The following is a 110529-nucleotide window of genomic DNA, read 5'->3' as shown; positions in this document are numbered from 1 at the left end:
CAGCTGTGGATCGTTCACGTCATCGGTCTTGAAGCGCAGCGTGTAGGGCGTGAGCGCCGCCGACAGGCGCAGGCCCTGGCCCTTGTACAGGTACATGCCCAGCGAGCCGGGGCTGGCGAAGAAGCGCTCGCCCTGCCAGGAGAGGGCGGGCACGACCAATGGCTTGACGTCGTAGTGCGCGTAGGCGCCCGATGTCGCGCCGACCGTGATCCCGGCCTTCACGCCGGGTGTCTGTTCCGCCGCCTGGGCCAGCAGCGGCATCGACAGCACGGCGGAGAACAGCATCGGGCGCAGCAGGGCAGAGGGCGACAAGGGCATCGATCGACAGCTTTGCAGGGGATGAGGCTGCATGCTGCGGTGTCAACATTGTCGCAACATTGCGTCGATGCATACGGAGCGCGACCGGGCCCTGGCTGGCACAATGATCCGAACCGTTTCCCGCAGCAGAGACCTCCATGCGCATTCTTCTGGTCGAAGATGATCCCGACCTCTCGCGGGCCCTGCAGTCCGGGCTGGAGCGGCAGGGCGTGGTCGCCGACGTGGTCGGCAGCCTCGCCGAAGCCGCCATCGCGTTGCGCGAACCGGTGCACCAGCTGATGCTGCTCGACCGCCAGCTGCCGGACGGCGATGGTGCCACCTTCGTCGCCACCGCACGCACGTTGCGGCCGAATCTGGCGGTGATCATGCTGACCGCCAAGGGCACGCTGTCGGACAAGGTCGAGGGCTTGGATGTCGGTGCCGATGACTATCTGGTCAAGCCGGTGGCGATCGAAGAACTGATGGCACGCATCCGCGCGGTATCGCGTCGGCCATCGGCGATGGTCACCCCCAGCCTGCGGCTCGGGCAGCTGGAATTCGACTTCGAATCGCTGCAGGCGCAGGTGCAGGGCCAGACGCTGGCACTGCCGCGCCGCCAGGTGCTGGTGCTGCAGGCGCTGGCGATGCGGCAAGGGCGCACGGTCACGCGCAGCGCGTTGGAGGCGGCGGTCTACGGTTTCGATGACGAGATCCAGTCCAACGCGCTGGATGCGCACATCTCCAAACTGCGCAAGGCGCTGCAACAGGCGGGCGCTGGCGTGGAGATCCATGTCATCCGCGGCGTCGGCTACCTGCTGGCGGAGGCCTGACATGGCGCGACCGATCCGATCGATCACCCTCGGCCTGGCCTGGCGGTTGTTCCTGGCGCAGGCGTTCACCGTGCTGTTCGCCGTGGTCGCACTGATCCTCACCTGGGGTGACAAGGATTCCTGGGGCATGGACATGTTCACCGCCGAGGCGGTGGCCAAGGCCGTGCACAGCCAGGATGGGGGCCTGGCGCTGGACGAGGCACGCTGGCAGAAGCTGGATGCGCGCGCCGGTGGCAACCTCTGGTTCGCCGCCGTCGATGACCGGGGAGCCTGGCTCGAGCGTGGCAAGGTACCGGCGATCCATGCGCCGCTGCTGGCGCGGCTGCCGACGCTGGGTGCCACCGAACTGGGTTCACTGGTGCCGCCCTATCTGGACGTGGCGCGGGTGATGATCCGCAACGAGGACGGGCGTCGCATCACGGTGATGGTGGGGGGCGCACCGAAGGGCGGCCTGCTGGATGGCGCGCTGATGGTGCTGCGCCTGATTGGCCTGTGGTTCTTCCTGCCGCTGATCGTGGTCACCCTGCTGGTGATGCCGACCGTGATCCACCGCGCGATGCGAGGTGTCCGACGCTCCGCGCAGCAGGCCAAGGAACTGGACATCGGCCAGCCGGGCGCGCGGCTGGACGCGCAGCTGGTCTCGACCGAGGTAGCACCGCTGGTGGAGGCGTTCAACGATGCCATCGACAAGGTGCAGCAGGGCTATGCGGCGCGTGACAAGTTTCTTGCTGATGCCGCGCATGAGCTGCGCGTGCCGATTGCCGTGGTGCAGGCGCGCTTGTCGCAGCTGCCGCAGGGCGAGTTGAAATCGCAGTTGCTGACCGACATTGCGCGCCTGGGCAACGTGGCCGAGCACCTGCTGGATCTGCAGCGGCTGGATCGCAACACCAGTGCGATGCAACGGTTGGATCTGGCCCTGGTGGTGCGCGAAGCGGCGGCCGAACTGGCTCCGTTGGTGGTGGGCGCTGGCTACGGTTTCGAGGTGGACGCACCAGAGACGCCGGTGTGGATCCACGGCGACAGCCTGGCGCTGGGGCGGGTCATCGCCAATCTGGTGCACAACGCCATCGTCCATGGCGGCGGGCGTGGCACGATCTGCGTACGTCTCGACCGGACCGGTCTGCTGGAAGTCAGCGACCAGGGCGCGGGCGTGCCGGTCGGCGACCGCGAGGCGATCTTCGAGCCCTTCCATCGACTGCGTGCGGCGGGCAGTGGCAGCGGGTTGGGCCTGCACCTGGTCAAGGAGATCGTCCAGCATCACGGTGGCTCGGTCAGTGTGGGTGAAGCCGTCGGCGGCGGCGCCAGCTTCCGGGTCAATTTCCATCGCGGCAGCGTGCGGCGCTGACCGCTGCGCGGGTCGTTGCCTGATAGGAGGACAGGGGCAGCACGCGGCAGGCTGATGCGATGGCCGCCGATACTCCGTTGCCCGCTCCCATTGGCGGGGTCTGCACTGCCGCGTTCGTCAGCGGCGCCCTGGCGTGCGTGCTGCTGCCCGCGTTGCCACCGCTCTGGAGCTGCGCGCTGGCGAGCACCGTGGCCGGCCTGGGGTGGGCGCTGCCGTGGCGCGGCCGCGCGGTTGCCGCGCTGCTGTTCGGCGCAGCGTGGGCGGCCCTGCATGGTCAATGGACGCTGCAGCAGCAACTGCCGCCGGCCATGCCGGTCCGCGATGCCGTGGTCAGCGGGCGCGTCGTCGATCTGCCGGTAAGGGCGGGCGGCCATACCCGTTTCGTCCTGCAGGTCGGCGATGCACCGGGGCATCCCGCACTGGCGGGCAAGCGCCTGCAGATCACCTGGAGCGATCCATGGCCCGGAACCCGCACGCGCGTTGAGGGTGGGGGCCGTCATCAGGTCCGTGCGGGGGCGCAGTGGCGGTTGCCGTTGCGGCTACGGGCGCCACGCTCGCGGATCAATCCTGGCGGCTTCGACGCCGAACGTCATGCCGTGCTGGCGGGCATTGCCGGTCACGGCACGGTGCGTGCAGCGGGCAGTGCGCGTGAACTGCAGGCGCCGGACGGGCTGCTGGCCTGGCGCGAGGGCAGCAGCGATGCGATTGCAATGCAGGTTCCCGGCCCCGCATCGCGCTTCATCCGCGCGCTCGCGCTGGGCGATACCCGATGGCTGTCCGACACCGATTGGAATCAGTTGCGTGCGCTGGGGCTGACCCACCTGATCGCCATCTCGGGCTTCCACGTGGGCCTGGTGGGTGGCTGCGCGGCACTGCTGTGCACCGCAGTGTGGTGGCTGTTGCCGTCGCTGGCCCGTCATTGGCCGCGTCCGCAGGCCGCCGCGTGTTCCGCCGCGCTGGCAGCGGCCGGCTATGCCCTGGTGGCCGGCGCGGAACTGCCGACCGTACGCACGGCGTTGATGATCGGGCTGATCGCCCTGGCACGCGGGGGGCGGCGACCTCCCGACGTGGTCCAGGCCGTGTCACTGGCGGCCCTGGTGCTGCTGTTGCCAGCACCACTGTCCGTGCTGTCGGCCGGCTTCTGGCTCAGCTTCGGTGGCGTGCTCTGGCTGCTGTGGTGCCTGCCGACGGCAAGCGCCGACAGTGTGGGGAGCCGCCTGCAGGCCTTCTTCGCGGCCCAGGGGGTGGCCAGTCTCGGCCTCCTGCCGCTGTGCGTGGCCCTGTTCGGAGGCGCCGCGCGCCTGGGGCCTCTGGTCAATCTGCCGGTCATCCCGTGGTGGAGCCTGCTGGTGGTGCCACTGGCACTGCTTGGCACCGCTCTGGATGCCCTGTACAGCGGGGCGGGACGATGGCCCTGGCGCGCAGCGTCCTGGCTGTTCGACCTCAGCTGGCAGGCCCTGCAGCCGCTGGCAGACCACCCGCAGGCGATGTGGTGGCTGGCCGAGGCTCCGGCGTGGACCGTGCCAGCGGCCTTGGCGGGCCTGTTCTGGTGGTTGCTGCCGCGCGGGGCCGGCGGCGTGCTGGCCGGCGCGCTGCTGTGCCTGCCGCTGTCATGGCCGTCACGTGACATACCGGCTGCCGGGGAGGTGCAGCTGCTGGTACATGATGTCGGGCAGGGCACGGCGGTGCTGGTGCGCACGGCACGGCATGCATTGTGGTACGACGTCGGCCCTGCGATCGGTGGCGATGGCGACGAACGGGTCCTGCTGCCGGCCGTTCGTGCGCTGGGTCAGGTGCCGCCTGGTCGCGTAGTGCTCAGTCATGACCATCTGGATCACACCGGCGCACTGCCGCGGCTGCGGCGGCAGCTGCCGCACCTGGAGCTGCTGGCACCCCCAGGCAGCAGCCTCGACGGTGCCGGCAGCTGCCATCGCGGCGTTCGCTGGCGGTGGGACGGGGTGGACTTCGAGGTGCTGCATCCCGGGCCCGACGTGCCGACGGCCGGCAACGAGGACAGCTGCGTGCTGCGCATCGCCAGTGCACATGGCGTGATCCTGCTGGCCGGCGACATCGGCGCGGCGACCGAACGGCGCCTGGTGGGGCGGGCGCCCGGCGAGCTGCGCGCGGACGTGGTCCTGGTGCCGCATCATGGCAGCGGGGGCAGTTCGGATCCGGCCTGGGTGGCAGCGGTGGCTCCCCGGCTGGCCGTGGTCTCGGCCGGGCACCGGAACCGTTTTGGCCACCCGAAACGTGACGTGGTGCAGCGCTGGCGCGCCGTGGGCGCCGAAGTGCTGGCTACGGCCGAATCCGGCGCGATCCGCATATGGCTTGGCGCACAAGGCCTGCAGCTGCGTGAACAGCGCATCCACGCGGCCCGGTGGTGGGATGCCGCTGGGCGGGCGCGGTCGGCTGCTATCCTATCGCCGATCGAACAGGCGGCCGCTGGGCCGGAGGGTTGAAACGTGTGGGAACTGGTCAAGGCCGGTGGCTGGCCGATGGTGCCGCTGCTGCTGTTGGGCGTACTGGCTTTGGCAATCGTCCTGGAGCGCTTCTGGTCCCTGCGGCGCGCTGAAGTGCTGCCACCGGGGCTGGGCCAGGAAGTGCGCAACTGGGCTGCGCGCGGCAAGCTCGACCCTGCCCATCTGCAGACGCTGCGTGCCAACTCGCCACTGGGAGCGCTGCTGGCCGCCGCGCTGGAAGCACGCAATCGTCCGCGCGACCAGATCCGCGAGCGCATCGAGGACACCGGCCGCCACCTGGTACACCGCATGGAGCGGTTCCTCAACGCGCTCGGCACCGTTGCCTCGGCCGGCCCGCTGCTGGGCCTGCTCGGCACGGTGATCGGCATGATCCAGATGTTCCTGGGCATCCTCGACCACGGCGTGGGCGATGTGAACCAGTTGGCCGGTGGCATCGGCAAGGCCCTGGTCTGCACGGCTACCGGCATGATCGTGGCGATTCCTGCGCTGATGTTCCATCGCTATTTCAAGGGCCGGATCCACGGCTACGTGGTGGAGATGGAACAGGAAGCCAGCGCGTTGCTGGATACGCTCGATGGCCGTCCCGGCGTGATGGCGCCCGCACCGGCATCGGCTGCACGTGCCGCTGCGCCCGCCCCGGCGAAGGCCTGATCGATGCGTATCGGCAACGACCGATCCCAGGATGAGCCGCATATCGATCTGGTACCGCTGATCGATGTCATCCTGGTGCTGATCATCTTCTTCGTGGTCACCACCACCTTCGATGCACGTTCGACGCTGCAGGTGCAGCTGCCCACCGCCAGCCAGCAGCACACCGACGAACCGCCGCGTTCGTTGAGCGTGCTGATCAACGCCGACGGCCGCTATTTCATCAATGACCAGGAAGTGCTGCGCAGCGATGTCGAGTCGGTCAAGCAGACCATTGCCGCTGTAGCGGGCAGTGATCGCGAACAGACCGTGCTGCTGCGTGCCGATGCGCGTACTCCCTACCAGGCCGTCGTGACCGCGCAGGATGCGCTCGGTCAGCTCGGTTTCCGCCGTATTGCAATCGCCACTGCGCCAGAGGTGCGTCCATGAGTTCCAAACACGCGCCGGTGTGGCCGATCTACAAACGCCTGCTGGGCTATACACGGGCCTATTGGGTGTTCATGGTGGCCGCGGTCATCGCGATGGTGGTCGAGGCACTGGCCGGCTATCACTTCACCAAGCTGATGGAGCCGCTGGTCAACCGGGGCTTCGTCAACCCGGAGCCGCGCATGGCGGTGATCCTGCCGCTGACCATCCTGGGCCTGTTCCTGATGCGCAGCCTGGCCACCTGGGTCAGCGACTACACGCTGGCCAAGACCGGGCGCAGCGTGGTCCGCGACCTGCGCGAGCAGGTTCTGCAGAAGTACCTGCACCTGCCGTCTTCGCACTTCGACAACGAGGCGACGCCGGTGATGGTCAGCCGCCTCAACTTCGACACCGAGCAGGTCACCCAGGCCAGCGCCGACGCACTGAAGACCGTGGTCGCCGACACCCTGACCATCATCGCCATGCTGGTGGTGATGCTGCAGATGAGCGTGAAGGTGACCCTGGCGATGCTGCTGGTGGTGCCGCTGATCGGCGGCATCGTGTCCTATGTCGGCAAGCGCTACCGCCGCATCAGCCGCGGCATCCAGGACGGCATGGGCACGATGGCGCAGACGGCGGAACAGTCGCTCGCCGCGCAGCAGGAAGTGAAGGTGCATGGCACGCAGGCGCATGAGATCGCCCGTTACTCGCGCCTGGCCAACCGCATGCTCGCGCTGAACATGAAAGTCGAAGTGACGCGTGCCGCCGCGTCCAGCGTGGTCCAGTTCCTCGCTGCGCTGGCCCTGGCGGTGATCGTCTGGGTGTCCACCCGCGAAGCACTGGCCGGCAAGCTCAATGCGGGCCAGTTCATGGGCCTGATGACCTCGATGATGGCGATCATCCCTTCGCTGCGGCGCCTGACCAGCGTGCAGACCTCGATCTCGCGTGGCGTCGCGGCGGCCGAGCGCCTGTTCGGCATCATCGACATGCCGGTCGAGCGCGACGACGGCACGCATGTCGTGCAGCGCGTACGCGGTGAACTGTCGTTCGAGCACGTGATGCTGCGTTATCGCGAAGACAGCGGCATCGCCCTGGATGACATCAGTTTCGTTGCCAGGCCCGGAACGGTCACCGCCATCGTTGGTCGTTCCGGCAGCGGCAAGACCAGCCTGATCCGGCTGGTGCCACGGTTCTACGAACCCAATGGCGGCGTCATCCGGCTGGACGGCGTACCCCTGGATGACTATCCGCTGGCTGACCTGCGCCGGCAGGTGGCGATCGTCGGGCAGAAGGTCATGCTGTTCGACGACACCATCGCTGCCAACATCGCCTATGGCATGGATGCGACCGACGAGCAGATCCGTGCCGCGGCCGAAGCGGCCAACGCCTGGGAGTTCATCGCACGCATGCCACAGCAGCTGCAGACGCCGGTGGGCGAGAACGGTGCGCTGCTGTCCGGTGGCCAGCGCCAGCGCCTGGCGATCGCCCGCGCGATCCTGCGTGATGCGCCGATCCTGATCCTGGATGAAGCCACCGCGGCGCTGGACAATGAATCCGAACGGCTGGTGCAGGACGCGCTGCAGCGACTGATGCCGGAGCGCACAACGCTGGTGATCGCCCACCGCCTGTCCACCATCGAACACGCCGACCAGGTGCTGGTGATGGATCACGGCCGCATCGTCGAACGTGGCACCCATCATGAGCTGCTTGCCATGGGTGGCCTGTACCAGCACCTGCACAGCATGCAGTTCCGCGAAAGGCAGGACTGATGGCAGGCAAGGGTACCCAGACCCCGCCGTACTGGTATGACGGCAGTTCGGTTCCATGGCCCATGCGCCTGCTGGCCCCGCTGTATGCCGGCGTCACCGCGCTGCGGCGACGCCTGTACCAGCGCGGTTGGCGCAAGCGCCACACGTTGCCGGTGCCGGTCATCGTGGTCGGCAACATCACCGCTGGCGGCACCGGCAAGACGCCGTTGACCATCGCCCTGGTCGAGCGGCTGCGCGCGGCCGGCTGGACGCCAGGCGTGGCGAGCCGTGGTTATGGCCGCGAGAACGCCGACAAGGCGCAGTGGGTAAAGGCCGATACGCCGGTTGCAACCGGCGGCGATGAGCCGGTGCTGATTGCCTGGAAGACCGGCGTGCCGGTGCGCGTCGATCGCGATCGGGTGGCGGCGGGCCGTGCGCTGATCGAGGCCGGTTGCGATGTGATCGTCTGCGACGACGGCCTGCAGCACTACCGGCTGGCGCGTGACATCGAAATCGAAGTGGTGGATGCGCAGCGCCGCTACGGCAACGGCCGGATGATCCCGGCCGGCCCGTTGCGCGAGCCGGTCAGCCGCGCTGCCGAGTGCGATTTCCGCGTGGTCAACCTGGGCCAGACGGATGAGGACGGCGCGGCGCAGGCCTGCGGATTCGGTCAATGGCCGATGGCCCTGCATATCGACACCGCACAGCCTCTCGCGGGGGGGCGTGCGCGCCCGCTGGGCTATTTCAAGGGCCAGCGCGTGCATGCCGTGGCGGGCATCGCCCATCCACAGCGCTTCTTCGACATGCTGCGCGCGCGTGGCATCGGCGTGGTGCCGCATGCCTTCGCCGATCACCATGCCTACCAGCCGCAGGAACTGTCCTTTGGCAGCCAGCTGCCGGTGTTGATGACCGAGAAGGACGCCGTGAAGTGCCGCGCGTTCGGCAATGACTGGCATTACGCCGTGCCGTTGCGCGCTGAACTGCCTGCCGCGTTCTGGGTGGCGCTGACCGATCGCCTGGACAAGCTGCGACCGAACTGAGGGGCCGGGCGACGCTTGCAATCAGGCGCCGCTGGCCACATTCCCGTTGTAACGAGCCTGCCGAGTACCGCCCGCATGACTGAATTCGTCGTTGCCATCCCCGCCCGCTATGCCGCCTCGCGGCTGCCGGGCAAGCCACTGCGCCTGCTCGGCGGCGAGCCGCTGGTGCTGCACGTGGCGCGCCGTGCGTTGTTGGCTGGCGCTCGCGAGGTATGGGTGGCCACCGACGATCAGCGGATCGCCGACGCACTGGCCGGCCTGGGCGAAGTGAAGGTGGCGATGACCGCCGCATCGCATGCATCCGGCACGGATCGCCTGGCCGAGTGCGCGCGCATCGCCGGCTGGGACGACGACACCGTGGTGGTGAACCTGCAGGGCGATGAGCCGTTCGCGCCGGCGGCCGGCATCCGCGCCGTGGCCGAGGCGCTGGTCGATGGCGCGGCGCCGATGTCGACCCTGGCTACGACGGTTGAGGACGCCGAGACCTTGTTCGATCCGAACGTGGTCAAGCTGGTGCGCAATGTGCGCAACGAGGCGCTGTACTTCAGCCGCGCCCCGATCGCCTGGCACCGGGACGGTTTCGCACGCAGTCGCGAGGCCCTGCCTGAAGGCCACCAGTGGCTTCGTCACATCGGCATCTACGGTTATCGCGCCGGCTTCCTGCAGCAGGTCGCGGCGATGCCGCCGGGCCGGCTGGAGCAGATCGAAGCGCTGGAGCAGCTGCGCGTGCTGGAAGCCGGCTTCCCGATCAGCGTCGCCATCTCGCCTGAAGCGTTTCCGCCTGGCATCGACACCCCGGAGGACCTGGAGCGGGCCGAGGCGGTGCTGCGGGCCATGACCCCGCAATGAAGCTGCTGGTCGTCTGCCTGGGCAACATCTGCCGCTCGCCGATGGCCGAGGGGGCATTGCGCGCGCGCCTGGAGGCATCCCCATTGGCCGGCCGTGTGCAGGTCGATTCGGCCGGCACCGGCGACTGGCATGTGGGCGAGCCGCCGGACCGGCGGGCGATCGCCTGCGCAGCCGGCCATGGCGTTGACATCAGCGGGCTGCGTGCCCGCCAGCTGCGCGCCGATGACTTCCAGCGCTTCGACTGGATTCTCTGCGCCGATGAGGCCAACCTGCGTGATGCCGGGCGGCTGGCCACCGCGCAGGAGCGCCAGCGCCTGGCCCTGTACCTGCCATGGTCAGGCGGGCAGGGCGCGGCCGCCATTCCGGATCCGTATACCGGTGGCAGCGATCATTTCGAGCAGGTCTGGGCCCTGGTTGACCAAGCGGCAGAACGTGCGGTGGCACGACTGTTGCATGACGTCGACTCCGGCATAATCAGGGCATGAACGCCCAGCCTGTCCCGGACCTGCCCGAGTTCGCCACCTGGCTCAACGCCACCCCCTGCACCCTGGCGGAACTGCGCGGCCGGCCGGTCGCGCTGCTGTTCGTCAACGCTGCCTCTGCCTGGAGCGCACAACGCCTGGCCGAGTTCGGCCAATGGCTGTCGCGCCATCCGGGCAAGCTGCAGCCGCTGGTGCTGCAGGTGCCGCGCTTCGACTTCGAGCGCGACGCCGATGCCGCGTTGAAACTGCTGCGCCGCCAGGGCCTGACCGCCCCGGTACTGCTGGATGCGGATTGGGACGGCTGGCGCCGTTTCGGTGTCACCGCGTGGCCGACCCTGATCCTTCTCGACGCGCAGGGACGCGAGCGGCAGCGGCTGGTCGGGCAGGGCGCTGCCGGCGAGCTCGAGCGCGCGCTGAACGCACTGTGCGAGGGTGCACCCTCGGCCCCGCCGCGCGGTGGCAACGAGCTGCACCCCGAGCCGCGGCATGCGTTGCGCTTTCCGCTGGGCCTGGCGGTCAGCACCGAGCGCCTGTACATCGCTGATAGCGGCCATCACCGCATTCTCGAATGCAGCCACGGCGGCCGCGTGCTTCGTCAGTTCGGGCTGGGGACCGCGGATTTCATGGATGGCAATCTGGCCGAGGCCGCCTTCCACAGGCCGCAGGCACTGGTGCTCGAGCGCGACGCCCTGTACGTCGCCGACACCGGCAACCACGCCATCCGCCGGATCAACCTGTTGACCGGTCTGGTCGACACCCTGTGCGGCAATGGACGCCCGGGCGCGCCGGTGGAAGGGCCTGTCGCCCAGCCGCGACAGGTGCCGCTGGATCATCCGGTCGGCCTCGCCATCGCCGACAACCAGCTGCATATCGCCATGGCGGGTGACAACCGGATCTGGAGCTACCACCTCGGCCAGCGCAGCCTGCAATGGCGCGCAGGCAGTGGCGCGATCGACGAGCGTGACGGCAGTGGGCATCTGGCTGCCTTCGCGCAACCCACCGCGCTTGCCGTAGTACAACAGGTCCTGTACGTGGCCGATGCGCTGGGGTCTTCGATCCGCGCGCTGCAGCTGCGTGGGGATCTGGTGCAGACGCTGCTCGGGCAGGGCACATGGCGCTTCGGCGAAGCCGACGGCCCGCGTGCCCAGGCCAGCCTGCAGTTCCCGCAGGCGATTGCGTTGAGTCCGGGCGCACCGCTGCTGTGGATTGCCGATACCGGCAACGGTCGCCTGCGCACGCTGCGCCTGGGCGGCGGCGAACTGACCACGCAACCGTTGCCACGGCGCCTGCATGGCCCGGCCGGCCTGGCCGTGGGCGCGGGCGCGGTGTGGATCGCCGAGACCGACGCGCACGCCGTGCTGCGTTTCGACCCGGACAGTGGCGTACTCAGCGAAGTACCGATCAGCGAATGACCGACGTTCCCGTCCCGGCCTTCGACGGCAAGGCCTTCGCGGCCCAACTCAGTACCGCCCCCGGGGTGTACCGCATGTACGCCGCCGACGACACCCTGCTGTACGTCGGCAAGGCACGCGCGCTTCGCAACCGGGTGGGCAGCTATTTCAATGGCAGCCCGAAGAACGCGCGGATCATGTCGATGATCTCGCAGATCACGCGGATGGATGTGACTGTCACGCGCTCGGAGGCCGAGGCGCTGCTGCTGGAAAACCAGCTGATCAAGTCGCTGGCACCGCGCTACAACGTCTCCCTGCGCGACGACAAGACCTACCCGCACGTGCTGCTGACCCGCGAGGAATGGCCGCGCATCGCCCTGCACCGGGGGCCGCGTGCGATCCCCGGCCGCTATTTCGGGCCGTATCCGGGTGTCACCGCGGTGCGCGAGACGCTGAACCTGATGCACAAGCTGTTCAAGTTGCGCAGCTGTGAGGACAGCGTGTTCCGCAACCGCTCCCGGCCGTGCCTGCAGTACCAGATCGGCCGCTGCAGTGCCCCGTGCGTCGAGCTGGTGCCGGCAGGCGAGTATGCCGAGTCGGTGCGCCGCGCGGCGCTGTTCCTGGAAGGCAAGAGCGATGAGCTGACCCGTGAACTGGGTGAGCAGATGCAGGCCGCCAGTGAAGCGCTGGAGTTCGAGCAGGCCGCGCGCCTGCGTGATCTGATTTCGTCGCTGCGCAGCATGCAGACCCGCCAGTACGTCGATGGCCGCGCCGCCGACCTGGACGTGCTGGCCGTGGCCATGCAGGGATCGCAGGCCTGCGTGCTGCTGCTGGCATTCCGCGATGGGCGCAACCTGGGCACCCGCCCGTTCTTCCCCCGCACCAATGGCGAGGACAGCCCGCAGGAAGTGCTGGCGGCGTTCGTCTCCCAGTACTACATCGAGTTCGAGCCACCGCGCGAGATCCTGCTGGATCGCGAGATTCCGGATGCCGATCTGCTGATGGCCGCGCTGTCTGCTTCGGCCGAGCGCAAGGTGCAGCTGAAGTGGAGCGTGCGTGGCGAGCGCGCCGGTTATGTGGAGCTGGCCAGCCGCAACGCGCAGCTGACGCTGGCCACCGAGCTCAACAGCCGCAACGCGCAACACGTACGCAGCGAAGCCCTGCGCGAGATGCTGGGCCTGGCCGAGCCGGTCAAGCGCGTGGAGTGCTTCGACATCAGCCACACGCTGGGTGAGGCGACCGTGGCGTCCTGCGTGGTTTTCGATGCGGCCGGTCCGGTGCGTGCCCAATATCGCCGCTACAACATCAGCGGCATCGAGCCGGGCGACGACTATGCCGCCATGCGTCAGGCCATCGATCGTCGCTTCCGCCGTGCCGTGGAAGAGCAGGGCGTACTGCCCGACGTGCTGCTGATCGACGGTGGCGCCGGCCAGCTGGCGCAGGCGCAGGCTGCGCTGGCCGACCTGGGCGTGGAGGGCGTATTGCTGGTGGGCGTGGCCAAGGGCGTGGAGCGCCGCGCCGGTCATGAGGCGCTGGTCATGCCCGACGGCCGCGAGCTGCGCCCCGGTGCCGCCAACCCCGCTCTGCAGTTCATCCAGCAGGTGCGCGACGAGGCGCACCGCTTCGCCATCACCGGTCACCGCGGCCGCCGGCAGAAGGCGCGCATGACCAGCCGGCTGGAAGACATTCCGGGCATCGGCCCGCGTCGTCGCGCCAGCCTGCTGAAGCATTTCGGTGGGCTGGTCGGCCTGAAGGCAGCCGGTGAAGCGGAGATCGCCAAGGTGGAAGGCATCAATGATGCCCTCGCGGCCCGTATCTACGCTAACCTGCACGGGTTGGCCACGCCCGATGCGGCCGATTAGAGAGAGAAGCGCGCAAGCATGAAGTTGACCCTGCCCACCTGGCTGACGCTGTTGCGGATCGTGATGATCCCGGTGCTGGTGCTGGTGTTCTACCTGCCCTACACCTGGACCAACTTCGCTTCGGCGGCGATCTTCGGCTTGGCCGCGATCACCGATTGGCTCGATGGCTGGATCGCCCGCCGCTATCAGTTGGAATCGGCGTTCGGCGCCTTTCTCGACCCGGTGGCGGACAAGTTGATGGTGGCGGTGGCGCTGTTCCTGATCGTGCAGGGGCATCCGACGCCGTGGATGGCGTTCTGGGCCGCCGTCATCGTTGGCCGCGAAATCGCGGTCTCGGCATTGCGCGAATGGATGGCCGAGCTTGGCCAGCGTGCCAAAGTGCGGGTGGCGATGATCGGCAAGGTGAAGACAACGGCGCAGATGGTCGCGCTGCTGTGCCTGCTGTACTCCGTGGCGCCCAGCGTGGCGGTCGAGGACATCTGGATGGGCTGGCCGATCTTCCACATCGGTGACTGGACGCTGGCCATCGCGGCGGTGCTGACGCTGTGGTCCGGCCTGCAGTATCTGCACGCGGCCTGGCCGAGCCTGCGCGAGGACGAGCGTGCCGCACGCGAGCGCTCACGACAGAAGAAGCTGGGCAACGGTTGACCCGCGGCAGACCGGATGCCCATCCGGGTGCGAAGCGCGCTGGTTGCTGGATGCGCGCGGTTGAAAAAAGGCCTTGACGCCCCTTCCAGAATGGGTAGAATTTCGCCTCCCAAGCGGGAATAGCTCAGTTGGTAGAGCGCAACCTTGCCAAGGTTGAGGTCGCGAGTTCGAGTCTCGTTTCCCGCTCCAGATTCTGAAAGAGAGGCCTCTGGCCTCTCTTTTTTTATGTCGTGCCGGCCCTGGATTGCCAGGCTTTCCGCTCATCCGAACCTGAACGGAAAACGGGAATCGCCGACAAGATTTCTGTTGACGCATTGCTGCAATCTCGACACAATAGCGCTCCTTCGACGCAGGTCGAACGGAATCTGCGGGAATAGCTCAGTTGGTAGAGCGCAACCTTGCCAAGGTTGAGGTCGCGAGTTCGAGTCTCGTTTCCCGCTCCAGATTCAAGAAAGAACGCTCCCGCAAGGGGGCGTTTTTCGTTTCGGGTCAGGCCGGACGCTCCTGCCCGCCATTGCGGACCGGGCCGAATGGATATCATCCGCTGTAGTCGTCGGGGTGACGCAGGGAGCGGGGCAAGGGCTGGCAGATGGAGGCTGTGCACGAAACCAGGCAGCACGGTGGGCAGACCGCCTACCGGGCGTACCGTGATCGGATGCTGGAGCGTTGCCGGGGACGATCCGCGGGTGCGTTCCACGACGACATCGACGATGAGCGGACGGATGACCGGCCCGAAGCACCGCGCAACCGCATCCGCAGCTTCCGCATCGCAGTGGCCGATGCGCTGCGCGGGCAGGACTCGACTGTGGTCAACGAGAAAGACATGGCGCGCCGTGCGCTGGGCATTCCGGCGGACATCGCGCTGCATCCCGGCAAGGGCCGCGGGTGGCCGCTTCTGGTGCAGGTGTTCATGCCGTTCCCATGGGTGCTCAGGTACGTGCGACATGCGCTGTCGCGGATCCGGACGTTCGAGGGCCGCCAGTACGTGTACTGCCAGTTCCACGCACGGCTGTTCCTGCATGCGGAAGCACGCATGTACAGCCGCAGCCTGGACATCGCCCTGCGCCGCTTCGAAGCCACGTCGTGGGAAGAACTGCGGGCGCTGCAGCTGCGGGATGCCGGCTGGCTCATCGCTGCCCATCGCCTGGGCCTCCGTCGGCTGACGGACCTCGACCGGTGTGCTGGACGGTCTGAAGCGCCTGGATGGTTTGCGCGGTGGATGGTGGATGAAGGCATCATCCAGCACAAGGAAGAGCTGCAGTGGCTGCAGTCCGCGCACACCGCGCACAGGACATGGAGCGTCGGCTGGCGGCCGCGGCGAACGCTGCGCGAGCCGGTGCGTTCCGTTGTACGCCAGCTGAGGCGCGCGGGCGTGGCGCGGCCGCACCTGGCGCGCCTTCATGATGTCGACCTGGAAGAATCTGATGCGGCGCGTCTGGCCGCGAATCTGACACTGCTGGCCGGTGCCGGCATTGCGCCGGTGCACGGGGTATTCGATTCTGCACGTGATCTGTTATGGCGCACGCCGACGAAGACGTGGGCCTGGGTGCTGGGGGCAGCCGGCGCACGCACACCTGCCGATATCCGCACGCTGCGCGGCTACCTGGGGTTTCATGCTCCACCGCCTGACTGGATCGCCCATCATCTGATCGCGTGTGGTGCAGGCCTCGATGCACTTGCCACTTGCTGTCGGTTGCTGGGCGAGCTGAGCGATGATGTCCCGGCCGAAGATGTGGAGGCCGCCATCGATCTTCTGCTGGCAGCACCTCATTGCCTCGACTTCACGCAGTTGGGGGCCTGCAGCCGGTATCTGCGACGGCCCGATCGGCTGGATCGATTCCTGCAGGTGCTGGTTCGCCATGATCTCGGTGCAGCGGGCCACGTTGTTGCGTTCCAGGCCTGCTATCGCGTCGGTGACGCCGATCGCCTGGACGCGTGGTTGACCCTCATTGCGGGGCGCACAGCGGGCATGGACGTCGATGTGCTGGTCGAATGGGTGGGTCGAATGCTTGCACAGGGGAGCCTGGACGCATTCCAGTACCTGCATTCGGCCATTGCGCCTGCTGATTTTGCAGAGCTGCGGAAGCTGGAAGTGCTGGCGTCCCTCGGTCCAGGACTGCTGCGTTACCTGGTTGAGGACAAACGCCTGGATTCGGTAAAAGCGCTGCGCGACTGGTACTTCGCTACCCGGGGCCTGCACGGGGTGACCTGGTGGGGCGGCAGCGATCCCGAACTGTGTCGGCTGCTGGCGGATGACGCCTTCCAGCGCCACAACTTCGGCTTCATGATGCAGAACCATCGATGTGTCCTGGAGGTGGTCGAACGACGGGCGCACCAGGTGATTCCGTGCCCGCAGAGAACCGTCGATGCAGATGCCATGGCGCGCTACTCCGATGCGCTGGCCACGCAGCGTCGCGAAGAGATGGCGCGCCTGCTGCCGCAGTTGCCCGCGATGCTGGAGGGAACCGGCGGACTTCTGCTCGCATCGGTCCTTCGCGCAGGCGCAATCTCGACGACAGCACTGCAGGACAGGCTGGGCCAGTTGCAGCCCGCGGTCGATCAGTTGCTGGCCGGGCAGGGAACAACGTCAGTCGAGCTGGACGAGGTGGATGCGGAGCTCATTTCGATGGTCTACCGCACGTCCGTGGATGTTGTCCGTGGCAGTTGGGCGGCGGCACGCGGATTCCAGTCGCACCTGGATGGATGGAGGCTGGAGCCGTTCCATCCGATGGCCTGGCAACGCTCGATCAGAAAACGCACAGGCGTGCTGGAGCGCAGCAGCCTGCTGGCGCTGAAACGTGCCAGCGAACATGCAACGCGGTTCCAGCACGGCGCGGATGAGGGGCCGCGAACGTTCCGTGACCTGCGATCAAAACGGCTGCGGGATCCCGCGCGGGATCCGTGGTCGGTCTCCGCCCATCTCGGCCTGCTGCTGGCTGCCGCAGGCAATGATCCAGAGATCCTCCAGTGGCGGCGCAGCACCTTCAGCGAAGTCGCCAGCATGCCGGAGGACGGTGCGCAGACCAGCGAGTACCTGGAGCAGCTGGATCGGTTGTTCAACAGCGCATTGCCGGATGCCCTCGACGAACATGCGCAGCGTTTTCTGCATAGCCTCGCTCCCGATGACGCCGCGCGGCTGCTGCAGCGGCTGCTGCCGCCATCGCCGTCCGCTCACACTGCGGTACCGGTCATGTCACTGGATCAGGCCTTCGCGCAGATGCGCAAGCACGTTCTGGATGTCTGCCTGCGCTTGGTGAAGCGCGAGAAGGGCAGGTATGGCCGCCCGGACCCATCCGGATCGTGCACGCATCTGCAGGCGATGTTGACCAAGCACCCGGCGGCGTACTTCGCCAAGCATGCCGCCAATCTATGCTCACGCGATCGCGCTGCGATGTGGCAGGAGGCGCGTCACGCCCACCTGGTCGTGTTCGATCCGAGGCAGCGACGATTGGCGGGCATGGCCATGGTGAACATCGAGGTCGTGCCGTCCCTGCACGCTTCCGGCAGCTGCCTCATCATCCGCGCGATCAATCCCATGGAAGACATGCTTGCGACGCATTGTCTCCGGTCCATCGTGGAGTCCTTCCTGGACATCGCCATCCAGATCGCAGAACGCAACGACCTGGTTGCGGTACTGATGCCCTGGCACAACGGGGCCCATCTATTATCGAACCTTCCCGGGATCGAGAAGTACCTCGAGAAGCAGTACCTGCAGAAGGCCCAGGCGGCACCTGCAGACCGGTCTGGCGAGCTGATGGCCAACAACGACCTGCGCCGCCGGCCCCGCAAGGTGCAGGCCAGATTCTCGGCATTCGAGCAGGGAATGGAGATCGTCGGGACGCTGTATGCAATCTGGCAGCGGGCCCCGGCCGATCCAGCCGCGCGTCGCACGCCATCGGAAGACGGTTGACGGCGTGAAGGAACTTCGACACAATAGCGCTCCTTCGACGCAGGTCGAAGAATCTGCGGGAATAGCTCAGTTGGTAGAGCGCAACCTTGCCAAGGTTGAGGTCGCGAGTTCGAGTCTCGTTTCCCGCTCCAGATTCTACAGGGCCCCGGTTGGGGCCTTGTTTTTCTCCCGCACTTGGCAAGGCGGGGCCCGTTGAGCCACAAGGCTTTTCGCGCAGTCAGAAAAGTGAAATCAGGTGTGAAATCGCTGGTGTGAGTTCCGGGCTTCCGGTATCATGACAGCCTATGCGGGAATAGCTCAGTTGGTAGAGCGCAACCTTGCCAAGGTTGAGGTCGCGAGTTCGAGTCTCGTTTCCCGCTCCATGTTCCGACAGGCCCCATCGCGGGGTTTTGTCATGTCAGGGGCTCCATTCCTGGCGCGCGGTACGTTGGCCTCATGGCAGAGTGGCTATGCACCGGATTGCAAATCCGTTTACAGCGGTTCGATTCCGCTTGAGGCCTCCAATTGAAAAGCCCTGACTTCGGTCAGGGCTTTTTTTTTTGCGCCGTCATTGTGCGCTGCCAAGCGTGCCTGACGTCCCAGTCTCAGCCGCCTACGACATGGGAAGGGGGTATGGTCAGTGCACAGGCCTTCGGGCGCGGCAATGGCGGGCAGGGACACGATGGCGCGTGGCGGACAGGCGGCGGATCGGCAATGAGCAAACCCACAACGGAAGTACGCTGGCTGACATTCCGGCTGATGAACGGACAATCGATCGGACCGGAGCGCCTGCGCGACGGCTGGAGCACTGCTTCGGAAACCCGCCACTGCGGGGTCCGGCGCGAGGCCATCGAGGGGGCAGGTGTGGTCTACGCGCTGTACGGGCCTGCCAACCTGGCATCGCCGCGTCGTGCCGAGATGCGCATGCGTGAGTTCCTGATGAGCAGCGGCTACACCTTCACCATGGGCACGCTGGGCGGCTAGCGCATCGCGGCAGCCTTCAGGGCCGCGACCACCTGTTCTCCGGAGAAGCCGCAGTGGCCCGTGCCTGCTGCGGGCAGTACGCGCGGGAGCGGCGTCGCACCCGCGTGCGCGGCCAGTTGCGGGTAGCGTTCCTGCATGCGCGGTGCGATGGTGGGATCGTCGTTGTTGAACTGGATCACCAGCGGCCGCTTCAGCGCGCCGGTCAATCCGAGTGTTTCGCGCACGCGCGCCTGTGCTGCGGGAACGGCAGCGATGCGCTGCACCCCTGCATTGAACGCGACGTCATCGCCGAATCCACGATAGACGACGCCGACGTTGCCGACTGGCATGCCGCCACTGCGCGTGGCCAGTTCATGCAGGACCAGGGCGTGCAGGCTGATCGTTCCGGGCAGCGCATCGGACGCGACCTGCAACTGTGTGGCCAGCAGCGCAGCGGAGTGCGGCGCGCGTTGCAGGGCGTTGACGATGCCTTGGTACAGCTCGCCCTGTGGCACCGAAGCGGCTTCGCGGGACGCCAGGCCAGCGGCAGGCAATCCCTCGGCATGCGGGAAGAAGTAGTCGAACGCCACCACGGTGGTGAGCAGTTCGCCGGCCAGCTGTTCGCCTGTCAGGTTGGCGCCGCACAGCGAAACACCGCCGGCGTAGTGGGCCGGATGCCGTTCGAGACTGGCGACGGCCACCGCGCCGCCCATCGAGAAGCCGAGCAACCAGGTGTTGCGCACGCCCTTCAATCCGGCCAGCGTGTGTTGACGCAGGCGCTCCACATCGTTGACGGCATCGGCCACTGCCCACCCCTGGCTTGCGTAGGCACTCTGTGCGACCGCGTAGCCGGCTGCCAGCAGAGGCGCGGTCGCCTCGTTGGCGGCCATCGGCGATTCGCGTGGCGTGCCCACGGGTTCGTAGCCGTGGGCCAGCATTACCAGATCTCCGTTCCACTCCGCAGGGATGTCCAGGCGCCACGGCGCACCCTGCAGCTCGCCACTGAGCATGCGTGGCGCGGCAGGCGGTGCCGCCAGCAGCGGCGTGGAAGGCAACGCCAGGGCCAGTGCCAGGGTCAGTCGGAGAAGGGCACGCATCGTGTTCATCCGGGCAGGTGATACGCCGAGCATAGAACCGGCCGCGGTGCCGTGCCCGCTGCAATGCGTCAGGTCAGGGGGCCATCACCGGCCCGCCGCAGGCGACGCGGTGCATTGGAAAATCCATGGCCTGTGCCGGATCGTCCCGTGCGATCTCGATACGTGCATGCAGGCGCTGCCCAGTGATGCGGCGATAGGTGATCCGTTGCGGGAAATCATTGGCCGGATTCTCGAAGACGACCTCGTCGGCCTCCACCCGGACGGCACTGAAATCAGTAGCGTTGCGGCCGGAGGGCAGCGCGGTGAACACCAGCCGCCCATCGTCGTGCTGGCGCAGCTGCATGAACTCGAAACCCACGGTGCGCCCGTCGCGCAGGCTGCGGCTGCTGCCGAACATCGTTCCGCCGGCCACGGTGGACCACTGCTCACCGGCTCCAGGTGGCTGCCCGTCCAGCTGCCAGCAGCCGGAGAGCCAGCCGAGCTGTTCAATGTCTGCGGTTGCAGCGGCGTGCGCATGGGCGGCGAAAAGCAGCAGAGGCAAAACGGCGCGGGCGATCCGGTTCGACATCGTGGGCTCCATGCGCGGGACGGTGGCCCCTGTATAGCGCCGCGCAGCGCCGGCGGCCAGCGCCGCACGCAATGACGCCGAATTCGATACGATCTGCGGGTTCCTCCCCCTTCTGCTTGCCCTGGAGTCCGACATGGTGGATCGCCTCGCCGTCCTGCTTGAGCGTTTCGCGGTCACTGCGTCGGTCTTCCACGCCGGTGCACTGTGCGGCATCAACAGCCTGGAAGGGGAGGACGAAGCCGGCCAGCTGCATCTGGTACGGCGTGGACCGGTGCAGGTCAGCCATGGACAACAGACCGTGCAGGTCGAGGTGCCCAGCCTGCTGCTGTACCCGAGGCCGATGCCCCACCGTTTCCAGACCGACCCGCACCTCGGCGCCGACATGGCCTGCGCCAACCTGCATTTCGAAGGCGGCCGGCTCAATCCGATCAGTGCCGCATTGCCTGATTTCATCTGCCTGCCACTGGCGGACCTGCACGGCAGCGATGCGGCGCTGGAAATGCTGTTCGAGGAGGCGTTCGAGCAGCGTTGTGGCCGTGCGGCAATGGTCAATCGTCTGTTCGAGGTGGTGATGATCCAGGTGCTGCGGCAGCTGATGGAAGGCGGTGAGATGCGCGGCGGTCTGTTTGCTGGCCTCGGTCATCCGCGCCTGCGTCTGGCATTGGTCGCGATGCACGAGGCGCCGTCGCAGGCATGGACGCTGGAAGACCTCGCCGACGTCGCAGGAATGTCGCGCAGCGTATTCGCGGCGAGCTTCCGTGAGGCGATGGGCACCACCCCCGGCCAGTACCTGCAGGGCTGGCGCGTAGGCCTGGCGCAGCAGGCCCTGCGGCAGGGCCGACCGCTGAAGCGGATTGCCGACGAGGTGGGCTACGGCAGTGAAGCGGCGCTTTCGCGTGCGTTCAAGGCGCACACCGGGCAATCGCCCCGGCAGTGGCGGGGGCAGGTGCGGACCTCGGCAGCCTGAGCGTTCAGCCCAGCGCCAGGCGGGCCAGCTTCATGCCCACGAACAGGCCGGCCAGTCCCAGTGCGATCGATCCCCCTGCATACAGCGCGGCCAGTCCGTGCTGCCCCCGTTGCAGCAGCAGGCCGATCTCCAGCGAATAGGTGGAGAAGGTGGTGTAGCCCCCCAGGATGCCCGTGGTCAGCAGCAGCCGCAGCTGCGGCGATGCGCCGTTGCGCAGGGCGAAGGCCTCGACGACCGCCCCCATCAGCAGGGCGCCGCTGATGTTGACCAGGAAGGTGGACCAGGGCCATGGACTGCCGACGGCGAACCGCGTGCCGATCAGGTTGCAGGCATGGCGCAGGCAGGCGCCGGCGCCGCCTCCCAGGAAGACCAGGACGTAATTGTTCAGTGCTTGCATTGCGGGCCTCGAGTACGTGTTCGCAGATGCGGAGGCGAACGCGATGGCGGGCACGGCCTGCCATCGACGAGCGCCAGGTTCGTCACAGCAGGAGCCATCAGCCATGCCTGGCGGTTATCGGGGGAGCCCCATCCCCATCGGTCACCATGCTACCAGCGCCGACCCGGTCAGGGCAGGGAGGTCATCACCACGCGGGCCACCCTGCTGCGGCTGACGCCATCCATCAACAGTTCGAATGCCAGCAGATCCAGTGCCGCGTGGCGCCGGTGGTCGATCTCCAGGCCCTTCTCGGCGACCAGCACGCTCACCAGTTCATAGGCATCCTGCCAGACATCCAGGTGCGCTTCGCTGGGCATGTAATAGCTGGTGCGTTCGCCGACGCCCCGCCCATGGATGCCGTACAGCAGTTCGCGTGCATCCAGCTTGGCTGCGTCGGCGATCCGGAACAGCTGTTCGGCCTTCACATGTGAGGGGCTGACGTGGTCGTTGAGCCAGTTGCTGATGGTCGCCGTCGTTGAAGCGGCGGCGCGGGCCAGATCGGCCGGGCGTGGGTGCCCGGCTTTCTTCATGGCAATGGCGAGTCGTTGGCCGAGAGTATTCATCTATGCAAGCCAGCTTAACGCGTGGAAGCGAAAGAATCCTTGCCGCAAGAATAAGTCTGGTTAACGACAGGACCGACCATGACCGATTTCTGGAGCAAACGGCAGGTGCGCACGCGCCTGGGATTCCAGACCGACGCCGAGCTGGCGCAGTTCTTTGGCATAACGCGATCCGCTGTGTCGCAATGGCCCCAGGAAGCGCCCATTCCTCCATTGCGACAGTTCATCCTCCACCAGCGCCATCCCGACCTGTTCCCTTGGGCTGAGGCCTCTGAAGACGAATCAAGCTAGGTTGCGTCTGCAAATGTCGTATTTAGCACGCTTTGCGGTATGTGTTAAGCATGCTTATCAATATAGGGAAAATTGATCGAAACCCGCGTTGCGATTGATCGCGCCACGAAGCTGCCTTGGCGACGGAGGCACCACGGCGTCGGGATCGGCCCCTTCTTTTGCCTGTGCCGATCACAGACCGTTATGTGAACGATTAATAATTTCAATCGAAAAAGTCGCCGCATGTAATTGACCTGTCGTGAAATCTGTGACTAATTGAGGTCAACCGGTCGTGAAGCCCGGGAGTCTTTCAGCACGCAAGTGAGTCGGTAGACCGTCAACGATGCAGGACAAGTCCAACGGAGGTCGTATGGAATACGGCATGCATGGCTTGGCTGAACGGGTACGCCGCGAACTGGAAGCCAGCTATCACAAACACGGATGCGGCCCTGCCTTCTGGGACACGTACCAGCAGGTGCTGGACCGCCTGGTCCCGCAGGGGACCGAGCGCACGGAAGTGACCAATGAAATGGCGCTGATCATCGAGCAGCTCGGAATCGTACGGCGTGCCCAGCTGGTGCCTCCGCACGCCAACGGGTCGCGCTGATTCAGAGCAGGTGCCAGGCGCCAGCGCTCAGCAGCACCAGCAGCAACGATGCCAGGACCACGGTCCGCGGTCGCCACCCGCGCCGCGGCTGCCCTGCCATCGTCTGCGGGCTGCAGTAGCGGATCAGTCCCGGACCGAAACCGGCCCGGGACTGTTGCTGCTCGCAGGCATCCAGGCAGGCGCCGCAGGCCAGGCAGTCGGCCTGCGGGCCCTGGCGGATGTCGAGCTGCATCGGGCAGGCGTGGAGACAGGCCGCGCAATCGGTGCAGTCGCCGAGGCGGTCGGCGCTGAAGGTGGGCATGGGGCCGGCCAGCCATGGGTGCGCGGCGCGGAACACGTAGTCCTGCGCGGAGGTCGGATCGAGCAGGCCGCGACCGCGGCCGATCACGCCGCCAAGGCCAGCGGGCCGGGGCCCGCGGGGTTCGCCGCGGCGCGCGTCATACAGCATCCGGGGGGTCTGGGGGTCGACCAGCAACGGCTGCGCGCGCGCGAAGGGGCACAGCGAACGGCAGACCTGCTCCCGCAGGAAGCCGGCGTTGCCCCATGTGGCTGCCGCGTAGAACAGCACCCAGAAGGTTTCCCAGCCACTCCAGCCGCCCTGGACACTGGCGGTGACGAGGCCGGTGATCGGGCTGAACAATCCCACGAAGGTAATGCCGGTCCATAGCGACAGCAGTAACCATGCGGCCTGCGTGGCAGGACGCGCCAAGGCGCGTGGCAGGCGTTGGGCAAGAAAGCTGTCGATCAGGCTGAAGGCGTAGCTCCACACCGTCTGCGGGCAGGCATGGCCACACCAGATGCGGCCGGCGAGGTGGGTCAACAGCGCCAGTGCCATCGCCAGCGCCAGCAGCAGGCCCAGCAGCAGGCCAACGTCGTCGGGCCACAGGGTCCAGCCGAACAGGTCGAAGCGACGTGCGTCCAGGTCCAGCAGCAGCGCCTGGTGGCCGTCCCAGCGCAACCAGGGCAGCCCAAGGAAGCCAACCAGCACACCGAGCCGCAGTGCGCCACGCCATCGCCACGGTGGGGAAGGGGGCCGTAGTGCGTTCATCCCAGAGGCAGCTCATCATCTGCGTCTGCCGGCATCGGCCGCAGCAGATATCCGGTGATCGCGCTGGACAGCGCCGTCACCGCCCAGAACATGAAGAAGCCGACCGTGTAGCCGAGTTCGCGACTGATCGCCGTGCCCGGAAAACTGATGGCCTGAAGGCGCAACGGGTCGACGAAAGCGAAGAACACCACGCTGGCCAGCCCGGCGGCGATGAAACTGGGCCAGAGGATGGCGCCCCAATGCTGGATCAGGCGCTGACGCGGGGACGAAGTGGGTGTATTCATGCGGTCGCGGGTCGGGAAGGGGGCGGCGCGTATACTCCGCCATGGCTGGCGCAGCATCCGCAGGGCATGTTTCCTGCAGGCATGTCAGCCTAGGCGCGCCCACGCGCGCCGACATTGATCTGGATCAACGGCGGTGCCGGCCGGTTGGCGCACCCTGCCGGCAATCGCCTGGTGCCTCTGATGAACGCTACGCCATCACTCGTCCCTCCTGTCGCCTCGCCCGCGCTGTGTACCGAAGAGGACGTGACCCGTCTGGTCCACGACTTCTATGCACGCGTGCGTGAGGAGGAGCGTCTGGGCCCCGTGTTCGACGCGCATGTGCACGATTGGCCCGGGCATCTGGCGCAACTGGTGGATTTCTGGTCCGCAATGCTCAGGGGAACGCGTCGCTTCAAGGGATCGCCCATGTCCAAGCACATGGCCATCGCCCTGGACAAGGACCTGTTCGACCGCTGGCTCGCGCTGTTCCGGCGCACCACCGCCGAATGCGGCAATCCACCGATGCAGGCGCTGGCCGATGATGTGGCCGCGCGCATTGCGGAAACGTTCTGGCGCCGGTACCAGATGCTGCGCTGGCCGCAGGTGGCGCTGCCGGTGCTGGGCGTTCCTGCGCGGGATTGATCTGGGTCAAGGCGGCACTGACTGTCCGGCGCGATGCTGGCGGCATGGACACGTTCTCTCCCGCTGCCGGCGGCCTGGCCTGGACCTTCGACCCCGATCTGCTGCGCCGGCATGACCGGCCCGGACCGCGCTACACCTCGTATCCGACCGCTCCGCACTTCCACGATGGTTTCGGCGCGCCCGCACTGCGCCAGGCGATCGCGGACAGCGACGTGCTGGCACGCGCGCTGTCGCTGTACGTGCATGTCCCGTTCTGCTCCAGCCCGTGCTTCTACTGCGGCTGCAACCGGGTGATCACCCGTGATCGAAGCCGTGGCCACAGCTATGTCTCACGGGTCCTGGCCGAGGCCGATCTGCTGGCGCCGCAGTTCCAGAAGGGCCGTGAGGTGATCCAGCTGCACCTGGGGGGCGGAACGCCGAATTTCCTGGATGCCGAGGCAATGACCACGCTGATCGACGGCCTTCGCCGGCGTTTTGACTTCAGCTGCTCGGCCGAGCGCGATTTCTCGATCGAGCTTGATCCACGCTTCATCGAAACGCGTGACGTGGCGATGCTGGCACGGCTGGGCTTCAATCGCGCCAGCCTGGGCGTGCAGGACTTCGATCCCTCGGTCCAGGCGTCGATCAACCGTGTGCAGGGTGTACAGCAGACCCTGGACATCCTGCGTGCCTGTCGTGACAGCGGCATGCGATCGGTCAACGTGGATCTCATCTACGGGCTGCCGGGACAAAGCCAGGAAGGATTCGGCCGCACTCTCGAGCAGGTGCTTGCACTGCGACCGGACCGACTGGCGGTGTATGGCTACGCGCACCTTCCGCATCTGTTCCGCGCGCAGCGGCAGATAGACGAGCGCGCGCTGCCCTCGCCGGAGGACAAGCTTGCGCTGCTGGGACTTGCCGTGCAGCAGCTGTCCGCAGCGGGCTACCAGTACATCGGCATGGATCATTTCGCGCTGCCGGAAGAGGATCTTTCGCGCGCCCAGCGCGCTGGCCAGCTGCATCGCAACTTCATGGGCTACACCACCCATGCCGATACCGACCTGCTGGGCCTCGGCGTCAGCGCGATCAGTCATATCGGTGCGACCTACAGCCAGAACCCACGCGACCTGCCGTCCTGGGAGAGTGCGGTCGATCAGGGCCAGCTGCCGGTCTGGCGTGGCGTGGCGCTCAGCGCCGACGATCAGCTGCGCGCAGACCTGATCCAGCAGCTGATGTGCCAGGGAGAGGTCGATGGACGCGCGCTCGGCGATCGCCACGGCATCGTGTTCGACGACTACTTCGCCGAGGACCTGTGCGCCGTTCGACGGCTGCAGGACGATGGCCTGGTCGAGTATCGCGATGGCATGGTCCGTGCCAGCGAACGCGGCCGGCCGCTTCTGCGCCTGCTGGCGATGTGCTTCGATCCCCATCTGCGTGCAGCGCACGAGCAGCCGCGCTATTCGCGCGCGATCTGAGCGGTCGGGAGGTTCACGCCACTGCGTGTCGCATTCTGCCCGAAAGCCCTGGTGCCCGGAGCCGGAATCGAACCGGCATGACCTTGCGGTCGGCGGATTTTAAGTCCGATGCGTCTACCAGTTTCGCCATCCGGGCCTGCAGTGCGGCGCCGATTGTAGCCCAGCGGGGGCTCCAGCACCGGCGGCCGGGCATCGCACGGCGTGCTTAACTGTATCGCCCATTCATGCCATAGTCCCGACCATCGTTCCCAGGGGGGGAGCCACCTGATGTCGCTCTACGCGATCACCTACGTCAGCGATGCCCGCGCCGATCTGCGGACATCCGATCTTGACCGCCTGCTGGCCGATGCCACGGCGTTCAATCGCGTGGCTGGCGTCACCGGGGTGCTGATGTTCGACGGTGCGCGCTTCCTGCAGTATCTCGAAGGTCCGCAGGATGGTATCGATTCGGTGTTCCCGCGCATCCTCAATGCCCGCAGCCATACCCAGTTGAAGGTGCTGTGCCGGGCGCCCGTGCCGCAGCGGGCGTTCCCCCGCTGGAACATGGGGACGCGACGCATCGAGGCGGAGCTGCTGGCACAGATCGTCGGTGAGGCGTGGCCGGGGTTGACGCTGGGCAGCGTGGGGTTCGAGCACCTGCTGCAGGCCTGGACCGGGGCCGATGGCGAGCTGGAGCCTGCCGCGGTCGCACTGGGCTCCTGACCTTGGCGACAAGGTCCTGACACCGTTACGCTGTAGCCCTCTTGCGAAGACTTCCCGGAGCGGGCAGCGAATGAGCGTGATGGCCGAAGCGGCGGCAGTGGGCGATCCGTCGCTGCCGGCATGGCGGGTACATTGATGAGCGTGCCGGTGTCGGCGGCGGAAGCGCCCCGGTTCGCGGTGATCGGTCTGGGTTACGTGGGCCTGCCACTGGCCGTGGCATTCGGCCGGGAACAGCCGACGCTCGGCTTCGACATCGACCCCGAACGCATCGCCGAGCTGCGCGCGGGCCAGGACCACACGCTGGAGGTGGAGGCCGGGGAACTCGCCGCTGCACGCCAGCTGGAGTACAGCAGCGACCCTGCGCGGCTGGACGAGTGCAACGTGTACATCGTCACCGTGCCGACGCCCATCGATGCCTACGAGCAGCCTGATCTGGAACCCCTGCGCTCGGCGACGCGGTTGATCGCCAGCCATCTGCGCGCCGGCGATCTGGTGATCTACGAGTCCACGGTCTATCCCGGCACGACCGAGGAAGTCTGCGTGCCCTTGCTGGAGCAGGGTTCGGGCCTGCGATTCAACGAAGATTTCTACTGCGGCTACAGTCCGGAGCGGGTCAGCCCGGGGGACCGCCAGCGCCGTCTGGCGGACATCCGCAAGATCACCTCGGGTTCGACACCGGAGGTGGCGTCGGTGGTCGATGGGCTGTACCGCCGCATCATCGACGCAGGCACCTTCCCGGCGCCATCGATGCGCGTGGCCGAAGCGGCCAAGGTGGTCGAGAACATCCAGCGCGACGTCAACATCGCCCTGGTCAACGAGCTGGCGCTGATTTTCGACCGTCTCGGCATCGATACCCAGGACGTGCTGGACGCCGCGGGCAGCAAGTGGAATTTCCTGCCGTTCCGTCCCGGTCTGGTCGGTGGCCACTGCATCGGCGTGGATCCCTACTACCTGCTGCACAAGTCGGAAAGTGTGGGTTACCACCCGGACCTCATCCACACCGCGCGGCAGGTCAACAACCGCGTCGGCGAGCACGTGGCCACGCGCGTCCTGGCCATGTTGGCCGAGCGCGGCCGAAGCGCGGCCCGGGCGCGCGTGCTGGTGCTGGGCGTCACCTTCAAGGAAGACTGCCCCGATCTGCGCAACAGTCGTGCGCTGGAGCTGGCGCAGCGCCTGGCAGACGCAGGCGCCCAGGTCGATGTCAGCGATCCATGGGTGGGCCCGGCGGCCTTGGCCGATGCCGGTGTGCGGTGGCTGGCCGAGCCGAAGGCCGGCTGTTACGACGCGGTCGTATTGGCAGTGGCGCATGCCAGTTTCAAGGCGATGGATGAAGCCCGCATCCGCGGCCTGCTGGTGCCCGGCGGCCTGGTGTATGACGTGAAATCGGCCTGGCCGCGCAGCGTGGTCGACGATCGCCTGTAGGCGTCGATGATGGCGGGCGCGGTAGACTCGGCTGCAGTTGCAACCAAGGAACGCCATGCACCGGTATATCGTCTACCTGCTCGCCATCCTGATGTTCCCCGTCTGCCTGTGGCTGGCCACGATATGGCCTGCCTGGTACTGGGGCGTCGGTCTGACCGCCGCGATGGTGGCGCTGGGGACCTGGGATCTGCTGCAGAAGCGCAGCACCCTGCGCCGCAACTATCCGGTCATGGCGCACTTCAGATACGGGCTGGAATCGATCGGCCCGGAGATCCGCCAATACTTCGTGCAGAGTGATCTGGAAGACGTGCCCTTCTCGCGCCAGCAGCGTGCACTGATCTACCAGCGTGCCAAGAACGAGATGGATACGGTGCCGTTCGGCACGCTGCGTAGTGCATATGCGGTGGACTACGAATGGATCAACCATTCGCTGGCACCGACCACCATCGCCCGGCACGATTTCCGTGTGCTGATCGGCGCAGGCTGCGCCAAGCCCTATTCGGCGAGTGTGTTCAACATCTCGGCGATGAGCTTCGGCTCGCTGTCGGCCAACGCGATCCGCGCGCTCAATGAAGGCGCACGCCGTGGCGGCTTCTATCACGATACGGGCGAAGGCTCGATCTCGCCGTACCACCGTGAGATGGGCGGCGATCTGGTCTGGGAGATCGGCTCGGGCTACTTCGGTTGCCGCGACGAGAAGGGCGGTTTCAGCGAAGAGCGGTTCGTCGCCAACGCCACCCATGACCAGGTGAAGATGATCGAGATCAAGCTGTCCCAGGGGGCCAAGCCCGGTCATGGCGGCGTATTGCCCGCGCCGAAGGTGACGGCCGAGATCTCCGTGACCCGTGGCGTGCCGATGGGGGTTGACTGTGTATCTCCGTCGCGGCACTCGGCGTTTTCCACGCCGGTCGAACTGCTGCAGTTCGTCGCCCGCCTGCGCGAACTGTCCGGTGGCAAACCGGTCGGCTTCAAGCTGGCCATCGGCCATCCCTGGGAGTGGTTCGGCATCGCCAAGGCGATGCAGGAGACCGGCCTGTTGCCGGACTTCATCGTTGTCGATGGCGCCGAGGGCGGCACGGGCGCGGCACCAGCCGAGTTCGTTGATCATGTGGGCGTGCCGATGCACGAGGCGCTGCTGCTGGTCCACAACACCCTGGTCGGGCTGGACCTCCGCGAGCGCATCCGCATCGGTGCGGCCGGCAAGATCACCAGCGCATTCGACATTGCCCGGACCATCGCGCTCGGCGCGGACTGGTGCAATGCCGGTCGTGGCTTCATGTTCGCACTGGGGTGCATCCAGTCGTTGAGCTGCCACACCGACAAGTGCCCGACCGGCATCGCCACCCAGGACCCGGCGCGTTGGAAGCACCTCGACGCGCCTGACAAGGCCACGCGCGTGCACAGCTACCACGAGCACACGCTGCATGCCCTGAAGGAGCTGTTGTGCGCGGCCGGCCTGAATGATCCGGCCGAACTGGGGCCGGAGCACATCCTGCGCCGCGTGTCGCCGGTGGAGATCCGCTCGCTGGCGACGCTGTATCGCTATCTGGAGCCGGGAGAACTGCTGCGGCGGGTGCCGGATCACGCGGTATTCCATGCGTTCTGGGCAGATGCGCGCAGTGATTCATTCCAGCCGCCGGCGCGGATCCAGGCGCTGAGAGCCAGCAAGTCGCGGTGATTGGGTTCCACACGGAGGTTGCATGCAGTTCAGGACCGGGACGATCGACGATGTCACGCCGCTGTGGGCCCTGCGCACGCGGTGCGTGCGCGAGACCTGCAGCAGTCACTATCCGCCGGAGGTGATCGCACCCTGGGCGGCGTCGCTGCCGCCGGCGCAGTATCCGCGGCTGCTGTCGCAGGGCGGCTGTGTGGTGGCCGAAGGCGGGCAGGGCGAGCTGCTCGGCTTTGCCGTGCTCGATATCGATAGCAATGAGGTGAATGCGCTGTTCGTCGATCCGGATCGTGGCGGACAGGGTATCGGCCAGGCGCTGATGCAGCGTCTGCTGGCGCTGGCCGATCCGGGGCGCGAGGTGGTGCTGTCGGCCTCGCTCAATGCCGTGTCCTTCTATCAGCGGCAGGGTTTCATCCGCGAACGCGAGGAAAGCTATCCCCATCCCAGCGGGGTACCACTCGCCTCTGTACGCATGCGAAGGCCGTGGTGAGGCGCTGCTTCCGGTAGCGCCGAGCCACGCCCGCTGCTACCGCAGGCGATTCAGCGTGTGGCCAACCACTGGATCACGCCTTCGGCGGCGCGCAGGCCACTGGCATAGCAGGCCGTCAGCAGGTAGCCGCCGGTCGGCGCCTCCCAGTCCAGCATTTCGCCAGCGCAGAACACGCCGGGCAGGGCACGCAGCATCAGCCCTGCGTCGAGTGCGTCCAGCCTTACCCCTCCGGCCGTGCTGATCACCTCAGCCATCGGCCGCGGGCGCAGCAGTTTCAGCGGCAGGCGCTTGAGCGTCGCTGCGACCGCTGCAAGATCTTGGCCCGCATCCTTGCCGAGGTGCTCGAACACAAGTGCCGCTTTCACTGCGTCCACCCCGGCCTGGCGGCGCAGGTGTTCACCGAAGCTGCGGCCCTTGCGTGGACGCGACAGATCGGCCAGCAGGCGTGCTTCATCGCGACCCGGCGCCAGGTCCAGCCACAATGGCGCACAACCCTTGCGGTTGATGGTTTCGCGCAGGTCGGCCGCCAGCGCGTAGATCAGGCTGCCTTCGATGCCATAGTCGCTGGCGACGCATTCGCCCTGCAGTGACCGTGGTTGGCCTGTCAGGTCGATCCAGTGCGCCACCACTGGCTTCAAGGGGGCACCGGCATTGCGCTGGGCGAACAGGGGCGTCCAGTCGACATCGAACCCGCAGTTGGCGGCCTGCAACGGCGCGATGTCGACGCCGCGCGCCCGCAGCGGTGCCACCCAGGCACCGTCGCTGCCGAGATGCGGCCAACTGCCGCCGCCCAGCGCCAGCACGGTGGCATCAGCGTGCACGTCGAGGTGGCCGTCTTCGGTGGTGAAGCGCAGCGCGCCGTCGCTGGCCCATCCGCACCAGCGGTGATTCACGTGCAGGCGTACGCCCTGCTCCTTCAAGCGGCGCACCCAGCCGCGCAGCAGGGGCGCAGCCTTGCGATCGACCGGGAACACGCGGCCGGAACTGCCGACATAGGTCTCCACGCCGAGATCGGCGGCCCAGTCGCGCAGTGCCTGCGCGTCGAACCCGTCCAGCCAGCGGCCGACTTCACCGGCCTGCTCGCGGTAGCGGCTGTCGAACAGCGGGCGCGCATCGGAGTGGGTCAGGTTGAGCCCGCCCTTGCCGGCGATCAGGAACTTGCGACCGGGGGAACCCTTGGCTTCATAGAGGTCCACCTCCAGGCCGGCGGCGCGCAGGCGCTCGGCAGCGAACAGCCCTGCCGGGCCGCCACCGACGACAGCCACGCGGCGCGGTGCATGTCGATCAGGGTTGGACATCGAGCAGCTCGACATCGAACACCAGCGAGGAGCCCGGCGGGATCGGGCCGGCGCGACGGCTGCCGTAGCCCAGGTCCGGGGGGATCATCAGGGTGCGCTTGCCGCCGACCTTCATGCCGGCCACGCCTTCATCCCAGCCGCGGATGACCTGGCCGGCACCGAGCACGAAGGTGAACGGCTGGCCGCGTCCGACCGAGCTGTCGAATGTCTTGCCATGCTTGCTCTCGGTGCGGTTGTCGTAGATCCAGCCGGTGTAGTGCACGGTGACCTTCCGTCCCGCCACCGCTTCGGCCCCGGTACCGGGCTGGATGTCGATGCGCTCGAAGGTGGTCAGCGAGCCTCCCGGTGGTGGGCCGGACGGCTCCATCGAGCAGCCGGCAGCAGCAAGGGACAGCAACAGGGGAAGCAGCAGTCGGCGCATCGGGCATCTCCGTCGGGCGCAGGGCGAGGGCGGCAAGGGTAGCGCATCGGCGCCGGGTATCATGGCGCCATGGCCAAACTCCTGCTCAATCTGCGCAATGTCGGCGATGACGAATACGCCGACGTCTGCACGCTCCTGGATCGCCACGGCATCGCCTGGTACCGCACCGAGCCCAGTCCCTGGGGCATTTCCAATGGCGGGCTGTGGCTCCGCGAGGACGGCGATCATGCGCGCGCCAAGGCATTGATGGCCGAGTACCAGGCCGAGCGCGCGCCACGCATCCGGGCCGAGCGTGAGCAGGCCCTGCGTGATGGCACGGCCGAGACCTTCGGCAGCCTGCTGCGGCGCCGGCCGCTGTATGTCGTGCTGGTACTGCTGGCGATGCTGGGCGCTGCTGCCCTGGTGCTGCTGCCGTTCATGCTGCTGCGGGGGTAGGGCGCTCCAGCCGCCGATCATCGACCCCGGGTCCTGACCCGGTGGCGGCCAGGCGCTAAAATGCGCGGATGATCGCCAATACCGCCGCCTATCATTTCACTGCCATCGACGCCCCCGAGGTTCTGTGCGACCAACTGCTGGCGCGTGCCGAAGCGGCTGGGCTGCGCGGCACGATCCTGGTGGCGGGCGAGGGCCTGAATCTGTTCCTGGCGGGCGCCCCGGCCGCCATCGAGGGCTTCTACGCGGCACTGCGTGAGGATCCGCGTCTGGCCGGAATGCGGGTCAAGACCAGCTTCAGCGAGCATCAGCCCTTCGCGCGGCTCAAGGCCAGAGTGAAGCCGGAGATCATCAGTTTCCGCCGCGATGACGGCCAGCCGCTGGCCTATCCACGCGCGCCGGCGGTCGATCCGGCCACCGTACAGCGTTGGTTGCGGCAGGGCCACGACGATGCGGGAAAGCCGGTGGTGATGCTCGATACCCGCAATCTGCAGGAGGTGGAGTACGGCACGTTCAAGGACGCGCTGGTGCTGCCGATCCACAAGTTCACCGATCTGCCGGAGGCCCTGGCGCCGCACCGCGACGCATTGAAGGACAGCACCGTGGTCAGCTTCTGCACGGGTGGCATCCGCTGCGAGAAGGCCGCACTGTGGATGCTCAATGACGGCATGGACAACGTGCTGCAGCTCGATGGCGGCATTCTCGGCTACTTCGAAGAGGTGGGCGGCGAGGGCTACGACGGGCGCTGTTTCGTGTTCGATGAACGGGTGGCGCTGGATGCGGAGCTCAGGCCGCTGGTGGATGAGCCGCTGCCGGAACCACGCCCCAGCGCCTTCTGAGCGGCTGTCCCGGGCGCCGGTCGTGCACGGCTGTCCGGTCCACCTGGGGAGCTGACCCGCCCGGCAGGAATCAGCGTCCCGCCACCGGCACTGGCCGCCGTGCCGGGCCGACCCCATGCAGAGGGGATCTTTTGACGGAAACCGCCTGATGATCCCGTTGTCGATCCTCGACCTGGCCCCGGTCTGCGAGGGCAGCGATACCACTGCCGCCTTCTCCAACATGCTGGCACTGGCCCAGCATGCCGATGCGCTGGGCTACCGCCGCTACTGGCTGGCCGAACACCACAACATGCCCGGTATCGCCAGCGCGGCCACCGCCGTGCTGATCGGGCACGTTGCCGGTGGCACGCAGCGCATCCGTGTCGGTGCAGGCGGCATCATGCTGCCCAACCATGCGCCGCTGCAGGTGGCCGAGCAGTTCGGCACGCTGGCCTCGCTCTATCCGGACCGCATCGATCTGGGGCTGGGGCGGGCGCCCGGCACCGACCAGCCGACCGCCCGCGCGCTGCGGCGCTATTTCGACAGCGCTGACCAGTTCCCGCAGGATGTGCGTGAGCTGCTGCATTACTTCGAGCCGGTCCAGCCCGGTCAGGCGGTGCAGGCCGTGCCTGGCGGCGGCCTGCGGGTGCCGACGTGGATCCTGGGTTCCAGCCTGTTCGGTGCGCGCATGGCGGCATCGATGGGGCTGCCGTACGCCTTCGCCTCGCACTTCGCCCCGGACGCGATGGATGAGGCGCTGGCAGTCTATCGCCGCGAATTCCGTCCTTCGGCCACGTTGAAGCAACCGCACGCGATGCTGGCATTGAACGTGGTGGCCAGCGACAGCGAAGCCGAATCGCGCCGCCTGTTCACCAGCCAGCAGCAGAGCTTCGTCAATCTGCGCCGGGGGCGTCCCGGCAAGATCCCGGCACCGATCGACGACATCGAATCGTTCTGGGAGCCGCACGAGAAACTGGGTGTCGAGCGGGCATTGGCGTGCACGGTGCTGGGTGATCCGCAGCAGGTGGCCGAGGGTATCGCCGCGTTCTTCGAACGCCATCGACCTGACGAACTGATGCTCACCGCCAATCTGTATGACCATCGCGCGAGGCTGCGCTCGTTCGAGCTGACCATGCGGGCGTGGCACGATCGCCACGCGGGCTGAACGATTGCATCACGGCGCATTGCAGACCTTCCGCGTCTGATGGGGGCTCCCTACCCCTGGAGCTCCCCATGTCGGATTCCCGCGCAGAACACATCGCCCAACTGGCCGAACTGATCAAGGACGTGGAGGTGGCGATGTTCACCACGGTCGGTGTCGATGGTCGCCTGTACAGCCGTCCGCTTGGTACCCAGCAGGTCGCCTTCGATGGTGACCTCTGGTTCGCTACCGCAGCCGACAGCCCGAAGGTGGCGGAGATCGCACTCAATCCGCGGGTCAACGTGGCCTACGCCTCGACGTCGAAGAACACCTATGTGTCGGTGGCGGGCAATGCGCGCATCGTCGACGATCGAGCCAAGGTGGAAGCGCTGTGGTCGCCAGCGATGAAGCTGTTCTTCCCCGGCGGCAAGGACGATCCGAACCTTCGGCTCATCCACGTGCAGGCCGAATCGGCCGAGTACTGGGATGGGCCGGGCACGCTGCTGGGCAGGGCGCTGACGTTCGTGCTGTCTGCGGTACAGGATGAGCCAGGCCAGCTTGCCGACAACGGTTTCGTCGACCTGCGTTGATGGGCCCGGTTCAGAACCAGCGCTGGAACAGTTCGACGGTGTAGCTCACCAGTTGGCCGGAACTGAAACCAAAGAACGCGATTGCCGCCAATGCTCCGATCCAGTTGACCAGCATCAGCGCGCCGTCGCGCTCGAGCAGGGCCAGCGAGAACAGCAGCAGCTGGAAGCCGAACAGATAGTTGGTGAACGGGATCGGCAGCGACAGCAGGATGCCCAGCAGGACCAGCAGTGCGCCGGTGAACGCGTGAGCCGGCAGCGGCTTGAGCAGCTGCGGCAGGCGTGGCCTGAGCATGCGGTCCAAGCGCCGCAGCGGGCGGTCGATGCGGTCCAGGAACCGGTGCATGGTGCCGCGCTTCGGCCCGCGGCGGGCAATGAAGCCCGGCAGCCAGGGGCGCCGCACGCAGCACAGCATCTGCAGGCCGATCAGGATCACCAGGGGGCCACTGACCGCACCGCCCAGCCCCGGAATCGGGATGAACGACGGCAGGATCGCCACGAACAGGAAAACGCCGAAGGCGCTCTGCTGCAGATCCTGCAGGATCTGGCCCAGCTTCATGTGCTGGGCCGGATCACCCCAGGCGAACATTTCCAGCAGCGTGCGGATGCCTTCGTTGCGATAGGCAGGTGCTGCGTCGCGCGGGCCGGACTCAGGCGGTGAGCTCATCGGCCTGCTCGTCCGACAGCGTGCGCAGCAGCAGCTTGTCCACACGTGCACCGTCCAGGTCGACGATCTCGAAGCGCCAGCCGGCCCAGTCGAAGTACTCGCCCGCGTGCGGGATGCGGCCGAAGTAGTGGATGCACATGCCGGCCAGGGTGTAGTAGTCGCCCTCTTCGGCGTCGGGAAGCTCGTTGCTGCCGATCAGCTCGCGGAGGTCGTCCACCGGCAGCGAGCCGTCCACCAGCAGCGAGCCGTCCTCACGGGTCACCACCAGTGCGTCCTCGTCGGCATTCTCCACCGCCTGCAGGCGGCCGACCACTGCGCCCATCAGGTCGCTGATGGTGACCAGTCCCTGGATCTCGCCGTATTCGTCGACGACCAGCGCCATCGACTGCTGTTCTTCCCGGAAGATCTCCAGCAGCTTCATCGCATGGGTGGACTCGGAAACGTACAACGGCTCGCGCAGGGTCTGGAACAGCGCGTTGTCGCCGCGTGCCATGCGGGTCGCCAGCGATTTCAGTTCAAGCACACCAACCACATCCATGTCGTTGTCGCGATAGACCGGATAGCGCGAGAACTCATGCTCGGCCATGATTTCCAGGTTGCGGTCCAGGCCGGCCTGCGTGTCCAGCCAGGCGATCCGGTTGCGCGGCGTCATCAGGCTGTCGGCGGTGCGATCGCCCAGCCGCATCACGCGGTTCATCATGTCGCGCTCATGGGTATCGATCACACCTGCCTCGTGGCTTTCGGCCACCAGCATGCGGATCTCCTCTTCGGTCACCGAGGCGGCTTCGTCCTTGCCCAGGCCAAGTGCCTTCAGCACCAGCTGGGTCGTCCTGGACAGCAGCCAGACGAAGGGCAGGGCCAGTTTGGCCAGCCAGCTCATCGGCATGGCCACCAGGCTGGCAATGGTCTCGGAGCGGGTCAGGGCCAGCCGCTTGGGCACCAGCTCACCAAAGATCAGGGTCACGAAGGTGATGAGGGTCACGGCCAGCGTGGTGCCGACCTGGGAGGCGTAGGTGAAGCCGGGCATCAGGCCCTGCAGCCAGCCGGCAATGGCGTCGCCGATGGCGTCGCCGCCCAGGTAGCCGGTCAGCACGCCGATGACGGTGATGCCGATCTGGACCGTGGACAGGAAGCTCTCGGGCTTTTCGGACAGCTCCAGGGCCTTGGCGGCGCGCTTGGAGCTGCCGGCCATCTGCTTGAGACGGCTCTTGCGCGAGGTCATGACCGACATCTCGGACATGGCGAAGAAGCCGTTCAACAGAACCAGCGCGAAGACAATCAAGATCATTTCAAACACGGGCGTCGTCCCCGGTTGGTGGCAGGGAGGGCGGGTGCTTGCGATGGCGGCAGGCGCTCAGGAGCAGAGTCCGGCGCGGCGCTGGGGGATAAGGGTCGTCGTCCATAAGGTGCGCCCGAGGGCGCGCTGGCATCTTAGCAAAGGGCCGTGGCAAGGTGGCAACTGCCTGTTCAGGTTGGCGGGTTCCACCCCCGGAAAGGGGGCGGGGATACCCGAGATGGTCATCTAGCCGTCATAATTCCGTCCGGTGCCGTCCTTCCCGCGACGGCTGACAGGTTTCTCAATGTTCTCTCTGCAGACCATTTTCGGTTCCGGCAAACAGTTCTACACCCTGCTCGATGAGGCTGCCGTCGCGGCCTCCGACGCCGCCAAGGCGCTGCATTCCATGCTGCGCGAGGCCGACCGCCAGCCCGCGCTGGACGCCTTCAAGCTGGCCCGCCTGCGCGAGCGTGCGGCGTCGGACAAGATCAGCCAGGCGCTGGTGGACAGCTTCATGACGCCGATCGAGCGTGAAGACATCGAAGCGCTGGGGTCGGCGCTGTACAAGATCCCCAAGCAGATCGAGAAGTTCGCCGATCGCTATTCGCTGGCCACGACCCACCTGGAGCACATCGACTTCGCGCCGCGCGCGGCGATGCTGGAGCAGGCCGCCGGCGTGGTGGTGGAGATGGTGGCCGACCTGCGCCACATGAACCTGGACCGGATGACCGCGCTCAACGAGAAGCTGCGCTCGCTGGAGAACGAGGCCGACCGGCTGATGCTGGAGCTGTACCGTGACATCTATTCCGGGCGCCTGGACAACCTGCAGATGTTCCTGCTCAAGGAATTCTTCGAGATCCTGGAAAAAGCCATCGACCGCTGCCGCGAGGCCGGCGTGGTGGCGTACCAGATCGTGCTGAAGAACAGCTGACGGACGCCGCCGCATGTTGACCCTCGTCCTGGTGGTGATCCTGGCTGCGCTCGTCTTCGAGTTCATCAACGGCTTCCACGACACCGCCAACTCCATCGCCACCGTGGTGGCGACCAAGGTGCTCTCGCCCGGCTGGGCGGTGATGCTCGCCGCCTTCATGAACCTGATCGGTGCCCTGACCGGTACGGCGGTGGCGCTGACCATCGCGTCGGGCCTGCTCAACACCAACGTGGTCGATGTCACCCCGCAGGTGATCCTGTGCGCCCTGCTGGGCGGCATCATCTGGAACCTGATCACCTGGTGGAAGGGGCTGCCGTCCTCGTCCTCGCACGCCCTGATCGGTGGCCTGTGCGGCGCCGGGCTGGCGGCCGCGCACAACAACTGGGATGCGCTGATCTGGTCCGAACGGCTCGGCAGCTGGGCGCAGAACAAGGGCCTGCTGTGGAAGGTGTTCGTGCCGATGATCACCTCGCCGATTGCCGGTTTCCTGCTGGGCATCGTGGTGATGGTGCTGCTGTGGGGCCTGATTGCCGGTCTGGCCAGGATCGGTGGTGCGATTGGCCGCCTGGCCCGTCCGCGCTGGGTCAATGCCTTCTTCGGCAAGGCGCAGATCGTCTCGGCCGCCTACATGGGCTTCGCACACGGGCACAACGATGCGCAGAAGACCATGGGCATCATCGCCATGACCCTGATCGGTGCCGAAGCCACCGGTGCACTGGACAACCTGCCGTCCTGGCTGGCCTTCATGCACCCGGATGCGCAGGCCGGTGACGGCATCGCGATGTGGATCGTGCTGACCTGTGCGGTGGTGATGGCCGCCGGTACCGCTTCGGGTGGCTGGAAGATCATCAAGACGCTGGGCCACAAGATGGTCAAGCTGCATCCGATCCACGGCTTCGCGGCGGAGACCAGCTCGGCCACCATCCTGACCCTGGCCGCCCATTTCGGCATGCCGGTCTCGACCACGCACAGCATCTCCACCGCGATCATGGGCGTGGGCTTTGCCAAGAATCCGCGTTCGCTGAAGTTCGGCGTGATCGAGCGCATCGTCTGGGCCTGGATCCTGACCATCCCGGCGGCAGGTGGCTGTGCGTACCTGATCCTGAAGCTGTTCGAGCTGTTCGGCTGGACCTGATGCCAGCAACCCTGGGGTCAGAGCCCTTTCCCTGCAGATAGGGATCTGACCCCGGAAATGAAAAAGCCCGCCGGATTCCGGCGGGCTTTTTTCATGGGCAGATCGTTTTTCCGTATCCAGCGTGTCGACCAAGGTCGACACCCACCAACAGCAGCAGGAACCTCGCCAGCCCACGGAAACCCGGCTTTCGCCGTTGCCGTTGCCGTCAGCGGGCGCGGGCCGCAGGCCCGGCCGAACCCCTCAGTTGCGCTGGAACAGTGCCTGCACATCCTTGCGGAATGCCGCCTGGCTGTCGGCACGGCTGTAGAACATGTGCCCGCCCGGGTAGCTGCGCACCTGCACGCGGTCCGGGTTGCTGCCCATCGCCGGCATCTGGTCCACGGTCAGGATCGAGCCCATGAACGGGCATGACAGGTCATTCCAGCCGTGCGCGATCAGCACCTGCAGATTCGGATCGATCGCCACCGCCTGGCGCAGCTGGGTCACCGCACCCTGGCGCAGGTCGCCGTTGCGGTCCCACAGCCGGTTCACCTCGTAGTTCAATGCCTGGTAGCGCGCATCGACCTTCCAGCCCACCACGCGGGTGACGAAGTCGACCATCGCAGTGGTGGTCGGCGCGATGATGCTGTCGAGCAGGGGATCGTTGGCGCGCTGTTCCGGATCGTTCGGGAACGGATCAAACGCCGTCACGTTCGAGTCGTAGCGGCTGCCCAGCGTGCCCTTGTCGCGGAACACTTCGCGCAGATAGGCCTGGGTTTCCAGGCGGCCGCCGGCACGACGCACGAACTGCGGGTCCAGCCCGGTCAGCTCGGTGACCCGGCGCAGCATCGCCTCGGTGGCCTGCGGATCGCTGCGGCCCTTCATCAGGGCGGTGGCGTAATCGCCGCGGGTGTACTCGATCACCTCACGCATCGCCGCGTCTGTCAGGCGGCCCTGGCGCTCCAGGTGCGCCGCCGCGATCGACGGCAGCGTCTGCATCCACGCCATCGGCGAGACGTCGGCGTTGTCTTCCAGGGTCGGGCTCAGGTACGGCGAGACCAGCACCAGGCCGTTCATCGCAACGCCCAGCCGCGTCTGCAGGTAGTGGGTGATGCGTGGGCCGCGGTAGCCACCGTAGCTCTCACCGGTGAGATACTTGCGCGACGCCATGCGCTGGTTGCGCAGCAACCAGTCGTAGATCGATCGCGACAGGTACTCGATGTCGGCACTGGGGTTGTACAGTGCCTTCTTGGCTTCGTCATCGCCGATGCGGGCACGGCTGAAGCCGGTGCCGACCGGGTCGATGAAGACCAGGTCGGTGAAGTCCAGCCACGTTCCCGGATTGTCGTGCAGCGTGGCCGGCGCCGATGCGCTGTCGCCCTCCGAACCGAAGGTCACGACCTTGGGGCCGATGGCGCCCAGATTGAGATACACAGAGGACGCGCCGGGCCCGCCGTTGAGCGCGAAGGTCACCGGCCGGTCCTTGCCGGGCATCGTGTAGGCAGTGAATACCACATCGGCGATCACCTTGCCCTTCTCGTCACGTACCGGCAGGGTCCCCACGGTGGCGGTGTAGTCGAGCGTGCGGCCTGCCAGGCGGATGCTCTGGCGGGTGGAGGCGTCGGCCGGCAGCGCAGGCGCTTCGGCCCTGTCGTCCCTGGCATCGGGCTTGGACTCGGCGGCGGGCGCGGCCAGCACGCTGGCAGGAGCGATGAGCAGGCCGACGCAGAGCGCGGCAGTGTGCAGCAGGAACTTCATGGCACCGGATCGGCAGCGGAAGGGGGTTCCGATGCTAGGCCTCCAGGGTGCCGCGTCGTATGTGTCCAAAGCCATGGCCGGGCGTTGTCGTCGGTTGCGGCCAGATTGGGTCAAGTGGGCAGGGCGGTCGCGGCTTCGTCATCGGCCAGCAGCCCGTACACAGCCGAGTCCGCCAACTCGCCCTGGATGCGCCAGCGTTGGCGCAGGAGACCCTCACGATGGAAGCCGAGGCGTTCAAGCACGTGCGCGGAGGCCGCATTGCGCGGATCGATCTCGGCTTCGACGCGATGCAGGCGCAGCGTCCGGAACAGGTAGGCCAGCACCTGCTGCAACGCCTCATGCATGTAGCCCCGGCCCTGGACCTCAGGTGCCAGCAGATAGCCGATCTCGGCACGCGCAGCATCGCGATCGACGGCAAACACCACGCAGATGCCCAGCAACGGCCCTTCCAGCGATTCGCGCACGGCCAGCTTGAGCTGGGTGCCGATGGCGTGTGCGGCGAGGTCGTCGTCGATCTGTTCGCGGGCTTCGCCCGGCCGTGTCCAGGCAGGATGGTTCCACCAGCGCATCACCGCCGGGTTGGATTGCAGCGTGAACAACGCAGCAGCGTCATCACGACGGATCGGGCTCAGGACCAGCCGCGTGCTGTGCAGGGGCAGGCCGGGGAACAGCAGCGAGTGGCTGGGCAATGCGGTGGTCCACGCGGATGAGCGCGCATTATGGACCCGCAGGGTTTGCCGATGGGGGTGTAATGCCCCGGTGGGCGGCCTGAAGCGGTACTGCCAGGCCATGCAGCCAGAGCCGTTTCCCGACAGGAAGCGGCCCCGGCCCGCGCTGGAATCAGACTTCCAGCGACGCCAGATCGCCCTTGGTCTCCAGCCAGCCCTTGCGGTCAGACGCCCGCTTCTTGGCCAGCAGCATGTCCATCAGCGAACGGGTCTGCTCGCGATCGTCCACGGTCAGCTGCACCAGGCGACGGGTGTCCGGGTGGATGGTGGACTCACGCAGCTGCGACGGGTTCATCTCGCCCAGGCCCTTGAACCGGGTCACATTGACGGCGCCCTTGATCTTCTCGCGCTCGATCTTGTCCAGCATGGAGCGCTTTTCTTCCTCGTCCAGCGCGTAGAAGACCTGCTTGCCCACGTCGATGCGGAACAGCGGCGGCATTGCCACGAACACGTGGCCGGCGTCGACCAGCGCCGGGAAGTGCTTCAGGAACAGCGCCGTCAACAGGGTGGCGATGTGCAGGCCGTCCGAGTCGGCGTCGGCCAGGATCACCACCTTGCCGTAGCGCAGGCCGCTGATGTCATCCTTGCCCGGATCGCAGCCGATGGCGATGGCCAGGTTGTGCACTTCTTCCGAGGCCAGAACGCTGTTGGAGGAGACTTCCCAGGTGTTCAGGATCTTGCCGCGCAGCGGCATGATCGCCTGGAAATCCTTGTCGCGTGCCTGCTTGGCGCTGCCGCCTGCCGAATCACCTTCCACCAGGAACAGTTCGGTACGCGACAGGTCCTGGCTGATGCAGTCGGCCAGCTTGCCCGGCAGGGCAGGGCCCTGGGTGACCTTCTTGCGGACCACCAGCTTTTCGGTCTTCAGGCGTGCGCTGGCGCGCTCAATGGCGATCTGCGCGATCTTCTCGCCCAGTTCCACGTTCTGGTTCAGCAGCAGGCTGAATGCATCGTGCGCGGCACCTTCCACGAAACCGGCGGCCTGCCGCGAGGACAGGCGTTCCTTGGTCTGCCCGCTGAACTGCGGATCGGTCATTTTCAGCGACAGCACGAACGACACGCGGTCCCACACGTCTTCCGGCGCCAGCTTCACGCCACGCGGCAGCAGGTTGCGGAAGTCGCAGAACTCTCGGAGCGCCTCCGTCAGGCCGGTGCGCAGGCCGTTGACGTGGGTACCGTGCTGGGCGGTCGGGATCAGGTTGACGTAGCTTTCCTGGACCAGCTCGCCTTCCGGCAGCCAGGCCACGGCCCAGTCCACCACTTCGGTGTCCTTCTTCAGGTTGCCGACGAACAGGTCGGCCGGCAGCATTTCGCGCTCGCCCAGCTCCAGCTTCAGGTAGTCGCGCAGGCCGTCCTCGTAGTACCAGGTGTCGACTTCGCCGGTGGCTTCGTCGGTCAGCTTCACGGTCAGGCCCGGGCACAACACCGCCTTGGCGCGCAGCAGATGCTTGAGCGCGCGCACCGCGAACTTCGGTGTATCGAAGTACTTCGGGTCCGGCCAGAAGCGCACGCGGGTGCCCGTGTTCTTCTTGCCGACCGTGCCCACCACTTCCAGCGGCGTGGCGCGGTCACCGTTACGGAAGGTGATGCGGTGTTCGGCACCTTCACGCTTGATGTGCACCTCCACCAGGGTCGACAGCGCGTTGACCACGCTGACGCCGACGCCGTGCAGGCCGCCGGAGAAGGTGTAGTTGTTGTTGCTGAACTTGCCGCCCGCGTGCAGGCGGGTCAGGATCAGCTCGACACCCGGGATCTTCTCTTCCGGATGGATGTCCACCGGCATGCCACGGCCGTCATCGCTGACCTCCACGCTGCCGTCCTTGTACAGGGTGATCTCGATCGAGCGGGCGTGGCCGGCGAGGGCCTCGTCCACCGAGTTGTCGATCACTTCCTGCGCCAGGTGGTTGGGGCGCGCGGTGTCGGTATACATGCCGGGACGGCGCTTGACCGGGTCAAGGCCGGACAGGACTTCAATATCGGCGGCGTTATAGCGGGCGTTCATCTATGTTCTAAAGCGCGGAGCGACGCGCAAGTGTGCGGTCTGGGCGGCGAATTTGCACGCCTGCGGTTCAGCCTCGCCGCCGGGGAGGGGGTAAAATGGCAGCCGCTGGAATCCGGACGCCAGCGTCCCCATGTCCCAGCCATACCGCGAGGAGGACTCCATGAAGAAGTTGCTGACCATTGCGATCCTGGCCGCTGCCGCCGTTGCGGTGCCGCTGGTGATGGCGCAGAACGCCGGCCAGCCGGCCCCGCAGCAGGGTGACCAGGCCGACAAGGCACAGGCCGAAGCCGACGCCAAGGCCAAGCGCCGTGCGCAGGCCAATGCGGAGCTGAAGGCCAAGGGCCAGCCGGTTCCGCAGCAGGAAGAAGAGGAAGAGGCGCGCAAGAAGCGCTGAGCGCACGCGCACCCTCCCTTTCCCACGGAAGCCCTGCAGAAGCGGGCTTCTGGAGACGCGACGCCCCCGCAAGGGGGCGTTTTTCGTTCGGTCGGCCTGCACAAGCCTCTTGGGTTGGCGGCCATCTATCTGTAAACTATGGCTTTCCGGGAGTAGTGCGTGTCCACCATTTGCGAATGGGCTGGCACGGCCATGCGTGGCCTCCAGCAATGCGGGTCGCAGGTGACGGTCGATGTGACCGGCGCGGTTGCCCCGACCTCGCGCGATGGTTACCGTCTGGCGCCAGCCGCCGCACGGATCGGCACCTCCCTCGCTGCCCCAGCGAACCGGAAAACCCCCTTCAAGCGCCATGTCCGCCCCCAGGGCGTGCGTGGCGCTGTCGTTTTCCATTTCCAGACAGGATGCTTGCAGCCATGACTCCCTTGATTTTCGTAACCGGCGGCGTGGTGTCCTCGCTCGGCAAAGGCATTGCCGCTGCGTCGCTGGCCGCCATTCTCGAAGCCCGTGGCCTGAAGGTCACGATGATGAAGCTCGACCCCTACATCAACGTTGATCCGGGCACCATGAGCCCGTTCCAGCACGGCGAGGTCTATGTCACCGACGACGGTGCCGAGACCGATCTCGATCTGGGCCACTACGAGCGGTTCGTGCGGACGCGCCTGAGCCGCAAGAATTCGGTCACCACCGGTCGCATCTACGAGAACGTGATCCGCAAGGAGCGTCGCGGCGATTACCTCGGCGCGACCGTGCAGGTCATTCCGCACATTACCGACGAGATCCGTCGTTGCATCGACGAAGCCACCGAGGGCTATGACGTCGCCCTGGTCGAGATCGGCGGCACCGTCGGCGACATCGAATCGCTGCCGTTCCTGGAGGCGATCCGCCAGGTGCGTACCGAGCGTGGTCCGGAGAAGGCGCTGTTCATGCACCTCACCCTGGTGCCGTACATCGGCGCGGCCGGCGAACTGAAGACCAAGCCGACCCAGCACTCGGTGAAGGAGCTGCGTTCGATCGGCATCCAGCCGGATGTGCTGTTGTGCCGTTCGGAGCAGGCCGTGCCCGATTCGGAGCGTCGCAAGATCGCCCAGTTCACCAACGTTTCCGAACGCGCCGTGATCAGCGTGCCGGACGTGGATGTGCTGTATCGCATCCCTTCTGGACTGCATGCGCAGGGCCTGGATGAGATTGTCGTCAACCAGCTGAAGCTCGCTGACAAGGCCGGTCCTGTCGATCTGTCGGTGTGGGAGGACGCGGTCGACGCCACGCTGCATCCGCTCGACGAGGTGACCATCGCCGTGGTCGGCAAGTACGTCGACCACCAGGATGCATACAAGTCGGTCGGCGAAGCACTCAAGCATGGTGGCCTGCGCCAGCGCACCCGGGTCAATCTGAAGTGGCTGGAAGCGCAGGACCTGGAAGGCACGGACATGGCCGCGCTGGCCGATGTCGATGGCATCCTGGTGCCGGGCGGATTCGGCGACCGTGGTTTCGAAGGCAAGGTGCTGACCTCGAAGTTCGCCCGCGAGAACCAGGTGCCGTACTTCGGCATCTGCTACGGCATGCAGGCGGCCGTGGTCGATTACGCGCGCAACGTGGTCGGCCTCGAAGGTGCCAACAGCACCGAGAATGATCGCCAGTCGCCGAATCCGGTGATCGGCCTGATCACCGAGTGGCGCACCGCTGCCGGTGACGTCGAGAAGCGCGACGACAAGAGCGACCTGGGCGGCACCATGCGCCTGGGCCTGCAGGAGCAGCGCCTGAAGCCGGGCACGCTGGCGCGTGAGCTGTACGGCAAGGACGTGGTGGCCGAGCGCCACCGCCACCGGTATGAGTTCAACAACCGTTATCGCACCCAGCTGGAAGACGCCGGCCTGGTGATCGCCGGCAAGTCGATGGACGACACCCTGGTGGAAGTGGTCGAGCTGCCGCGCGATGCCCATCCCTGGTTCCTGGCCTGCCAGGCGCATCCGGAGTTCCTGTCCACGCCGCGTGACGGCCACCCGCTGTTCATCGGCTTCATCCGCGCCGCACGCGAGCGCAAGGCCGGTGGCCAGCTGTTGCAGGAAGCGCGCGCCTGACTTGCGATGGGGCCCGCCAGGCCCCATCTTGCTCGCTTGAACCAAGTGCATCGGCCCGTTCGATGTAGCGGACAACTCTAAGGAAACGCCATGAAACTGTGTGGATTCGAAGTGGGGCTGGACCAGCCCCTGTTCCTGATCGCCGGCCCCTGCGTGATCGAGTCGATGCAGTTGCAGCTCGATACCGCTGGCAAGCTGAAGGAGATCACCGGCAAGCTCGGTGTGAACTTCATCTTCAAGTCCAGCTTCGACAAGGCCAACCGCACGTCTGGTACCGCTTTCCGCGGCCCGGGCATGGAGGAGGGGCTGAAAGTCCTGGCCGAGGTCAAGAAGCAGATCGGCGTGCCGGTGCTGACCGACGTCCATGAGTACACCCCGATGGACGAAGTGGCTTCGGTCGTGGATGTGCTGCAGACCCCGGCATTCCTTGTTCGCCAGACCGACTTCATCCGCAAGGTGTGCTCGGCCGGGAAGCCGGTCAACATCAAGAAGGGCCAGTTCCTGGCGCCCTGGGACATGAAGCCGGTCGTGGAGAAGGCCAAGGCGACCGGTAACGATCAGATCATGGTCTGCGAACGCGGTGCCAGCTTCGGCTACAACAATCTGGTGAGCGACATGCGTTCGCTGGCGGTGATGCGCGAGACCGGGTGCCCGGTGGTGTTCGACGCCACCCATTCGGTGCAGCTGCCGGGTGGGCAGGGCACCAGCTCCGGCGGCCAGCGCGAACATGTGCCGGTGTTGGCCCGGGCCGCGGTGGCGGTGGGTATCTCCGGTCTGTTCGCCGAGACCCATCCTGACCCGTCCAAGGCCCTCTCCGACGGTCCCAACGCATGGCCGCTGGACCAGATGGAAGCACTGCTCGAAACGCTGATGGAGCTCGATGCGGTGACCAAGAAGCACGGTTTCTCACGCTTCGCGTGAAGTCTGACCCATGGACGGCGCTGGAAACCCAGCGTCGCCGCCGGCACTGGAAACAGTGGCCGTGGGGCCTGATCGCACTGGGCCTGGCGGGGTTGTTCACGGTGGGTGTGTTCGGTCTGGTGCTGATCGGCGCAGCGTCCGTGCGGTCCCCGGGTGATGGCAGCAGCGTGCTCAATCTGCGGGCGTACTTCATGGCGCTGCTGGCCGGCGAGCTGTTGACTGCCGGCGGCTGCATCGCTGCCGCCGTGCTGGCTTGGCGCCTGAATCGCGGCAGGGTGGCCGCCGGGCTGGCGGTTGTCCTGCTTTCGCTGTGGCTCGGTGCGCTGTCCTACGGGATGCTGTGATGAATACGAGCACGTCTGCACGCGATTGGCCCAAGGGCCTGATCGCGCTCAGGCTGGCGGCGCAGGCATGGCACCGTCTGTCCGGCCATGGCCGCTGCTTTGCGGGTGCTTCTGGTATCGCTGCTGCTGCCGGGGCGGGGGCCAGCCGGGGCTGACGCCGTTCGCGCCATTTGGCAACGGGCGGGCAGCCGGGGATAATCACGCGGCATTCGTTTTGTCGCCCCCTCTCCATACAGGTAACCGGCCCGACCATGAGTACGATCCGCAGCATCCACGCCCGTGAAATCCTCGACAGCCGTGGCAACCCCACGCTGGAAGCCGAAGTCACCCTGGAGGACGGTTCGTTCGGTCGTGCCGCGGTTCCCTCCGGCGCCTCGACCGGCACAAAGGAAGCGGTCGAGCTGCGTGACGGCGACAAGACCCGCTACCTGGGCAAGGGCGTGCGCAAGGCTGTCGACAACGTCAACACGACCATCGCTGCCGCGCTGAAGGGCTTCGAGGCCACCGACCAGTCCGGCCTGGACCGCCGCCTGATCGACCTTGATGGCACCGAGAACAAGGGCCGTCTGGGCGCCAACGCGCTGCTCGGTGTCTCGATGGCGGCCGCGCACGCCGCCGCAGCATCCAGCAAGCAGGCGCTGTGGCAGTACCTGGCCGGCAGGACCGGCGTGACCCCGTCGCTGCCGGTGCCGATGATGAACATCATCAACGGCGGCGCGCATGCCGACAACAACGTCGATTTCCAGGAGTTCATGGTGCTGCCGGTCGGCTTCACCTCGTTCTCCGAAGCGCTGCGCGCCGGCACCGAGATCTTCCACTCGCTGAAGTCGGTGCTGAAGGGGCATGGCCTGAGCACCGCGGTCGGTGACGAAGGCGGCTTCGCACCGGACTTCCGCAGCAACGTCGAGGCGCTGGACACCATTCTCGAAGCGATCGGCAAGGCCGGCTACACCGCGGGCGAGGACGTGCTGCTGGGTCTGGACGTGGCCTCCAGCGAGTTCTTCGAGAACGGCAAGTACAACCTGGTCGGCGAGAACAAGCGCCTGACCTCCGAGCAGTTCGTCGACTTCCTTGCCGACTGGGCCGCGCAGTACCCGATCATCACCATCGAGGACGGCCTGGCCGAGAACGACTGGGCGGGCTGGAAGCTGCTGACCGATCGCATCGGCAAGAAGGTGCAGCTGGTGGGCGATGACCTGTTCGTGACCAATCCGAAGATCTTCCAGGAGGGCATCGACTCCGGTACTGCCAATGCCATCCTGATCAAGGTCAACCAGATCGGCACCCTGAGTGAAACCCTGGAAGCGATTGCCATGGCTGACCGTGCCGGTTATGCCGCTGTCGTCTCGCACCGTTCGGGTGAAACCGAAGACACCACCATCGCCGACATCGCCGTGGCGACCACTGCCACCCAGATCAAGACCGGCTCGCTGTGCCGCAGCGATCGCGTGGCCAAGTACAACCAGCTGCTGCGCATCGAGGAAGCCCTCGGTGCCGGCGCGCGTTACGCCGGTCGTGACGCGTTCGTTTCGCTGAAGCGCTGAGGCCATGCGCGATTGGCGCTGGCTGCTGCTGGTGCTGGCCCTGCTGCTGGCATGGCTGCAGTACCGTTTCTGGTTCGGCCCGGGCAATTCGGGGGAAGTGATGATGCTCGAAGCCCAGGTTGCCGGCCAGGAACGGGACAACGAAGGTCTGCAGCAGCGCAATGATGCGCTGGCTGCCGAAGTGAAGGACCTCAAGGAAGGCCAGTCCGCCATCGAAGAGCGCGCACGCAGTGAGCTGGGCATGATCAAGCCCGGCGAGAAGTTCTACCGGGTGGTCGACGACGCGCCGGTTCGTCCGGCGCAGCCGCCGGTGCCGATGCCCGAACAGGCGGGCGAACACCCGGCGGACGTGCCATGAGCGCGGCGATCTGGGTGGTCGTTCCCGCTGCCGGTCGTGGCGCCCGCTTCGGTGCGCCACTGCCCAAGCAGTATCTGCAGGCGGGCGGGCAGATGCTGCTGGCCCACACCCTGCAGGCACTGCTGGCCCACCCGGCCGTTGCCGGCGCGATGGTGGTGATCGGCGAGAATGACGCGGATTGGCCGGGCTGGAGCGAATGGGCAGGCAAGCCGGTGCTGACCTGCACGGGCGGGGCGACCCGCGCCGCCTCCGTGCTGGCCGGCCTGCTTGCGCTGCCGGAGAGCGTCCGCGCCGATGAGTTCGTGCTGGTGCACGATGCCGCGCGGCCCAATCTGTCGCTGGCCGACCTGGGCCGCCTGCTGGAGGTTGGCCGTACCGATCCGGTCGGGGCCATTCTTGCCGCGCCGGTACGCGACACCCTGAAGCGGGCCGGTGACGATGGTGGCATCGACGGCACCGAGCCACGCGAGCGCCTGTGGCGCGCGCTGACCCCGCAGCTGTTCCGCCGCCATCAGTTGATCCGCGCGCTGACCGACGCCGCTGCGTCCGGCGTGGACGTCACCGACGAAGCCATGGCCATGGAACGCCAGGGCCAGCGCCCGCTGCTGGTTGAAGGCAGCGAGGACAACTTCAAGGTCACCACGCCCGCCGACCTGGACCGCTTCGAATTCGTACTTTCCCGCCGCGCCGGCTGAACGCCCGCACGGCCCTGCTGCAAGGGTTGCATCCATGAGCACTGCTCCGTTCCCGCCCGTCCGCATCGGCCAGGGCTACGACGTCCACGCCTTTGGTGAGGGTGACCACATCATGCTGGGAGGCGTGCGCGTGCCGCACAGCCACGGTGTGCTCGCGCACAGCGATGGCGACGTGATCCTGCACGCGCTGTGTGACGCCATGCTCGGCGCGGTGGCGCTGGGCGACATCGGCCAGCACTTTCCGCCCAGCGATGATCGCTGGAAGGGGGCCGACAGCAGCGACTTCGTCCGCCACTGCGACGCTCTCCTGCGTGAGCGCGGCTGGTGCGTCGGCAACACCGATGTCACCGTGATCTGTGAACGACCGAAGGTCGGGCCGCATGCGCTGGCAATGCGTGAACGCATCGCGGCACTGTTGCAGCTGCCACTGGATGCGGTCAGCGTGAAGGCCACCACGTCGGAGAAGCTTGGCTTCACCGGTCGCGGTGAAGGCATCGCGGCACAGGCTGTGGTCCTGCTGGTGGCGGCATGATTCCGCTGCCGCTCGCGTTCGGTGCGCCGCTGCTGCAGGCGCGCATCCGCACCACGCCGGAGGATTTCCAGGTCGACGAGCTGCCGGCCTTTGAGGCCACGGGCGAGGGCGAGCATCTGCTGCTGCATATCCGCAAGCGCGGTGCCAACACCGTGCATGTGGCCAAGGTGCTGGCCAAGTGGGCCGGCCTGCCGGAGATGGCGGTCAGCTATGCCGGGATGAAGGATCGCCACGCGGTCACCACCCAGCGCTTCAGTGTGCATCTGCCCAAGCGCGTCGCGCCGGATCTGGCGCTGCTGGCCAGCGATGATATCGAAGTGCTCGATGCAACCTGGCACAACCGCAAGCTGCAGCGTGGCGCGCTGGCCGGCAATCGTTTCAGGCTGGTGCTGCGCCAGGTACACGGCGATGCAGTCGCAATCAGCGAACGCCTGCAGCAGATTGCCGATCGTGGTTTGCCGAACTGGTTCGGCGAGCAGCGTTTCGGCCGCGATGGCGGCAACGTTCCGGCAGCGCTGGCGATGTTCGGTGGCCGCCGCATGCGCAAGGACCAGCGCGCGCTGCTGCTGTCGGCTGCGCGTTCGGCACTGTTCAATCGCGTGCTTGCCGCACGCGTGGAGCAGGGTGTCTGGGACCAGCCGCTGGACGGTGAGGTGTGGATGCTGGATGGCAGCCGCAGCGTGTTTGGTCCGGAGCCTTACACCGATGCACTGGCAGCGCGGCTGGCCGGGTTCGATATCCATCCCAGCGCGCCGTTGTGGGGAGAGGGCGAGCTGCGCAGTACCGGCGCCGCCCGCGAGCTCGAACTGCGCGCGCTCGACGACGAGGAATCGAAGGCGCTGCGTGCCGGACTGGAAGAGGCACGGCTGAAGCAGGAGCGCCGCGCGTTGCGCCTGCGTCCTGCGCTGCTGCAGCACCAGTGGCTGGCGGAAGATGTACTTGAGCTGTCGTTCGCGCTGCCGCCGGGCTGCTACGCCACCGCGGTCCTGCACGAGCTCGGGCCGGTCGAGGACGCGGCGCAGTCCTGAGCGGATTGCATCAGCGCCGGGACAGCAGCACCAGTACGGCACCCGTTCCGCCCTGGCTGGTCGGCGCCGAATGGAAGGCAAGCACATCATTGCGCAGGCGCAGCAGCCGGTCGACCAGATTCTTCAGGACCGGCGCACCACCGTCGGACTGCAGTCCCTTGCCGTGGATGATGCGCACGCAGCCATACTCATGTGCGTGCGCCTCCAGCAGGAACTGGCGCAGCATGGCCTCGGCCTGCGCTGCGGTCGCGCCATGCAGATCCAGCTCGTCCTGCACCGAGTACTGGCCGCGCTTGAGACGCTGGAACAGCCGCGGTGGAAGGGCGTCGCGCCGGTAGCTGGCCACATCCCCGGCTTCCAGCGGTGCGCTGTCGCGCAACAGCCGGGCGAACTCGCCGGCGGCCTCGGCCTCGTCGCGTTCGGCCATGCGCGCGCGCGGCTTCGGCCGGGCAGCGGCCGGCGCGGGTTCGGCCTCTTTGCGCAGCGGCGTCACTTCGCCGATGGCCGCGCGGAAGAGCGCGGCAGGGTCTTCGTCTTCTGGATGCGACATGCGCACAGGGTAAACCGGTGACGCGGGCCTGCCTATCGCAATGCGAGGCCAGTCGTGACCGCCGGCAGGGTAGGACCTGCGGCTCGCATGCGGCACAATAGACGATGCCCCTGCAGGGTCGTCGGCTTCCGCAGGGAAGCACGACGGTCCCGCCAACACCGCACGGTGACGGAATCGAATTCTTGGAAAATCAAGCGGTTAAATCGAAGATGCGAATTCTGGTCAGTAACGACGATGGCGTCGACGCCGCAGGTATCCGGATGCTTGCCTCGGTACTGCGTGACGCCGGCCACGAAGTGACGGTGGTCGCACCCGACCGCGATCGCTCAGGCGCCAGCAATTCACTGACCCTGGACCTGCCCATCCGGCTCAAGCGCATCGATCACTACACCGTGTCGGTGGCCGGCACGCCCACCGACTGCGTGCATCTGGCGCTGACCGGCCTGCTGGAGTTCGAACCCGACATTGTCGTGTCGGGCATCAACAACGCCGCCAACCTGGGTGACGACGTGATCTATTCCGGAACCGTCTCGGCGGCGATGGAGGGGCGCTTCCTCGGCCTGCCCGCGGTGGCGGTGTCCCTGGTGACCCGCAATCACGATCCCCGTCACTTCGAGACCGCGGCGCGTGCCGCCGTGGAAATCGTCGCCCGCCTCAAGGCCGACCCGCTGCCGGCGGACACCATCCTCAATGTCAACGTGCCCGACCTGCCGTGGACCGAGGTCAAGGGTTTCGAAGTCACCCGGCTGGGCAACCGCCATCGCGCCGAAGGCTGCATCCCGCAGAAGGATCCGCGCGGCAACGAGGTGTACTGGATCGGTCCGGCGGGCCGCGAGCAGGACTCCGGCCCCGGCACCGACTTCCACGCGGTGCGTACCGGGCATATCTCGATCACCCCGATCCAGGTGGATCTGACCCGCTATCAGGCGCTTGAGAAAGTGGCCAGCTGGGTCGGCGGTCTCAGCGCCGCGCTGGACCAGCCGGCATGAGCCCACGCCTGCGCCTGCAACCGGAAGCCGTCGGCATCGGCATGACGTCACAGCGCGTCCGCGATCGTCTGGTCGATCGCCTGCGCGAAGCCGGCATCGTCGACGAGTCCACGCTGAACGCGATCCGGGTGGTGCCCCGCCATCTGTTCATCGACGAGGCCCTGGCCTCGCGGGCCTATGAAGACACCGCGCTGCCGATCGGCCACGGCCAGACCATCTCGCAACCCTGGGTGGTGGCCCGGATGACCGAAGCGGTCGTGCAGGTGGCGCCCAAGCGGGTGCTGGAGGTGGGGACGGGCTCCGGCTACCAGGCCGCCGTGCTTGGTGCACTGGGTCTGGAGGTCTACACCGTGGAGCGCATCGGCGACCTGCTGCGGCAGGCCCGCAAGCGGTTCCGCGCACTCGGCATGAACATCCGCACCAAGCACGATGACGGCCGTGTCGGCTGGGCCGAGCACGGCCCGTTCGATGCCATCGTCGTCACAGCTGCGGCCCCGGCGCTGGTCGACGCACTGATCGAGCAGCTGGCCGAAGGTGGCCGGCTGGTGGCGCCGGTCGGCGGTGCCAGTGCACAGTCGCTGGTGCAGCTGGACCGCAGGGCCGACGGCAGCGTCGAACAGCGCGTGCTGGCACCGGTCACCTTCGTGCCGCTGCTGTCTGGCATGCTGGACTGAATCCACGGAGCAGGGTTGCATGAAGATTTTCGGACCGCTGTACGAGCGGGCGATGAAGTGGGCGGCGCACGAACGCGCGCCGACCTACCTGACGGTGCTGAGTTTTTTCGAGGCGATCATCTTTCCGGTGATGCCGGAAGTGATGCTGGCCCCGATGTGCGTGGCTCAACCCCGGCGCGGCTGGTGGTTCGCGACCCTCAGCCTGGCCGGTTCGATGGTCGGTGCCGTGGTCGGCTATGCGCTGGGTCACTTCGCATTCGAGGCGATCAAGCCGTTGTTCGAAGTGCTGGGCATGTTGCCGGCAATCGAACAGGGCATCACCACCGTGCAGGAGAAGATGGCCGAATCGCCGTGGGCGGTGTTCACGTTCCTGGTCCTGGGCGGCTTCATGCCGATCCCGATGAAGGTCTTCACGTGGGCATCGGGTATCGTCGGCGTACCGATGCCGCAGTACCTGCTGAGCATGCTGATCGGACGCGGCAAGCGCGTGTATGTGCTCGCTGCCGTGATCCGCATCGGTGGAGCGCGCGCCGAAGCGGCGCTGCGTCGCTGGATTGAACCGCTGGGCTGGATCGCCACCGCGTTGGTGGTGGTGCTGATCGCCTGGCTTGTATGGAGGTCGAAGTTCGCATGAGTGCTGATCGTCTGAGCAAGGGAGTGCGCGTCGGCGCGCTGGTGCTGCTGGTTTCCGGCCTGGCTGCCTGTGGCACTGCCACGGTGGTGCGGCCCAATGGCAGTGGTGGCGGGGCGGCGGTCACTACGCCCAAGACTTCGGTGGCCAAGCCGGGGCAGACCGTGGTCGTGCGCAAGGGCGACACGATCTACGCGCTGGCCCGCATCCACGACATCACCCCGGCCGATTTGATCGCGTGGAACAGCCTGGACAACCCGTCGACGATCTATCCGGGGCAGGTCATCCGCCTGTATCCGCCGGGGGCCAGCAGCGGCCGCGCACCGACCACCGTGGTCACCGCGCCGCGCAGCGGCGGCAGCACGGCACCGGCCACGGCACCGGCCGGTCCGGTGAAGAGCAACATCGCCTGGCGCTGGCCAGCCGATGGCGCGATCGTGGGCCGCTACGTGGCAGGCGACGCAACCAAGCAGGGCGTCGACATTGCCGGCACCAGCGGGCAGGCCGTCAAGGCCACCGCCAACGGTGTGGTGGTGTACTCGGGCGCCGGACTGGTCGGCTATGGCGAGCTGATCATCATCAAGCACAGCGACCAGTGGCTGTCGGCCTACGGCCACAACCGCAAGCGCCTGGTCAACGAGGGACAGAGCGTGAAGGCGGGTGAGCAGATTGCCGAGATGGGGCGCACCGGCGCGAATCGCGACATGCTGCACTTTGAAATCCGCTACAACGGCAAGCCGGTCGATCCGCAGCAGTACCTGCCAGCGCGCTAGCGCAGGCAGGTACGGTAGCGCCGGGCCATGCCCGGCGTACGTGCACCAAGGTAGCGCCGGGCCATGCCCGGCGGTGGTCCTCAACCTTCCAGGATGAACGCGGCCGCCACCTTGCGGCCTTCGCCGGCAAGGATGTTGAAGGTGCGCGCCGCGGCAGGGTTGTTCATCACTTCCAGGCCGATCCCGCGCGACAGGCAGGCGGCCATGACCGCAGCCGACGGAAACACCTGCCGCTCGCCGGTTCCCAGCACGATCAATGCAGGACTCAGTGCCAGCACCGGTTCCAGGTCGGCCACCGTCAGCGCCGCCGCATCGGCGACAGGCCAATGTTCGACCAGCTGGTCCGGCGTCAGCAGAAAGCTGCTGGCCAGCACCGTGTCATTGACCTTGGCCGAGCGGCCATCGGCAGCGCGCAGGCTGTAGGCGTAATCGGGCGGCTCGTGGTTCAGCTGCATGGCGGTAGCGCGATCAGCCGCGTGGCAGCACGATCTGGCGCTGCTCCCTGCTCGGGCGATACAGCACGGCAACGTGACCGATGCGCTGCACCAGCGCACTGTCGGTGGCTTCGACGATCTCGCCGATCATCGCGTCCCGGGCCTCGCGGTCCTCGGCTGCGACCTTGACCTTGACCAGCTCGTGGCGCTCCAGCACTTCGTTCAGCTCCGCGATGAAGGCCGGGGTCACTCCCTTGCCGCCGGTCTGCAGCAGGGCCTTCAGGTCGTGGGCTTGGCCGCGCAGGAAACGGGTCTGGGAGGCGGTCAGGGCGATGGACATGCAGGAAAAGACGGTTGAATGGGGGGATCAGGGTATCATGACGGCCCCATCAGCCCCTATTTCCAATGGCAACCCGCAGCAAAAGCAGCCAGCGCTGGCTCAAGGAACACTTCTCCGACCCCTTCGTGAAGAAGGCGCAGGCCGAAGGCATGCGCTCGCGGGCGGCCTACAAGCTTGAAGAGTTGCTTGAACGTGACCGCCTGCTGAAGCGGAACATGGTCGTGGTGGACCTTGGTGCCGCCCCTGGCGGGTGGTCTCAGCAGGTTCGGAGACAGATGGGCGATACCGGCCGCGTGCTGGCGCTGGACATCCTGGACATGCCGCCGCTGGCGGGTGTGGAGTTCCTTCACGGTGACTTCAGGGAAGAAGCCGTCCTATCTCAGTTCGAAGCCATGCTCGGGGACGAGCCGGTGGACCTTGTGCTGTCGGACATGGCCCCCAATAAAAGTGGCATGGACGCGGTCGACCAGCCGCGGATGATGCATCTGGCGGAGCTGGCGCTGGACTTCGCCGACAACCACCTGAAGACCGGCGGGGCGTTCCTGATCAAGCTGTTCCAGGGTGTGGGCTTTGACGACTACGTGCGTGAAATGCGCCGTCGCTACGACAAGGTCTCCATCCGCAAGCCGGAAGCGTCGCGCAAACGCTCTCCCGAGGTGTACGCCTTGGGTCAGGGCAAACGCGCCCACATGAAGTAAGCTCGCAACGTAAGTTTCAACCCCAACGCAACGCCCGCACTAAGAGGAACACCGGAGCCAATGAGGATGAACGACTTGACCAAGAACCTCCTGCTATGGGTGGTCGTCGCCGTCGTGCTGATGGTGGTCTTCCAGAGCTTCTCGCCCAAGTCCTCCGGGGCCGGTGCGCAGGGTGCGTCCTATTCGCAGTTCCTGGACCAGGTGGACAGCGGCAACGTGCAGAAGGTCGCCTTCGGCGGCGACATGCGCGGCGGCACCAGCCAGATCACCTACACCACCCGGGGTGGACAGTCGTCCACCATCACCGCGCCGTTCGATCGCGACCTGATCAACGTGCTGCGCACCAAGAACGTCGAGATCGTGCAGGAGGAGCCCTCCAGCGGCATCTCCCTGGGCGCGATCCTGATGAATTTCCTGCCGGTCATCCTGATCATCGGCTTCTGGCTGTTCATCATGCGCCAGATGCAGGGCGGCGGCGGCGGCGCCAAGGGCGCGATGTCCTTCGGCAAATCGCGCGCCAAGCTGCAGGGCGAGGACCAGATCAAGGTCACCTTCGCCGATGTCGCCGGCTGCGACGAGGCCAAGGAGGAAGTGGGCGAACTGGTCGACTTCCTGCGCGACCCGTCCAAGTTCACCAAGCTGGGCGGCAAGATTCCGCGTGGCGTGCTGATGGTCGGCCCGCCGGGTACCGGCAAGACGCTGCTGGCCAAGGCCATCGCCGGTGAGGCGAAGGTGCCGTTCTTCTCGATCTCCGGTTCGGACTTCGTGGAAATGTTCGTCGGTGTCGGCGCCAGCCGCGTGCGTGACATGTTCGAGCAGGCCAAGAAGCACGCCCCGTGCATCATCTTCATCGACGAGATCGATGCCGTCGGCCGTCACCGTGGTGCCGGCCTGGGCGGCGGTCACGACGAGCGCGAGCAGACCCTGAACCAGCTGCTGGTCGAGATGGATGGCTTCGAGGGTGGCGAAGGCGTGATCGTGATCGCCGCGACCAACCGTCCGGACGTGCTGGACCCGGCGCTGCTGCGCCCGGGTCGCTTCGATCGCCAGGTGGTGGTCGGTCTGCCCGACGTGAAGGGCCGCGAGCACATCCTGAAGGTGCACATGCGCAAGCTGCCGCTGGCCGACGACGTCGAGCCGCTGGTGATCGCACGCGGTACCCCGGGCTTCTCCGGCGCGGACCTGGCCAACCTCTGCAACGAGGCAGCCTTGTTTGCTGCGCGTGGCAACGAGAAGGAAGTCCGCATGGACCACTTCGACCGTGCCCGTGACAAGATCCTGATGGGTGCCGAGCGCCGTTCGATGGCCATGAGCGAGGAGGAGAAGACCCTCACCGCCTACCACGAAGCCGGCCATGCCATCGTCGGCCGCTTGGTGCCCGAGCACGACCCGGTCTACAAGGTCACGATCATTCCGCGCGGCCGCGCCCTGGGTGTGACCATGTACCTGCCTGAGGGCGACAAGTACTCGATGAACCGCGTGGCTATCCAGTCGCAGCTGTGCTCGCTGTACGGCGGCCGCGTCGCCGAAGAGCTGATCTTCGGCACCGACAAGGTCACCACGGGTGCGTCCAACGACATCGAGCGCGCCACCAAGATGGCCCGCAACATGGTCACCAAGTGGGGCCTGTCCGAAGAACTCGGTCCGATCGCCTATGGCGAGGAGGACGACGAAGTCTTCCTGGGCCGCTCGGTGACGCAGCACAAGAGCGTGTCCAACGACACCGCGCGCCGCATCGACGAGGAAGTGCGCAACATCCTCGACAAGGCCTACGCCCGCACCACCCAGCTGCTGACCGACAACATCGACAAGCTGCACACGATGTCGCAGCTGCTGCTGCAGTACGAGACCATCGACGCGCCGCAGATCGACGCCATCATGGAAGGTCGCGAGCCGCCGCCGCCGGCGGGCTGGAACAAGTCGAACAAGGACGGTGGCAGCAACGACAAGGGCGGTGATGCCCGTCCGCTGCCGCCGATCGCCGGTCCGGCCGAATCGCACTGACGGCCCCGCCGCACGTGACATCAGACGAGGCCGGGGCAACCCGGCTTCGTCGTTTCCGGGCCCTCGGCCCACCCCGAAGAACCGATCTGACGCTGGAGCCCGCATGTCCGCCCCGAAGCCCGAACCGATTTCCCACACCGTCGAGATGGTCATCGCCACCGTGGTCGGCGTGGGTGTGGGCCTGGGGGCCGACAATCTGCTGCTGGGCTGCGTGGTGGGTATTGCGATCGGCATCGTCCTGAGCATTGCCAGGACCCTGTACGTGGACCGCAAGCGCCGCCGCCGTTGAGGGGTTTCGGCAGGGCTGACGCCCTGCAACCGGACCGGCCCCGCCTTTCATCAGCAAACCAGCTGTTGCTCTGGCTGTTGTTGTCGCCCTGGCCTCTGCGGGTGCAGGGCGCAGCCCTGCCGAACTAAACTACCCGCCGTTGTCCCTGCAGGATTGCCCATGTTCGATACCTCGCCCCAGCTCGACTGCGCCGGTCGCATCCTGCGCCTGGACCGTGCCCGGGTCATGGGCATCGTCAACGTCACCCCGGATTCGTTCTCTGACGGGGGGCACCATGACACCACGGAGGCCGCAGTCGCGCATGGCCTGAAGCTGGTGGAAGAGGGCGCCGACCTGCTCGACATCGGGGGTGAATCGACCCGTCCCGGCGCTGTACCGGTATCGGTGGAGGAAGAGCTCCGCCGCATCGTTCCGGTCATCGAGCAGCTTGCAGCGCGTACCTCCGTGCCGATCAGCATCGATACCTTCAAGCCTGAGGTGATGCGCGCGGCGGTGGCCGCCGGCGCCGGCATGATCAACGACATCTTCGGCCTGCGCCAGGACGGCGCGCTGGAAGCGGCCGCTGCGGCCAACGTGCCGGTGGTGCTGATGCACATGCAGGGCGAGCCGGGCAACATGCAGGCCGATCCGCACTACGACGACGTCGTTGCCGAAGTCCACGGGTTTCTCGTGCAGCGCCTGTTCGCCGCCGAGATGGCCGGCATCGCGAAGAAGCACCTGGTCATCGATCCGGGTTTCGGCTTCGGCAAGAACACCGCGCACAACATGACCCTGTTGGCGCGTTCGGAGCGTTTTCTGGAACTGGGTGTGCCGATGCTGGCGGGCCTGTCGCGCAAGCGCAGCCTTGGCGAGCTGACCGGGCGTGACGCGCCGGCCGAGCGGGTGGCGGCGTCGGTGGCCGCGCACCTGATTGCCGTGCAGCGCGGTGCGCGTATCGTGCGTGTGCATGACGTCGCCGCCACCGTCGATGCACTGAAGATCTGGCAGGCGGTGGACGCCGTGCCGGCGCCACGCGATGACACCCGGCCGACGATCAGCTGGCCGGACGAAGACTGATGGGGGTTGACCGGCGGCCGCTGGCGATTGCCGTGATGGGGCCGACCGCCAGTGGCAAGACGGCCACCGCGATCGCCCTGGCTCGGCAGCTGGATGGCGAGATCGTCAGCGTTGACTCGGCGCTGGTCTATCGCCATCTGGATATCGGTTCGGCCAAGCCCGACGTTTCCGAGCGCGCACAGGCGCCGCATCACCTGCTGGACCTGCGTGATCCGTGGCAGACCTACTCAGCGGCGGAGTTCGCCGCCGACGCCGGCCGCGTCGTCGCCGACATCGTTGCGCGTGGACGGATGCCGATCCTGGCCGGGGGCACCGGCCTGTACTTCCGCGCCCTGCTGCAGGGACTGTCGCCCATGCCGGAGGCCGACCCGGCCCTGCGCGCCACGCTGGCAGCCGAGGCCGCCGAGCGCGGTTGGGCCGCGTTGCATGCCGAACTGGCGAAGGTGGACCCCGCCGCTGCTGCCCGCATCCATGCGACAGACCCACAGCGGATCCAGCGGGCGCTGGAGGTCTATCGGCTGACGGGAACGCCGATCAGCGAGTGGCAGCGCCGGCCCGGCGTGGCGCCGCTGCCGGTACGCACCCTGAAGCTGGTCCTGGCGCCGCACGACCGGGCAATCCTGCACCGGCGGATCGAGGCCCGCTTCGATGCCATGCTGGCCCAGGGCTTCCTCGACGAAGTGCGCGATCTGCGCGCGATGCCGGAAATGGCCGCTGTCGCGGCACCGCTGGACCTGCCGGCGGTGCGTGCGGTCGGCTACCGCCAGGCTTGGGAGCATCTGGACGGCCGGATCGATGCCGGCGGCTTCCGCGACAAGGCGATCTTCGCCACCCGCCAGCTGGCCAAGCGGCAGCTGACCTGGCTGCGCGGTGAGCTTGACGCGCGCTGGTTCGACCCCCATATCGACCACGAGCGGATGGCCGACGCGGTGTCGACCTTCGTCGCACGCTGAACCGCCGCCAGCCGTGTAACATCACTGTCCGGCGGGCGGCTCGGGGGCCGCGGCGGCCGCCGGCAACCCAATAAGAACAATAATCAGGAGTGAGCAATGTCCAAGGGGCAATCGCTGCAGGATCCTTTCTTGAATGCACTGCGGCGCGAGCGCGTGCCGGTTTCGGTGTACCTGGTCAACGGCATCAAGCTGCAGGGCACGATCGAGTCGTTCGATCAGTTCGTGGTCCTGCTGCGCAATACGGTCAGCCAGATGGTCTACAAGCATGCGATCTCCACCGTGGTGCCGGCACGCAATGTGAAGGTTGGGCCGGGCGGTGGTTATGTGCAGTCGGGTGAAGGTGGTCAGGCAGGTGATGAAGCAGACGAGTAAGACCGGAGCGGTGAATGTTTGACCGCTCGAAAAAGGGTGAACATGCCCTGCTGATCCAGCCGCACTTCGGCAAGCTGGAAGACGACGTGCTGGAAGAGTTCGGTGATCTGGCCCGCTCGGCAGGGGCCAGCATCGCTGCCACGATCACCGCGCGCCTGGACCGTCCCAATCCCTCGACCCTGATCGGCAGCGGCAAGCTGGATGAGATCAAGGCAGCAGCCGACGCCACCGGCGCCGATCTGGTGCTGGTCAACCATGCGCTGAGCCCCGGCCAGGAACGCAACCTGGAACGCTTTCTGGAGCGCCGGGTGATCGACCGTACCGGGCTGATCCTGGACATCTTCGCGCAGCGCGCTCACAGCCACGAAGGCAAGCTGCAGGTCGAGCTGGCGCAGCTGCGTCACCTTGCGACGCGGCTGGTGCGCGGCTGGACCCATCTGGAGCGCCAGCGCGGTGGTTCGATCGGCCTGCGCGGCCCGGGTGAAACCCAGCTGGAAACCGACCGCCGTCTGCTGCAGAAGCGGGTGGAGCAGTTGCAGAAGCGGCTGGAGAAGGTCGAAGTCCAGCGCACCCAGATGCGCCGTGCGCGCGTGCGCAGCGAACTGCCACGTGTGGCCCTGGTGGGTTACACCAATGCCGGCAAGTCGACCCTGTTCAACGCGATGACCGGTGCCGAGGCCTATGCGGCCGACCAGCTGTTCGCGACCCTGGACCCGACGGTGCGCCGCATCGCTGTGCCGGGTGGCAACGTCGTGCTGGCCGACACCGTCGGCTTCGTCCGCGACCTGCCGCACGACCTGGTGGCCGCGTTCCGTTCGACCCTGTCCGAGGCCCGCGAGGCCGATTTCCTGCTGCACGTGGTCGATGCGGCCGATCCGCACCGCGAGGAGCGCATCGCCCAGGTTGACGAGGTGCTGGCTGCGGTCGGTGCGGGTGATCTGCCGCAGCTGCTGGTGTTCAACAAGATCGACCGTATCGAGGGCGCCGAAGTGCGCCACGATGGTCAGGATGGCGTGCCGGACGAGTCGCGCCGCGAGCGGGTCTGGATCTCCGCGCGTGACGGGCAGGGCCTGGAGCTGTTGCAGGCGGTGCTGGGCAAGCGCCTGGGGTTGCAGCATGTGACCGGGGAGCTGCGCCTGCCGCCGGATGCTGGCCGCCTGCGCGCGCGCCTGCATCAGCTGGAAGTGATCCGCAGCGAGCAGGCAGACGAGGAGGGCTGGCTGCTGCAGGTCGACCTTCCGATTGCCGAAGCCGAAAAGCTTGCGGCCAGCATTGATGGCGGGCCGATCCGCGCCCTGCTGCCGGAAAAGCTGCCGGAATGGTGAGATAGCGCCGGACAATCCCGGTACGCGCCGCTGCCTAGTCGGGCGCGTACCGGCCGGGACGCGACACGCGTCTGCGATCTGCGGTACAACAGGCGGGTTCTTCACCCCACTGTCATCTCGATGTCCATCCCTACCGACGCCGACCTCAACGCCCAGGCTGCCGCACTCGGGCAGCGCCTGCAGCAGGCCTCGCTGCAGCTTGTGACGGCTGAAAGCTGCAGTGGCGGCTGGATCGCCAAGACCATGACCGACATCGCCGGTTCCTCGGCGTTCTTCGACTGCGGCATGGTGGTCTACAGCTACGAAGCCAAGCAGCGCCTGCTGGGGGTACGTGCGCAGACGCTGGAGCAGTTCGGTGCGGTGAGCCGCGAAACGGTGCTGGAGATGGTGTCCGGCGCCCTGATCAACTCCGGTGCCGGCATCGCGGTGGCGGTTACCGGCATTGCCGGGCCTGGCGGCGGCAGTCCGGACAAGCCGGTCGGCAGCGTCTGGATCGGCTGGAAGCGCCGTGGCGGATACGCCCGGGCGGAACTGTTCCAGTTCGATGGCGACCGCGAAGCCATCCGCAGGCAAACCGTCGCTGCGGCATTGCACGGTATCGACGCCCAGCTGTGACATGCTGCTGCGGTAATCGTCCGGAGCACGCATGATGTGGGAAACGCTGGGCACCGTCCGTGACCTGGGGAGGCTGCAGGAAATTGCAGCGGTCCTGATCCGTTATGGCTTCGGCGACGTGGTGCGCCGGATCGGCCTGGCCACGGTGCTGGAGCGTGCCGGGCGCCTGCTGCACTGGAATGAGGACCGCCAGCATCTGCTGCGGATGACCGCGCCGGTGCGGGTGCGCAGCGCCCTGCAGGACCTCGGTCCGACGTTCGTCAAACTCGGACAGGTGCTGGCGACCCGTGTCGATCTGCTGCCGCCGGAGTGGATCGCCGAGCTTTCCGAACTCCAGAATGCGGTACCGGCCCTTCCGTATGCGCAGATCCGCGCGCAGCTGGAGGCCGATCTGGGCGCTCCTCCGCAGCAGGTATTCGCCTTCCTCGACGAAACACCGATGGCGGCGGCCTCGCTGGCGCAGGCCCATCGCGCGCGCCTGCTGGACGGCCGCGAAGTGGTGCTGAAGGTGCGTCGTCCCGGCATCCGTGACGTGGTCGAAGCCGACCTGCGCCTGCTGGCACGGCTGGCCGAAATCGTCGAGGCGCGTCTTCCGGATCTGCGCCGTTACCGGCCGGCAGAGGTGGTGCAGCAGTTCACCGTATCGCTGCGGCGCGAACTCGATTTCGCGGCCGAATGCCGCAACGCGGAGCGCATCGCACGCAACTTTGAAGGTCGCGACGACATCCTTGTTCCCGGCGTGCATTGGCAGTGGACCTGCGAAAGCCTGAACGTGCAGGACTTCGTGGACGGCATTCCGGGCCGCGATCTTGCCGGCGTGGACGCAGCAGGGCTGGACCGTCGCGAACTGGCGCGGCGCGGTGCCAACATCGTATTGAAGATGGTGCTCGAGGACGGCAGCTTCCACGCCGATCCACACCCGGGCAACATCATCTATCTGCGTGACGGCCGCATCGGCGTGATCGACTTCGGCATGGTCGGGGCACTGTCCGAAGTGCGTCGCTTCCAGGTTGCGCAACTGCTGCACGGGCTGGTCGAACAGGACCCGCAGGGGGTGGCCGACGTCCTGCTGGACTGGGCCGGGGGCGTGGAGGTGCATGAGAACCGGCTGCAGCACGACATCAGCCAGTTCGTCGACCAGTACCGTGGCGTGCCGCTGAAGGATCTGCGCATCGGCCTGATGCTGGGCGACATCACCCAGTTGCTGCGCAGCTACAGCCTGACCCTGCCGGCCGACCTCGCACTGATGATCAAGGCGTTCCTCACCCTGGAAGGCATGGGCCGGCAGCTCGACCCGGACTTCGACATGGCCAGTGCCGCACGCCCCTTCCTGGAGCGGGTGGTACTGCAGCGCTACGCGCCGCGGGCATTGCTCAAACGCGGCCGGCGCAGCCTGTTGGGAATGATCGACTTCGCCGGCGATCTGCCGCGCGATCTGCGCAAGCTGGTGCAGGCGGCGCGCCGCGGGCGCCTGCAGCTGAAGGTCGAGACCAGTGCGCTGCAGGGCTTTGGCGAGCAGGTGAACCGTGCGGCCAATCGCATGGTGATGGGCATCGTGACTGCAGCGCTGATCATCGGCTCATCGATCGTCATGCACAGCGTCGGTGGGGTCTCCAGCCGCTGGCTGCTGGCGCTCGGGGTTTCCGGATTCGTCGGGGCCGGTATCTGCGGCGTCTGGATCCTGTTCTCCATCTGGAGAAGTGGCAGGCACGACTGAGTGTCGTTCGCTGCGGTATCGCCCGGCACGCTTCGCCTTGTCGTGTCCGGCACTTGCAGTTCCCGCAGTTAGTAGTAATACTACTAACCATGGACCTGACCGACACCCAGCAGGCGATCCTGCAGTTGATCGCCGAGCGTATCGAGAGCGAAGGCGCGCCGCCGTCGCAGACTGAAATCGCACGTGCGTTCGGCTTCAAGGGCGTACGCGCGGCCCAGTACCACCTGGAGGCGCTGGAGCAGGCGGGAGCGATCCGCCGCATTCCCGGCCAGGCGCGGGGCATCCGCCTGGTGCAGGCTCCCCCCGTGGAGACCCTGGCCGAGCCCGGGCTGCCCGAGAGCGTGCTGCGGCTGCCAGTACTGGGGCGGGTCGCCGCCGGCCTCCCTATCGGCGCGGATATCGGCTCGGACGATTTCGTGGTGCTGGACCGGGTGTTCTTTTCGCCCGCGCCGGATTACCTGCTGAAGGTGCAGGGTGACTCGATGATCGACGAAGGCATCTTCGATGGTGACCTGATCGGCGTGCACCGCACCCGCGACGCCCATTCGGGGCAGATCGTGGTGGCGCGCATCGATGATGAGATCACCGTCAAGCTGCTGAAGATCGCGAAGGACCGTATCCGGCTGTTGCCCCGGAACCCCGATTACAAGCCGATCGAAGTGCTTCCCGACCAGGACTTCTCGATTGAAGGCCTGTACTGCGGCCTGTTGCGGCCGAATCGCTGAAGCGTTCGAAGGTGCGTTACCCCGCGGTCTTTTGTGGCGATTCTCTGGTTCCACCGAGGTTGGTACGGATGTCCGATAATTCTTTTCAAAGCGCCGGGCAGAATCTCAGCCTGTGCGATACGTCCGCCTTAAAGTGAACCCATGGCAAAGAAGACCCCCAAAGACAGCACCCCCAACGAAATGACCTCTGCAAGGACCAATACGATGGACGAGAACAAGAAGCGCGCATTGGCTGCTGCTCTGGGCCAGATCGAAAAGCAGTTCGGCAAGGGCTCGGTGATGCGCATGGGCGACCGTGTGGTCGAGCCCGTCGAAGCCATCCCGACCGGTTCGCTGATGCTCGACATCGCATTGGGCATCGGGGGTCTGCCGAAGGGCCGCGTGGTGGAAATCTATGGACCGGAGTCCTCGGGCAAGACCACGCTGACGCTGCAGGCCATCGCCGAATGCCAGAAGATGGGAGGCACCGCTGCCTTCATCGATGCCGAGCACGCTCTCGACCCGATCTATGCCGCCAAGCTTGGCGTGAACGTGGACGACCTGCTGCTGTCGCAGCCCGATACCGGTGAACAGGCATTGGAAATCGCCGACATGCTGGTCCGTTCCGGCTCGGTGGACATCCTGGTGATCGACTCGGTCGCGGCATTGACCCCGAAGGCCGAAATCGAGGGCGAGATGGGCGACCAGTTGCCGGGTCTGCAGGCCCGCCTGATGAGCCAGGCGCTGCGTAAGCTGACCGGCAACATCAAGCGCTCGAACACGCTGGTGATCTTCATCAACCAGCTGCGCATGAAGATCGGCGTGATGATGCCGGGCCAGAGCCCGGAGACCACCACGGGTGGCAACGCGCTGAAGTTCTATGCCTCGGTCCGTCTGGACATCCGCCGCATCGGTGCGATCAAAAAGGGCGATGAGATCATCGGTAACCAGACCAAGATCAAGGTCGTCAAGAACAAGCTGGCCCCGCCGTTCAAGCAGGTAATCACCGAGATCCTGTATGGCGAAGGCATCAGCCGTGAAGGTGAACTGATCGACATGGGCGTGGATGCCAAGCTGGTCGAGAAGGCCGGTGCCTGGTACAGCTATGGCGAAGAGCGCATCGGCCAGGGCAAGGACAACGCCCGCGGTTATCTGCGTGACAACCCGACCGTCGCCGCCAAGCTCGAAGCCGAGCTGCGCGAGAAATTCCAGCCGTCCGAGGCCGTCCGTGAGGACGGCGACGACGAAGGCGACGACGAGTAAGTCTTGCTGTGGGGTAGGGTGACGCCGTCAGTGACGTCGCTCTACCCCGCAGGTTCGAACCGCCCAGGATGGGCAGGGTGCCAGGGACGGCGCCACCCCTGGAGGGATTGATGTCCGACAGCGACGAACCTACCTCGACAGGCCGAAAGCGCCGGCCTCGCGAGCAGACTCCGGTGCAGCGGGCACTGGGCCTGCTGGTCCGCCGGGAGCATTCACGCAAGGAATTGACCCGCAAACTGACTGCGCGGGGTATCGAAGACGAAGCCGCGCAGGCAGCGGTCGCCAAGCTGACCGAGGCGGGGTGGCAGGACGACACCCGGTTTGCCGAGAACCTGGTGCGCATGCGGGCCAACACCGGTTACGGCCCCATCCATGTGCGTGCCGAACTGGGGACCCATGGGCTGGACAGTGCCGCGATTGCCGCAGCGATGGACAGCTACGAGGGCGACTGGCAGGAGAACGCCCGTGATCTGGTCCGCCGCCGCTTTGGCGAGGCCGGCCCACAGGACCTGGCGCAGCGCCGCAAAGCGGCGGATCTGCTGGCGCGGCGGGGCTTCGACGGTGACAGCATCCGCCGTGCGACCCGCTACGACCCTGACGATTGAGACTGGCGGCGCCGGGCCTGATACCCTTTAGGTTTTCGGCGGTCCGTCGCGACCCTGGCCCAGGCGGCCGGTGGTCCGGGTCCGCCGGCCCGCAGACTGCCAGCCCCCAATGAACGCACCCGCCAAATTCACGACCTCCCAGATCCGCAGCGATTTCCTTGAATTCTTCAAGGGCAAAGGCCATACCATCGTGCCGTCGGCACCGCTGGTGCCTGGCAACGATCCGACCCTGCTGTTCACCAACTCCGGCATGGTGCAGTTCAAGGACGTGTTCCTCGGTGCCGAGAAGCGCAGCTACGTGCGCGCGGCCGATGTCCAGCGCTGCCTGCGCGCGGGTGGCAAGCACAACGATCTTGACCAGGTTGGCTACACCGCCCGCCATCACACTTTCTTTGAAATGCTGGGCAACTGGTCGTTTGGTGACTACTTCAAGAAGGACGCGATTGCGTGGGCGTGGGAGCTGCTGACCCAGGTCTGGAAGCTGCCGGCCGATCGCCTGCTGGTGACTGTCTACCAGACCGACGACGAAGCCTACGAACTGTGGCGCGACATGGTGGGGGTGCCGGAAGAGCGCATCGTGCGGATCGGCGACAACAAGGGCGCGCCGTTCGCGTCGGACAACTTCTGGCAGATGGCCGACACCGGCCCGTGTGGTCCGTGCACCGAGATTTTCTACGACCACGGCGACCACATTGCCGGCGGTCCTCCGGGGTCGCCGGATGAGGATGGCGACCGCTTCATCGAGATCTGGAATCTGGTGTTCATGCAGTTCGACCGCCAGCCGGACGGCACTCTGGTGCCGCTGCCGGCGCCGTGCGTGGACACCGGCATGGGCCTGGAACGTCTTGCGGCGATCCTGCAGCATGTCCACACGAACTACGAGATCGACCTGTTCCAGGCTCTGATCCGCAAGGCCGCCGAGCTGACCGGTACCTCCGACCTGGAGAACAAGTCGCTGCGCGTGATTGCCGACCACATCCGCGCCTGCTCGTTCCTGATCGTCGATGGCGTCCTGCCTTCCAACGAAGGACGGGGCTATGTGCTGCGCCGTATCATCCGCCGCGCCCTGCGTCATGGTTGGATGCTGGGTGTGCGCCAGCCGTTCTTCAGCAAGCTGGTGCCGACGCTGGTTGCACAGATGGGCGAGGCCTATCCGGAGCTGCCGGCGGCAGCGGACACCGTGACCCGCGCGCTGCAGGCTGAGGAGGAGCGGTTCGCCGAGACGCTCGACGCCGGCATGAAAATCTTCGAAGACGTTGCGGCGAGGGCCGGCAATGGCGTGATCCCGGGAGGTGACGCCTTCCGCCTTTACGACACCTATGGCTTCCCCCTGGACCTGACCCAGGACATCGCCCGCGAGCGTGACCTGACGGTCGATATCGCCGGGTTCGATGCGGCAATGGAACAGCAGCGCGAGACCGCGCGTGCCGCGGGCAAGTTCGGCGGTGGCGTGACCCTGCCGGCCGAGCTGGTGGCGACGCTCACCCCGACCGTGTTCCTGGGCTACGACCGCCTGCAGGCCGGTGACCTGACCGTGCTGGCGCTGCTCAAGGAGGGGCGTCCGGTGCAGTCGGCCAGTGCCGGCGATGCCGTCATCGTCATCACCAACCAGACGCCGTTCTATGCCGAGTCCGGCGGCCAGGTCGGCGATACCGGCGTAATGACCGGCAACGGCGTGCGCCTGGCGGTGGAAGACACCCAGAAGTTCGCGGGCCAGTTCCACGGCCATGTCGGTACCCTGACCGAAGGCGACCTGAAGGTGGGCGATGTGCTGGCTGGCGAGGTCGACGGTGAGCGCCGCGGCGCCACCATCCTCAACCACTCGGCCACCCACCTGCTGCACGCGGCCCTGCGCGAAGTGCTGGGTACGCACGTGCAGCAGAAGGGCTCGCTGGTGGCGCCGGACCGCCTGCGTTTCGATTTCTCGCATTTCCAGCCGATCAGTGCCGAAGAACTGGCCGTGATCGAGCGCAAGGTCAATCAGCAGGTGCGTGCCAACAATGTTGCCGAAGTGCACTCCATGGGCATGCAGGAAGCACTCGATTTCGGCGCAATGGCACTGTTCGGAGAGAAGTACGGCGAACAGGTCCGGGTACTGAAAATGGGCGACTATTCCACCGAACTGTGTGGTGGCACCCACGTCAAGCGCACCGGTGATATCGGCCTGTTCAAGATCACCTCGGAAGGCGGTGTCTCCGCGGGCGTGCGTCGCATCGAAGCGGTCACCGGTCAGGGCGCCCTGGATTACGTCGATGCCGAAGAGGCGCGGTTGTCCGAGGCGGCCGAGCTGCTGGGTGGCAGTGCTGCCGACGTGGTCGAGAAGATCCGGGCGCTTGGCCAGCGCCAGAAGCAGCTGGAACGTGAACTGGAAGCGGTGAAGGCCAAGGTTGCCGCGGGTGCGACCGCCGACCTTTCCAGCCAGGCGGTCGAGGTCGCGGGCGTGAAGGTGCTGGCGGCCCGCCTGGAGGGCTTCGACGCCAAGGCGCTGCGCGATGCCGTGGACCGCCTGAAGCAGCAGCTGGGAGACGCGGTGATCGTGCTGGCAGGTGCCCAGGACGGCAAGGCCGCCCTGGTCGCCGGCGTGAACGGCAGTGCAACGGGCCGGGTCAAGGCCGGGGAACTGTTGTCGCATATCGCCGGTCAGATCGGGGGCAAGGGCGGCGGACGCCCGGACCTCGCCCAGGGTGGTGGCGAGGACGGGCCCGCCCTTGCCACTGCACTGGCTGCCGTCGTCGAATGGGTCAGCCCCCGCCTGTGATGAAGCCTGCCGTCCCCCTTCTTGTAGGAGCGGGACGGCTGACGGTACCATTGCGAATCTTTTCCCTTTGTCGTGGTAGCGCTTCTTGACGAAGCGTCAAGCCGGTGGGGGATACCCTTCCACACGGTTCCATGGAGACTTACAAAAATGTTGATCCTGACTCGCCGCGTCGGCGAAACCTTGATGATCGGTGACTCGGTGAGCGTCACCGTGCTCGGCGTCAAGGGTAACCAGGTACGTATCGGCATCACTGCGCCGAAGGACGTCGCTGTGCATCGCGAAGAGATCTACCAGCGCATCCAGCGTGGTGACGAAGCCGGCAGCGCCGGTGGTGAAAATTCTGCGGAATAAGGCTTTACCTTCGCGCGTGATTAACGTTATGATTCACGCCCCGCTGAGGTGCGACGCACCCCCGCGGTGAAATCCCCGGAGTGATGCCCGAGTGGCCGAAGGGGCTCCCCTGCTAAGGGAGTATAGGGTCAAAAGCTCTATCGAGGGTTCGAATCCCTCTCACTCCGCCAGATACACAGAAGCGCCTGCAGATCCTCGATCTGCGGGCGTTTTTCTTTTTGCGGCCTTGGACACTTGCTTGGACACCCTGTCATGCGAATAGCGCACTACCTGGGCCGTGGTACCACCTTCCGCTTCTACATTCGGCCGAATGTGCCGAGCGATCTTCAATCTCTGCTGGCTGCAAGGTCATCAAGCGCGCCACGGCACAACCCGCACGCGTGTCGCCACCGCCTGTGCGCTGGTGTTGCAGGCAGGCTATGCTCAAGTCTTCTGGCGCTAAGGAGAGCTATCATGAGACAGGGCGAAACAGCTGAGTCCGAAGACTCCAAGAATGCAGTGTCCGAGGCTTATTACGTCTTCCGAGTAAAGAAGCGCGATGTGCATGGTGTTTCATTGGTCGCTGCGATTTGGTTCATTTGGAGTCAGGGCGGTGAAGTTGTAAATCTGTTCAAGAATTTGTTCGAAGCTCTCGCTTGATTGCCTGGCCTCATAAGGCGTTCAAAGCCCTCGCCTGCGAGGGCTTTGCTATTTCTGCTCCAGCAGTTCGCGTGCACTTGTCGACTCTGCGGTGCGGTGGCGCTGGCCACTGGACTCACCGGCAGAACTTGTTCGGATCACCCAATGGTTCGGTACACTGCCCCCGCTCGTCGCGCGGCAGTTCCACGCCGGGCTGGTACAGCTCCGGGGCGCTGATCCGCTTGCACCCGGTCACGGGAATCCGTGCTGTGTCCGGTGAACAGCGCAATCTCCCTCTCTGGAGCGTCCTCGACCTCAATCGTGCTGGAACCGCAAGGGTTCACTGCCCATCGCCGGATCGCTGGTGCCGGGGCGGCCATCCTCGACGCGCCCTGCCAGGCGCAGCGCACCGCTTCCTGCGCTGACATGCAGGTCGTACCACCCTGCGGTGGGGGCTGCATCCCAGGCCAGTGATGTTTCCGAGCGCGCGGCAATGTCCAGCGTCTGGTCCGGCATGTGCCCGGCATAGGCGCCTCCCTGCACGCGGACCCGGCAGGGCTCATCGCCTGGATTACGCAGACGCAGGCGAAGCTGGCCATCGGCGCGCTCCATCTCCGCCAGCAACATCGGGGAGGTGGCATCGCCGCGGAAGTGGCGATGGAATCCATTGGGGCCCAGCAGCCACAGGTCGAAGCGGCCATCGGCAGCAAGCGGCCAGCGCGCCTGCACGGGCGTGCCCGGCACCAGCGTGTAACGCCTCGGAATCGCGTCCAGGCGCAGCCGGTCGTAGACATGCAGTACCGCTGCCGCTCCTTCGCAGGCCAGCTGCAGATCGATGCTTCCGGCGGCCAATGCGGTGATCCGGGCCTGCGGCCGATAGGGCAGGGCGCGTGCCGGTCTTACCCCGGCTTCCTGGCGTGCAGGGTGCAACCCCTCCGGCAGGGCAGGCACGGTCCGGCCCGGCAGGGCCGCCGCGCGCGCGGCCACCGCATCGACGTCAGGCAACGCTTGCACGAAGGGGCGGGTACCGCGCTGGGCGAAATCGAACGCGTGGGTCAGATCGCCACAGACCGCGCGCCGCCACGGTGAGATGCCCGGTGCGGGCACACCGAAGCGGCGTTCGATCAGACGCAGGACCGAGGTGTGGTCATACACCTGCGAATCGACCCAGCCGCCCCGGCTCCAGGGCGAGATCACATACAACGGCACGCGTGGGCCCAGTCCATAGGGGCGGCCACGCAGCTCGGCGGCGTCGTACTTCTCGTCGCCAGGCGCAGGATGCCGATGGTATTCGCCTTCGGTGCCGACCGACGATGCGCCGGCCCAGCCATCCGCCAGCGGTGAAGGCGGGGCGGGCGGCGGCACGTGGTCGAAGAAGCCGTCGTTCTCGTCGAACATCAACAGCAGGGCGGTACGACTCCAGACCTCCGGGTCGGCGGTCAGCGCGTCGAGCACGCGCGCGGTGTAGGCCGCGCCCTGCGCCGGGCTGGAGGGGCCGGGATGTTCGCTGCCGGCAGCGTCGGCGATGATGAAGCTGACCTGTGGCAACTGCCCGTCGACCACATCCTGGCGCAGCTGTGCCAGCCCGCGCGTGCTGACCCCGCGTGCGCGGAGCTGCGGATCGTGACCCGGTGCAGCGCGGTACGCCTGCCGGAAGGTCTCGAATCCGGCCAGCGGGTTGTCGGTGAAGTTGTCGGCCATGTCCTGGTAGATCTGCCAGGACACCCCTGCCTGCTGCAGCTGCTCGACGTAGCTGGTCCACTGGTAGGACGCCGGATGGCCGCCGTGCTCCGGGAAGTTGTCGTGGGAGTTGGCGATCACCGGGCCGCCGGCGCGGGCAAAGGGATCGTTGTGGCCGGTCCACAGGAACACCCGGTTCGGGTTGGTGCCGGCCTGGATCGCGCAGTGATAGGCATCGCAGACGGTGAAGGCATCGGCGAGTGCGAACTGGAAGGGCAGGTCGCTGCGCTGGAAGTAGCCCATGGAGTGATTCTGCTTGGCCTTGGGCCACTGCCCCATGCGCCCATTGTCCCAGGCACGCTGCGCGTCAGGCCAGGTGTGCGGCGTGCCTTCGACGCGCATGTAGCCGAAGTGCGCGGCGGTATCCAGCGGAAACGGTGCGATCGCCCGGCTGCCGCTGGCATCGGGTTGCAGCCACAGGGTGCGCGCAGCGCCACCGCCCGCCAGGGGGGCGGCCGGGGCCACGAAACGATCACCGAATCCTCGCACGCCCGGCAGGGTACCGAAGTAGTGATCGAACGAGCGGTTCTCCTGCATGAACACCACGATGTGCTGCAGATCCTGCAGGCTGCGGGTGCGTGCATCGGGGGCGATCGCGGCGGCCCGGGCGATGCTCGGCAGCAGCGGTGAAAGGCCGGCGGCAAGGCCGGCCTGCAACAGTCGGCGACGGCCGATATCGGTCACGGGTTCACTCACAGGTCCACGCGGAAGGAGATGCCGACGGTGCGCGGAGCGCCGATGAAGGCGCTGTCGCGGCCGTCGACACCTGCAAGATACCGCTTGTCGGTGAGATTGCTCACCACCAGGTTCGCACCCATGCCCTTCAGGCGTGGCGACAGGCCCTGCAGATCAAAGCCGATGTTGGCATTGAACACCGTGGCCGAGGGGAGGCTGCTGGCGTTGGCGGCATCGAGGTAGCGCGTTCCCAGGTAGCGACCTGACAGGCCGAAGTTCCAGTTCTCGCCCTGCCAGTCAGCCGAGACCACCAGGATCTGCTCGGGCTGGCCGATCACCTTGGCGCCATCGACGATGCCCAGCTGGGCGTCACGCGCGGAATCGCCGCTGCCGAGGTACTTCGAGCGGTTGTAGGTATAGGCCGCGTTGATCCGCCAGCCGTTGTCCCAGCCGTATCCGAGCGCCGCTTCCAGGCCATTGCTCTCCACGCCCCCGAAGTTCTCGTAGACGCCGTCGGTCTCGCCCAGGTAATCGATGCCGCTGACGAAACCGGCCGGCAGGTAGACGATGCGGTTGTCGAACTTGATGTTGTACAGGGTGACCGAGGCGGTCAACGGCCAGCGGCTGATGCGCATGCCGAGTTCGATGTTGTCGGCGGTCTCCGGCTCGACGTTGCGGAAGCGCTGCGGATCGGTCTCGCCCAGTACGCCTGAGGGGATGGCCGCGAAGTTCTGCGAGAAGCCTGCGAACAGTTCCATGCCCTGAACACCGGGTGCCCAGGTGAAGCCGGTGGACAGCAGCGGATCGGACTTTGAATCGGACGTGACGTTCTCGGCGGCGCCGATCACACGCCGGCGGGACTGGTCCACGAAGAACTGCTTCACGCCCAGGCGCGCGCTGAAGGGGCCGAAGCGGGCCACGTCCTCGATGTAGTACATCTGCTCATCGACCTTGTACCGGTCTTCGAACTGGACCCAGTACGGCTGGTGATCGAAGGCGATGTCCTGCCCGACGTTGAGCAGCCGGTGCCAGTCGCGGCGTGCGGAGCGGTCCAGCTTTTCCACCCACAGGCCACCGCGGACCGTGTTGTCGATGCTGCCGAAGGTCTGCCGCCACTCGACGTCGGCAGTGACGCCCATGCGGTCGTTGTCGTAGTGGGTGTGGCGGTAGGACTGGGCGCCGAGCACATTTCCGGCGTAGCAGTCCGGATCATACTCGGCCGTGAAGCCCAGCCGCGGCGTGCAGGTGGCCAGACGCTGGGCGGCGCTGCCATCGGGATTGACGAAGTAGATCTGGCCCCGGTTGCTGCCGCCGTACACGGTGCTGCCGCCGGTGTACTCCGACTCGGGGCGACCGCTGCCATCGTCGCTGACCTGCGCCAGGTACGGCGGCAGCCAGTCGCCGCGACCCTGCATGCGATGACCGTAGGCCGCCATCGAGGCCTTGAAGCCGTTGCCACCGTCAAAGGCCGCGCGCAGGTAACCGAAGGTGTTCTCGCGCAGGGCACGGGAACCGGAACGGAAGTTCTGGTCCAGATAGGGAATGCCGGTCAGGGTGCCGACCAGGTTGTCGCGGTCCGGATTGGTGGCGAAGCCCTGTGGCGAAACGCTGGTGTACTCCGGTTCGTCGGCATCGTTGTAGGACAGATAGCCGGTGAGTGTCCAGCGGTCCAGTTCGGTGACGAACTTGCCGGCGATATGGTCGTTGCGGGTGCGGCCGCTGCCGTCGATCCAATCGTGCACGCGCGCCGAGGATGCACTGACCCAAGCACGTGTGTGGCCGCCAAGCACGCCGGTGTCATAGCGCACGTAGTACTTGCGCGCTTCATTGTCACCGGCACCGACGACGAAGCGCAGCCGGCTGTCCTGCAGCGGATCGCCGGTGAGGAAGTTCAGGGTGCCGCCCAGCGCCTCGTTCGAGCGCGAGGAGATGTCAGCCGTGCCCTGGCTGACCTCCACCGTTTCCAGGTCCAGGGTGTCGATGTAGCGATTGGCCAGGGAGCCACCGCCGTAGCCCGAGCCACCATTGGGCAGGCCATCGATGGTGGTGCCGATCTGCTGCGTATCGCGGTTGGTGACGAAGCCGCGCATGCTGATCTGCGTGCCCCACACCGACGAACCGGTGGCATCGGCCTCGCTGACGACCACGCCGGGCACTTCGTTGAGCGCGTCGTTGACGCTGCTCATCACCAGCTGCCGGTTCAGTGTTTCCGTGCGCACCGCAGTCTTGGCGTAACTGGTTGCCTGGCCGATCACCTGGACCTGGTCCAGCGTGCGGGCGTCGCTGCGACGTGTCGTGTCACCCTCTCCCTGCGGTGCTTCGGCGAGGGCGTCCAGTGTGGGCGCGATCAGCAGGGCAAGCAACGAGATACGGGGAATACGCGCATGCGTTGGCATCGAAACCGGACCTTCACGAGTGGGGGAAGCCCCGGAGTGTCGGCAGCGGCAGTGACGTGACGGTGACGTGCAGATGCAGCCTTCATTGCACCCGCGGCGCGGGAGGCGCCCTGCACCAAGCTGAATCGATGCTGCGCTGTCATCAAGCCGTCATCGAATCGCGATAGATGGCAAGCGCGGTGCCCGCTAGGCTGCCACGCTGTCGCATTTCTTCCCTGATCGCCCATGAAGCGCCTGCTGCTGCTGTTGCTGGCGTGCGCCGGCCTGTGGCTGGCTGCATGCTCTTCCTCGATGAATGCCGCATCCACCTCGCTCGCCGACCGCCTGGTCGCGCCGGGCGGCGTGTCGACGCTGCTTGACCAGCCGCGCATCGCTGCGGCCATTGCCGGGATTCCCAATCGCCATGGTTTCGCGCCGGGCCGTGATGGCGTGCCGATCTTCTGGCGCGTGTTCGATCCGGGCGACTACGGCGCCCGCTATCGCTATCTGCCGCAGCGGCATGAGAATGGCCTGCCGCTGGACACCGGACTCAGCCTGTCGGTGCCGCAGCCGTTCCGGGCACAGGCGCCGCGTGGCACCGTGGTGCTCCTGCACGGCTGGATGATGAACGGCGATTCGATGCTGCCGTGGTCATTGCAGCTGGCCGGATCGGGCTATCGCGTGGTCACGCTCGACCTGCGCAACCACGGTCAGTCCGGGGCTGGACCCTCCGGCTATGGCACCTACGAATCGGACGACGTGGTCGATGTGATCGCTGAGCTGCGCGCACGCGGCGAAGTCACCGGGCCCCTGTATCTGTTCGGCGTGTCCTATGGCGCGGCGACGGCGGTGTTCACCGCTGAAAAGCTCGGTGACCAGGTTGCCGGCGTCGTCGCGATGGAGTCGTTCGCCAATGCCGGCGTAGCCATCCGCACGATGATTCCGCACCTGATGGCGCTGCAGCCGGAAGGGTGGAAGGCACAGGCCGTGGCCTCATATGCGCGGTGGCGTTATGGCGGACAGGACATCGACCAGGTGATTGCTGCGGCCAGCCGCCGCATCGATGTCGATCTTGACCATGTGGATGTGGCTCGCGCGCTGGCCGACACGCGCGCCTGCGTGCTGCTGCTGCACGGGCAGGGCGACCAGCACATTCCTGTGAGCCAGGGGCGCGAACTCGCGCAGGCCAACCCGCGGGCGCACTACATCGAGATGCGCGGCGAGGACCATATCACCCTGCCGCTGCGGCTGGATCTGTTGGCCGGTGTGGTCGACGACTGGATGGCGCGCGACGAACGGCACCCCCCGTCCACCTGCCCGGCGCCGCAGCTGCCGGCACAGGCCGAGTGGCTGGTGCACGATGTGCCGGCAGCGGAGCCGGCACGCGGTTGATGCATCGTCAGGACAGCCGGCGCGCTAGTGCCGGCGCCGACAGCGCGACACCGATCAGCAGTGCCGCCACGCAGAGGAACGCGAAGCCCAGGCTGCTGGCATGGGCCAGTGCGCCGATCGCGGCCGGGCCGGCGAGAATGCCGGCATAGCCGAGTGTGGTGACCGCCGTGATGGCGATGTTCTCGGGCATCGCGCGCTGCTGTCCAGCCATCGAGAACAGTGCCGGCACGATGTTGGCGCAGCCCAGGCCGACCAGCGCATGGCCCGCAAGGGCAACCGGCAACGATGGCACCAGGGTGGCCACGGCAAAGCCGGCCGCAGCGGTGATGCCGCCGATGACAAGGGTGCGGGTGCGGCCGAGACGCTCGACGATGCCATCGCCGAACAGGCGCATGGCTGTCATCGCCAGAGTGAACACCGCGAAGCCCGCGCCGGCCTGGTCGCGAGGCACCTGCCGTACCTCGGCCAGGAACACGGCGCTCCAGTCCAGCATCGAGCCTTCGGCGAGAAACACCACAAATGCCAGCACGCCGATGAACAGCACCACCCCATGCGGCAGTGCCAGCAAGGGGCCTTCGTGCAGGATCCGTTGCGGACGCCAGTGCGGTGCCGACAGCACAGCTACCAGCAGCAGTGCCGCCGCCGCGAGCAGCGCGGCCAGCCAGAGCGGTGTGCCCAGGATCAGCAGACCGGTCATGCAGCCGGCGCCGACAAAGCCACCGATGCTGTAGAAGGCGTGGAAGCCGGACATCATCACCCGGCCGGCTTCGCGTTCGACGGCCACTGCCTGCATGTTCATCGTGCAGTCCATCGCACCCACGCCCGCGCCGAACACGAACAGGGCCGCACCGAGCACGAAGGGCGAAGGCGGCACCGCCAGCAGCGGCAGTGCCAGCAGCACGAGTGCACAGGTGACCACCAGCAGCCGACGGCAGCCGAAGCGACCGGTCAGCGCACCGGCCAGCGGCATGGCCAGCAGCGAGCCCAGCCCGAGGCACAGCAGCACGGCGCCCAGACCGGCGTCGGACAGCCCTGCCTGGGCCTTGGCGAAGGGCACCATCGGTGCCCACGCGGCGGTGGCGAAACCGGGAATGAAGAAGGCGGCGCGGGTGGCGTGCTGCTGGGCACGTGGGGAAGAAGGCGTCATGCGCGATAGGAAGCTCCAGTGAACCGTCATGGAAGCGATTTCACGGCCGTTCGGCAAGTGCCAACGGAGGGGGGCCGACATGCATACGATTGCAGCGCGCCAAGGGCGAGGCGGCATCGAACCCCGCCCCGCACCGCGACGGTGATCTGTGGCCGCGTATGGACAGACCCCACGAGAGCTTCTGTTCAGAACCCGCAGATGATGGCCGATCGGATCCAGCCCCGGCGTCTTCTGCAACTGGATGCGAGCCATGCTTCGCTGGCGTCGAAACCGGCCGAGGTGACTGCGTTGATTCTGGAGGCCTGCGCCGCCGTCGGCGGTTGAGGCCAGAGGTCGCCCGCGGTACCGGTCGGCACCGCGGGCGTGACTTCACAGCGGCAGGTCGAACACCAGCACTTCGGCGTCGTTGCCGTTCTCCAGCGTCAGCTGCGCTTCGTCGCTGATCTGCAGCGCATCACCGGCTTCCAGGGTGATGCCGTTGACCTGCAGCTGGCCACGGGCGACCTGCACATAGGCACCGCGTCCGCTGCCCAGGGCGTGGTGCAGCTTGTGGCTGCCGTCGAGCAGGGTGGCGAAGATGCGGGCATCCTGGTGGATGCGCAGCGAACCATCTGCACCGTCGGGCGAGGCGATCAGGCGCAGCTGGTTGCGCTTGCTGTCCGGCGTGAAGTGGGTTTCCTCATACGACGGGGTGATGTTCTCCGTGTCCGGGAAGATCCAGATCTGCAGGAAATGCACGGGTTCGGTGGCCGAGTGGTTGAACTCGCTGTGGCTGACGCCGCTGCCGGCGCTCATGCGCTGCACATCGCCGTAGCGCAGTACCGAACCGGTGCCCATCGAGTCCTTGTGTTCCAGTGCGCCGCCCAGCACGTAGGAGACGATCTCCATGTTGCTGTGGCTGTGGGTGCCGAAGCCCTGGCCGCCGATCACCTTGTCCTCGTTGATCACCCGCAGCGGACCGAAGCTGACATAGCGCGGATCGTAGTAGTTGGCGAACGAGAAGGTGTGGCGCGAGGACAGCCAGCCATGTTCGGCCAGGCCACGGGTAGCACTCTTGCGGATCTGCAGCATGGGATATCTCCTTGTTCGATGTTTTCGATGGGGCGGGGCAGGGCATTGATCGCCGTGTTTCCCTGTTGGAGAGAAGTATCCGCTTGCGCCGGTGCTTTGAAAAACGGATAGTTTTGAAAGCCATCATCGAAAAATTCGAATGCTCAAGCTCAGCCTCGAAGCCCTGCAGATCCTGGACGCCATCGATCGCCGCGGTTCGTTTGCGGGCGCCGGCAAGGCCCTGCACAAGGTGCCGTCCACCATTTCCTACACCGTGGCCAAGCTGGAAGAGGATCTTGGCGTGCAGCTGTTCGACCGGGTGGGCCCGCGTGCGGAGCCGACCGAGGCCGGTCGCGCGCTGCTGGATGAGGGCCGGCATCTGCTCCGTGCGGCCCGCGAACTGGAACTGCGGGTGCGCCGGGTGGCCTCCGGCTGGGAAACCGAACTGACCCTGGCAGTGGATTCGGTGTTTCCCACCTGGCTGCTGGGTCCGGACATCGCCGCATTTCGCGGCGCTGAGGCGCCGACCCGCCTGCGCTTGATCGGCGAGGCGCTGTCCGGCACCTGGGAGGCGCTGCTGGACCGGCGTGCCGATCTGCTGGTGGGCGCGCCGGGCGAGGGGCCGAGCGGTGGTGGCTACGTGGTCGAGCCGTTGGGTACGGTCGAGTTCGTGTTCGCGGTTGCCCCGGATCATCCCTTGGCGGCAGTGCCGGGCGTGCTGGGACGTGAGCAGCTGGTCGAGCACTGTGCGATCGCGGTGTCCGATTCGGCGCGGCGCTTGCTGCCCCGTACGGTTGGCCTGCTGATGGGGCAGGAGATGCTGACAGTGCCCGACATGGCCAGCAAGCTGAAACTGCAATGCGAGGGCGTGGGCTTCGGCTTTCTGCCCGAGCCGTGCGCGCGCGCGGCCGTGGCACGAGGCGAACTGGTGATCCGTGAGGTCGAGGAACACAAGCCGGAGGAGACCTTCTGGTTGGCCTGGCGGACCGGTGAGGATGGCGCGGCATTGCGCTGGTGGCGCGAGCGCCTGCGTAGGCCGGAGCTGCTGTCGCAGTGGTGGCAGGCAATGGCCGGGGGGTAGGTGTGCGACAGGGCTGCGCCCTGCACCCGCGACGGGCGGGAACACGGCAACAGCAACAGCTGAAGCGGGCTTGCCGGGGCAGGACGGGGTGGGTCCGGTTGCGGGAGACGCCGTAAACCCGTCCCTGGGGGCTTGGCCGCGGCATCCATGCCGCGGACACTCCCGCAACCGGACCCACCCCGCCTTCGACAGTTTTCCGCTATCTGTCGGAACGGCGTACTGCTCTGGTAGGTGTCGACCTTGGTCGACACGGTAGATCCACGCCATGCATGGATGAATTCACTCGATATCTGACAGATGTGTCGACCAAGGTCGACACCTACCAACAGCCGCGTGAACCTGTCGAAGGTGGGGCGGTGTCGGAACGCGCGCTGTTGCTGTTGCTCCGGCTTTGGCTTCGGCGGGTGCAGGGCGCAGCCCTGCCGAAGAACACACATAAAAAAACAGCAGGCCGAGGCCTGCTGTTTCGGTGTAATGGTGCGCCCGGAGAGATTCGAACTCCCGACCGCCTGGTTCGTAGCCAGGTACTCTATCCAACTGAGCTACGGGCGCCAATTACATAAACCTGTTGTGTTGATCGTGTATGGTGCGCCCGGAGAGATTCGAACTCCCGACCGCCTGGTTCGTAGCCAGGTACTCTATCCAACTGAGCTACGGGCGCGCGGTACACAATCAAATTTTACTTCATTTCCAGCGGCGGATGCCGGAAACCTGTCGAGTGGTGCGCCCGGAGAGATTCGAACTCCCGACCGCCTGGTTCGTAGCCAGGTACTCTATCCAACTGAGCTACGGGCGCCCTGCGACAGGAGCGGAATTATGCGGATGTCGGCGCGTACCGTCAACCGTTTTTGTGAAGATTTTCATCCAGCTGAATGAAAAATTGGTGGGCGACCGCCTGTGGCGCCTTCATCCACGCGAAGTGGTCGGCACGCGTGCCCAGTTCCCCGGCGGACAGCACATGCAGGTGTGATGCCACATTCGGCAGTTTGTCCAGCAACGCCTGCATCGAACCGATCGGTGCCAGCCAGTCGTGTTCCATCACCACGGCCTGCGCGCTGCCATGCACGCGTGCCATCTGCGTATCGAGATCCTCGGTCATGCCCGCGGCTGCGTAATGGTTGCTCAGGCCCACCCGCGACCAGTCGGCAATCAGGCCGCGTGCTTCGGTGCCCCCGAAGCCCAGGCGCCGGCCGTGCAGCACGCCCTGGCGGCGGGCGATCCAGGGCAGGAAGCGGTACACCAGCGGCAGAAGCCATCCGCGCGGAGGCGGAAACGTACGCCAGAACGGCGTGCCACTGGCGGCCAGCCACAGGTGCTCGAAGTGCTGCGGTTGCCGTCCTGCATGCACGCAGGCCAGCTGCCCACCCAGGCTGTGCCCACCGATGATCCAGGGCAGCGCGCCTTCGCCGGCATCGGCGTTGGCGAGCAAAGCCTGGCTGGCAGGCAGGTCCTGCTCGAGCACTTCACGATAGCCCCAGTCCTGCGTGCGCGAAGGGCGCAGTGAACTGCTGCCGTTGCCACGCCACTCGTGCAGGTAGACCGCGATGCCTTTCGCAGCCAGGGCCTGTGCCAGTGGCAGGTAGTGGCGCGCGGCCACGCCCAGTGCGGGGAGCCATAGCAGCCGCGCCAGCGGCTGCTCGGGTACGCAGGCCATCACCTCGAAGCGATGGCCGTCGCCGCATTCCACGGCCAGTGTCCGTGATGGCAGGCTCATGCGTGGGGCGCTGCGCCGAAATGATCCAGCACGCGCACATCGCTGCGCCCCGGCATGTAGCCCAGTTGCAGCCCGCGTGCCACGTAGTCGATCGATGCTTCGCAGGCGTTGGCCAGGCTCAGGCCATTGCACAGCTGCGCGGCGATGGCCGAGGCCAGTGTGCAGCCGGTGCCGTGCGCATCCAGCGGCAGGCGCGCGTGACTGAATTCCTCGCTGCTGACGCCATCGAAGTAGCGATCGATCACCCGGTTGCCCTCGTGCAGGTGGCCGCCCTTGAGCAGCACCGCGCCGGCCCCGAGATCCAGCAGTGCCGACGCGGCCCGCTCGGCGTCGTCTCCATCGCCGATGGTACGGCCCACCAGCAGTTCTGCCTCCGGTGTGTTGGGAGTGACCAGCGTGGCCAGCGGAAGCAGACGCTCGCGCATTGCCTGCACCGCGCTGTCTTCCAGCAGGCGCGCACCACTGGTGGCGACCATCACCGGATCCAGCACCACATGTGCGGGCCGGTGACGCTGCAGCGCATCGGCCACGGCGTGGATCACCTCGGCATTGGCCAGCATGCCCAGCTTCACCGCGTGGATGTCGAAATCATCGAAGCACGCGTCGAGCTGCGCGCGCAGGAATTCGATTGGCGGCACATGCACGGCGGTGACACCGCGGGTGTTCTGCGCGGTCAGTGCGGCGATCGCGGAGAGGCCATGCACGCGGTGTGCGGCGAAGGCCTTCAGGTCGGCCTGGATGCCGGCGCCTCCGCCGGAGTCGGAGCCGGCGATGGTGAGGGCGGAAACGGGAGTGGTCGGGCTCATGCGGCGATTGTGCCGTGGTCACCGGGATGGGGGTAGTGCCGGCTACGGGCTGCCGGCAGGGGCGGACGCCTCATGCTGCGCATGCGTGCGGCGACGCTCAGTACCGCCAGCGTACCCATTGCTGGTACAGCACATAGACCAGCCCGGTCGCGCCGGTCAGCAGCGCGGGGGCAAGCAGGGCATCGTACTGCCAGCGCAGGAACAGCCACGCACCCATCACGCCACCGGCCAGGAAGCCGCTGATGATCAGGCCGCTGAGCGTCAGCCGCCGCACCTGCAGCGGCAGCCCGCGCAACAGATGGCCCAGGCCGATGCCAAGATCGGTGAACATGCCGCTGAGGTGGCTGGTCCGTATCACCGCGCCGCTGAAGGTGGTGGCCATCGCGTTCTGCAACCCGCAGGCCATCGCTGCCGACAACGCGCCCCAGATCTGCTGCTGCTTGAACAAGGGAATGGCGGCCAGCAACAGCGCCGATTCCAGTGCCAGAGCGACGCCATAGCGCCGGCCGAGCTGCAGTGCGCTGTCCTGGATCAGCAGCCCGCTGAGCATCGCACCCAGCGAAAAAGCGATCAGCAGGCCCCACAGGTGCCCGACCGCGCGCCAGTCGCCCTGCGCCAGTGCCATGCCGAGCTGGCTGGTACTACCGGTCATGTGGCTGACGGCCTGATGCTCGAAACCCAGAAAGCCGACCACGTTGACCATGCCGGCCACGCACGACAGCGCTACGGCACCGATCCAGACCCAGGTGGGAAGGCGTATGCCCATCGGCGCGACCCTCAGGGACCGCCGAGACCGCCGTTGAACTGCAGCTCGCTGAACGCACCGGTGGCCGGGTCGAACACCGCGCCCCAGAACTGCTTGCCACCATCGCAGACGCGGATGGCCTCGCGCGCCGGCTTGATGCCGCTGTCGTCAGGCAGGCGGAACGCATTGATGTAGATCAGGCGCTTGCCGGCGCTTTCGATGCCGACGTACTGGCGGTCGAAGTCCAGTACGTCGGGCACCTGCGCCTGCAGCGAAGGCAGTGCGGCTTCCAGCTGGTCCACCTGTTGCCGGCTGGGGGCCCAGTAGCCGGTGACGCGGCCGGCATCCCGGCCCGGGCTGTGCCGCGAGCAGGTGTCGAGCACCTGCGCGGCGACGATCGGCCGGGTGACCACCCACGACTGGCCGGTGCGTTCGGCGGTCGGCACGCTGGCCGGCCCGCGGGTGGTGGTGCAGGCACCAAGGACGGCTGCGAGGGTGATCGCAGCCGTCGGCAGCAGCAGGCGGGCAGAACGGTTCACAGCACCTCCGAAGCGTAATCGGCCAGCCGCGAGCGTTCGCCACGGCGCAGGGTGATGTGCGCACTGTGCGGCCAGTTCTTGAAGCGGTCCACCGCGTAGGTCAGGCCGGATGTCGTCTCGGTCAGGTACGGGGTGTCGATCTGCTCGACGTTGCCCAGGCAGACGATCTTGGTGCCGGGACCGGCACGGGTGATCAGCGTCTTCATCTGCTTCGGGGTGAGGTTCTGCGCCTCGTCCAGGATCAGATAGCGCGACAGGAAGGTGCGGCCGCGCATGAAGTTCATCGAGCGGATCTTGATGCGGCTGGCCAGCAGATCGTTGGTTGCCTGGCGTCCCCAGGTTCCGCCTTCCTGGTTGTGCGTGAGCACTTCCAGGTTGTCGGTCAGCGCGCCCATCCACGGTGTCATTTTCTCTTCCTCGGTGCCCGGCAGGAAGCCGATGTCCTCGCCGACGCTGACGGTGGCCCGGGTCATGATGATCTCGCGGTAGCGCTGCTGGTCCATCGTCTGTGCCAGCCCCGCGGCCAGTGCCAGCAGGGTCTTGCCGGTGCCGGCGGTGCCGAGCAGGGTGACGAAGTCGATCTCCGGATCCATCAGTGCATTGAGCGCGAAGTTCTGCTCGCGGTTGCGCGCGCTGATGCCCCACACGGCATGGCTGCCGTGGCGGAAATCATCAACCAGCGACAGCACCACCTTGCCATCGCCGACCACGCGGCTGACGCGAAGCTCCACCTCGTCCTCGCCCGGCAGGTAGACGTACTGGTTCGGGTACCACTCCTCTTCGTCCCTGGCCAGGATCTCGTAATGGGTGCGGCCCTTGTCGCTCCAGCTGCGCAGGTCGTCGCCATGGAGCTTCCAGAAATCCTCCGGCAGCTCGGTGGCGCCGGTGTAGAGCAGGCTGAAATCGTCCAGTGCGCGGTCGTTTTCGTAATCTTCCGAAACGATGCCGGCGATGGCCGCCTTGATCCGCAGGTTGATGTCCTTGGAGACGAACACCACCGGGATCTCCGGGGTCTGCTCCTTCAGCGCCAGGATGGCACCGAGGATGGCATTGTCCGGGATGACCTTGCCGAAGCTCTTGCCGGCGTCGAAATGACTGGTCTGGAAACGCAGCTTGCCGGCGCTGTGCTTGCCACGCAGCTGCAGGCCCTGTGGCCGCTGCAGCGGAATGCCGTCGGCCAGATTGTCCAGACCGGAGGCCTGCACCAGCTCGTTGAGGAAGCGGCTGACCTGGCGGGCGTTGCGGCTTGCCTCGGACGTGCCCTTCTTGCCGTTGTCCAGCTCCTCGATCACCTGCATCGGCAGGTAGACGTCATGCTCCTCGAATTTGAACAGCGCGGTCGGATCGTGCATCAGCACGTTGGTATCCAGCACGTAGATGCGCTTGCCTCGGGTCATCGTCGATTCCTGGTTACGGACAGGGAAAAACCACCACGACCTGCGGGGCAGGGTGATGGTGGACAAAGTGGGCGATGGGAATCACTTGGATTGGGCGGCCTTCAGTTCGGCAAGCACGGCGTCGGCATGGCCGGCGACCTTGACCTTGCGCCAGGACTGCGCGATGCGGCTGTCGGGAGAAATCAGGAAGGTGCTGCGCTCGATGCCACGTACCTGCTTGCCGTACATGTTCTTCATCCGGATCACATCGAAGGCGTTGCATAGCGCTTCGTCGCCATCGCTGACCAGCGGGAACGCGAAGCCCTGTTTGGCACAGAAGTTGTCGTGTGATTTCACCGAGTCACGGGAGACGCCGAGTACGGTGGCGCCGGCCTTGCGGAACTCCGGCAGCAGCGCGTTGAAGTCGATGCCTTCGGTGGTGCACCCCGGGGTGCTGTCCTTGGGGTAGAAGTACAGCACCAGCCATTGGCCCGCGAGGTCGCCGAGGGTGGTGTGTTCGCCGCCTGACAGGGCCAGCGGGAGCGAGAGGGTGGTGCGGTCCAGGGTATCGCCGTTGTTCATGAGGTCCTTGGTTCCGGAGCCTGGGGTATTTCTACGACAGTTGCATGAAACGCCGCGCGCCCGTGACGAACGCGCGAAAAATCAGAACTTCATCGGATCCATGATCGCGTCCAGGTTCAGGTGGTCGCAGAATTCGAGGAAATCATCGCGCAGGGCGGCGATGTGCATGTTGGCCGGCACGCCGATGGTGACCTGCGCGCTGAACATTTCCGCACCGGTCTGCATGGCGCGATAGCGCGTGCTCTGCAGGGTCTCGATGGTGATGCCCTGGCGGTCGAAGAAGTCGGCCAGCTGGAACAGGATGCCCGGCTTGTCAGCGGCGATCACTTCAACGATGTACGGCAGCAGATTGGACTGCGCCTGCTTGGCCTCGGTGCGGTACCAGACCAGTTTCAGGCCTTCCTCGCGCTCGAGCCGGGTCAGCATCGCTTCCAGCTTGGCGACCGAGTCCCACGACCCGGTGGCCAGCGCGGTGACCGATACGTCGCGGCCAACCGTGGCCAGGCGCGCGTCCACCAGATTGCAGCCGCTGTCGGCAATGCGTCGGGTGACGGACAGCAGTGGGGACTCCGGATGCGTCGTATAGGCGTTGATCAGGAGGTGGTTTTCGCTCGGCGCGGGGCGCGGGGTGGTGTCGGTCAAGGCGATTCCGGGTAATGCATGCGTGAGTCTGAATGCCCGCCAGAGGCGGGGATCCACCGGAGTGCAGCATACTTGCCCGTGCTTTCGCGCCGCAAGTAACATTCAAGTCGCCCCCGCCCTTTCGTGGCGGGCGTTTTCCCTTCCCAGCCAAGAGCAGCACGTCCTTGTCCCTTTCCGGCCTCATCACCGCGCTGGCGACCCCGTTCCGGGCCGACGGTGCCCTCGATCCCGACGGTTGGCAGCGCCTGCTGCATCTGCAACTGGAAGGTGGCGTCCATGGCGTTGTCGTCGCCGGCTCGACCGGCGAAGCGGCGACGCTGTCCGACGCCGAGTACGACCAGCTGCTGGCCAGTGCGGTCGAACGCATCGGCGGACGCATCCCGGTCCTGGCCGGTACCGGCCTGTCCGGCACCGCCAAGACCATCGAGCAGACCCGTCGCGCTGCCGCGCAGGGTGCCAGTCACGCTCTGGTGGTGACGCCGCCTTACGTGCGTCCGACACAGGCCGGGCTGATCGCGCACTACCGGGCCGTGGCCGACCACGGCGGGTTGCCCGTGGTGCTGTACAACGTACCGGGGCGCACCGGATGCGACATGCTGCCGGAGACCGTGGCCGAGCTGGCGGATCATCCCAACATTGTCGGCATCAAGGAGGCCGTCGGCGACATCGGGCGCGTGAAGGCCCTGCTGGCGCTGCGCAGTTCCAGCTTCGCCGTGCTCAGTGGCGACGACGGCACGGCTGCGCGCTCGATCCAGGCCGGTATCGACGGGCTGATCTCGGTCGGCTCCAACGCGCTGCCTGGTGCGTACCGCCGGATGTGCGGGCTGGCTGCCGCCCACGACCATGACGCCACCGCATCCTGGGACGCGCGCCTGCAGCCGTACCACGATTTCTGCGGTATCGAATCCAACCCGATTCCGGTCAAGGCGCTGCTGCGCCGCATCGGCATCGGCCACGACCTGCGCCTGCCGCTGCTGCCACTGTCGGCAGCGCATCATCCGGCAGCCGATCATCTGGCCGGCGACATCGCCGCGCTTGAAGCCCTTTCCAGCCACTGACCTTCCGTCTTGGTCTGATCCAGGAGATCCACATGCGTCAATCCGTTTCCGCCGTCCGCGTGCTGTCCTTCGCGCTCATCGCCCTCACCACGGTCGTGACCACCACCGGCTGCTTCAAGCGCGGTGCCAAGGGCGACTACGCCCTGGCCCCGGAGATGCGTCCGCTGGAAGTGCCGCCGGACCTGAACCTGCCGTCCGCGTCGGGCGAGAACCAGGTGCCGAGGCTGGCCTCGACCACCGCCCCGGCTGCTGTGGCCGCTCCGGCTGCCCCGGCCGTGGGCAATACCGGTTTCACCATTCCGGGCAGCAAGGACGAGGCGTTCGCCAAGGTCGGCACCGCGCTGGAAGGCGTGCAGGGCGTGACCATCGCCAGCCGTGCCCAGCTGCTGGGCTCCTACGACGTGGCCTATGAAGGCAGTAACTTCCTGGTGCGCGTGGTGGCCGTCGATGCCGGCGCTTATGTCTCTGCGGTCGATCCGCGTGGTCTGCCGGCGACCGCCGAGGCCCCGGTGAAGCTGATTGCCGCACTGAAGGCCGCGCTGGCGAAGTAAGGAACCGCCGGCAGCTGCGGACCGGGCCACGCGCCCGGGTTCGGCCGGGCAGGGTCTGGCATTGCCGGAACAGGAAAAGGGCGCCCATGGCGCCCTTTTTCATGGCGGCGGGTGCTGGCGCCTCAGCGCTCGAGCAGCTTCAGTTTGTCCGGTTTGCCATCCCACTCACCGGCGTCCGCCGGCGGGTCCTTGCGCACGGTCAGTACCGGCCAGGCCTTGGCCAGTTCGGCATTGAGGGCGACGAAGCCCTCCTGTCCGGCGGGGACATCGTCCTCGGGGAAGATCGCGTTGACCGGGCACTCCGGCTCGCAGAGGGTGCAGTCGATGCACTCATCCGGGTCGATCACCAGGAAGTTCGGGCCTTCGTGGAAGCAATCCACGGGGCACACTTCCACGCAATCGGTGTGCTTGCACTTGATGCAGTTTTCAGTGACGACAAAGGGCATGGGCTTGGGGGTGGATCGATTCCTGAACCCGCCAATTCTAGAACAGGTTGCCCCCCGGTGTCGGCGCGGGCCTGAAAAGGGGGATCTGCCGGGCTCGAGGGCACGGCCCATTGGCGATGGGGCGGCGCCTGTGCGAGGCTGCGCGCTGCTGGCTGCCGTGGCAGCCGGACTGTCCTCCCTCCTGGAATGCCCATGTCCCCAGCTCAGCCTGCCGCCGCCGATGGTGGAGAGAACACCGCGTTCATCGTCCTGATCAGCTGCGTGGCCACCTTGGGAGGCTTCCTGTTCGGATTCGACAGTGGCGTAATCAACGGCACGGTTGATGGCCTGCGGCAGGCCTTCAACTCCAGCGAGGCGGCCCTGGGCTTCGAAGTTGCCTCGATGCTGCTGGGCTGCGCGATCGGCGCGTTTCTCGCCGGCTGGCTGGGCGACCGCCTGGGCCGACGCGGCGTGCTGATCGTGGCGGCGGTGCTGTTCCTGCTGTCGGCGCTGGGTGCGGGCGCCGCGCACGCCTCCTGGCTGTTCGTGACCGCTCGCGTGCTGGGCGGCTTCGCCGTGGGTGCGGCCAGCGTGATGTCGCCGGCCTACATCGCCGAGGTCGCTTCCGCACGCTACCGGGGCCGCCTGGCGACGGTGCAGCAGATGGCGATCATCTGCGGCCTGTTCGCCGCTTTCCTCAGCAACTACCTGCTGGCCCGTGCGGCAGGCACCTCCACCGAGCCCCTGTGGTTCGGGCAGGAGGCCTGGCGCTGGATGTTCTGGATGCAGGCGCTGCCGTCGGCGCTGTTCCTGTTGCTGCTGCTGGTGATTCCGGAAAGCCCGCGCTTCCTGGTGGTGAAGGGGCGCCAGGCGCAGGCCAGGGCGGTTCTGTCGCGGCTGTACGGCGACGCCGCGGCGGCCGCCAAACAGGCGGAGATCGAGGCCAGCCTGGACCAGGACCAGCACAAGCCGCGCTTCGGCGACCTGCTGGACAAGGGCACCGGCACGCTTCGCCCGATCATCTGGGTGGGCATCGGCCTGGCGATGTTCCAGCAGCTGGTCGGCATCAACGTGGTGTTCTACTACGGCGCGGTCCTGTGGCAGGCTGTCGGCTTCTCGGAAAGCGATGCGCTGCTGATCAACGTTCTTTCCGGTGCGCTGAGCATCGGCGCCTGCCTGTTGACGGTGATGCTGATCGATCGGATCGGGCGCAAGCCGCTGTTGTGGGTCGGTTCGGTCGGCATGTCGGTTGCCCTGGTGCTGATGGTGGTGGCATTCGCCAGCGGCAGCCTGGTCGAAGGGCGCCTGCACCTGTCCGATGGCATGGGCCGGCTGGCGCTGGTGGCGGCCAACGTCTATGTGGTGTTCTTCAACATGTCCTGGGGCCCGGTGATGTGGGTCATGCTGGGCGAGATGTTCCCGAACCAGATCCGCGGCCCAGCGCTCGCGGTGGCCGGTGCGGCGCAGTGGACGTCGAACTTCGCCATCACCGTGACCTTCCCGCTGCTGCTGGCGGGTATCGGCCTGGCCGGTGCCTATGGCATCTACACGGTTGCAGCGATCCTCTCGATCTTCTTCGTCGTCCGCTACGTCCGCGAGACCAAGGGCAAGGAGCTGGAGCAGATGGAAGGCTGATGGCGCCGCCCTGGTTTCCAGCGCCTTCCTGTTCCGTGGCGGCGGCAGGCCAGCCGCTCCAGGACAGGCAGGGGCGGCTCGCCCCCGAGGCGACCCGCTCGACGCAACAGGCAAACCCCGGGAAACAGAAAAGCCCGCACGAGGCGGGCTTTTTCGGTTCCTGCTGTGGCGACTGGCGCTCCCTAGGGGACTCGAACCCCTGTTTTAGCCTTGAGAGGGCCACGTCCTAACCACTAGACGAAGGGAGCGTATATGTGTCGCTGCCGAGGCAGGAGCGCTAGTATATGCACCTCGATGCCATTGGGCAATCCCGAAACTTCAACCGGAAGCGCCAACATCATTTCTCCTGCTCCATCACCGTTCAGCCTGCGCGTCATCCCGCGCGACCAGCACACCATTTCCCGCAAGGACATCAGCCCGAACGCCCTGCGCGTGCTTTATCGCCTGCGCGATGCCGGCTTCGGCGCCTACCTTGTCGGCGGCGCGGTGCGCGACCTGCTGGTCAATGGCCAACCCAAGGATTTCGACGTGGCCACCGATGCCACGCCCGAACAGGTCAAACAGCTGTTCCGCAACTGCCGCCTGATCGGCCGCCGATTCCGCCTCGCCCATGTGGTGTTCGGCCGCGAGATCATCGAAGTCGCCACCTTCCGCGCCAACGTCGATGACGGCAGCGGCGACCGCGAAATGGAAAACGGCATGCTCGTGCGCGACAACGTGTACGGCAGCATCGAAGACGACGCGGTGCGCCGCGACTTCACCTGCAATGCCCTGTACTACGCGATCGAGGATTTCTCGGTGCGCGACTACGTCGGAGGTTTCGAAGACGTCCAGGCGCGCCTGATGAAGCTGATCGGCGACCCCGAACAGCGCTATCGCGAGGACCCGGTGCGCATGCTGCGCGCGGTGCGCCTGGCGGCCAAGCTCGGCTTCCAGATCGAAGAGGGCACCGCCGCGCCGATCCCGCACCTGGCAGGCCTGCTGAACGAAGCCGCGCCCGCGCGGCTGTTCGAGGAAGTGCTGAAGCTGTTCCTGTCCGGCCACGGTGTTGCCAGTTTCGAAGGCCTGGAGCGCTACGGCCTGCTCGACGTCCTGTTCCCTGAAAGTGGCAGGGCGCTGAAGGCGAACCGCACCGGTGCACTGCGCCGCATGCTGGTCGAGGGCCTGGCCAATACCGATGCACGCGTGGCCAACGATGAGCCTGTCTCGCCCGCGTTCCTGTTCGCGCTGCTGCTGTGGCCGGCGTTCTGCCGGGCGCAGGCCACCCTGCTCAAGCAGGGCGTGGCGCCGGAAGAAGCACAGCGTCGTGCTGCCGACCGCGTGACGGTGCAGCAGCTGAGCACCATCGCGCTGCCGCGCCGTTTCTCGCTGCCGATGCAGGAGATCTGGCTGTTGCAGTCGCGTTTCGGCTCGCGCCAGCGCAAGCGCGTGTTCCGCACGCTCACCCACCCGCGCTTCCGTGCAGCGTTCGATTTCCTGACGCTGCGCCAGGTCGCGTCGGCCGAACACGAGGCAGATGTGGCGTTCTGGCGTGAGGCGCAGGTGCAACCGGGCCGCGAGCTGGAATCCGCGCTGGATGCGATGCATGCCGAACCGGGTGACGAGGAAGAGGGCGCACCGCGCAAGCGCCGGCGTCGCCGTCGGCGCTCCGGTGCCACGGCCGGCAGCGCTGGCGAGTAAGCCATGATGCTGGCCTGGATCGGCCTGGGCGCCAATCTTGGCGACGCGGCCGCGACCGTCCGTGCGGCGATTGCCGCACTGGACGCGCTTCCTGACACGCGGCGCTGCCAGGCGTCGCGCCTGTATGCCACGCCGGCCTGGGGCAACGAGGATCAGCCGCCGTTCGTCAACGCGGTGGCGTCGGTGGAAACGCGCCTGCCGGCCGCCGGATTGCTGCGGGCGATGCTGGAGCTGGAGCGGCATTTCGGTCGCGTACGCGATCCAGCCGTGCACTGGGGACCGCGGGCACTGGATCTGGACCTGCTGCTGTATGGCGCGCAGGTACTGGATGAACCGGGTCTGCAGGTGCCGCATCCCTACCTGCACGAGCGCGCCTTCGTGTTGGTGCCGCTGGCCGAAATCGCGCCGGATCTGGCCATTCCCGGCCATGGTCGCGTGCGGGATGCAGTGATGCGGGTGGATGCCTGCGGGATTGCGCCGATAGGGTGATAATGCCCGGGTTATCTCCCCCGGTTATCAGCACATGAGCACCCACGCAGACAGCAAGCCCTGGACCGTCCCCGCCTTGGCCGAGGCCAAGCGGAATGGCCAGAAGCTGGTCATGTTGACCGCCTACGACGCTGGCTTCGCCCGCACCTTCGACGCCAACGGCGTCGACCTGATCCTGATCGGTGATTCGCTGGGCATGGTCGTGCAGGGGCACGATTCCACCCTGCCGGTGACCGTGGCCGACATGGTCTATCACACCCGCGCCGTGGCCCGCGTGCTGCAGCGCGCGCTGCTGGTTGCCGATCTGCCGTTCGGTGCCGATGCAACCCCGGAACGCGCGCTCGATGCGTCGCTGCAGCTGCTGCAGGCAGGCGCGGAGATGGTCAAGATCGAGGGGGCCGGCTTCAAGGTCGATATCGTCCGTTACCTGGTCGAACGCGAGATTCCGGTCTGCTCGCATCTGGGCCTGACCCCGCAGTCGGTGCTGCGCCTGGGCGGGTTCAAGATCCAGGGCCGTGGCGATGCGGCCCGGCAGCTGGTGGAGGACGCCAGGGCCGTGGCCGACGCGGGCGCCAGCATCATCGTGCTGGAATGCGTGCCGACCCCGGTCGCGGCCGAGGTCACCGCTGCAGTGCCGGTGCCCACCATCGGCATCGGTGCCGGTCCGCAGTGCGATGGCCAGGTGCTGGTCCTGCATGACTTCCTGGGCCTGGACAGCGGCCATCGCCGACCGAAATTCGTCAAGGATTTCCTTGCCGAAGGGGGCTCGGTGGCTGGAGCCACCCGCGCATACGCCGACGCCGTGCGTGACGGCAGCTTCCCCGACGAACAGCACGCTTACGCCCAATGATCCAGACCTTCAATGAGCTCGGCGCGTTGCGCGGGCAGATCGCCCAGTGGAAGCGCGAAGGCCTGCGCGTCGCGCTGGTGCCGACCATGGGCAACCTGCACGGTGGCCATCACGCGCTGGTGAGCCTGGCCCGCCAGTACGCCGACAGGGTGGTGGCCAGCATCTTCGTCAATCCGACCCAGTTCGGGCCCAACGAGGATTTCAGCCGGTATCCGCGCACGCCCGAGGCCGACGTCGCGGGGCTGGAGCAGGTCGGCTGCGATGCGGTGTGGCTGCCGAGCGTCGAGGCGATGTATCCGCTGGGCGTGGACAAGACCACGCGCATGCACGCGCCCGGCATCAGCGAGGTGCTGGAAGGTGCCAGCCGTCCGGGCCATTTCGATGGCGTCTGCACGGTGGTCGCCCGCCTGTTCCTGCAGGTGCAGCCGGACGTGGCTGTGTTCGGCCGCAAGGACTACCAGCAACTGGCGGTGATCCGCCAGATGGTGGCCGAGCTGTCGTTCCCGGTCCAGATCGTCGGTGCGGAGATCGTCCGTGATGACGATGGGCTGGCCAAGAGTTCGCGCAACCAGTATCTGAGCCCGGAACAGCGCCCCGTCGCGACGACCCTTCATCGGACCCTGCTGGCCATGCGCGAAGGCTATGTGGCAGGCCAGCCGCGCGAGCGCATCGAGGCCGATGCCACCGCCGCGCTGCAGGCGGCTGGTTTTCAGGTCGACTACGCCGTGCTGCGCACGCCCGAGCTGGCCGAGCCGGCATTTGAGGGTGGCGGCCGGGTGGCGCTGATCGCCGCGCGGCTGGGCACGACCCGGCTGATCGACAACCTGGAGTTCTGAGTTCCGCTGTGATGGCGCCGCCGGGCATGGCCCGGCGCTACCTGAACGGTTTGCCGGTCGTGATGCCCCGCGTTGCGCGGGTGCTAGAATCCACGCTTTCCTCTGCGTTGTACCGTGCCATGCACCTGTCCCTGCTCAAGACCAAGATCCACCGCGCCACCGTCACCCACTCCGAGCTGAACTACGAAGGCTCGATCGCCATCGATGACAACCTGCTGGCTGCCACCGGCATCCGCGAGTTCGAGCAGGTCCACATCTGGGACGTGACCAACGGTGCGCGCTTCTCGACCTATGCGATCCGCGCCGAAGCCGGCAGCGGCATCGTCTCGCTCAATGGTGGCGCCGCGCGCCACGTGCAGGTCGGCGACATCATCATCATCGCCGCCTTCGCCAGCATGACCGAGCAGGAAGCGGACAGCTTCAAGCCGAAGCTGGTGTACGTGGATGGCAGCAACCAGATCACCCACACCAACGACACGATCCCGACCCAGGCCGCATGACAACGAACAACGGATTCGACTCGCTGCATTCCCACGCCCAGCGCCTGAAGGGCGCAAGCATCCCCAGCCTGCTCGCCGCCGAACCTGGCCGTGTGCAGGAGCTGGCGCTGCGGGTCGGTCCGTTGTATGTGAACTTTGCCCGGCAGAAGTACGACGCCGCGGCGCTGCAGGCGCTGCTGGCGCTGGCAGCCGAACGCGATGTCGGGGGCGCCATCAACCGCCTGATGCGCGGCGAGCAGATCAACCTGACCGAAGGCCGCGCGGCGCTGCACACGGCGCTGCGTGGTGACGTGGTCGACGCGCCGGTGGCCGCCGATGCCCATGCCACTGCACGCGAAATCCGTCAGCGCATGGGAGTCCTCGTGCGTGAGCTGGAAGACAGCGGCGTGACCGACGTGGTGAGCGTCGGCATCGGGGGATCCGATCTTGGCCCGCGGCTGGTCGCCGATGCGTTGCGCCCGGTCAGCGGCGCGCGCCTGCGCGTGCATTTCGTATCGAACGTGGACGGCGCGGCCATGCAGCGCACGCTGGCCACGCTTGACCCGGCGCGCACCGCCGGCATCCTGATCTCCAAGACCTTCGGCACCCAGGAAACCCTGCTCAACGGCCAGATCCTGCACGACTGGCTGGGTGGCAGTGAGCGCCTGTATGCCGTCAGCGCCAATCCCGAGCGCGCAGCGAAGGCCTTCGCCATCGCCGCAGAGCGCGTGCTGCCGATGTGGGACTGGGTCGGTGGCCGTTACTCGCTGTGGTCGGCGGTCGGCTTCCCGATTGCGCTGGCGATCGGCTTCGAGCGTTTCGAACAGCTGCTGGAGGGTGCGGCGCAGATGGACGCGCACGCACTGGATGCACCGCTGGAGCGCAATCTGCCGGTGCTGCATGGCCTGACCGACATCTGGAACCGCAACCTGCTGGGCTGCGCCACCCATGCGGTGATGACCTACGACCAGCGCCTGGCGTTGCTGCCGGCCTACCTGCAGCAGCTGGTGATGGAAAGCCTGGGCAAGCGCGTGCAGCGTGATGGCCAGCCGGTGACCACCGATACCGTGCCGGTGTGGTGGGGCGGTGCGGGCACCGATGTGCAGCACAGTTTCTTCCAGGCGCTGCACCAGGGCACCAGCATCGTCCCGGCCGACTTCATCGGCTGTGTGCACAACGACGATCCCTATACCGTCAATCATCAGGCGCTGCTGGCCAACCTGCTGGCGCAGACCGAAGCGCTGGCCAACGGTCAGGGCAGCGACGATCCGCACCGCGACTACCCAGGCGGTCGTCCGAGTACGCTGATCCTGCTCGATGCACTGACGCCGCAGGCGCTGGGTGCGCTGATCGCCATGTACGAGCACGCGGTGTACGTGCAGTCGGTGATCTGGAACATCAACGCCTTCGACCAGTTCGGGGTCGAGCTGGGCAAGCAGCTGGCCAACCAGTTGCTGCCGGCATTGCAGGGCGAGGGCGTGGCGATCGCCGACCCGATGACCCGCGAGATCCTGGCGCAGCTGAAGGGCTGAGCCAGGTCGGGGATGTGTCGCCGGGCATTGGCCCGGCGTGCCGGGCTCAACGGCTCGGATCGCGTTCCGGGCTTGGCCGCTTGGCCAGTTTGCGCTGCAGCGACCGTCGGTGCATGCCGAGCAGGCGGGCGGCAGCGGACACGTTGCCGCCCGTCTCGTGCATCGCCTGCTGGATGTGTTCCCACTGCAGGCGACTGATCGGCGTCATCGCGTCGGGGACTTCCATCTCGCCGTCGTCGGCCGGGCCGTCGTCCTCTTCGCCCAGCGCGCGCAGGATCATCGGTACCGTTGCCGGCTTGGGCAGATAATCGTCTGCGCCCAGCTTGATGGCTTCCACGGCTGTGGCGATGCTGGCATAACCGGTGACCAGCAGGATCCGCATGTCCGCACGCAGGGCACGCAGGGGCTGGATCAGGGCCAGGCCGGAATCACTGCCGAGCTTGAGGTCGATCAGCGCGAAGGCCGGTGGATGCTGGCGGGCCAGCATCAGCGCAGTGGCCGCGTCCTGCGCGGTCTGCGTTTCCAGTCCCTTGCGCGCCAGGCTGCGCTGCAGGGTGCGCAGGTACAGCTCGTCGTCGTCGACCAGCAGGCCCTGGGTGGAGTGGTGCAGGCTCATGGGGTGTCCTCGCGTGGGGCCAGCGGCAGGCGGAAGCCGACGCGACTGCCGGCCCCCTGGGCCGGGCGCATCCACATCTCGCCGTCGAGGCGTTCGATGGTGGCATGGGACAGGGCCAGGCCGACGCCCATGCCCTCGCTCTTGCTGCTGCCGAACAGCGTGCCCGGCAGCACTGCGGCACGGGCATCGAAGCCGTGGCCGTAGTCGCGGACTTCGCCGATCAGGTCGTCGCCGTCGATGCGCAGGCTCAGGTCCACGCGCGGGCGCCCGGCCTGCTCTCCGGCATCGGCCGCGTTGTTGAGCAGGACCATCAGCAGGTGGCCCACGCCGGGGTCCAGCGGCAGCCGCAGCGGCGCATCGTCGTTGCGGTGCAGGTCGATGGTCGGCCGCACCAGCCGCCATTGTTCCAGCACCTGCTGGGCGCTGGAGCGGCTGCGTCCGGGCATATCGGCCGATGCCGGCGCGGCCAGTGCCAGCACCCGTTCGCGGCACTGCACGAGCAGTTCGCGCAGGGTTTCCATGTCCTCGCGTACTTCCGGCTCCTCGCTGCGCTCGGCAACGTCGTCGGCCAGCAGGGTCATGGTCGCCAGCGGCGTGTTCAGTTCATGCGCCACCGAGGCGGCGTGGGTGGCCAGGGCGACAATGCCCTCGTTGCGGGCGAAGCGTTCACGCAGTGCCGAGAGCTCCAGTTCCCGTTGCCGCAGGGCCAGGGCCAGGCGCGTGGAGAACGTCAGCACGACAGCGGCGGAGATCAGGAAATTGGCGACTACGCCCCAGCGGTTCAGGTCCTGCGCACGGAAGTAGCCGTCCGGCAGCGGCTGGCCGAACAGTCCGCTGGCGGCGTAGCCGAGCAGGCAGGCCAGGGCCACCGCCAACGCCCAGCGCAGGGGCAGGGCGAAGGCGGCCAACGCAATCAGGATCAGGAACAGGGAGCTGAACGGATTGGCCATGCCGCCGCTCCAGCTGATCATCCAGGTCAGGATGATCACGTCCACCAGGATGTGGCCGAAGGCTGTCAGTGGCGCGGTATCGGCCCCTTCCGGCCGCAGCTGGGTGTAGACATTGAACAGCGCGAGCACGGCGACGCCGGCCCACAGCGGCAGTGGCGGCAGCGGCAGGCCCAGCACCCAGGTGGCGACCAGGATGGTGGCGGCCTGGCCGGCCACGGCCAGCCATCGCAGGCTGCACAGGGTGCGGAGAAACGGGGCGTCGGGACCAGTCATTCGCGCCCATCGTATGCGTTCGCGGGCGGGTGTGCCTGCGACAATCGGCCGCAGCCGTGCCGGCGGCTGAATGCGAGTCACCCGGAAACCGGAGGCGGGCGCTAGAATGCCCGCATGCACGACGCCGTTACCCGCCCGACCCCACCTTCCGAGCCCACCGCCTGGTCCCGTCGCCAGACCCACGCCGTCCAGATCGGCGGAGTCACCGTCGGCGGCGGCAGGCCGGTGGTGGTGCAGTCGATGACGAATACCGACACCTCCGACGTGGCCTCCAGCGTGAAGCAGGTCGCCGAGCTCTGGCGCGCCGGTTCGGAAATGGTGCGCTTGACCGTCAACACCGTCGAGGCAGCGGCCGCGATCCCGCGCATCGTCGACAAGCTGGCGATGATGGGCATCGACGTGCCGCTGATCGGTGATTTCCACTACAACGGCCATCAGTTGCTGACTGCCGAACCGGCGTGTGCCGAAGCACTGGCCAAGTACCGCATCAATCCGGGCAATGTGGGCTTCGGCAAGAAGAAGGACCTGCAGTTCGCGCAGTTGATCGAGTTCGCCATCCGCTACAACAAGCCGGTGCGCATCGGCGCCAACTGGGGCTCGCTGGACCAGGCGCTGGCGGCCAGGCTGATGGATGAGAACAACGAGCGCGAGCAGCCCTGGGACGCCGGACGTGTCCTGCGCGAGGCACTGATCCGGTCAGCGCTGGATTCGGCCGAACAGGCCGTGGAGCTGGGCCTGCCGCGCGACCGCATCGTGCTGTCGGCCAAGGTCAGTGGCGTGCAGGAGCTGATCGCGGTCTACCGTGACCTGGCACAGCGTTCGGAGTTCGCGCTGCATCTGGGCCTGACCGAAGCCGGCATCGGCAGCAAGGGCATCGTTGCGTCGGCAGCGGCGCTGAGCGTGCTGCTGCAGGAAGGTATCGGCGACACCATCCGCATCTCGCTGACGCCCGAGCCGGGCCAGTCGCGGACGCAGGAAGTGATCGTCGCCCAGGAGCTGCTGCAGACCACCGGCCAGCGCGCGTTCACGCCGCTGGTGACGGCCTGCCCGGGATGCGGCCGCACCACCTCCGAGTTCTTCCAGGAGCTGGCCAAGGTGGTGCAGAACCACGTGCGCGAGAAGATGCCGCTCTGGAAAGTGCAGCACCCGGGGGCGGAAAACATGACCCTGGCGGTGATGGGCTGCGTGGTCAACGGCCCGGGAGAATCGCGGCACGCCAACATCGGCATCTCGCTGCCGGGAACCGGGGAGGCGCCGTCGGCGCCGGTGTTCGTCGATGGCGAGAAGAAGGTGACCCTGCGTGGCGAGAACATCGCCCAGGAATTCGTCGCCCTGATCGACGACTACGTCGAACGAACCTATGTCCGAAGCGCAGGATAAGCCCGCGATCCTTGCCGCGCCGGAGCCGGCCTCCGGCTTCCGTCACTGGATGGCGCGCAATGCGTGGCGCCTGGTCCTGCTGTTCGCCGGCGTGCTGTTGCCGCTGGCCGGCTTCGTCGCGCTGGCCGACGAGGTGCATGAGTTTGAATCGTTCCATTTCGACGCGCCGCTGCTGTGGCAGATGCACGGCCTGCATTCGCCGTGGCTGGACCGGTTCTTCGTGCTGTTGTCCCGGCTGGGTTACGAGTGGTTCCTGATTCCCGCCGATGTGCTGATCGTCGCGGCACTGCTGGGCTACCGCCGCTGGCGCGAGGCCACCTTCGTGGCCGTCAGTTTCCTCGGATCGGCACTGTTGAACATGGGCAGCAAGCGGTTCTTCCAGCGGGACCGCCCCAGCCTGTGGGAGTCCATCGCACCGGAATCGACGTTCAGTTTCCCCAGCGGCCACGCCATGGGGTCGATGACCCTGGCGGCAACCCTGGTACTTCTGGCCTGGAATACCCGCTGGCGCTGGCCGGTGCTGGTGCTGGCCCCTGCGTTCAGCTTGCTGGTCAGCGTGTCCCGGGTCTATCTCGGGGTCCATTACCCGTCGGATATCCTGGCCGGATGGTGTGCAGCACTGGTTTGGGTGGTAGGGTGCTACCTGGTCATGTTCAGTCGTCGGCATCCCTGGCGACGCCGCGATTCGCCGCCATCGACGGCCAGCGAAGCATCAACACAGGGGGAGTGACGTGGATGGCTCTTCGCGGGCGTCTACGTGATAGATGAGCTGTTTCGTTGCAGTGGGTTCTGCAAGACAGGGGGTAAGCACAATGCGTGAGACTGTGATCAACCCGGCACTCTTGCCCGGTATGCACTTCGACCGCGCTTGCGAGGGTTCGGCACCCTGCCTAGCTTGACCCGCAATGGCCGCATTCGAAGAGGTACGTGAATGACGATTCGAGTCTACCTGGTGGACGACCACGCACTGGTCCGCACCGGGATGAAGATGATCCTGTCGGGTGAGACCGACATCGAGGTGGTGGGCGAGGCCGAGACCGGCGAGGACGCGCTGCGCGAGATCCGCCAGCTGCAGCCGGACGTGGTGCTGTGCGACCTGCACCTGCCGGGTGTCAGCGGCATGGAAGTGACCGAGCGCATCGTGCGCGGCCATCGCAGCACGCGCGTGGTGATCGTGTCCGTCCTGGAGGATGGCCCGCTGCCGAAGCGGCTGCTGGAAGCCGGCGCGGCCGGGTACATCGGCAAGGGCTGCGACGCCCAGGAACTGCTGCGCGCGGTGCGCGACGTGGCAGGCGGGCGCCGCTACCTGGGCACCAGCATCGCGCAGAATCTGGCGCTGTCGACGGTGGAGGGGAATGGTTCGCCGTTCGACACCCTGTCTCCGCGCGAGCTGGAAGTGGCGCTGCTGCTGACCCAGGGATTGCGCCAGGAAGACATCGCGCGCCGCCTCAGCCTCAGCGCCAAGACCGTCAACACGCACAAGGCACGCCTGTTCGAGAAGATGGGTATCCATGACAACATCGCGCTGGCGCGCATGGCCAGCCAGTACGGGCTGGTGGATCCGGCACGGCCGCTGTGAGGGTTTCAGCCAACGGCTGAGGTGCGTCGCGCGCCCGGAATCTGTCTTCCAGTTCCGGCCCGCGGTCGCGGGGCCAAGCGTCGGCCCCGCGCTCACCCATCGGGCGCTCAGGTGCCGCGCACGCGCTTGACGATGGCCGCCGCCTGCATGGCGCTGGCGCGCACCTTGTCCCAGTCGCCGTCCGCAATCCAGTTGCCGGGCACCATCCATGAGCCACCGATGCAGACGACGTTCTTCTGCTCGAGGTACTCGGCGGCGGTGTTTTCCGTGATGCCGCCGGTCGGGCACAGCTTCAGATCGGCAATTGGACCGGCCACGCCCTTGATCATCGCCAGGCCGCCGACCGCCGTGGCCGGGAACAGCTTGCACACCCGGAATCCGCGCGCATGCAGCGACAGCAGCTCGGTCGGCGTCGCCGCACCGGGCACCACCGGCAGCGGCGCAGCGGCCAGCGCATCGGCCAGCGCGGGCGGCGTACCCGGGGTCACCAGGAAGTCTGCGCCGGCATCAATCGACTGCTGCATCTGCTCAACGGTCAGCACCGTACCGGCACCCACCACCACGTCCGGCAGTTCGCGCTTGAGCATGGCCAACGCCTCCATCGCCACCGGCGTGCGCAACGTCAGCTCGATCGCCGGCAGACCGCCTTCCAGCAGCGCCGCACTCACCGCACGGGCCTGGTCCAGCGTATGAATCGTCACCACCGGCAGGATGCCCGCCGCATGCAACAGCTCCGCCGCCTTCAGCTGATGTTGTTCGATACCCATAGCTCTGCTTCTGCCTTTGCTTCCGAATTTGATTTTCAGTGATCACTTCGCGGCGTTGATGCGCCGGAAAGTGTGACGCCGCCACCAGCACACTCGCCGCCGCAACACACCCGCAGCGCTCTTCAACCCTCAGGCGTCCTTCGCCTCATGCGGCGCTGCCGCCGCCGCCGCATCGTGTCCCAGTTCGTACTCGGCGTCGTAATCCCACGGCCCGCCATCGGCCGCTGCCGGCCCGCACGAAATCGAAATGGCCCCCTGATCGGCCGGCCCGACCACACGACGGTTGATCGCGAACAGGTTGCGGCCCAGATCATTCGCCGCGGGCGCGGTGTTCGGGGCCTGAGTGCGTGCTGCCCATTCCGCAGCGTCCACCAGGACGTCCAGCGTGCCCGCCTCGCCATCCAGGCGGATGATGTCGCCCTCGCGGACTTTCGCCAGCGGACCCCCACGCGCGGCTTCCGGCGTGACATGGATCGCTGCCGGGATCTTGCCCGACGCCCCGGACAACCGGCCATCGGTGACCAGCGCAACGCGTCGGCCCTGATTCTGCAGAAGGCCCAGCAGCGGCGCCAGCGAATGCAGCTCCGGCATGCCGTTCGCGCGCGGGCCCTGGTAGCGCACCACCGCCACGAAATCCTGGGGAAGCAGCCCGGCAGCATGCAGCTTGTTGAGCACCTGGGGCGCATCAACGACAACGGCCGGTGCTTCGATCGAACGATATTGCGGCTTCACCGCCGACAGTTTGATCAACGACCGGCCCAGGTTGCCGCGCAGCAGGCGCAGGCCACCCTGGCTCTCGAACGGAGCGTCGACGCCGCGCACCACCTCCTCGTCGGCACTGCGCTCCAGCCCGGGCAGATAGACCAGGGTGCCGTCACGCAGCTGCGGTTCGCGGGCGTAATCGGCCATGCCGCCGCGCGCCACACTGACCAGGTCGCCGTGCATCAGCCCGGCCCTGATCAATTCGCCGAACACGAAAGCCGGGCCGCCGGCCGCCGCGAAGCGGTTCACGTCGGCGTCGCCGTTCGGATAGACGCGGGCCAGCAGGGGAATCAGCTGCGACAGCTCGTCGAAGTCGTCCCAGGTCAGCACGATGCCGGCGGCACGTGCGACCGCGATCCAGTGGATGGTGTGGTTGGTCGAGCCGCCGGTGGCCATCAGGGCGATGACGGCGTTGATGATCGCGCGCTCGTCGATGATCCGGCCGAGCGGACGGAAATCCTCGCCCAGCGCGGTGATCTCCAGCGCACGCTCGGTGGCCTCGCGGGTGAGCGCATCGCGCAGCGCAGTGCCCGGGTTGACGAAGGATGCGCCTGGCAGCTGCACGCCCATCGCTTCCAGCAGTACCTGGTTGGAGTTGGCGGTACCGTAGAAGGTGCAGGTGCCTGCGCCATGGTAGGAGGCCGACTCGGCCTCCAGCAGTTCTTCGCGGGTGGCTTCGCCGGCCGCATAGCGTTCGCGCACCTCGGCCTTCTGCTTGTTCGGAATGCCCGGTGTCATCGGGCCGGCCGGAATGAACACCGCCGGCAGGTGGCCGAACGCGAGCGCGCCGATCAGCAGGCCGGGCACGATCTTGTCGCACACGCCAAGGTAGACCGTGGTATCGAACATGTCATGGCTGAGGCCGATCGCGGTGGCCTGCGCGATCACATCGCGCGAGAACAGCGACAGTTCCATGCCGCCGCGGCCCTGGGTGACGCCGTCGCACATCGCCGGCACACCGCCGGCCACCTGCGCGGTGGCGCCCAGTTCACGGGCGATCCCGCGGATCTGCTCCGGATAGGTCTCGAACGGCTGGTGGGCCGACAACATGTCGTTATAGGCGGTGATGATGCCCAGGTTCGGCGTCACCCCGCCGCGCAGGCGGCTCTTGTCGGTGCCGCCGCAGGCAGCGAAACCATGGGCGAGATTGCCGCAGCTCAGGCGGCTGCGGAAGGGGCCTTCGCGCAGGGCGGCGTCGACAGCGGCCAGGTAGGCCGCGCGCGAGGCAGCGCTGCGACGGATGACGCGGTCGGTGATGGCTTGCAGTTGCGGATGGAGGCTCATTGGCTACCGGCGTTCGAGGTGGCGAGAGGTGGGCGGCGGCGATATGCCGCCACCGACATCAATCTGCCCAGTGGACGCGCAGGCGCGCGCCTTCCAGGTGGATTGCGTTGAGGATCGGGTACTGCTGGGCATTGTTGCTGTCCAGCGCCTGCCGCAGCACCTGCAGCTTCTGCTTGCCGCGCAGCAGCAGCAGGCGCTGGCGGCACTGGCGCAGGCCGTGCGGGGTCAGCGTGATCCGCAGCGGCCACTGGTTGGCGCCCGGGCAGCCGGTCGCATCCAGTGCGGCATAGGGCAGGGGGCTTTCCAGCGCGCGGGCCAGGTCCTTCGAGCCGGGGAACAACGAGGCCGTGTGGCCATCATTGCCCATGCCGAGCGCGACCAGGCTGGGCGGCTGACTGTGCTGTGCCTGCAGATTGGCGGTGTACACGCATTCCGGCAGCGGCTTGCCGATGCGCACCAGCGGGTCGAAATGTGCACCTTCGGCGCGCTTGAGCAGGTGCTCGCGTACCAGCCAGGCATTGCTGTCGCGATCCTGCGGCGACAGCCAGCGCTCATCGGCCAGGCTCACTTCCACGCGGTCCCAGTGCACTTCCATTTCTGCCAGCGCCTGGTACACCGGCGCCGGCGTGGTGCCACCGGACAGCAGGATGCGTGCGCGGCCGACTTCGTTGATGTCACGGTTGATGGTCTGTGCCATTTCGGTGGCCACCGCTTCGATCCAGCCGTCGGCATCGCCGTGACTGACAAAATCGATGCGGTCGTCCTGGAAGACAGGGCTCATGCAGCAACTCCCGGAGCGTCACGTTCGGCATCGGCTGCATAGGCGGCGGCGCCCAGCAGGCCGGGGCAGGGGTGCATGATCGCCAGCGAAGGCACCCGCGCCATGATCGAGGAAAACCGGCCCTTGTGCTCGAAGCGCTGGCGGAAGCCGGAGTGCTGCAGCGAATCCAGCATTTTGGGCACCAGGCCGCCGGTCAGGAACACGCCATCCCAGGCACCCTGGATCAGCACCAGGTCGCCGGCGATGGCGCCGAACACTGCGCAGAACACATCCACGGTGCGCATCGCCTGCGGATCGCCGAGGGCGGCACGGGCGGTGACGTCGGCCGGCTGCAGATGGCCCGGATCGACACCGGCCATCTCACAGACCGCACGATGGATGTTGACCAGGCCGGGACCGCAGATGAGACGCTCGTTGGACACCCGGCCGAACTGCTCGGACAGGATCTCCAGGATCCGCACTTCTTCCGGCGTGCCCGGCGGGAAGCTGACGTGACCGCCTTCGGTTTCCAGCGGGTAGCTGCGGCCGTGGCGCACCACCAGGCCACCGACGCCGAGGCCCGTGCCGGGGCCGATCACTCCGTAGTTGCGTGGCTGGCCCGGCGCGGCCGGCGTCCAGTGCGCACCGCCGATCTGCACCACATCCTGCGGTTGCAGCAGGGCGACGGCCATCGCCTGTGCGGCGAAGTCGTTGATCAGGTGCAGCTCGTCGAAGCCGAGCATCGCTGCGGTGCGGCTGCGCGAGATCACCCACGGATGGTTGGTGATGCGTGCCTCGTCGCCATCGACGCGGCCGGCCACGGCAAACACGCCGCGGCGCGCGGTGGCCCCGGCCTGCTCAAGGTAGTGGCGGGCGGCATCGCCCAGCGACGGGAACTCGGCGACTGCGAACTCGCGGATGCTGTCCTTCTGCAGGGGCGCATCCAGCGAAGTGTCGGCCAGTGCGAAGCGGGCATTGGTGCCGCCGATGTCGGCGACCAGAACCGGCTGCGAGCTGCCACTCATGCCGAAGCTCCGGTGTCCGGCGCATCCACGCCCTGTGGCAGGAAGTCGCTGGCATCCGCCGGACCCCACTGGCCAGCAGGGTAAGGCTGGAGCGGCAGGCCGGCTGCCTTCCAGGCATCGGCGACGCTGTCGATCCACGCCCAGGCGGCGCGCACTTCGTCGTCGCGCACGAACAGCGCATGGTTGCCGTTGAAGGCGTCCAGGAAAAGGCGCTCGTAAGCGATGCGGCGGTGCAGTCCCGTCGGCACCGACAGCTCCAGTTCCAGCGGATGCAGTTCCAGCGCGCCCCATTCCGGACCGGCCAGGCTGCTCATCAGGCCCAGCTCGATGTTTTCCTGCGGCTGCAGCTGGAACACCAGGCGATTGGGTGCGGCCTGCGCGCGCTGCGGGCGCTCGAACAGCCAATGGGTGACCGGCTTGAGGGTCACCACCACGCGGGTGGTGCGCTCGGGCAGGCGCTTGCCGGTGACCAGATGGAAGGGAACGCCGGACCAGCGCCAGTTGTCGATGTGCGCGGTGACGCCGGCAAAGGTTTCCACGTCGCTGCCTTCCGGCGGCTGGTAGGCCTGTGCCGGCTGGCCGTTGATGGTGCCGGCGGTATAGCGGCCGCGCACGCTGTCGCGGGCCGCATGCTGGGCGTCGAGGGGGCGCAGGGCGCGCAGCACCTTGACCTTCTCGTCGCGGATGCGGTCGGCTTCGAGCGACGCCGGCGGTTCCATCGCCACCAGGCACAGCAGCTGCAGGATATGGCTCTGCACCATGTCACGCAGGGCGCCGGAGCGTGCGTAGTACGCGTCGCGGCCGTCCACGCCTTCGCTCTCTGCGACCAGGATGTGCACCGACTCGATGTAGTTGCGGTTCCACACCGCCTCCAGCAGGGTGTTGCCGAAGCGCAGGGCGATCAGGTTCTGCACCGCAGCCTTGCCCAGATAGTGATCCAGGCGGAACACGCGGTCTTCGTCGATCCACTGGCCGATGGTGCTGATGATCTCTTCGGCACTTTCGCTGTCGCTGCCGATCGGCTTCTCCAGCATCAGCCGGGCCGGTGCGGCGAGGGCGCCCCCCTTGGCCAGGCCTTCGCAGGTGGAGATGTACAGGCCCGGCGGAATGGCCAGGTAGCTCACGCACCGGCGGTCCACCAGGTCGGAGACGGCGGCGGCGACCGAGTCGACATCGCGCAGGTCCACCGAACGGTAGTCGATGCGGCGCAGCAGCGCGGCGATGTCGTCCTGCGAGGCCATCGGCATGGCCTGCTGCAGGCGCGGACGCAGGATGTCATGGAAGGCCTCGGTGTCATGGCCGGACAGGGCCAGCGCACGGATGCGGAAATCCTCCGGCAGCAGACCATCGCCAAGCAGGCGCAGCAGCGAAGGGAACAGGTAGCGCTGGGCCAGATCACCTGTGGCACCGAACAGGAAGAGGGTGTCGTGCATCGCTCGAGTTTCAGATCCGGGTGACATCGTTGTCAATCGCTTCATGGCTGGGTTCGGGGGACATCCGCGCAACTGCCTGTCCGAGGTTCGCGGAACGCGATCTGCAGGGGATACCGGCAGGCCGTTCCATTCGAAACCACCGCACCGGCGAACGTTCCATTGTCCGCCGACGCAGGTCGGTGCGCACCGACCATCGGATAGTGCCACGTGAAAACGTTTACATGGCAGAATGGGCAACTGTATTCGATTGCAGTGCTCGCCGTCATGCGGCAGTCGCGCAATCATTGCTGCCATCGGGAGGGCCGAGGCAGTCCCAAAAGACAGCCCGGCGTCGGGCAGACCGGATCAGGTGATATGGCAAAAGTGCAGTTGCAGGGTGTGCGCAAGGTCTACGACAACGGCCAGGTTGCGGTGAAGGACGCCACTTTCGAGGTCGCCGATGGCGAACTGATGGTGCTGGTCGGTCCTTCCGGCTGTGGCAAATCGACCCTGCTGCGGATGGTGGCGGGCCTGGAGGAGATCAGCGGTGGCACGCTGAGTATCGGTGACCGCGTGGTCAACGATGTGGCACCGAAGGATCGCGATATCGCCATGGTGTTCCAGAGCTATGCGCTGTATCCGCACATGACCGTGGCCGAGAACCTGGCGTTCGGCCTGAAGCTGCGTGGCCACGACAAGGCCACCATTGACAGGCGGATTGCCGAAGCGGCGCAGACGCTGGGTTTGACCGAGATGATGGACAAGCTGCCCAAGGCGATGTCAGGTGGCCAGCGCCAGCGTGTTGCGCTGGGGCGCGCGCTGGTGCGCGAACCTGCGGTGTTCCTGCTCGACGAGCCGCTGTCCAATCTCGATGCCAAGCTGCGCCACAGTGTGCGTACCGAGATCGCGCAGCTGCACCGCAAGCTGGGCACGACCATGATCTATGTGACGCACGACCAGGTCGAAGCGATGACGCTGGGCCAGCGCATCGTGGTGCTCAAGGACGGCATCATCCAGCAGATCGATACGCCGATGGCGCTGTATGACCGCCCGGCCAACCTGTTCGTGGCCGGTTTCCTCGGCAGCCCGGCGATGAACGTGTTGCGCGGGACGTTGCAGGGCGATGCGGGCGGTGTCACGGTGGTCGAGGGTGAGTGGCGGGCGCCGCTGGGCCAGGCCACGATCGACTCCGCGTGGCTGCAGAAGCCGATCAACGTCGGCGTGCGTCCGGAGCACCTGCAGCCCGCCACGGGAGATGACGCGCATGCATTCACCGCGCGCATCGAGGGCATCGAGCCGGTCGGCAACGAGATCTTCGTCAACCTCAGCAGCGGCCAGCATGCACTGACCATGCGGGTGGCACCGCAGGCGCTGCCGGCCGTGGGTGAGGACATCCGCGTGGCGATCCATCCGCAGGGCCTGCACTTCTTCAACGCGGAAACCGGCGAGCGCCTGTAAGAATCGGTGGCGCCGGGCCATGCCCGGCGTCATCGGCAGATCCACGCCCTGCGTGGGTAGGGCGCAGCCTCAGCGCGCCAGGCCATCCAGCAGCGGAATCCGCTGCGCGGGCGCATCGCCGACCTGCAGCGCGGCGTCGCTCGTTTCAAGTGGCAGCACCGCCAGCGCGAGATCGCCGGCCACGCTGGCGATCGTGCCCAGTGCCGCGCCGTCCTGCTGCACGCCATCACCGGCGTGCGCCGGCGCATGGGTGTGCAGCAGCTGCACCGCGCGCTTAGCCTTGCCGAGGAAGTGGGTGCGGGCGACGATTTCCTGGCCCGGGTAGCAGCCTTTCTTCACGCTGTAGCCGTTCAGGCGGTCCAGCCCCAACTGCTGCGGCGTCCACACCTCGCGCTGGCTCTGCTCCAGCCGGGGCAGGCCAAACCGCAGGTCAGCCTGGCGCCAGGCCAATGCAAAGGCCGCGTCGTCGTCCGGCCCACCGGCCGGGAAGGTGTCAGCGGCACTGATGCGCAGCGCGCGCGGCAGCGCGTCGCTGCCCAGGTCCAGCTCCCAACCGCCTGCATTGGCGGCGATCGCCGCGCCGGTAGCCGCTTCCGGTGCGGTGAACGCGCCGGCCACGGCCAGATCGTCGCGCAGCTGCACCTTGACCTTGCGGCGGAACACGAAACGCTGCAGTTGCGACGCAGTCGCATCCGCGTCGCCATCGGCGAACACCAGCATCACGTGATCCTCAGCCAGCCGGAGCAGCTGGAACACCGCCAGGGTGCGGCCCTTGGCACTCAGCCAGGCGCTCCACTGCCAGTGCTGCTGGGGCAGAGCGAGGACATCGCTGCTGAACTGGGCATGGGCGAAGGCAGCTGCGTCCACGCCCTGCAGGCTCACCAGCTGGTGGCCCGGAAGGCGTGGATATCCGACGAAAGCAGGGGGCAGGTTGTCAGGCACGTGAACGAGGTCTAAAATTTGTGCGTTGCGAGACCGACCATGATAGGCCAAACAACCCCCA

Annotated in this window: 110 protein-coding genes, 11 tRNA genes, 2 pseudogenes and 1 riboswitch (2 of these 124 only partly in view); of the genes and pseudogenes, 80 read left to right on the top strand and 43 right to left on the bottom strand. The window is 66.8% G+C overall.

The genetic code is table 11. The features are described from left to right. On the bottom strand, positions 1–318 hold the start of the coding sequence (locus N7367_RS04015) for a MipA/OmpV family protein (protein ID WP_279941780.1). The gene continues 450 nt to the left of window position 1, outside the view; the window shows 318 of its 768 coding nt (coding positions 1–318); it begins with the start codon at positions 316–318; its stop codon lies beyond the left edge, outside the window. Between the two features lie 137 nt (positions 319–455). On the opposite strand from N7367_RS04015, the gene N7367_RS04010 reads away from it, so the two are divergent. The 19 genes from N7367_RS04010 to N7367_RS03920 all read left to right on the top strand — a co-directional run bounded on the left by N7367_RS04010 (position 456) and on the right by N7367_RS03920 (position 18898). Then, positions 456–1127, top strand: coding sequence for a response regulator transcription factor (locus tag N7367_RS04010; protein WP_065175867.1), 672 nt, complete (start codon positions 456–458; stop codon positions 1125–1127). 1 nt (position 1128) lies between these two features. Continuing rightward, positions 1129–2472: a HAMP domain-containing sensor histidine kinase gene (locus N7367_RS04005; RefSeq protein WP_053519968.1), complete on the top strand. Its 1344-nt coding sequence runs from the start codon at positions 1129–1131 to the stop codon at positions 2470–2472. 59 nt (positions 2473–2531) lie between these two features. Beyond that, positions 2532–4931, top strand: a complete 2400-nt coding sequence (locus N7367_RS04000; RefSeq protein ID WP_279941779.1) for a DNA internalization-related competence protein ComEC/Rec2 — start codon at positions 2532–2534, stop codon at positions 4929–4931. A 3-nt stretch (positions 4932–4934) separates the two neighbouring features. Further along, positions 4935–5603 carry a MotA/TolQ/ExbB proton channel family protein gene (locus tag N7367_RS03995; RefSeq protein ID WP_279941778.1) on the top strand — a complete coding sequence of 223 codons (669 nt, stop codon included), beginning with the start codon at positions 4935–4937 and terminating at the stop codon, positions 5601–5603. A gap of 3 nt (positions 5604–5606) precedes the next feature. Further along, on the top strand, positions 5607–6029 hold the full coding sequence (locus tag N7367_RS03990; RefSeq protein WP_065181236.1) for a biopolymer transporter ExbD: 423 nt from the start codon (positions 5607–5609) through the stop codon (positions 6027–6029). Beyond that, positions 6026–7774, top strand: coding sequence for a lipid A export permease/ATP-binding protein MsbA (gene msbA, locus N7367_RS03985; RefSeq protein WP_053519964.1), 1749 nt, complete (start codon positions 6026–6028; stop codon positions 7772–7774). The genes N7367_RS03990 and msbA overlap by 4 nt, the downstream gene beginning before the upstream one ends. After that, positions 7774–8793, top strand: coding sequence for a tetraacyldisaccharide 4'-kinase (gene lpxK / locus N7367_RS03980; RefSeq protein ID WP_053519963.1), 1020 nt, complete (start codon positions 7774–7776; stop codon positions 8791–8793). The genes msbA and lpxK overlap by 1 nt, the downstream gene beginning before the upstream one ends. 75 nt (positions 8794–8868) lie before the next feature. Further along, positions 8869–9642 carry a 3-deoxy-manno-octulosonate cytidylyltransferase gene (gene kdsB / locus N7367_RS03975; protein ID WP_053519962.1) on the top strand — a complete coding sequence of 258 codons (774 nt, stop codon included), beginning with the start codon at positions 8869–8871 and terminating at the stop codon, positions 9640–9642. Continuing rightward, positions 9639–10127: a low molecular weight protein-tyrosine-phosphatase gene (locus N7367_RS03970; RefSeq protein ID WP_111186051.1), complete on the top strand. Its 489-nt coding sequence runs from the start codon at positions 9639–9641 to the stop codon at positions 10125–10127. The genes kdsB and N7367_RS03970 overlap by 4 nt, the downstream gene beginning before the upstream one ends. After that, on the top strand, positions 10124–11536 hold the full coding sequence (locus tag N7367_RS03965) for a hypothetical protein (RefSeq protein ID WP_279941777.1): 1413 nt from the start codon (positions 10124–10126) through the stop codon (positions 11534–11536). Before N7367_RS03970 ends, N7367_RS03965 begins: the two co-directional genes overlap by 4 nt. Further along, positions 11533–13377: an excinuclease ABC subunit UvrC gene (gene uvrC / locus N7367_RS03960; protein ID WP_128990399.1), complete on the top strand. Its 1845-nt coding sequence runs from the start codon at positions 11533–11535 to the stop codon at positions 13375–13377. Before N7367_RS03965 ends, uvrC begins: the two co-directional genes overlap by 4 nt. An 18-nt stretch (positions 13378–13395) precedes the next feature. Continuing rightward, positions 13396–14025, top strand: a complete 630-nt coding sequence (pgsA, locus tag N7367_RS03955) for a CDP-diacylglycerol--glycerol-3-phosphate 3-phosphatidyltransferase (protein ID WP_053519958.1) — start codon at positions 13396–13398, stop codon at positions 14023–14025. Between the two features lie 113 nt (positions 14026–14138). Continuing rightward, a tRNA-Gly gene (locus tag N7367_RS03950) sits at positions 14139–14214 on the top strand. A 178-nt stretch (positions 14215–14392) separates the two neighbouring features. Further along, positions 14393–14468: transfer RNA gene (locus tag N7367_RS03945), tRNA-Gly, on the top strand. Positions 14469–14623: 155 nt separating this feature from the next. Next, positions 14624–17935, top strand: coding sequence for a hypothetical protein (locus N7367_RS03940; protein WP_279941774.1), 3312 nt, complete (start codon positions 14624–14626; stop codon positions 17933–17935). 55 nt (positions 17936–17990) lie between these two features. Next, positions 17991–18066, top strand: a tRNA-Gly gene (locus tag N7367_RS03935). A gap of 155 nt (positions 18067–18221) precedes the next feature. Beyond that, positions 18222–18297: transfer RNA gene (locus N7367_RS03930), tRNA-Gly, on the top strand. A gap of 67 nt (positions 18298–18364) precedes the next feature. Beyond that, positions 18365–18438, top strand: a tRNA-Cys gene (locus N7367_RS03925). A gap of 190 nt (positions 18439–18628) precedes the next feature. Next, on the top strand, positions 18629–18898 hold the full coding sequence (locus tag N7367_RS03920; RefSeq protein WP_053520307.1) for a hypothetical protein: 270 nt from the start codon (positions 18629–18631) through the stop codon (positions 18896–18898). Here N7367_RS03920 and N7367_RS03915 read toward each other — a convergent pair. Both N7367_RS03915 and N7367_RS03910 read right to left on the bottom strand, forming a co-directional pair. Further along, on the bottom strand, positions 18895–19974 hold the full coding sequence (locus tag N7367_RS03915) for a hypothetical protein (protein WP_279941772.1): 1080 nt from the start codon (positions 19972–19974) through the stop codon (positions 18895–18897). The two genes, N7367_RS03920 and N7367_RS03915, sit on opposite strands and share 4 nt — an antisense overlap. Before the next feature lie 73 nt (positions 19975–20047). Beyond that, the gene (locus tag N7367_RS03910) at positions 20048–20542 is read right to left on the bottom strand and encodes a DUF6265 family protein (RefSeq protein ID WP_279941771.1); all 495 of its coding nucleotides are present in this window, start codon (positions 20540–20542) and stop codon (positions 20048–20050) included. Positions 20543–20675: 133 nt separating this feature from the next. On the opposite strand from N7367_RS03910, the gene N7367_RS03905 reads away from it, so the two are divergent. Then, complete coding sequence (locus N7367_RS03905) at positions 20676–21509, top strand: AraC family transcriptional regulator (protein ID WP_279941770.1); 834 nt, start codon at positions 20676–20678, stop codon at positions 21507–21509. A 4-nt stretch (positions 21510–21513) separates the two neighbouring features. Here N7367_RS03905 and crcB read toward each other — a convergent pair whose 3' ends face one another. Together crcB and N7367_RS03895 are read right to left on the bottom strand one after the other, a co-directional pair. Beyond that, complete coding sequence (gene crcB / locus N7367_RS03900; protein ID WP_053520303.1) at positions 21514–21906, bottom strand: fluoride efflux transporter CrcB; 393 nt, start codon at positions 21904–21906, stop codon at positions 21514–21516. Between the two features lie 81 nt (positions 21907–21987). After that, positions 21988–22051: riboswitch (Fluoride riboswitch) on the bottom strand. A gap of 22 nt (positions 22052–22073) precedes the next feature. Then, a complete protein-coding gene (locus tag N7367_RS03895; protein WP_053520302.1) occupies positions 22074–22475 on the bottom strand; it encodes a hypothetical protein in 402 nt (133 codons plus the stop codon). 111 nt (positions 22476–22586) lie between these two features. Between N7367_RS03895 and N7367_RS03890 the strand changes: the two genes are divergently transcribed. Then, positions 22587–22796 carry a hypothetical protein gene (locus tag N7367_RS03890; RefSeq protein WP_053520301.1) on the top strand — a complete coding sequence of 70 codons (210 nt, stop codon included), beginning with the start codon at positions 22587–22589 and terminating at the stop codon, positions 22794–22796. 349 nt (positions 22797–23145) lie between these two features. After that, positions 23146–23382: a hypothetical protein gene (locus tag N7367_RS03885; RefSeq protein WP_019337197.1), complete on the top strand. Its 237-nt coding sequence runs from the start codon at positions 23146–23148 to the stop codon at positions 23380–23382. A gap of 1 nt (position 23383) precedes the next feature. Here N7367_RS03885 and N7367_RS03880 read toward each other — a convergent pair whose 3' ends face one another. Both N7367_RS03880 and N7367_RS03875 read right to left on the bottom strand, forming a co-directional pair. Next, positions 23384–24430: a 4Fe-4S dicluster domain-containing protein gene (locus tag N7367_RS03880; protein ID WP_279941768.1), complete on the bottom strand. Its 1047-nt coding sequence runs from the start codon at positions 24428–24430 to the stop codon at positions 23384–23386. Further along, entirely contained in the window at positions 24427–24714 is a 288-nt protein-coding gene (locus tag N7367_RS03875; RefSeq protein WP_053520310.1) for a hypothetical protein, read from the bottom strand. Before N7367_RS03875 ends, N7367_RS03880 begins: the two co-directional genes overlap by 4 nt. 180 nt (positions 24715–24894) lie before the next feature. On the opposite strand from N7367_RS03875, the gene N7367_RS03870 reads away from it, so the two are divergent. Together N7367_RS03870 and hemN are read left to right on the top strand one after the other, a co-directional pair. Further along, positions 24895–25335, top strand: a complete 441-nt coding sequence (locus N7367_RS03870) for a group III truncated hemoglobin (protein WP_065175929.1) — start codon at positions 24895–24897, stop codon at positions 25333–25335. Between the two features lie 44 nt (positions 25336–25379). Further along, a complete protein-coding gene (gene hemN, locus N7367_RS03865) occupies positions 25380–26789 on the top strand; it encodes an oxygen-independent coproporphyrinogen III oxidase (protein WP_279941767.1) in 1410 nt (469 codons plus the stop codon). 49 nt (positions 26790–26838) lie between these two features. Here hemN and N7367_RS03860 read toward each other — a convergent pair. Then, positions 26839–26925: transfer RNA gene (locus tag N7367_RS03860), tRNA-Leu, on the bottom strand. A 131-nt stretch (positions 26926–27056) separates the two neighbouring features. On the opposite strand from N7367_RS03860, the gene N7367_RS03855 reads away from it, so the two are divergent. From N7367_RS03855 to N7367_RS03840, 4 genes are all read left to right on the top strand, one after another. Further along, the gene (locus N7367_RS03855; protein WP_279941766.1) at positions 27057–27491 is read left to right on the top strand and encodes a BLUF domain-containing protein; all 435 of its coding nucleotides are present in this window, start codon (positions 27057–27059) and stop codon (positions 27489–27491) included. A gap of 135 nt (positions 27492–27626) precedes the next feature. Beyond that, positions 27627–28913: a nucleotide sugar dehydrogenase gene (locus tag N7367_RS03850; protein WP_279941765.1), complete on the top strand. Its 1287-nt coding sequence runs from the start codon at positions 27627–27629 to the stop codon at positions 28911–28913. Between the two features lie 55 nt (positions 28914–28968). Continuing rightward, positions 28969–30591, top strand: a complete 1623-nt coding sequence (locus N7367_RS03845) for an FMN-binding glutamate synthase family protein (protein WP_053519800.1) — start codon at positions 28969–28971, stop codon at positions 30589–30591. Between the two features lie 22 nt (positions 30592–30613). Beyond that, a complete protein-coding gene (locus N7367_RS03840; protein WP_279941764.1) occupies positions 30614–31075 on the top strand; it encodes a GNAT family N-acetyltransferase in 462 nt (153 codons plus the stop codon). 50 nt (positions 31076–31125) lie between these two features. On the opposite strand, the gene N7367_RS03835 is transcribed toward N7367_RS03840, so the two are convergent. Continuing rightward, complete coding sequence (locus tag N7367_RS03835) at positions 31126–32373, bottom strand: TIGR03862 family flavoprotein (protein ID WP_279941763.1); 1248 nt, start codon at positions 32371–32373, stop codon at positions 31126–31128. Further along, entirely contained in the window at positions 32360–32794 is a 435-nt protein-coding gene (locus tag N7367_RS03830; protein ID WP_065174917.1) for an FKBP-type peptidyl-prolyl cis-trans isomerase, read from the bottom strand. Before N7367_RS03830 ends, N7367_RS03835 begins: the two co-directional genes overlap by 14 nt. A gap of 69 nt (positions 32795–32863) precedes the next feature. On the opposite strand from N7367_RS03830, the gene N7367_RS03825 reads away from it, so the two are divergent. The 4 genes from N7367_RS03825 to N7367_RS03810 all read left to right on the top strand — a co-directional run bounded on the left by N7367_RS03825 (position 32864) and on the right by N7367_RS03810 (position 35775). Beyond that, entirely contained in the window at positions 32864–33229 is a 366-nt protein-coding gene (locus N7367_RS03825; RefSeq protein WP_053519804.1) for a DUF6164 family protein, read from the top strand. A 68-nt stretch (positions 33230–33297) separates the two neighbouring features. Beyond that, positions 33298–34065, top strand: coding sequence for a sulfurtransferase (locus tag N7367_RS03820; protein WP_053519805.1), 768 nt, complete (start codon positions 33298–33300; stop codon positions 34063–34065). Between the two features lie 148 nt (positions 34066–34213). Further along, on the top strand, positions 34214–35209 hold the full coding sequence (locus tag N7367_RS03815) for an LLM class flavin-dependent oxidoreductase (protein ID WP_279941762.1): 996 nt from the start codon (positions 34214–34216) through the stop codon (positions 35207–35209). A gap of 68 nt (positions 35210–35277) precedes the next feature. Further along, a complete protein-coding gene (locus N7367_RS03810; RefSeq protein WP_053519807.1) occupies positions 35278–35775 on the top strand; it encodes a pyridoxamine 5'-phosphate oxidase family protein in 498 nt (165 codons plus the stop codon). 10 nt (positions 35776–35785) lie between these two features. Here N7367_RS03810 and N7367_RS03805 read toward each other — a convergent pair whose 3' ends face one another. Beyond that, complete coding sequence (locus tag N7367_RS03805) at positions 35786–36439, bottom strand: exopolysaccharide biosynthesis protein (RefSeq protein ID WP_279941760.1); 654 nt, start codon at positions 36437–36439, stop codon at positions 35786–35788. Beyond that, entirely contained in the window at positions 36423–37727 is a 1305-nt protein-coding gene (locus N7367_RS03800) for a hemolysin family protein (protein WP_065181250.1), read from the bottom strand. The genes N7367_RS03805 and N7367_RS03800 overlap by 17 nt, the downstream gene beginning before the upstream one ends. A 292-nt stretch (positions 37728–38019) precedes the next feature. On the opposite strand from N7367_RS03800, the gene N7367_RS03795 reads away from it, so the two are divergent. Together N7367_RS03795 and N7367_RS03790 are read left to right on the top strand one after the other, a co-directional pair. Further along, on the top strand, positions 38020–38646 hold the full coding sequence (locus tag N7367_RS03795; RefSeq protein WP_004152833.1) for a DUF47 family protein: 627 nt from the start codon (positions 38020–38022) through the stop codon (positions 38644–38646). Positions 38647–38659: 13 nt separating this feature from the next. Beyond that, positions 38660–39781 carry an inorganic phosphate transporter gene (locus N7367_RS03790; RefSeq protein WP_053519810.1) on the top strand — a complete coding sequence of 374 codons (1122 nt, stop codon included), beginning with the start codon at positions 38660–38662 and terminating at the stop codon, positions 39779–39781. A 240-nt stretch (positions 39782–40021) separates the two neighbouring features. Here the strand turns inward: N7367_RS03790 and N7367_RS03785 are convergent, their stop codons facing one another. The 3 genes from N7367_RS03785 to parE all read right to left on the bottom strand — a co-directional run bounded on the left by N7367_RS03785 (position 40022) and on the right by parE (position 44248). Then, entirely contained in the window at positions 40022–41518 is a 1497-nt protein-coding gene (locus N7367_RS03785; protein WP_279941759.1) for a S10 family peptidase, read from the bottom strand. 110 nt (positions 41519–41628) lie between these two features. Next, the gene (locus N7367_RS03780) at positions 41629–42207 is read right to left on the bottom strand and encodes a GNAT family protein (RefSeq protein WP_065174922.1); all 579 of its coding nucleotides are present in this window, start codon (positions 42205–42207) and stop codon (positions 41629–41631) included. A 151-nt stretch (positions 42208–42358) separates the two neighbouring features. Beyond that, a complete protein-coding gene (gene parE, locus N7367_RS03775) occupies positions 42359–44248 on the bottom strand; it encodes a DNA topoisomerase IV subunit B (RefSeq protein WP_053519719.1) in 1890 nt (629 codons plus the stop codon). 160 nt (positions 44249–44408) lie between these two features. On the opposite strand from parE, the gene N7367_RS03770 reads away from it, so the two are divergent. From N7367_RS03770 to truD, 9 genes are all read left to right on the top strand, one after another. Further along, positions 44409–44642 carry a hypothetical protein gene (locus N7367_RS03770; protein WP_053519720.1) on the top strand — a complete coding sequence of 78 codons (234 nt, stop codon included), beginning with the start codon at positions 44409–44411 and terminating at the stop codon, positions 44640–44642. A gap of 413 nt (positions 44643–45055) precedes the next feature. Continuing rightward, entirely contained in the window at positions 45056–46720 is a 1665-nt protein-coding gene (locus N7367_RS03765; RefSeq protein WP_065174923.1) for a CTP synthase, read from the top strand. A gap of 90 nt (positions 46721–46810) precedes the next feature. After that, entirely contained in the window at positions 46811–47641 is an 831-nt protein-coding gene (gene kdsA / locus N7367_RS03760) for a 3-deoxy-8-phosphooctulonate synthase (protein ID WP_053519722.1), read from the top strand. Further along, a complete protein-coding gene (locus N7367_RS03755) occupies positions 47638–47985 on the top strand; it encodes a hypothetical protein (protein ID WP_128989039.1) in 348 nt (115 codons plus the stop codon). Before kdsA ends, N7367_RS03755 begins: the two co-directional genes overlap by 4 nt. A 251-nt stretch (positions 47986–48236) precedes the next feature. Further along, entirely contained in the window at positions 48237–49529 is a 1293-nt protein-coding gene (gene eno / locus N7367_RS03750) for a phosphopyruvate hydratase (protein WP_053519724.1), read from the top strand. 4 nt (positions 49530–49533) lie between these two features. Next, positions 49534–49887 carry a cell division protein FtsB gene (gene ftsB, locus N7367_RS03745; RefSeq protein ID WP_279941758.1) on the top strand — a complete coding sequence of 118 codons (354 nt, stop codon included), beginning with the start codon at positions 49534–49536 and terminating at the stop codon, positions 49885–49887. Then, on the top strand, positions 49884–50582 hold the full coding sequence (ispD, locus tag N7367_RS03740; RefSeq protein WP_074901198.1) for a 2-C-methyl-D-erythritol 4-phosphate cytidylyltransferase: 699 nt from the start codon (positions 49884–49886) through the stop codon (positions 50580–50582). The genes ftsB and ispD overlap by 4 nt, the downstream gene beginning before the upstream one ends. Before the next feature lie 34 nt (positions 50583–50616). Continuing rightward, positions 50617–51114 (top strand): 2-C-methyl-D-erythritol 2,4-cyclodiphosphate synthase, encoded by a 498-nt coding sequence (ispF, locus tag N7367_RS03735; protein ID WP_279941757.1) that lies wholly within the window; start codon positions 50617–50619, stop codon positions 51112–51114. Continuing rightward, positions 51111–52142, top strand: a complete 1032-nt coding sequence (truD, locus tag N7367_RS03730; protein WP_279941756.1) for a tRNA pseudouridine(13) synthase TruD — start codon at positions 51111–51113, stop codon at positions 52140–52142. Before ispF ends, truD begins: the two co-directional genes overlap by 4 nt. A gap of 10 nt (positions 52143–52152) precedes the next feature. Here truD and N7367_RS03725 read toward each other — a convergent pair whose 3' ends face one another. Continuing rightward, positions 52153–52692, bottom strand: a complete 540-nt coding sequence (locus N7367_RS03725) for a Smr/MutS family protein (protein ID WP_065181254.1) — start codon at positions 52690–52692, stop codon at positions 52153–52155. 209 nt (positions 52693–52901) lie between these two features. Between N7367_RS03725 and surE the strand changes: the two genes are divergently transcribed. The 4 genes from surE to N7367_RS03705 are packed head-to-tail and all read left to right on the top strand — an operon-like array spanning position 52902 to position 55759. Beyond that, positions 52902–53681, top strand: a complete 780-nt coding sequence (gene surE, locus N7367_RS03720) for a 5'/3'-nucleotidase SurE (RefSeq protein WP_053519730.1) — start codon at positions 52902–52904, stop codon at positions 53679–53681. Then, the gene (locus tag N7367_RS03715) at positions 53678–54355 is read left to right on the top strand and encodes a protein-L-isoaspartate(D-aspartate) O-methyltransferase (RefSeq protein ID WP_053519731.1); all 678 of its coding nucleotides are present in this window, start codon (positions 53678–53680) and stop codon (positions 54353–54355) included. Before surE ends, N7367_RS03715 begins: the two co-directional genes overlap by 4 nt. Positions 54356–54374: 19 nt before the next feature. Further along, complete coding sequence (locus tag N7367_RS03710) at positions 54375–54989, top strand: YqaA family protein (protein ID WP_053519732.1); 615 nt, start codon at positions 54375–54377, stop codon at positions 54987–54989. Beyond that, entirely contained in the window at positions 54986–55759 is a 774-nt protein-coding gene (locus N7367_RS03705) for a peptidoglycan DD-metalloendopeptidase family protein (protein WP_053519733.1), read from the top strand. The genes N7367_RS03710 and N7367_RS03705 overlap by 4 nt, the downstream gene beginning before the upstream one ends. A gap of 80 nt (positions 55760–55839) precedes the next feature. On the opposite strand, the gene N7367_RS03700 is transcribed toward N7367_RS03705, so the two are convergent. Together N7367_RS03700 and yhbY are read right to left on the bottom strand one after the other, a co-directional pair. Beyond that, positions 55840–56214: an Mth938-like domain-containing protein gene (locus tag N7367_RS03700; RefSeq protein WP_053519734.1), complete on the bottom strand. Its 375-nt coding sequence runs from the start codon at positions 56212–56214 to the stop codon at positions 55840–55842. Between the two features lie 13 nt (positions 56215–56227). After that, positions 56228–56533 (bottom strand): ribosome assembly RNA-binding protein YhbY, encoded by a 306-nt coding sequence (gene yhbY, locus N7367_RS03695; RefSeq protein WP_053519735.1) that lies wholly within the window; start codon positions 56531–56533, stop codon positions 56228–56230. A gap of 65 nt (positions 56534–56598) precedes the next feature. Between yhbY and rlmE the strand changes: the two genes are divergently transcribed. From rlmE to N7367_RS03615, 16 genes are all read left to right on the top strand, one after another. Beyond that, the gene (gene rlmE, locus N7367_RS03690) at positions 56599–57231 is read left to right on the top strand and encodes a 23S rRNA (uridine(2552)-2'-O)-methyltransferase RlmE (RefSeq protein WP_053519736.1); all 633 of its coding nucleotides are present in this window, start codon (positions 56599–56601) and stop codon (positions 57229–57231) included. 66 nt (positions 57232–57297) lie between these two features. Then, positions 57298–59235: an ATP-dependent zinc metalloprotease FtsH gene (gene ftsH / locus N7367_RS03685; RefSeq protein WP_053519737.1), complete on the top strand. Its 1938-nt coding sequence runs from the start codon at positions 57298–57300 to the stop codon at positions 59233–59235. A gap of 103 nt (positions 59236–59338) precedes the next feature. Further along, positions 59339–59524 (top strand): hypothetical protein, encoded by a 186-nt coding sequence (locus N7367_RS03680; protein WP_053519738.1) that lies wholly within the window; start codon positions 59339–59341, stop codon positions 59522–59524. Positions 59525–59683: 159 nt separating this feature from the next. Next, positions 59684–60580, top strand: coding sequence for a dihydropteroate synthase (gene folP, locus N7367_RS03675; RefSeq protein WP_065174930.1), 897 nt, complete (start codon positions 59684–59686; stop codon positions 60578–60580). Beyond that, a complete protein-coding gene (gene miaA, locus N7367_RS03670; RefSeq protein WP_197570952.1) occupies positions 60580–61533 on the top strand; it encodes a tRNA (adenosine(37)-N6)-dimethylallyltransferase MiaA in 954 nt (317 codons plus the stop codon). Before folP ends, miaA begins: the two co-directional genes overlap by 1 nt. Before the next feature lie 96 nt (positions 61534–61629). After that, complete coding sequence (gene hfq / locus N7367_RS03665) at positions 61630–61905, top strand: RNA chaperone Hfq (protein WP_004152891.1); 276 nt, start codon at positions 61630–61632, stop codon at positions 61903–61905. Between the two features lie 14 nt (positions 61906–61919). Continuing rightward, entirely contained in the window at positions 61920–63230 is a 1311-nt protein-coding gene (gene hflX / locus N7367_RS03660) for a ribosome rescue GTPase HflX (protein WP_128990785.1), read from the top strand. 120 nt (positions 63231–63350) lie between these two features. Then, positions 63351–63845, top strand: a complete 495-nt coding sequence (locus N7367_RS03655) for a CinA family protein (protein WP_053520002.1) — start codon at positions 63351–63353, stop codon at positions 63843–63845. A 34-nt stretch (positions 63846–63879) separates the two neighbouring features. Then, positions 63880–65562: a 2-polyprenylphenol 6-hydroxylase gene (ubiB, locus tag N7367_RS03650; protein ID WP_279941792.1), complete on the top strand. Its 1683-nt coding sequence runs from the start codon at positions 63880–63882 to the stop codon at positions 65560–65562. An 89-nt stretch (positions 65563–65651) separates the two neighbouring features. After that, positions 65652–66287, top strand: coding sequence for a transcriptional repressor LexA (gene lexA, locus N7367_RS03645; protein ID WP_053520003.1), 636 nt, complete (start codon positions 65652–65654; stop codon positions 66285–66287). A gap of 204 nt (positions 66288–66491) precedes the next feature. Continuing rightward, a complete protein-coding gene (recA, locus tag N7367_RS03640) occupies positions 66492–67529 on the top strand; it encodes a recombinase RecA (RefSeq protein WP_128990793.1) in 1038 nt (345 codons plus the stop codon). A gap of 110 nt (positions 67530–67639) precedes the next feature. Further along, a complete protein-coding gene (gene recX, locus N7367_RS03635; protein ID WP_111186069.1) occupies positions 67640–68134 on the top strand; it encodes a recombination regulator RecX in 495 nt (164 codons plus the stop codon). A gap of 109 nt (positions 68135–68243) precedes the next feature. Continuing rightward, positions 68244–70892, top strand: a complete 2649-nt coding sequence (gene alaS / locus N7367_RS03630; protein WP_197600435.1) for an alanine--tRNA ligase — start codon at positions 68244–68246, stop codon at positions 70890–70892. A 147-nt stretch (positions 70893–71039) separates the two neighbouring features. Continuing rightward, positions 71040–71243 (top strand): carbon storage regulator CsrA, encoded by a 204-nt coding sequence (gene csrA, locus N7367_RS03625; protein ID WP_053520007.1) that lies wholly within the window; start codon positions 71040–71042, stop codon positions 71241–71243. Between the two features lie 77 nt (positions 71244–71320). Continuing rightward, positions 71321–71413 (top strand) — tRNA-Ser (locus N7367_RS03620). 283 nt (positions 71414–71696) lie between these two features. After that, positions 71697–71882 (top strand): hypothetical protein, encoded by a 186-nt coding sequence (locus N7367_RS03615; RefSeq protein ID WP_146256229.1) that lies wholly within the window; start codon positions 71697–71699, stop codon positions 71880–71882. 115 nt (positions 71883–71997) lie between these two features. Here N7367_RS03615 and N7367_RS19365 read toward each other — a convergent pair. The 3 genes and pseudogenes from N7367_RS19365 to N7367_RS03605 all read right to left on the bottom strand — a co-directional run. Next, positions 71998–72190 (bottom strand): annotated as a pseudogene (locus tag N7367_RS19365) (integrase); the annotation flags it as partial. After that, positions 72177–74285: a phospholipase C, phosphocholine-specific gene (locus N7367_RS03610; protein WP_279941750.1), complete on the bottom strand. Its 2109-nt coding sequence runs from the start codon at positions 74283–74285 to the stop codon at positions 72177–72179. The gene N7367_RS03610 and the pseudogene N7367_RS19365, both read right to left, overlap by 14 nt. A gap of 8 nt (positions 74286–74293) precedes the next feature. Beyond that, complete coding sequence (locus N7367_RS03605) at positions 74294–76672, bottom strand: TonB-dependent receptor (protein ID WP_279941749.1); 2379 nt, start codon at positions 76670–76672, stop codon at positions 74294–74296. Between the two features lie 225 nt (positions 76673–76897). Between N7367_RS03605 and N7367_RS03600 the strand changes: the two genes are divergently transcribed. Then, positions 76898–78043 (top strand): alpha/beta fold hydrolase, encoded by a 1146-nt coding sequence (locus N7367_RS03600; RefSeq protein ID WP_279941748.1) that lies wholly within the window; start codon positions 76898–76900, stop codon positions 78041–78043. Positions 78044–78050: 7 nt separating this feature from the next. On the opposite strand, the gene N7367_RS03595 is transcribed toward N7367_RS03600, so the two are convergent. Continuing rightward, positions 78051–79190, bottom strand: coding sequence for an MFS transporter (locus N7367_RS03595; protein ID WP_065181266.1), 1140 nt, complete (start codon positions 79188–79190; stop codon positions 78051–78053). A gap of 201 nt (positions 79191–79391) precedes the next feature. Here N7367_RS03595 and N7367_RS03590 point away from each other — a divergent pair, with 201 nt between their 5' ends. After that, positions 79392–79514, top strand: a complete 123-nt coding sequence (locus N7367_RS03590) for a hypothetical protein (protein ID WP_262917636.1) — start codon at positions 79392–79394, stop codon at positions 79512–79514. 45 nt (positions 79515–79559) lie between these two features. Here the strand turns inward: N7367_RS03590 and N7367_RS03585 are convergent, their stop codons facing one another. Continuing rightward, positions 79560–80261 (bottom strand): pirin family protein, encoded by a 702-nt coding sequence (locus N7367_RS03585; RefSeq protein ID WP_053520377.1) that lies wholly within the window; start codon positions 80259–80261, stop codon positions 79560–79562. A gap of 139 nt (positions 80262–80400) precedes the next feature. On the opposite strand from N7367_RS03585, the gene N7367_RS03580 reads away from it, so the two are divergent. After that, complete coding sequence (locus N7367_RS03580) at positions 80401–81321, top strand: LysR family transcriptional regulator (RefSeq protein WP_053520376.1); 921 nt, start codon at positions 80401–80403, stop codon at positions 81319–81321. 475 nt (positions 81322–81796) lie between these two features. Here N7367_RS03580 and N7367_RS03575 read toward each other — a convergent pair. The 10 genes and pseudogenes from N7367_RS03575 to N7367_RS03530 all read right to left on the bottom strand — a co-directional run bounded on the left by N7367_RS03575 (position 81797) and on the right by N7367_RS03530 (position 87725). Beyond that, positions 81797–81873: transfer RNA gene (locus tag N7367_RS03575), tRNA-Arg, on the bottom strand. Between the two features lie 32 nt (positions 81874–81905). After that, positions 81906–81982 (bottom strand) — tRNA-Arg (locus N7367_RS03570). A 58-nt stretch (positions 81983–82040) separates the two neighbouring features. Then, a tRNA-Arg gene (locus N7367_RS03565) sits at positions 82041–82117 on the bottom strand. After that, positions 82108–83035: pseudogene (locus N7367_RS03560) on the bottom strand (alpha/beta fold hydrolase). The gene N7367_RS03565 and the pseudogene N7367_RS03560 overlap by 10 nt, the downstream one beginning before the upstream one ends. Beyond that, a complete protein-coding gene (gene thiD / locus N7367_RS03555) occupies positions 83032–83841 on the bottom strand; it encodes a bifunctional hydroxymethylpyrimidine kinase/phosphomethylpyrimidine kinase (protein ID WP_279941746.1) in 810 nt (269 codons plus the stop codon). The pseudogene N7367_RS03560 and the gene thiD overlap by 4 nt, the downstream one beginning before the upstream one ends. 97 nt (positions 83842–83938) lie before the next feature. Continuing rightward, positions 83939–84607, bottom strand: a complete 669-nt coding sequence (locus N7367_RS03550; RefSeq protein ID WP_279941745.1) for a YoaK family protein — start codon at positions 84605–84607, stop codon at positions 83939–83941. A gap of 11 nt (positions 84608–84618) precedes the next feature. Beyond that, a complete protein-coding gene (locus N7367_RS03545; RefSeq protein WP_053517266.1) occupies positions 84619–85125 on the bottom strand; it encodes a hypothetical protein in 507 nt (168 codons plus the stop codon). Then, a complete protein-coding gene (locus tag N7367_RS03540) occupies positions 85122–86522 on the bottom strand; it encodes a PhoH family protein (RefSeq protein WP_279941744.1) in 1401 nt (466 codons plus the stop codon). The genes N7367_RS03545 and N7367_RS03540 overlap by 4 nt, the downstream gene beginning before the upstream one ends. An 81-nt stretch (positions 86523–86603) precedes the next feature. Further along, positions 86604–87083, bottom strand: a complete 480-nt coding sequence (locus tag N7367_RS03535) for a peroxiredoxin (RefSeq protein ID WP_065174941.1) — start codon at positions 87081–87083, stop codon at positions 86604–86606. 81 nt (positions 87084–87164) lie between these two features. Further along, positions 87165–87725 (bottom strand): glycine cleavage system protein R, encoded by a 561-nt coding sequence (locus N7367_RS03530; RefSeq protein WP_025879444.1) that lies wholly within the window; start codon positions 87723–87725, stop codon positions 87165–87167. Between the two features lie 164 nt (positions 87726–87889). On the opposite strand from N7367_RS03530, the gene dapA reads away from it, so the two are divergent. Both dapA and N7367_RS03520 read left to right on the top strand, forming a co-directional pair. Next, positions 87890–88783, top strand: coding sequence for a 4-hydroxy-tetrahydrodipicolinate synthase (gene dapA, locus N7367_RS03525; RefSeq protein ID WP_279941743.1), 894 nt, complete (start codon positions 87890–87892; stop codon positions 88781–88783). Between the two features lie 32 nt (positions 88784–88815). Further along, positions 88816–89334, top strand: coding sequence for a hypothetical protein (locus tag N7367_RS03520; RefSeq protein WP_065174942.1), 519 nt, complete (start codon positions 88816–88818; stop codon positions 89332–89334). 122 nt (positions 89335–89456) lie between these two features. Here N7367_RS03520 and fdxA read toward each other — a convergent pair whose 3' ends face one another. Next, positions 89457–89780, bottom strand: a complete 324-nt coding sequence (fdxA, locus tag N7367_RS03515) for a ferredoxin FdxA (RefSeq protein WP_049411316.1) — start codon at positions 89778–89780, stop codon at positions 89457–89459. 192 nt (positions 89781–89972) lie between these two features. Between fdxA and N7367_RS03510 the strand changes: the two genes are divergently transcribed. After that, positions 89973–91394, top strand: coding sequence for a sugar porter family MFS transporter (locus N7367_RS03510; protein ID WP_279941741.1), 1422 nt, complete (start codon positions 89973–89975; stop codon positions 91392–91394). A gap of 173 nt (positions 91395–91567) precedes the next feature. Here the strand turns inward: N7367_RS03510 and N7367_RS03505 are convergent. Continuing rightward, a tRNA-Glu gene (locus tag N7367_RS03505) sits at positions 91568–91642 on the bottom strand. Positions 91643–91694: 52 nt separating this feature from the next. On the opposite strand from N7367_RS03505, the gene pcnB reads away from it, so the two are divergent. The 6 genes from pcnB to pgi all read left to right on the top strand — a co-directional run bounded on the left by pcnB (position 91695) and on the right by pgi (position 97260). Next, on the top strand, positions 91695–93074 hold the full coding sequence (gene pcnB, locus N7367_RS03500) for a polynucleotide adenylyltransferase PcnB (RefSeq protein WP_065181273.1): 1380 nt from the start codon (positions 91695–91697) through the stop codon (positions 93072–93074). A gap of 3 nt (positions 93075–93077) precedes the next feature. Beyond that, positions 93078–93563 carry a 2-amino-4-hydroxy-6-hydroxymethyldihydropteridine diphosphokinase gene (gene folK / locus N7367_RS03495; protein WP_279941740.1) on the top strand — a complete coding sequence of 162 codons (486 nt, stop codon included), beginning with the start codon at positions 93078–93080 and terminating at the stop codon, positions 93561–93563. A 34-nt stretch (positions 93564–93597) separates the two neighbouring features. Then, a complete protein-coding gene (gene panB / locus N7367_RS03490) occupies positions 93598–94413 on the top strand; it encodes a 3-methyl-2-oxobutanoate hydroxymethyltransferase (protein WP_053517276.1) in 816 nt (271 codons plus the stop codon). Then, positions 94410–95249: a pantoate--beta-alanine ligase gene (gene panC / locus N7367_RS03485; protein ID WP_074901264.1), complete on the top strand. Its 840-nt coding sequence runs from the start codon at positions 94410–94412 to the stop codon at positions 95247–95249. Before panB ends, panC begins: the two co-directional genes overlap by 4 nt. Before the next feature lie 119 nt (positions 95250–95368). Further along, positions 95369–95749, top strand: coding sequence for an aspartate 1-decarboxylase (gene panD, locus N7367_RS03480; RefSeq protein ID WP_053517331.1), 381 nt, complete (start codon positions 95369–95371; stop codon positions 95747–95749). Beyond that, entirely contained in the window at positions 95746–97260 is a 1515-nt protein-coding gene (gene pgi / locus N7367_RS03475; RefSeq protein ID WP_279941739.1) for a glucose-6-phosphate isomerase, read from the top strand. The genes panD and pgi overlap by 4 nt, the downstream gene beginning before the upstream one ends. A gap of 46 nt (positions 97261–97306) precedes the next feature. Here the strand turns inward: pgi and N7367_RS03470 are convergent, their stop codons facing one another. Next, a complete protein-coding gene (locus tag N7367_RS03470) occupies positions 97307–97876 on the bottom strand; it encodes a response regulator transcription factor (protein ID WP_053517280.1) in 570 nt (189 codons plus the stop codon). Beyond that, positions 97873–99099, bottom strand: a complete 1227-nt coding sequence (locus N7367_RS03465) for an ATP-binding protein (protein WP_279941738.1) — start codon at positions 99097–99099, stop codon at positions 97873–97875. Before N7367_RS03465 ends, N7367_RS03470 begins: the two co-directional genes overlap by 4 nt. Before the next feature lie 114 nt (positions 99100–99213). On the opposite strand from N7367_RS03465, the gene ispG reads away from it, so the two are divergent. The 3 genes from ispG to N7367_RS03450 all read left to right on the top strand — a co-directional run bounded on the left by ispG (position 99214) and on the right by N7367_RS03450 (position 102058). Further along, the gene (gene ispG, locus N7367_RS03460) at positions 99214–100479 is read left to right on the top strand and encodes a flavodoxin-dependent (E)-4-hydroxy-3-methylbut-2-enyl-diphosphate synthase (RefSeq protein WP_053517283.1); all 1266 of its coding nucleotides are present in this window, start codon (positions 99214–99216) and stop codon (positions 100477–100479) included. Then, entirely contained in the window at positions 100460–101209 is a 750-nt protein-coding gene (locus N7367_RS03455) for a phosphatase PAP2 family protein (RefSeq protein WP_053517284.1), read from the top strand. The genes ispG and N7367_RS03455 overlap by 20 nt, the downstream gene beginning before the upstream one ends. Before the next feature lie 201 nt (positions 101210–101410). Continuing rightward, positions 101411–102058, top strand: a complete 648-nt coding sequence (locus tag N7367_RS03450; RefSeq protein WP_065174949.1) for a response regulator — start codon at positions 101411–101413, stop codon at positions 102056–102058. Positions 102059–102165: 107 nt separating this feature from the next. On the opposite strand, the gene eda is transcribed toward N7367_RS03450, so the two are convergent. From eda to zwf, 5 genes are all read right to left on the bottom strand, one after another. Beyond that, on the bottom strand, positions 102166–102825 hold the full coding sequence (eda, locus tag N7367_RS03445; protein ID WP_128989062.1) for a bifunctional 4-hydroxy-2-oxoglutarate aldolase/2-dehydro-3-deoxy-phosphogluconate aldolase: 660 nt from the start codon (positions 102823–102825) through the stop codon (positions 102166–102168). A 129-nt stretch (positions 102826–102954) separates the two neighbouring features. After that, positions 102955–104871, bottom strand: coding sequence for a phosphogluconate dehydratase (gene edd, locus N7367_RS03440; protein WP_065174951.1), 1917 nt, complete (start codon positions 104869–104871; stop codon positions 102955–102957). A 58-nt stretch (positions 104872–104929) separates the two neighbouring features. Next, positions 104930–105652 carry a 6-phosphogluconolactonase gene (gene pgl / locus N7367_RS03435; protein WP_053517289.1) on the bottom strand — a complete coding sequence of 241 codons (723 nt, stop codon included), beginning with the start codon at positions 105650–105652 and terminating at the stop codon, positions 104930–104932. After that, positions 105649–106656 carry a glucokinase gene (glk, locus tag N7367_RS03430; protein ID WP_065181280.1) on the bottom strand — a complete coding sequence of 336 codons (1008 nt, stop codon included), beginning with the start codon at positions 106654–106656 and terminating at the stop codon, positions 105649–105651. The genes pgl and glk overlap by 4 nt, the downstream gene beginning before the upstream one ends. Beyond that, positions 106653–108089 carry a glucose-6-phosphate dehydrogenase gene (zwf, locus tag N7367_RS03425; protein ID WP_065174952.1) on the bottom strand — a complete coding sequence of 479 codons (1437 nt, stop codon included), beginning with the start codon at positions 108087–108089 and terminating at the stop codon, positions 106653–106655. The genes glk and zwf overlap by 4 nt, the downstream gene beginning before the upstream one ends. Before the next feature lie 354 nt (positions 108090–108443). On the opposite strand from zwf, the gene ugpC reads away from it, so the two are divergent. Continuing rightward, positions 108444–109526 carry a sn-glycerol-3-phosphate ABC transporter ATP-binding protein UgpC gene (gene ugpC / locus N7367_RS03420; protein WP_053517292.1) on the top strand — a complete coding sequence of 361 codons (1083 nt, stop codon included), beginning with the start codon at positions 108444–108446 and terminating at the stop codon, positions 109524–109526. A 69-nt stretch (positions 109527–109595) separates the two neighbouring features. Here the strand turns inward: ugpC and N7367_RS03415 are convergent, their stop codons facing one another. After that, positions 109596–110468 carry a folate-binding protein gene (locus N7367_RS03415; RefSeq protein WP_279941737.1) on the bottom strand — a complete coding sequence of 291 codons (873 nt, stop codon included), beginning with the start codon at positions 110466–110468 and terminating at the stop codon, positions 109596–109598. Between the two features lie 39 nt (positions 110469–110507). Between N7367_RS03415 and N7367_RS03410 the strand changes: the two genes are divergently transcribed. Next, positions 110508–110529: the 5' portion of a DUF1674 domain-containing protein gene (locus N7367_RS03410; protein ID WP_074901279.1), read on the top strand. 149 nt of this gene lie beyond the right edge of the window; the window shows 22 of its 171 coding nt (coding positions 1–22); it begins with the start codon at positions 110508–110510; its stop codon lies off the right edge, out of view.

Origin of the sequence: Stenotrophomonas sp. GD04145 (genome assembly GCF_029835135.1) — a bacterium.
Lineage (GTDB): Bacteria > Pseudomonadota > Gammaproteobacteria > Xanthomonadales > Xanthomonadaceae > Stenotrophomonas > Stenotrophomonas maltophilia_P.
This window is presented reverse-complemented; position numbering and strand designations above follow the sequence as displayed.

What these genes read in the sequence shown, in the direction of transcription:
- N7367_RS04010 (WP_065175867.1), top strand. Translation starts at nt 456, where the DNA reads ATGCGCATTCTTCTGGTCGAAGATGATCCCGACCTCTCGCGGGCCCTG.
- N7367_RS04005 (WP_053519968.1), top strand. Translation starts at nt 1,129, where the DNA reads ATGGCGCGACCGATCCGATCGATCACCCTCGGCCTGGCCTGGCGGTTG.
- N7367_RS04000 (WP_279941779.1), top strand. Translation starts at nt 2,532, where the DNA reads ATGGCCGCCGATACTCCGTTGCCCGCTCCCATTGGCGGGGTCTGCACT.
- N7367_RS03990 (WP_065181236.1), top strand. Translation starts at nt 5,607, where the DNA reads ATGCGTATCGGCAACGACCGATCCCAGGATGAGCCGCATATCGATCTG.
- msbA (WP_053519964.1), top strand. Translation starts at nt 6,026, where the DNA reads ATGAGTTCCAAACACGCGCCGGTGTGGCCGATCTACAAACGCCTGCTG.
- lpxK (WP_053519963.1), top strand. Translation starts at nt 7,774, where the DNA reads ATGGCAGGCAAGGGTACCCAGACCCCGCCGTACTGGTATGACGGCAGT.
- kdsB (WP_053519962.1), top strand. Translation starts at nt 8,869, where the DNA reads ATGACTGAATTCGTCGTTGCCATCCCCGCCCGCTATGCCGCCTCGCGG.
- N7367_RS03970 (WP_111186051.1), top strand. Translation starts at nt 9,639, where the DNA reads ATGAAGCTGCTGGTCGTCTGCCTGGGCAACATCTGCCGCTCGCCGATG.
- N7367_RS03965 (WP_279941777.1), top strand. Translation starts at nt 10,124, where the DNA reads ATGAACGCCCAGCCTGTCCCGGACCTGCCCGAGTTCGCCACCTGGCTC.
- uvrC (WP_128990399.1), top strand. Translation starts at nt 11,533, where the DNA reads ATGACCGACGTTCCCGTCCCGGCCTTCGACGGCAAGGCCTTCGCGGCC.
- pgsA (WP_053519958.1), top strand. Translation starts at nt 13,396, where the DNA reads ATGAAGTTGACCCTGCCCACCTGGCTGACGCTGTTGCGGATCGTGATG.
- N7367_RS03920 (WP_053520307.1), top strand. Translation starts at nt 18,629, where the DNA reads ATGAGCAAACCCACAACGGAAGTACGCTGGCTGACATTCCGGCTGATG.
- N7367_RS03915 (WP_279941772.1), bottom strand. Translation starts at nt 19,974, where the DNA reads ATGCGTGCCCTTCTCCGACTGACCCTGGCACTGGCCCTGGCGTTGCCT.
- N7367_RS03910 (WP_279941771.1), bottom strand. Translation starts at nt 20,542, where the DNA reads ATGTCGAACCGGATCGCCCGCGCCGTTTTGCCTCTGCTGCTTTTCGCC.
- N7367_RS03905 (WP_279941770.1), top strand. Translation starts at nt 20,676, where the DNA reads ATGGTGGATCGCCTCGCCGTCCTGCTTGAGCGTTTCGCGGTCACTGCG.
- crcB (WP_053520303.1), bottom strand. Translation starts at nt 21,906, where the DNA reads ATGCAAGCACTGAACAATTACGTCCTGGTCTTCCTGGGAGGCGGCGCC.
- N7367_RS03895 (WP_053520302.1), bottom strand. Translation starts at nt 22,475, where the DNA reads ATGAAGAAAGCCGGGCACCCACGCCCGGCCGATCTGGCCCGCGCCGCC.
- N7367_RS03890 (WP_053520301.1), top strand. Translation starts at nt 22,587, where the DNA reads ATGACCGATTTCTGGAGCAAACGGCAGGTGCGCACGCGCCTGGGATTC.
- N7367_RS03885 (WP_019337197.1), top strand. Translation starts at nt 23,146, where the DNA reads ATGGAATACGGCATGCATGGCTTGGCTGAACGGGTACGCCGCGAACTG.
- N7367_RS03880 (WP_279941768.1), bottom strand. Translation starts at nt 24,430, where the DNA reads ATGAACGCACTACGGCCCCCTTCCCCACCGTGGCGATGGCGTGGCGCA.
- N7367_RS03875 (WP_053520310.1), bottom strand. Translation starts at nt 24,714, where the DNA reads ATGAATACACCCACTTCGTCCCCGCGTCAGCGCCTGATCCAGCATTGG.
- N7367_RS03870 (WP_065175929.1), top strand. Translation starts at nt 24,895, where the DNA reads ATGAACGCTACGCCATCACTCGTCCCTCCTGTCGCCTCGCCCGCGCTG.
- hemN (WP_279941767.1), top strand. Translation starts at nt 25,380, where the DNA reads ATGGACACGTTCTCTCCCGCTGCCGGCGGCCTGGCCTGGACCTTCGAC.
- N7367_RS03855 (WP_279941766.1), top strand. Translation starts at nt 27,057, where the DNA reads ATGTCGCTCTACGCGATCACCTACGTCAGCGATGCCCGCGCCGATCTG.
- N7367_RS03850 (WP_279941765.1), top strand. Translation starts at nt 27,627, where the DNA reads ATGAGCGTGCCGGTGTCGGCGGCGGAAGCGCCCCGGTTCGCGGTGATC.
- N7367_RS03845 (WP_053519800.1), top strand. Translation starts at nt 28,969, where the DNA reads ATGCACCGGTATATCGTCTACCTGCTCGCCATCCTGATGTTCCCCGTC.
- N7367_RS03840 (WP_279941764.1), top strand. Translation starts at nt 30,614, where the DNA reads ATGCAGTTCAGGACCGGGACGATCGACGATGTCACGCCGCTGTGGGCC.
- N7367_RS03835 (WP_279941763.1), bottom strand. Translation starts at nt 32,373, where the DNA reads ATGTCCAACCCTGATCGACATGCACCGCGCCGCGTGGCTGTCGTCGGT.
- N7367_RS03830 (WP_065174917.1), bottom strand. Translation starts at nt 32,794, where the DNA reads ATGCGCCGACTGCTGCTTCCCCTGTTGCTGTCCCTTGCTGCTGCCGGC.
- N7367_RS03825 (WP_053519804.1), top strand. Translation starts at nt 32,864, where the DNA reads ATGGCCAAACTCCTGCTCAATCTGCGCAATGTCGGCGATGACGAATAC.
- N7367_RS03820 (WP_053519805.1), top strand. Translation starts at nt 33,298, where the DNA reads ATGATCGCCAATACCGCCGCCTATCATTTCACTGCCATCGACGCCCCC.
- N7367_RS03815 (WP_279941762.1), top strand. Translation starts at nt 34,214, where the DNA reads ATGATCCCGTTGTCGATCCTCGACCTGGCCCCGGTCTGCGAGGGCAGC.
- N7367_RS03810 (WP_053519807.1), top strand. Translation starts at nt 35,278, where the DNA reads ATGTCGGATTCCCGCGCAGAACACATCGCCCAACTGGCCGAACTGATC.
- N7367_RS03805 (WP_279941760.1), bottom strand. Translation starts at nt 36,439, where the DNA reads ATGAGCTCACCGCCTGAGTCCGGCCCGCGCGACGCAGCACCTGCCTAT.
- N7367_RS03800 (WP_065181250.1), bottom strand. Translation starts at nt 37,727, where the DNA reads ATGATCTTGATTGTCTTCGCGCTGGTTCTGTTGAACGGCTTCTTCGCC.
- N7367_RS03795 (WP_004152833.1), top strand. Translation starts at nt 38,020, where the DNA reads ATGTTCTCTCTGCAGACCATTTTCGGTTCCGGCAAACAGTTCTACACC.
- N7367_RS03790 (WP_053519810.1), top strand. Translation starts at nt 38,660, where the DNA reads ATGTTGACCCTCGTCCTGGTGGTGATCCTGGCTGCGCTCGTCTTCGAG.
- N7367_RS03785 (WP_279941759.1), bottom strand. Translation starts at nt 41,518, where the DNA reads ATGAAGTTCCTGCTGCACACTGCCGCGCTCTGCGTCGGCCTGCTCATC.
- parE (WP_053519719.1), bottom strand. Translation starts at nt 44,248, where the DNA reads ATGAACGCCCGCTATAACGCCGCCGATATTGAAGTCCTGTCCGGCCTT.
- N7367_RS03770 (WP_053519720.1), top strand. Translation starts at nt 44,409, where the DNA reads ATGAAGAAGTTGCTGACCATTGCGATCCTGGCCGCTGCCGCCGTTGCG.
- N7367_RS03765 (WP_065174923.1), top strand. Translation starts at nt 45,056, where the DNA reads ATGACTCCCTTGATTTTCGTAACCGGCGGCGTGGTGTCCTCGCTCGGC.
- kdsA (WP_053519722.1), top strand. Translation starts at nt 46,811, where the DNA reads ATGAAACTGTGTGGATTCGAAGTGGGGCTGGACCAGCCCCTGTTCCTG.
- eno (WP_053519724.1), top strand. Translation starts at nt 48,237, where the DNA reads ATGAGTACGATCCGCAGCATCCACGCCCGTGAAATCCTCGACAGCCGT.
- ftsB (WP_279941758.1), top strand. Translation starts at nt 49,534, where the DNA reads ATGCGCGATTGGCGCTGGCTGCTGCTGGTGCTGGCCCTGCTGCTGGCA.
- ispD (WP_074901198.1), top strand. Translation starts at nt 49,884, where the DNA reads ATGAGCGCGGCGATCTGGGTGGTCGTTCCCGCTGCCGGTCGTGGCGCC.
- ispF (WP_279941757.1), top strand. Translation starts at nt 50,617, where the DNA reads ATGAGCACTGCTCCGTTCCCGCCCGTCCGCATCGGCCAGGGCTACGAC.
- truD (WP_279941756.1), top strand. Translation starts at nt 51,111, where the DNA reads ATGATTCCGCTGCCGCTCGCGTTCGGTGCGCCGCTGCTGCAGGCGCGC.
- N7367_RS03725 (WP_065181254.1), bottom strand. Translation starts at nt 52,692, where the DNA reads ATGTCGCATCCAGAAGACGAAGACCCTGCCGCGCTCTTCCGCGCGGCC.
- surE (WP_053519730.1), top strand. Translation starts at nt 52,902, where the DNA reads ATGCGAATTCTGGTCAGTAACGACGATGGCGTCGACGCCGCAGGTATC.
- N7367_RS03715 (WP_053519731.1), top strand. Translation starts at nt 53,678, where the DNA reads ATGAGCCCACGCCTGCGCCTGCAACCGGAAGCCGTCGGCATCGGCATG.
- N7367_RS03710 (WP_053519732.1), top strand. Translation starts at nt 54,375, where the DNA reads ATGAAGATTTTCGGACCGCTGTACGAGCGGGCGATGAAGTGGGCGGCG.
- N7367_RS03705 (WP_053519733.1), top strand. Translation starts at nt 54,986, where the DNA reads ATGAGTGCTGATCGTCTGAGCAAGGGAGTGCGCGTCGGCGCGCTGGTG.
- N7367_RS03700 (WP_053519734.1), bottom strand. Translation starts at nt 56,214, where the DNA reads ATGCAGCTGAACCACGAGCCGCCCGATTACGCCTACAGCCTGCGCGCT.
- yhbY (WP_053519735.1), bottom strand. Translation starts at nt 56,533, where the DNA reads ATGTCCATCGCCCTGACCGCCTCCCAGACCCGTTTCCTGCGCGGCCAA.
- rlmE (WP_053519736.1), top strand. Translation starts at nt 56,599, where the DNA reads ATGGCAACCCGCAGCAAAAGCAGCCAGCGCTGGCTCAAGGAACACTTC.
- ftsH (WP_053519737.1), top strand. Translation starts at nt 57,298, where the DNA reads ATGAACGACTTGACCAAGAACCTCCTGCTATGGGTGGTCGTCGCCGTC.
- N7367_RS03680 (WP_053519738.1), top strand. Translation starts at nt 59,339, where the DNA reads ATGTCCGCCCCGAAGCCCGAACCGATTTCCCACACCGTCGAGATGGTC.
- folP (WP_065174930.1), top strand. Translation starts at nt 59,684, where the DNA reads ATGTTCGATACCTCGCCCCAGCTCGACTGCGCCGGTCGCATCCTGCGC.
- miaA (WP_197570952.1), top strand. Translation starts at nt 60,580, where the DNA reads ATGGGGGTTGACCGGCGGCCGCTGGCGATTGCCGTGATGGGGCCGACC.
- hfq (WP_004152891.1), top strand. Translation starts at nt 61,630, where the DNA reads ATGTCCAAGGGGCAATCGCTGCAGGATCCTTTCTTGAATGCACTGCGG.
- hflX (WP_128990785.1), top strand. Translation starts at nt 61,920, where the DNA reads ATGTTTGACCGCTCGAAAAAGGGTGAACATGCCCTGCTGATCCAGCCG.
- N7367_RS03655 (WP_053520002.1), top strand. Translation starts at nt 63,351, where the DNA reads ATGTCCATCCCTACCGACGCCGACCTCAACGCCCAGGCTGCCGCACTC.
- ubiB (WP_279941792.1), top strand. Translation starts at nt 63,880, where the DNA reads ATGTGGGAAACGCTGGGCACCGTCCGTGACCTGGGGAGGCTGCAGGAA.
- lexA (WP_053520003.1), top strand. Translation starts at nt 65,652, where the DNA reads ATGGACCTGACCGACACCCAGCAGGCGATCCTGCAGTTGATCGCCGAG.
- recA (WP_128990793.1), top strand. Translation starts at nt 66,492, where the DNA reads ATGGACGAGAACAAGAAGCGCGCATTGGCTGCTGCTCTGGGCCAGATC.
- recX (WP_111186069.1), top strand. Translation starts at nt 67,640, where the DNA reads ATGTCCGACAGCGACGAACCTACCTCGACAGGCCGAAAGCGCCGGCCT.
- alaS (WP_197600435.1), top strand. Translation starts at nt 68,244, where the DNA reads ATGAACGCACCCGCCAAATTCACGACCTCCCAGATCCGCAGCGATTTC.
- csrA (WP_053520007.1), top strand. Translation starts at nt 71,040, where the DNA reads ATGTTGATCCTGACTCGCCGCGTCGGCGAAACCTTGATGATCGGTGAC.
- N7367_RS03615 (WP_146256229.1), top strand. Translation starts at nt 71,697, where the DNA reads ATGAGACAGGGCGAAACAGCTGAGTCCGAAGACTCCAAGAATGCAGTG.
- N7367_RS03605 (WP_279941749.1), bottom strand. Translation starts at nt 76,672, where the DNA reads ATGCCAACGCATGCGCGTATTCCCCGTATCTCGTTGCTTGCCCTGCTG.
- N7367_RS03600 (WP_279941748.1), top strand. Translation starts at nt 76,898, where the DNA reads ATGAAGCGCCTGCTGCTGCTGTTGCTGGCGTGCGCCGGCCTGTGGCTG.
- N7367_RS03595 (WP_065181266.1), bottom strand. Translation starts at nt 79,190, where the DNA reads ATGACGCCTTCTTCCCCACGTGCCCAGCAGCACGCCACCCGCGCCGCC.
- N7367_RS03590 (WP_262917636.1), top strand. Translation starts at nt 79,392, where the DNA reads ATGGCCGATCGGATCCAGCCCCGGCGTCTTCTGCAACTGGATGCGAGC.
- N7367_RS03585 (WP_053520377.1), bottom strand. Translation starts at nt 80,261, where the DNA reads ATGCTGCAGATCCGCAAGAGTGCTACCCGTGGCCTGGCCGAACATGGC.
- N7367_RS03580 (WP_053520376.1), top strand. Translation starts at nt 80,401, where the DNA reads ATGCTCAAGCTCAGCCTCGAAGCCCTGCAGATCCTGGACGCCATCGAT.
- thiD (WP_279941746.1), bottom strand. Translation starts at nt 83,841, where the DNA reads ATGAGCCCGACCACTCCCGTTTCCGCCCTCACCATCGCCGGCTCCGAC.
- N7367_RS03550 (WP_279941745.1), bottom strand. Translation starts at nt 84,607, where the DNA reads ATGGGCATACGCCTTCCCACCTGGGTCTGGATCGGTGCCGTAGCGCTG.
- N7367_RS03540 (WP_279941744.1), bottom strand. Translation starts at nt 86,522, where the DNA reads ATGACCCGAGGCAAGCGCATCTACGTGCTGGATACCAACGTGCTGATG.
- N7367_RS03535 (WP_065174941.1), bottom strand. Translation starts at nt 87,083, where the DNA reads ATGAACAACGGCGATACCCTGGACCGCACCACCCTCTCGCTCCCGCTG.
- N7367_RS03520 (WP_065174942.1), top strand. Translation starts at nt 88,816, where the DNA reads ATGCGTCAATCCGTTTCCGCCGTCCGCGTGCTGTCCTTCGCGCTCATC.
- fdxA (WP_049411316.1), bottom strand. Translation starts at nt 89,780, where the DNA reads ATGCCCTTTGTCGTCACTGAAAACTGCATCAAGTGCAAGCACACCGAT.
- N7367_RS03510 (WP_279941741.1), top strand. Translation starts at nt 89,973, where the DNA reads ATGTCCCCAGCTCAGCCTGCCGCCGCCGATGGTGGAGAGAACACCGCG.
- folK (WP_279941740.1), top strand. Translation starts at nt 93,078, where the DNA reads ATGATGCTGGCCTGGATCGGCCTGGGCGCCAATCTTGGCGACGCGGCC.
- panB (WP_053517276.1), top strand. Translation starts at nt 93,598, where the DNA reads ATGAGCACCCACGCAGACAGCAAGCCCTGGACCGTCCCCGCCTTGGCC.
- panC (WP_074901264.1), top strand. Translation starts at nt 94,410, where the DNA reads ATGATCCAGACCTTCAATGAGCTCGGCGCGTTGCGCGGGCAGATCGCC.
- panD (WP_053517331.1), top strand. Translation starts at nt 95,369, where the DNA reads ATGCACCTGTCCCTGCTCAAGACCAAGATCCACCGCGCCACCGTCACC.
- pgi (WP_279941739.1), top strand. Translation starts at nt 95,746, where the DNA reads ATGACAACGAACAACGGATTCGACTCGCTGCATTCCCACGCCCAGCGC.
- N7367_RS03470 (WP_053517280.1), bottom strand. Translation starts at nt 97,876, where the DNA reads ATGAGCCTGCACCACTCCACCCAGGGCCTGCTGGTCGACGACGACGAG.
- N7367_RS03465 (WP_279941738.1), bottom strand. Translation starts at nt 99,099, where the DNA reads ATGACTGGTCCCGACGCCCCGTTTCTCCGCACCCTGTGCAGCCTGCGA.
- ispG (WP_053517283.1), top strand. Translation starts at nt 99,214, where the DNA reads ATGCACGACGCCGTTACCCGCCCGACCCCACCTTCCGAGCCCACCGCC.
- N7367_RS03455 (WP_053517284.1), top strand. Translation starts at nt 100,460, where the DNA reads ATGTCCGAAGCGCAGGATAAGCCCGCGATCCTTGCCGCGCCGGAGCCG.
- N7367_RS03450 (WP_065174949.1), top strand. Translation starts at nt 101,411, where the DNA reads ATGACGATTCGAGTCTACCTGGTGGACGACCACGCACTGGTCCGCACC.
- eda (WP_128989062.1), bottom strand. Translation starts at nt 102,825, where the DNA reads ATGGGTATCGAACAACATCAGCTGAAGGCGGCGGAGCTGTTGCATGCG.
- edd (WP_065174951.1), bottom strand. Translation starts at nt 104,871, where the DNA reads ATGAGCCTCCATCCGCAACTGCAAGCCATCACCGACCGCGTCATCCGT.
- pgl (WP_053517289.1), bottom strand. Translation starts at nt 105,652, where the DNA reads ATGAGCCCTGTCTTCCAGGACGACCGCATCGATTTTGTCAGTCACGGC.
- glk (WP_065181280.1), bottom strand. Translation starts at nt 106,656, where the DNA reads ATGAGTGGCAGCTCGCAGCCGGTTCTGGTCGCCGACATCGGCGGCACC.
- zwf (WP_065174952.1), bottom strand. Translation starts at nt 108,089, where the DNA reads ATGCACGACACCCTCTTCCTGTTCGGTGCCACAGGTGATCTGGCCCAG.
- ugpC (WP_053517292.1), top strand. Translation starts at nt 108,444, where the DNA reads ATGGCAAAAGTGCAGTTGCAGGGTGTGCGCAAGGTCTACGACAACGGC.